The 111716-nt window shown below is 63.7% G+C and carries 105 protein-coding genes, 1 tRNA gene and 1 riboswitch (1 of these 107 only partly in view); of the genes, 56 read left to right on the forward strand and 50 right to left on the reverse strand.

Going from position 1 to position 111716, the window contains the following annotated elements:
* Window positions 1-17: 17 nt before the first annotated feature.
* Window positions 18-1133, reverse strand: a complete 1116-nt coding sequence (locus tag ACYVHT_RS00975; protein ID WP_460547016.1) for an endonuclease/exonuclease/phosphatase family protein — start codon at window positions 1131-1133, stop codon at window positions 18-20.
* 163 nt (window positions 1134-1296) lie between these two features.
* Here ACYVHT_RS00975 and ACYVHT_RS00980 point away from each other — a divergent pair, with 163 nt between their 5' ends.
* From ACYVHT_RS00980 to ACYVHT_RS00995, 4 genes are all read left to right on the forward strand, one after another.
* Complete coding sequence (locus tag ACYVHT_RS00980; protein ID WP_460547018.1) at window positions 1297-1917, forward strand: MarC family protein; 621 nt, start codon at window positions 1297-1299, stop codon at window positions 1915-1917.
* A gap of 131 nt (window positions 1918-2048) precedes the next feature.
* A complete protein-coding gene (gene hemE, locus ACYVHT_RS00985) occupies window positions 2049-3074 on the forward strand; it encodes a uroporphyrinogen decarboxylase (RefSeq protein ID WP_460547020.1) in 1026 nt (341 codons plus the stop codon).
* 136 nt (window positions 3075-3210) lie between these two features.
* On the forward strand, window positions 3211-3408 hold the full coding sequence (locus ACYVHT_RS00990; protein WP_460547022.1) for a hypothetical protein: 198 nt from the start codon (window positions 3211-3213) through the stop codon (window positions 3406-3408).
* Between the two features lie 16 nt (window positions 3409-3424).
* Window positions 3425-3634 carry an alkylphosphonate utilization protein gene (locus tag ACYVHT_RS00995; protein ID WP_460547024.1) on the forward strand — a complete coding sequence of 70 codons (210 nt, stop codon included), beginning with the start codon at window positions 3425-3427 and terminating at the stop codon, window positions 3632-3634.
* Window positions 3635-3725: 91 nt separating this feature from the next.
* Here the strand turns inward: ACYVHT_RS00995 and ACYVHT_RS01000 are convergent, their stop codons facing one another.
* The 7 genes from ACYVHT_RS01000 to ACYVHT_RS01030 form a co-directional block, all read right to left on the reverse strand.
* On the reverse strand, window positions 3726-4721 hold the full coding sequence (locus tag ACYVHT_RS01000; protein WP_460547026.1) for a bifunctional heptose 7-phosphate kinase/heptose 1-phosphate adenyltransferase: 996 nt from the start codon (window positions 4719-4721) through the stop codon (window positions 3726-3728).
* A gap of 126 nt (window positions 4722-4847) precedes the next feature.
* Window positions 4848-6068, reverse strand: coding sequence for a pyridoxal phosphate-dependent aminotransferase (locus tag ACYVHT_RS01005; protein WP_460547028.1), 1221 nt, complete (start codon window positions 6066-6068; stop codon window positions 4848-4850).
* A gap of 164 nt (window positions 6069-6232) precedes the next feature.
* On the reverse strand, window positions 6233-8251 hold the full coding sequence (locus ACYVHT_RS01010) for a glycosyltransferase (protein WP_460547030.1): 2019 nt from the start codon (window positions 8249-8251) through the stop codon (window positions 6233-6235).
* A gap of 380 nt (window positions 8252-8631) precedes the next feature.
* The gene (locus ACYVHT_RS01015; RefSeq protein WP_460547032.1) at window positions 8632-9384 is read right to left on the reverse strand and encodes an SDR family NAD(P)-dependent oxidoreductase; all 753 of its coding nucleotides are present in this window, start codon (window positions 9382-9384) and stop codon (window positions 8632-8634) included.
* A gap of 93 nt (window positions 9385-9477) precedes the next feature.
* Window positions 9478-10422 carry a helix-turn-helix domain-containing protein gene (locus ACYVHT_RS01020; protein WP_460547034.1) on the reverse strand — a complete coding sequence of 315 codons (945 nt, stop codon included), beginning with the start codon at window positions 10420-10422 and terminating at the stop codon, window positions 9478-9480.
* Between the two features lie 142 nt (window positions 10423-10564).
* Complete coding sequence (recR, locus tag ACYVHT_RS01025; RefSeq protein WP_460547036.1) at window positions 10565-11179, reverse strand: recombination mediator RecR; 615 nt, start codon at window positions 11177-11179, stop codon at window positions 10565-10567.
* A 95-nt stretch (window positions 11180-11274) separates the two neighbouring features.
* Window positions 11275-11556, reverse strand: a complete 282-nt coding sequence (locus ACYVHT_RS01030) for an ATP-dependent Clp protease adaptor ClpS (RefSeq protein ID WP_460547037.1) — start codon at window positions 11554-11556, stop codon at window positions 11275-11277.
* Between the two features lie 120 nt (window positions 11557-11676).
* Between ACYVHT_RS01030 and ACYVHT_RS01035 the strand changes: the two genes are divergently transcribed.
* On the forward strand, window positions 11677-12234 hold the full coding sequence (locus tag ACYVHT_RS01035; protein WP_460547039.1) for a hypothetical protein: 558 nt from the start codon (window positions 11677-11679) through the stop codon (window positions 12232-12234).
* A gap of 74 nt (window positions 12235-12308) precedes the next feature.
* Here ACYVHT_RS01035 and ACYVHT_RS01040 read toward each other — a convergent pair whose 3' ends face one another.
* Together ACYVHT_RS01040 and ACYVHT_RS01045 are read right to left on the reverse strand one after the other, a co-directional pair.
* Complete coding sequence (locus ACYVHT_RS01040; protein WP_460547041.1) at window positions 12309-12953, reverse strand: YceI family protein; 645 nt, start codon at window positions 12951-12953, stop codon at window positions 12309-12311.
* Window positions 12954-13055: 102 nt separating this feature from the next.
* Entirely contained in the window at window positions 13056-13511 is a 456-nt protein-coding gene (locus tag ACYVHT_RS01045; RefSeq protein WP_460547043.1) for a MarR family winged helix-turn-helix transcriptional regulator, read from the reverse strand.
* Between the two features lie 167 nt (window positions 13512-13678).
* Between ACYVHT_RS01045 and ACYVHT_RS01050 the strand changes: the two genes are divergently transcribed.
* Window positions 13679-14239, forward strand: a complete 561-nt coding sequence (locus ACYVHT_RS01050; RefSeq protein ID WP_460547045.1) for a DUF6799 domain-containing protein — start codon at window positions 13679-13681, stop codon at window positions 14237-14239.
* 77 nt (window positions 14240-14316) lie between these two features.
* On the opposite strand, the gene ACYVHT_RS01055 is transcribed toward ACYVHT_RS01050, so the two are convergent.
* Window positions 14317-15324: an enolase-like domain-containing protein gene (locus ACYVHT_RS01055; protein WP_460547047.1), complete on the reverse strand. Its 1008-nt coding sequence runs from the start codon at window positions 15322-15324 to the stop codon at window positions 14317-14319.
* 226 nt (window positions 15325-15550) lie between these two features.
* Between ACYVHT_RS01055 and ACYVHT_RS01060 the strand changes: the two genes are divergently transcribed.
* The 5 genes from ACYVHT_RS01060 (at window position 15551) to ACYVHT_RS01080 (ending at window position 22324) form a co-directional block, all read left to right on the forward strand.
* Window positions 15551-16789 carry a DUF6799 domain-containing protein gene (locus ACYVHT_RS01060; RefSeq protein WP_460547049.1) on the forward strand — a complete coding sequence of 413 codons (1239 nt, stop codon included), beginning with the start codon at window positions 15551-15553 and terminating at the stop codon, window positions 16787-16789.
* A gap of 157 nt (window positions 16790-16946) precedes the next feature.
* Complete coding sequence (locus ACYVHT_RS01065; protein WP_460547051.1) at window positions 16947-18344, forward strand: dicarboxylate/amino acid:cation symporter; 1398 nt, start codon at window positions 16947-16949, stop codon at window positions 18342-18344.
* A 219-nt stretch (window positions 18345-18563) separates the two neighbouring features.
* Window positions 18564-19223, forward strand: coding sequence for a hypothetical protein (locus ACYVHT_RS01070; RefSeq protein WP_460547053.1), 660 nt, complete (start codon window positions 18564-18566; stop codon window positions 19221-19223).
* Between the two features lie 121 nt (window positions 19224-19344).
* Entirely contained in the window at window positions 19345-19887 is a 543-nt protein-coding gene (locus ACYVHT_RS01075; RefSeq protein WP_460547055.1) for a hypothetical protein, read from the forward strand.
* Between the two features lie 73 nt (window positions 19888-19960).
* Window positions 19961-22324 (forward strand): GAF domain-containing protein, encoded by a 2364-nt coding sequence (locus ACYVHT_RS01080; RefSeq protein ID WP_460547057.1) that lies wholly within the window; start codon window positions 19961-19963, stop codon window positions 22322-22324.
* 6 nt (window positions 22325-22330) lie between these two features.
* Here ACYVHT_RS01080 and ACYVHT_RS01085 read toward each other — a convergent pair whose 3' ends face one another.
* Together ACYVHT_RS01085 and ACYVHT_RS01090 are read right to left on the reverse strand one after the other, a co-directional pair.
* Window positions 22331-23026, reverse strand: a complete 696-nt coding sequence (locus ACYVHT_RS01085) for a phosphatase PAP2 family protein (RefSeq protein ID WP_460547059.1) — start codon at window positions 23024-23026, stop codon at window positions 22331-22333.
* A 96-nt stretch (window positions 23027-23122) separates the two neighbouring features.
* Window positions 23123-23204: transfer RNA gene (locus tag ACYVHT_RS01090), tRNA-Leu, on the reverse strand.
* A gap of 229 nt (window positions 23205-23433) precedes the next feature.
* Here ACYVHT_RS01090 and ACYVHT_RS01095 point away from each other — a divergent pair.
* The 11 genes from ACYVHT_RS01095 to ACYVHT_RS01145 all read left to right on the forward strand — a co-directional run bounded on the left by ACYVHT_RS01095 (window position 23434) and on the right by ACYVHT_RS01145 (window position 36526).
* Window positions 23434-24084, forward strand: a complete 651-nt coding sequence (locus ACYVHT_RS01095; protein ID WP_460547061.1) for a class I SAM-dependent methyltransferase — start codon at window positions 23434-23436, stop codon at window positions 24082-24084.
* 176 nt (window positions 24085-24260) lie between these two features.
* Entirely contained in the window at window positions 24261-26393 is a 2133-nt protein-coding gene (locus tag ACYVHT_RS01100) for a M61 family metallopeptidase (protein WP_460547063.1), read from the forward strand.
* Between the two features lie 269 nt (window positions 26394-26662).
* Window positions 26663-27349: a hypothetical protein gene (locus ACYVHT_RS01105; protein ID WP_460547065.1), complete on the forward strand. Its 687-nt coding sequence runs from the start codon at window positions 26663-26665 to the stop codon at window positions 27347-27349.
* A 26-nt stretch (window positions 27350-27375) separates the two neighbouring features.
* Window positions 27376-28371 (forward strand): hypothetical protein, encoded by a 996-nt coding sequence (locus ACYVHT_RS01110; protein ID WP_460547067.1) that lies wholly within the window; start codon window positions 27376-27378, stop codon window positions 28369-28371.
* Between the two features lie 45 nt (window positions 28372-28416).
* Entirely contained in the window at window positions 28417-29424 is a 1008-nt protein-coding gene (locus ACYVHT_RS01115; RefSeq protein WP_460547069.1) for a hypothetical protein, read from the forward strand.
* Window positions 29425-29628: 204 nt separating this feature from the next.
* Window positions 29629-30642, forward strand: coding sequence for an MBL fold metallo-hydrolase (locus tag ACYVHT_RS01120; RefSeq protein WP_460547071.1), 1014 nt, complete (start codon window positions 29629-29631; stop codon window positions 30640-30642).
* A gap of 135 nt (window positions 30643-30777) precedes the next feature.
* A complete protein-coding gene (locus tag ACYVHT_RS01125; protein WP_460547073.1) occupies window positions 30778-32283 on the forward strand; it encodes a sodium:solute symporter in 1506 nt (501 codons plus the stop codon).
* A gap of 6 nt (window positions 32284-32289) precedes the next feature.
* Entirely contained in the window at window positions 32290-32763 is a 474-nt protein-coding gene (locus tag ACYVHT_RS01130; protein ID WP_460547075.1) for an energy transducer TonB, read from the forward strand.
* Between the two features lie 195 nt (window positions 32764-32958).
* Window positions 32959-34809 carry an ABC transporter ATP-binding protein gene (locus ACYVHT_RS01135; protein WP_460547077.1) on the forward strand — a complete coding sequence of 617 codons (1851 nt, stop codon included), beginning with the start codon at window positions 32959-32961 and terminating at the stop codon, window positions 34807-34809.
* Between the two features lie 77 nt (window positions 34810-34886).
* Window positions 34887-35522 carry a hypothetical protein gene (locus ACYVHT_RS01140; protein ID WP_460547079.1) on the forward strand — a complete coding sequence of 212 codons (636 nt, stop codon included), beginning with the start codon at window positions 34887-34889 and terminating at the stop codon, window positions 35520-35522.
* A 110-nt stretch (window positions 35523-35632) separates the two neighbouring features.
* Window positions 35633-36526 carry a DUF2911 domain-containing protein gene (locus tag ACYVHT_RS01145; protein WP_460547080.1) on the forward strand — a complete coding sequence of 298 codons (894 nt, stop codon included), beginning with the start codon at window positions 35633-35635 and terminating at the stop codon, window positions 36524-36526.
* A gap of 179 nt (window positions 36527-36705) precedes the next feature.
* Here the strand turns inward: ACYVHT_RS01145 and ACYVHT_RS01150 are convergent, their stop codons facing one another.
* From ACYVHT_RS01150 to ACYVHT_RS01175, 6 genes are all read right to left on the reverse strand, one after another.
* Entirely contained in the window at window positions 36706-38661 is a 1956-nt protein-coding gene (locus ACYVHT_RS01150) for a CocE/NonD family hydrolase (RefSeq protein ID WP_460547082.1), read from the reverse strand.
* Between the two features lie 35 nt (window positions 38662-38696).
* Window positions 38697-39587, reverse strand: coding sequence for a glycerophosphodiester phosphodiesterase (locus ACYVHT_RS01155; RefSeq protein WP_460547084.1), 891 nt, complete (start codon window positions 39585-39587; stop codon window positions 38697-38699).
* 117 nt (window positions 39588-39704) lie between these two features.
* Complete coding sequence (locus ACYVHT_RS01160) at window positions 39705-40358, reverse strand: phosphatase PAP2 family protein (protein WP_460547086.1); 654 nt, start codon at window positions 40356-40358, stop codon at window positions 39705-39707.
* A 100-nt stretch (window positions 40359-40458) separates the two neighbouring features.
* Entirely contained in the window at window positions 40459-41835 is a 1377-nt protein-coding gene (locus ACYVHT_RS01165; protein ID WP_460547089.1) for an aspartate kinase, read from the reverse strand.
* A gap of 240 nt (window positions 41836-42075) precedes the next feature.
* Complete coding sequence (locus tag ACYVHT_RS01170) at window positions 42076-44718, reverse strand: PIG-L family deacetylase (protein ID WP_460547091.1); 2643 nt, start codon at window positions 44716-44718, stop codon at window positions 42076-42078.
* Between the two features lie 187 nt (window positions 44719-44905).
* Window positions 44906-45175 carry a hypothetical protein gene (locus ACYVHT_RS01175; protein WP_460547093.1) on the reverse strand — a complete coding sequence of 90 codons (270 nt, stop codon included), beginning with the start codon at window positions 45173-45175 and terminating at the stop codon, window positions 44906-44908.
* Window positions 45176-45371: 196 nt separating this feature from the next.
* On the opposite strand from ACYVHT_RS01175, the gene ACYVHT_RS01180 reads away from it, so the two are divergent.
* Window positions 45372-46820 carry a diadenylate cyclase gene (locus tag ACYVHT_RS01180; RefSeq protein ID WP_460547095.1) on the forward strand — a complete coding sequence of 483 codons (1449 nt, stop codon included), beginning with the start codon at window positions 45372-45374 and terminating at the stop codon, window positions 46818-46820.
* An 87-nt stretch (window positions 46821-46907) separates the two neighbouring features.
* On the opposite strand, the gene ACYVHT_RS01185 is transcribed toward ACYVHT_RS01180, so the two are convergent.
* Entirely contained in the window at window positions 46908-47897 is a 990-nt protein-coding gene (locus ACYVHT_RS01185; protein ID WP_460547097.1) for an aldo/keto reductase, read from the reverse strand.
* A 226-nt stretch (window positions 47898-48123) separates the two neighbouring features.
* On the opposite strand from ACYVHT_RS01185, the gene ACYVHT_RS01190 reads away from it, so the two are divergent.
* The 9 genes from ACYVHT_RS01190 to ACYVHT_RS01230 all read left to right on the forward strand — a co-directional run bounded on the left by ACYVHT_RS01190 (window position 48124) and on the right by ACYVHT_RS01230 (window position 57399).
* Complete coding sequence (locus ACYVHT_RS01190) at window positions 48124-48573, forward strand: hypothetical protein (protein WP_460547099.1); 450 nt, start codon at window positions 48124-48126, stop codon at window positions 48571-48573.
* A gap of 7 nt (window positions 48574-48580) precedes the next feature.
* Window positions 48581-49258 (forward strand): SCO family protein, encoded by a 678-nt coding sequence (locus ACYVHT_RS01195; protein WP_460547101.1) that lies wholly within the window; start codon window positions 48581-48583, stop codon window positions 49256-49258.
* A gap of 83 nt (window positions 49259-49341) precedes the next feature.
* Complete coding sequence (locus ACYVHT_RS01200; protein WP_460547103.1) at window positions 49342-49740, forward strand: c-type cytochrome; 399 nt, start codon at window positions 49342-49344, stop codon at window positions 49738-49740.
* Between the two features lie 241 nt (window positions 49741-49981).
* A complete protein-coding gene (locus ACYVHT_RS01205) occupies window positions 49982-50923 on the forward strand; it encodes an enhanced serine sensitivity protein SseB C-terminal domain-containing protein (RefSeq protein ID WP_460547105.1) in 942 nt (313 codons plus the stop codon).
* A 200-nt stretch (window positions 50924-51123) separates the two neighbouring features.
* The gene (locus ACYVHT_RS01210) at window positions 51124-52479 is read left to right on the forward strand and encodes a zinc-binding metallopeptidase family protein (RefSeq protein WP_460547107.1); all 1356 of its coding nucleotides are present in this window, start codon (window positions 51124-51126) and stop codon (window positions 52477-52479) included.
* Window positions 52480-52509: 30 nt separating this feature from the next.
* Complete coding sequence (locus tag ACYVHT_RS01215; protein ID WP_460547109.1) at window positions 52510-52980, forward strand: hypothetical protein; 471 nt, start codon at window positions 52510-52512, stop codon at window positions 52978-52980.
* A 105-nt stretch (window positions 52981-53085) separates the two neighbouring features.
* Window positions 53086-53859 carry a slipin family protein gene (locus ACYVHT_RS01220; RefSeq protein WP_460547111.1) on the forward strand — a complete coding sequence of 258 codons (774 nt, stop codon included), beginning with the start codon at window positions 53086-53088 and terminating at the stop codon, window positions 53857-53859.
* A gap of 179 nt (window positions 53860-54038) precedes the next feature.
* A complete protein-coding gene (locus ACYVHT_RS01225; RefSeq protein WP_460547113.1) occupies window positions 54039-55760 on the forward strand; it encodes a T9SS type A sorting domain-containing protein in 1722 nt (573 codons plus the stop codon).
* A 175-nt stretch (window positions 55761-55935) separates the two neighbouring features.
* Window positions 55936-57399: an SDR family oxidoreductase gene (locus tag ACYVHT_RS01230; protein WP_460547115.1), complete on the forward strand. Its 1464-nt coding sequence runs from the start codon at window positions 55936-55938 to the stop codon at window positions 57397-57399.
* Between the two features lie 9 nt (window positions 57400-57408).
* Here the strand turns inward: ACYVHT_RS01230 and ACYVHT_RS01235 are convergent, their stop codons facing one another.
* The 6 genes from ACYVHT_RS01235 to ACYVHT_RS01260 all read right to left on the reverse strand — a co-directional run bounded on the left by ACYVHT_RS01235 (window position 57409) and on the right by ACYVHT_RS01260 (window position 64079).
* Complete coding sequence (locus tag ACYVHT_RS01235) at window positions 57409-58335, reverse strand: adenylate/guanylate cyclase domain-containing protein (RefSeq protein WP_460547117.1); 927 nt, start codon at window positions 58333-58335, stop codon at window positions 57409-57411.
* Between the two features lie 121 nt (window positions 58336-58456).
* A complete protein-coding gene (locus ACYVHT_RS01240) occupies window positions 58457-61024 on the reverse strand; it encodes a type IA DNA topoisomerase (RefSeq protein ID WP_460547119.1) in 2568 nt (855 codons plus the stop codon).
* A gap of 116 nt (window positions 61025-61140) precedes the next feature.
* Window positions 61141-61296 carry a hypothetical protein gene (locus ACYVHT_RS01245; RefSeq protein WP_460547121.1) on the reverse strand — a complete coding sequence of 52 codons (156 nt, stop codon included), beginning with the start codon at window positions 61294-61296 and terminating at the stop codon, window positions 61141-61143.
* Window positions 61297-61437: 141 nt separating this feature from the next.
* The gene (locus tag ACYVHT_RS01250) at window positions 61438-62082 is read right to left on the reverse strand and encodes an HD domain-containing protein (RefSeq protein WP_460547123.1); all 645 of its coding nucleotides are present in this window, start codon (window positions 62080-62082) and stop codon (window positions 61438-61440) included.
* Between the two features lie 9 nt (window positions 62083-62091).
* The gene (locus ACYVHT_RS01255) at window positions 62092-63102 is read right to left on the reverse strand and encodes a formylglycine-generating enzyme family protein (RefSeq protein WP_460547125.1); all 1011 of its coding nucleotides are present in this window, start codon (window positions 63100-63102) and stop codon (window positions 62092-62094) included.
* Window positions 63103-63371: 269 nt separating this feature from the next.
* The gene (locus tag ACYVHT_RS01260) at window positions 63372-64079 is read right to left on the reverse strand and encodes a hypothetical protein (protein ID WP_460547127.1); all 708 of its coding nucleotides are present in this window, start codon (window positions 64077-64079) and stop codon (window positions 63372-63374) included.
* A gap of 155 nt (window positions 64080-64234) precedes the next feature.
* Between ACYVHT_RS01260 and ACYVHT_RS01265 the strand changes: the two genes are divergently transcribed.
* Complete coding sequence (locus ACYVHT_RS01265) at window positions 64235-64702, forward strand: hypothetical protein (protein WP_460547129.1); 468 nt, start codon at window positions 64235-64237, stop codon at window positions 64700-64702.
* A 156-nt stretch (window positions 64703-64858) separates the two neighbouring features.
* On the opposite strand, the gene ACYVHT_RS01270 is transcribed toward ACYVHT_RS01265, so the two are convergent.
* Window positions 64859-66328, reverse strand: a complete 1470-nt coding sequence (locus tag ACYVHT_RS01270) for an amino acid permease (protein ID WP_460547131.1) — start codon at window positions 66326-66328, stop codon at window positions 64859-64861.
* 232 nt (window positions 66329-66560) lie between these two features.
* Window positions 66561-66653: riboswitch (SAM riboswitch) on the reverse strand.
* A 239-nt stretch (window positions 66654-66892) separates the two neighbouring features.
* Window positions 66893-68872 (reverse strand): TonB-dependent receptor plug domain-containing protein, encoded by a 1980-nt coding sequence (locus ACYVHT_RS01275; RefSeq protein WP_460547133.1) that lies wholly within the window; start codon window positions 68870-68872, stop codon window positions 66893-66895.
* Between the two features lie 192 nt (window positions 68873-69064).
* Here ACYVHT_RS01275 and ACYVHT_RS01280 point away from each other — a divergent pair, with 192 nt between their 5' ends.
* Window positions 69065-71554 (forward strand): M1 family metallopeptidase, encoded by a 2490-nt coding sequence (locus tag ACYVHT_RS01280; RefSeq protein ID WP_460547135.1) that lies wholly within the window; start codon window positions 69065-69067, stop codon window positions 71552-71554.
* Window positions 71555-71644: 90 nt separating this feature from the next.
* Here ACYVHT_RS01280 and ACYVHT_RS01285 read toward each other — a convergent pair whose 3' ends face one another.
* The 5 genes from ACYVHT_RS01285 to ACYVHT_RS01305 form a co-directional block, all read right to left on the reverse strand.
* A complete protein-coding gene (locus ACYVHT_RS01285) occupies window positions 71645-72373 on the reverse strand; it encodes a carbonic anhydrase (protein ID WP_460547137.1) in 729 nt (242 codons plus the stop codon).
* A gap of 158 nt (window positions 72374-72531) precedes the next feature.
* Entirely contained in the window at window positions 72532-74175 is a 1644-nt protein-coding gene (locus ACYVHT_RS01290) for a SulP family inorganic anion transporter (protein ID WP_460547139.1), read from the reverse strand.
* Between the two features lie 143 nt (window positions 74176-74318).
* Entirely contained in the window at window positions 74319-75710 is a 1392-nt protein-coding gene (locus tag ACYVHT_RS01295; protein ID WP_460547141.1) for a sensor histidine kinase, read from the reverse strand.
* Window positions 75711-75874: 164 nt separating this feature from the next.
* On the reverse strand, window positions 75875-76555 hold the full coding sequence (locus tag ACYVHT_RS01300; protein WP_460547143.1) for a response regulator transcription factor: 681 nt from the start codon (window positions 76553-76555) through the stop codon (window positions 75875-75877).
* Between the two features lie 101 nt (window positions 76556-76656).
* On the reverse strand, window positions 76657-76845 hold the full coding sequence (locus ACYVHT_RS01305; RefSeq protein ID WP_460547145.1) for a hypothetical protein: 189 nt from the start codon (window positions 76843-76845) through the stop codon (window positions 76657-76659).
* On the opposite strand from ACYVHT_RS01305, the gene ACYVHT_RS01310 reads away from it, so the two are divergent.
* The 4 genes from ACYVHT_RS01310 (at window position 76828) to ACYVHT_RS01325 (ending at window position 81348) form a co-directional block, all read left to right on the forward strand.
* The gene (locus ACYVHT_RS01310; protein ID WP_460547147.1) at window positions 76828-77157 is read left to right on the forward strand and encodes a hypothetical protein; all 330 of its coding nucleotides are present in this window, start codon (window positions 76828-76830) and stop codon (window positions 77155-77157) included. The two genes, ACYVHT_RS01305 and ACYVHT_RS01310, sit on opposite strands and share 18 nt — an antisense overlap.
* A 135-nt stretch (window positions 77158-77292) precedes the next feature.
* Window positions 77293-77889 (forward strand): (2Fe-2S)-binding protein, encoded by a 597-nt coding sequence (locus ACYVHT_RS01315; RefSeq protein ID WP_460547148.1) that lies wholly within the window; start codon window positions 77293-77295, stop codon window positions 77887-77889.
* Between the two features lie 38 nt (window positions 77890-77927).
* Window positions 77928-78953, forward strand: coding sequence for an FAD binding domain-containing protein (locus tag ACYVHT_RS01320; RefSeq protein ID WP_460547150.1), 1026 nt, complete (start codon window positions 77928-77930; stop codon window positions 78951-78953).
* A 154-nt stretch (window positions 78954-79107) separates the two neighbouring features.
* Entirely contained in the window at window positions 79108-81348 is a 2241-nt protein-coding gene (locus ACYVHT_RS01325) for a xanthine dehydrogenase family protein molybdopterin-binding subunit (protein WP_460547152.1), read from the forward strand.
* Window positions 81349-81450: 102 nt separating this feature from the next.
* Here the strand turns inward: ACYVHT_RS01325 and ACYVHT_RS01330 are convergent, their stop codons facing one another.
* Genes ACYVHT_RS01330 through ACYVHT_RS01355 form a run of 6 tightly spaced genes read right to left on the reverse strand, consistent with a single transcriptional unit; the run spans window position 81451 to window position 84033 of the window.
* Window positions 81451-81765, reverse strand: coding sequence for a hypothetical protein (locus ACYVHT_RS01330; protein WP_460547154.1), 315 nt, complete (start codon window positions 81763-81765; stop codon window positions 81451-81453).
* 2 nt (window positions 81766-81767) lie between these two features.
* Entirely contained in the window at window positions 81768-81905 is a 138-nt protein-coding gene (locus ACYVHT_RS01335) for a hypothetical protein (RefSeq protein WP_460547156.1), read from the reverse strand.
* A gap of 2 nt (window positions 81906-81907) precedes the next feature.
* The gene (locus ACYVHT_RS01340; protein ID WP_460547157.1) at window positions 81908-82204 is read right to left on the reverse strand and encodes a hypothetical protein; all 297 of its coding nucleotides are present in this window, start codon (window positions 82202-82204) and stop codon (window positions 81908-81910) included.
* Window positions 82198-82575, reverse strand: coding sequence for a hypothetical protein (locus tag ACYVHT_RS01345; RefSeq protein WP_460547158.1), 378 nt, complete (start codon window positions 82573-82575; stop codon window positions 82198-82200). The genes ACYVHT_RS01340 and ACYVHT_RS01345 overlap by 7 nt, the downstream gene beginning before the upstream one ends.
* Window positions 82576-82615: 40 nt before the next feature.
* Window positions 82616-83053, reverse strand: a complete 438-nt coding sequence (gene arr / locus ACYVHT_RS01350) for an NAD(+)--rifampin ADP-ribosyltransferase (protein ID WP_460547160.1) — start codon at window positions 83051-83053, stop codon at window positions 82616-82618.
* 53 nt (window positions 83054-83106) lie between these two features.
* Window positions 83107-84033, reverse strand: coding sequence for a hydrogen peroxide-inducible genes activator (locus ACYVHT_RS01355; protein WP_460547162.1), 927 nt, complete (start codon window positions 84031-84033; stop codon window positions 83107-83109).
* A gap of 210 nt (window positions 84034-84243) precedes the next feature.
* Here ACYVHT_RS01355 and katG point away from each other — a divergent pair, with 210 nt between their 5' ends.
* The gene (gene katG, locus ACYVHT_RS01360; protein WP_460547164.1) at window positions 84244-86502 is read left to right on the forward strand and encodes a catalase/peroxidase; all 2259 of its coding nucleotides are present in this window, start codon (window positions 84244-84246) and stop codon (window positions 86500-86502) included.
* Between the two features lie 164 nt (window positions 86503-86666).
* Here katG and ACYVHT_RS01365 read toward each other — a convergent pair whose 3' ends face one another.
* From ACYVHT_RS01365 to ACYVHT_RS01385, 5 genes are all read right to left on the reverse strand, one after another.
* Window positions 86667-87299 carry a hypothetical protein gene (locus ACYVHT_RS01365; protein ID WP_460547167.1) on the reverse strand — a complete coding sequence of 211 codons (633 nt, stop codon included), beginning with the start codon at window positions 87297-87299 and terminating at the stop codon, window positions 86667-86669.
* Window positions 87300-87334: 35 nt separating this feature from the next.
* Window positions 87335-87469, reverse strand: a complete 135-nt coding sequence (locus ACYVHT_RS01370) for a helix-turn-helix domain-containing protein (RefSeq protein WP_460548053.1) — start codon at window positions 87467-87469, stop codon at window positions 87335-87337.
* A 35-nt stretch (window positions 87470-87504) separates the two neighbouring features.
* Complete coding sequence (locus tag ACYVHT_RS01375; RefSeq protein ID WP_460547169.1) at window positions 87505-87732, reverse strand: UPF0175 family protein; 228 nt, start codon at window positions 87730-87732, stop codon at window positions 87505-87507.
* Window positions 87733-87869: 137 nt separating this feature from the next.
* Complete coding sequence (locus ACYVHT_RS01380; protein ID WP_460547171.1) at window positions 87870-88748, reverse strand: Rossmann-fold NAD(P)-binding domain-containing protein; 879 nt, start codon at window positions 88746-88748, stop codon at window positions 87870-87872.
* A 103-nt stretch (window positions 88749-88851) separates the two neighbouring features.
* Window positions 88852-89721: an AraC family transcriptional regulator gene (locus ACYVHT_RS01385; RefSeq protein ID WP_460547173.1), complete on the reverse strand. Its 870-nt coding sequence runs from the start codon at window positions 89719-89721 to the stop codon at window positions 88852-88854.
* Window positions 89722-89850: 129 nt separating this feature from the next.
* Here ACYVHT_RS01385 and ACYVHT_RS01390 point away from each other — a divergent pair, with 129 nt between their 5' ends.
* Entirely contained in the window at window positions 89851-90996 is a 1146-nt protein-coding gene (locus tag ACYVHT_RS01390; RefSeq protein WP_460547175.1) for an XdhC family protein, read from the forward strand.
* Between the two features lie 66 nt (window positions 90997-91062).
* On the opposite strand, the gene ACYVHT_RS01395 is transcribed toward ACYVHT_RS01390, so the two are convergent.
* Complete coding sequence (locus tag ACYVHT_RS01395; protein WP_460547178.1) at window positions 91063-91332, reverse strand: hypothetical protein; 270 nt, start codon at window positions 91330-91332, stop codon at window positions 91063-91065.
* Window positions 91333-91843: 511 nt separating this feature from the next.
* On the opposite strand from ACYVHT_RS01395, the gene ACYVHT_RS01400 reads away from it, so the two are divergent.
* Window positions 91844-93454: a sensor histidine kinase gene (locus ACYVHT_RS01400; RefSeq protein ID WP_460547180.1), complete on the forward strand. Its 1611-nt coding sequence runs from the start codon at window positions 91844-91846 to the stop codon at window positions 93452-93454.
* On the forward strand, window positions 93432-94487 hold the full coding sequence (locus ACYVHT_RS01405) for a response regulator (RefSeq protein WP_460547182.1): 1056 nt from the start codon (window positions 93432-93434) through the stop codon (window positions 94485-94487). The genes ACYVHT_RS01400 and ACYVHT_RS01405 overlap by 23 nt, the downstream gene beginning before the upstream one ends.
* 201 nt (window positions 94488-94688) lie before the next feature.
* Here the strand turns inward: ACYVHT_RS01405 and ACYVHT_RS01410 are convergent, their stop codons facing one another.
* On the reverse strand, window positions 94689-95084 hold the full coding sequence (locus ACYVHT_RS01410; RefSeq protein WP_460547184.1) for a group III truncated hemoglobin: 396 nt from the start codon (window positions 95082-95084) through the stop codon (window positions 94689-94691).
* Window positions 95085-95271: 187 nt separating this feature from the next.
* On the opposite strand from ACYVHT_RS01410, the gene ACYVHT_RS01415 reads away from it, so the two are divergent.
* Window positions 95272-97701 (forward strand): heavy metal translocating P-type ATPase, encoded by a 2430-nt coding sequence (locus tag ACYVHT_RS01415; RefSeq protein ID WP_460547186.1) that lies wholly within the window; start codon window positions 95272-95274, stop codon window positions 97699-97701.
* A gap of 12 nt (window positions 97702-97713) precedes the next feature.
* Entirely contained in the window at window positions 97714-97926 is a 213-nt protein-coding gene (ccoS, locus tag ACYVHT_RS01420; protein ID WP_460547189.1) for a cbb3-type cytochrome oxidase assembly protein, read from the forward strand.
* Window positions 97927-97974: 48 nt separating this feature from the next.
* Here the strand turns inward: ccoS and ACYVHT_RS01425 are convergent, their stop codons facing one another.
* Window positions 97975-98568: a transposase gene (locus tag ACYVHT_RS01425; protein WP_460547192.1), complete on the reverse strand. Its 594-nt coding sequence runs from the start codon at window positions 98566-98568 to the stop codon at window positions 97975-97977.
* A gap of 243 nt (window positions 98569-98811) precedes the next feature.
* On the opposite strand from ACYVHT_RS01425, the gene ccoN reads away from it, so the two are divergent.
* From ccoN to ACYVHT_RS01480, 11 genes are all read left to right on the forward strand, one after another.
* Entirely contained in the window at window positions 98812-100998 is a 2187-nt protein-coding gene (ccoN, locus tag ACYVHT_RS01430; protein ID WP_460547194.1) for a bifunctional cbb3-type cytochrome c oxidase subunit I/II, read from the forward strand.
* 72 nt (window positions 100999-101070) lie between these two features.
* Window positions 101071-101274, forward strand: coding sequence for a hypothetical protein (locus ACYVHT_RS01435; protein WP_460547196.1), 204 nt, complete (start codon window positions 101071-101073; stop codon window positions 101272-101274).
* Window positions 101268-101582: a hypothetical protein gene (locus tag ACYVHT_RS01440; protein WP_460547198.1), complete on the forward strand. Its 315-nt coding sequence runs from the start codon at window positions 101268-101270 to the stop codon at window positions 101580-101582. The genes ACYVHT_RS01435 and ACYVHT_RS01440 overlap by 7 nt, the downstream gene beginning before the upstream one ends.
* Window positions 101579-102451, forward strand: a complete 873-nt coding sequence (locus tag ACYVHT_RS01445) for a cbb3-type cytochrome c oxidase N-terminal domain-containing protein (RefSeq protein WP_460547200.1) — start codon at window positions 101579-101581, stop codon at window positions 102449-102451. The genes ACYVHT_RS01440 and ACYVHT_RS01445 overlap by 4 nt, the downstream gene beginning before the upstream one ends.
* A 157-nt stretch (window positions 102452-102608) precedes the next feature.
* The gene (gene ccoG / locus ACYVHT_RS01450; protein ID WP_460547202.1) at window positions 102609-104018 is read left to right on the forward strand and encodes a CcoG/RdxA/FixG family protein; all 1410 of its coding nucleotides are present in this window, start codon (window positions 102609-102611) and stop codon (window positions 104016-104018) included.
* Window positions 104019-104186: 168 nt separating this feature from the next.
* Window positions 104187-104651: a FixH family protein gene (locus ACYVHT_RS01455; protein WP_460547204.1), complete on the forward strand. Its 465-nt coding sequence runs from the start codon at window positions 104187-104189 to the stop codon at window positions 104649-104651.
* 3 nt (window positions 104652-104654) lie between these two features.
* On the forward strand, window positions 104655-105353 hold the full coding sequence (locus tag ACYVHT_RS01460; protein WP_460547206.1) for a sulfite exporter TauE/SafE family protein: 699 nt from the start codon (window positions 104655-104657) through the stop codon (window positions 105351-105353).
* Between the two features lie 255 nt (window positions 105354-105608).
* The gene (locus ACYVHT_RS01465; RefSeq protein WP_460547208.1) at window positions 105609-106526 is read left to right on the forward strand and encodes a universal stress protein; all 918 of its coding nucleotides are present in this window, start codon (window positions 105609-105611) and stop codon (window positions 106524-106526) included.
* A 48-nt stretch (window positions 106527-106574) separates the two neighbouring features.
* Window positions 106575-107519 carry an oxygen-dependent coproporphyrinogen-III oxidase gene (hemF, locus tag ACYVHT_RS01470; protein WP_460547210.1) on the forward strand — a complete coding sequence of 315 codons (945 nt, stop codon included), beginning with the start codon at window positions 106575-106577 and terminating at the stop codon, window positions 107517-107519.
* A gap of 144 nt (window positions 107520-107663) precedes the next feature.
* The gene (gene adhP / locus ACYVHT_RS01475; protein ID WP_460547212.1) at window positions 107664-108764 is read left to right on the forward strand and encodes a zinc-dependent alcohol dehydrogenase; all 1101 of its coding nucleotides are present in this window, start codon (window positions 107664-107666) and stop codon (window positions 108762-108764) included.
* Window positions 108765-108782: 18 nt separating this feature from the next.
* A complete protein-coding gene (locus ACYVHT_RS01480; protein ID WP_460547214.1) occupies window positions 108783-109652 on the forward strand; it encodes a universal stress protein in 870 nt (289 codons plus the stop codon).
* Between the two features lie 181 nt (window positions 109653-109833).
* On the opposite strand, the gene ACYVHT_RS01485 is transcribed toward ACYVHT_RS01480, so the two are convergent.
* The gene (locus tag ACYVHT_RS01485) at window positions 109834-110235 is read right to left on the reverse strand and encodes a hypothetical protein (RefSeq protein WP_460547216.1); all 402 of its coding nucleotides are present in this window, start codon (window positions 110233-110235) and stop codon (window positions 109834-109836) included.
* Window positions 110236-110447: 212 nt separating this feature from the next.
* On the opposite strand from ACYVHT_RS01485, the gene ACYVHT_RS01490 reads away from it, so the two are divergent.
* Window positions 110448-111071 (forward strand): T9SS type A sorting domain-containing protein, encoded by a 624-nt coding sequence (locus ACYVHT_RS01490; RefSeq protein WP_460547218.1) that lies wholly within the window; start codon window positions 110448-110450, stop codon window positions 111069-111071.
* A 65-nt stretch (window positions 111072-111136) separates the two neighbouring features.
* On the opposite strand, the gene ACYVHT_RS01495 is transcribed toward ACYVHT_RS01490, so the two are convergent.
* Both ACYVHT_RS01495 and ACYVHT_RS01500 read right to left on the reverse strand, forming a co-directional pair.
* Window positions 111137-111646: a PAS domain-containing protein gene (locus ACYVHT_RS01495; RefSeq protein WP_460547220.1), complete on the reverse strand. Its 510-nt coding sequence runs from the start codon at window positions 111644-111646 to the stop codon at window positions 111137-111139.
* A gap of 10 nt (window positions 111647-111656) precedes the next feature.
* On the reverse strand, window positions 111657-111716 hold the end of the coding sequence (locus ACYVHT_RS01500; RefSeq protein ID WP_460547223.1) for a hypothetical protein. Its footprint extends 300 nt past the window's final position; 60 of the gene's 360 nt are visible here — the last part of the coding sequence; the start codon falls outside the window, past its right edge — the gene reads right to left on this strand; its stop codon occupies window positions 111657-111659.

The raw sequence follows: 111716 nt of genomic DNA on the forward strand, positions 1-111716 counted from the left end.
GCGGGCTTTTTAGTGCCTCACTCGCCCAGCGCCACGTCCTCCACGCCTTCCTCAATTTTTTCCTCGGCCTCTTCGTAGTCATCGGCATCGGCGTTTTCCAGCTCGAAATCCTGGGCGTGCCAGCCCTCGGGCTCGTAGCTGAGGCGAATGTAGATGGGGTAATGGTCGGAGCCGATGTGGGTGAGGCGGTGCAGGTCCTGCAGGCGGAAATGGGCCGAGTGAAAAACGTGGTCGAGGGGCCAGCGCAGCAGCTTGTAGTCGGCGTGGAAAGTGGGCAGAAACCCCCGCCCGATGCGCGGGTCGAGCAGGCGCGACAGCCGGCGGAACAGCTCCGAGGTGTGCGACCAGGCCACGTCGTTGAGGTCGCCGGCCACCACGGTGGGGCCGTCGTGCTCCTGAATAAACTTGCCCACTATCAGCAATTCCGCGTCGCGGCGGGCGCTGTTTTTGGCTTCCTTGGGAGCCGGCGGCTTGGGGTGCAGGAAATGCAGCTTCACGGGCACGCCACCCGGCAGCACTACCCGGCCGTGGAAAGACGGAATGTCGGGGTCGAGGAGGTAGCGGATTTCGGGCTCGCGCAGCGGCAGGCGCGAAAACACCAGCATGCCGTAGGTGTTGGGCAGCGGGGCGTGGCAGGTATAGGGGTAGTCGGCTTCGAGGCGCTGAAGCTGGCTCAGCCACCAGTCGTCGGTTTCGACGGCCAGCACGATATCGGGCCGCAGGTTGCGGATATGGCCCAGGCAGCGCGAGGCGTCGCGGTTGTACATCAGCACGTTGGCCACCATCAGGCTGAGGTGGAAGTCGTCGTCATCAGCCGGGCGGGCGGCATCGCGCACCTGCTTGCGGTGCAGCGGCGTGTAGGGCCAGATGCGGCTGAGTTGGTACACCACGGCCACGGCCAGGCTCACCCAAAAAAAGCTGTGTCCGAAGCTGCGCGGCGCAGGCAGGGCCAGCTCCCCTGCCAGGCTCAGCACCAGGCCGGCCACGATTTGCAGGCGCGGAAAGTCGCAAATCCGAATCCACCACGCGGTTTGGCGGAGAATGGGCAGCACCGTCACCAGCAGCCCCAGGCCACCCAGCATCCAGGTAGCCCAGTGGCCCGCCGTTAGCAGCCCCGAAAGAAGCATGGACATGAAAAAAAGAAAACCATAGTAGGACAGGGCACTGGATAACGGGGGCAAAAGAACACCCTCCGCGTGGTGCGCGGCAGGGTGCCGCTTCAAATAAGCGCGGCATTGCTTCGGCAAAATAGGGCTTTTCTGGCCGGCTCATCCCTTTTCCTACCTTTGTGGCCCTATGGAAATCCTGCTCGCCACCTTTACCACCCTTTTCTCCATCGTCAATCCGTTTGGAGCAATGCCGGTTTTCCTCACCCTCACGGCCGATGACCGCGCCTCGGAGCGGGCCCGCACGGCCCTGCGCGCCTGCATCTACATGGTGGCCATCCTGAGCGTGGCTTTTTTTGGCGGGCAGTACATTCTCAATTTCTTTGGCATCAACATTCAGCATTTGCGCATTGCGGGCGGCATCCTGCTCATGCGCTCGGCCTTCGAGCTGCTCACGCCCGGCGGCAACCGCGACCGGGTGGGCCCCGATGCCCTCGAAGAAAGCAAGCAGAAGGACGACATCAGCTTCACGCCGCTGGCCATGCCCATGCTCTCGGGCCCGGGCTCGATGGCCATCTGCATCGGCCTCATCCGGCCCACATACTACGACAAAGCGATGACCATTGCGGGCTTTGCGCTGGTGGCGCTGGCGGCGTTTATCATCCTCATCTTCTCGCTGCGCCTCACCCGGGTGCTCGGCAAGCCGGGCATGGCGGCCATGTCGCGCATCATGGGCTTCATCACGCTGGCCATCGGGGTCAATTTCCTGGCCTCGGCCATCGGGACGCTGTTCCCGGGCCTGACGCGGTAAGCCTGGCTGACGACGGCGCAGTAGCGCCAGCTTTTAGCTCGCGCCTGCGTGCCGCCCGGTCATTCGGGCGCGCGAGCTAAAAGCTGGCGCTACTGCGCACCGGCCCGCCGGGCGTACCTTTGGGCTTCCTTATGCTGAAAAACGACCTTTTCCTGCGTGCCGCCCGGGGCGAAGCTACCGAGCGCACCCCCGTCTGGCTCATGCGCCAGGCCGGCCGCATCCTGCCCGAATACCGCGCCCTCCGCGCCCGCCTCTCCGGCTTCAAAGAGCTGGTCGAAACCCCCGAGCTGGCCGCCGAAGTCACCATCCAGCCCGTGGATGCGCTCGACGTGGACGCCGCCATCATCTTCTCCGACATCCTAGTGGTGCCCGATGCCATGGGCCTGCCCTACGAGATGGTGGAGTCGCGCGGGCCGCTGTTTCCCGAAGTCATCAAGTCGGCTGCCGACGTGGACAAGCTCCGCATTCCCGAGCCCGAAGAAGGCCTGGGCTACGTGCTGGAGGCCATTCGCATCACCAAAACCGCCCTCAACGGCCGGGTGCCGCTCATCGGCTTTGCCGGCGCGCCGTTCACCATTCTGGCCTACATGGTGGAGGGCCACGGCTCCAAAACCTTCAGCAAAGCGCGGGGCATGCTCTACCGCGAGCCCGCGCTGGCGCACCGCCTGCTGGCGAAAATCACCGCCACCACCATTGCCTATCTGAAAGCCCAGGTGGCGGCCGGGGCGCAAGTGGTGCAGGTGTTCGACTCGTGGGCCGGCATCCTGCCGCCCGCGCACTACACCGAGTTTTCGGCCCGCTACATTGCTGAAATCTGCGAGGCGCTGGCCCCGCTGGTGCCCGTCACGGTGTTTGCCAAGGGCGCGTGGTGGGCCGTGCCGGAGTTTGCCGCCATGCCCTGCCGCACCATCGGGCTCGACTGGAACCAGACGCCCGCCCACGTTCGCGCCGAAGCCGGCGACAAAACCCTGCAAGGCAACCTCGACCCCTGCGCCCTCTACGGCACCCCCGCCCAGGTAAAAGCCGCTACCGAAGCCATGATGCGCCAGTTCGCCGGCGGCCCCCACATCGCCAACCTCGGCCACGGCGTGTACCCGGACACGAATCCGGACAATGTGCGCGTGTTCGTGGAAACGGTGAAGGCGTGGCGGGGGTAGGTTGACGGAGTTTTACCCAACGAGTAGGGTGCGGGGCTGGTCCCCGCCCGTCGTTGAACTACCCGCCCTTGCATCGTTCAACGACGGGCGGGGACCAGCCCCGCACCCTACTGTTTTCTCCCCTATTCCCCACCTTATGTTCGGACCCGTCTTTTACCTCACCCTAGCGCTGCTGCTGGTGCTGCTGGCCTTCATGTGGCGCTGGTTTCTGCGGCGGCCGGAGCGCTCCACGGGCGAAACCATTCTGGTGGTGCTGGCCACGCTGGGCAGCCTCTCGCCGCTGGCGTTTTTGCTATACCTCTATTTTTCCGGTGCCGCTACGGGCTTGAAATAACCATTCCTCCCACTTCATGGACGTCAAAGACAGCAACGGCACCCTGCTCGCCGAAGGCGACTCGGTTACCCTCATCAAAGACCTGAAAGTGAAGGGCTCCTCGCTCACACTCAAACGTGGCACGCTGGTCAAAAACATCCGCCTCACCAACAGCCCCGCCGAGATTGAAGGGCGCGCCGGCGGCAGCACCATGGTGCTCAAAACCGAGTTTCTGAAGAAGGCTTAACGAGGTAGCGCGGACTGTTAATCCGCGTTCCGTGCCGTTTGCCTGTCGTTGAACCGGGGCGGGGGCGCGGACTGAAAGTCCGCGCTACTACCTACAGCCCGGCTTCCTGCGCTTCTTCCAGCAGCCGCTGCTTCTCCACGGGCACCACGCCCACCTGCTCGCACACCAGCCCGCCGCCTAGGTTGGCCAGCGCCGCCGTAAAGGCCGCCGGCTGCCCCAGCGCCACGCACAGCGCGGCAATGCTGATAACGGTATCGCCCGCGCCCGACACGTCGGAAATGGTGCGCAGGTGGGCCGGCAGGTAGGTTTTCTCGCTGCCCTGCTGGGCAAATACGCCGTACTCGGAAAGCGTCACCAGCACGATTTCGGGCGTCAGCTCCGCCCGCAGCCGGGCCACGGCGGCCTCGAAGCCGGGCCGGTCGGCGTTGGGCTCGCCGAATTCCAGCTTCAGGCCTTCGCGCAGCTCCTTCAGGTTGGGTTTGAACAGCGTGCAGTGGCGGTAGGCCAGGAAATTCTTCTTCTTGGGGTCCACCACCGTGGGAATGTTGCGCTGCCGGGCCCGCGCAATGCACTCCGTAATAATGGCCTCCCTGAGCACGCCCTTGTCGTAGTCCTCGAAGATGACCACGTCGGCCCGGGCCAGCAGGTCGTCGTAGGCGGCCAGCAGCTGGGCGGCTTCTTCCGTGTTCAGGTCGGTTTCAATCTCCGAATCGATGCGCAGCAGCTGCTGGCCCTGGGCCAGGATGCGCTGCTTCACGGTGGTGGGCCGGGCGGCGCTGCGGATGAGGCCATCGGCCGGCAGGTCGTGGGCGTGCAGGAGTTGCAGGAGCTGGTCGCCGCCCGCATCGGTGCCAATCACGGCGCAGAGCAGCGGCGTGGCCCCGAGGGCCTGCACGTTCAGGGCCACGTTGGCGGCCCCGCCGAGGCGGTTTTCGGTGCGGGCCACGTGCACCACGGGCACCGGCGCTTCGGGCGAGAGGCGCGTGGCGCGGCCCCACACGTAGGCGTCCACCATCACGTCGCCGATGATGAGGACGCGGAGGTTATTGAAGTTTTGAAAGAGGGTTGTGAGGGAATCAACAGGCATTCTGCAAAAGTAGGAACGCGCCACGGCGCGTTCGGTCGTTGAACGGCAATTATGCGTCTTGAGGCGGGCGCTGGCATCGAACGCGCCGTGGCGCGTTCCTGGCATCGAACGCGCCGTGGCGCGTTCCTACAACTTCGCCAGGCTGGCCTTGATGCGGCGAAACGCCTCTACCAGCTTGTCATCGGCGGCGGCGGTGCTGAAGCGAATGCACCCGGGAGCCCCAAACGCATCGCCCGACACGGCCGAAACGTGGGCATCGTTCAGCATGAACAGCGCCAGGTCCAGCGCGTTGTGGATGACGCTGCCGTCGGGCGCGGTGCGGCCAAAATAGGCCGAGACTTCGGGGAAGATGTAGAAAGCGCCGCTGGGTGTGGGCGTGTTGAAGCCGGGAATGTCCTTCACGATGTCCAGCACCAAATCGCGGCGGCGGCGGTAGGCGGCCACCATCTCATCGGCCGAGGCGCGGCCGCCGCGCAGGGCCGCCAGCCCCGCCCGCTGGCTGATGGAGCAAGTGCCGGAGGTAATCTGGCTCTGCATCTTCTCGCAGGCGGCGGCAATGTCCGGCCGGGCGGCGAGGTAGCCCAGGCGCCAGCCCGTCATGGCGTAGCCTTTCGAGAAGCCGTTCACGGTGATAACCCGGTCCTTGACCTCCGCAAAGTGGGCCAGGCTGGCGTGCTCGCCCACGAAGTTGATGTACTCGTAAATCTCGTCGGCCAGGGCGTACACCTGCGGGTGGCGGGCCAGCACATCGGCGATGCCGGCCAGTTCGTCGCGGCTGAACACCGCCCCGGTGGGGTTGCAGGGCGAGGAGTACATGATGAGCTTGGTGCGGGGCGTGATGGCGGCCTCCAGCTGGGCGGCGGTCACTTTGTACTCGTTTTCGAGGGTGCCGCGCAGCTCCACCGTCACGCCCTCGGCCAGCTTCACCATCTCCTCGTAGCTCACCCAGTAGGGCGAAAACACGATGACTTCGTCGCCGGGGTTCACCAGGCTGAGCACGGCGTTGGCCAGGGCCTGCTTGGCCCCGGTGCTCACCACAATCTGGTTGGGCAGGAAATCGAGCTGGTTGTCGCGCTTGAACTTGTCGCAGATGGCCTGCCGCAGCTCCGGAATGCCGGGCACCGGCGTGTAGAAGGTGTAGCCGTCGTCCAGGGCCTGCTTGGCGGCATCCTTGATGTACTGCGGGGTCTGGAAATCGGGCTCGCCGAAGCTGAGGTTGATGACGTCCACGCCGGTGGCCATCAGCTCGCGGGCCTTCTTGACCATGGCAATGGTGGCCGGCTCGGTCATGGCCAGCAGGCGGGCGGAGAGCGGGGAAGTCGGGGCGAGGGTGGCGGTATCGGGCATGTCGGGCAGCGGTAAATGGGACGGTAAAGGTAAGGCGGTGCGGAACGTCTGTCCTCCTGAGCGGAGCGAAGGCCCTTATCACGGCAGGGCAATGCGCAGCAATCCAGTGGCGCAGGCCTGGCCAGGTCCTTCGCTCCGCTCAGGAGGACCGATGGGCGTGAGTGCTACTGCCCCAGCCGGCGCCAGCAGCGCCAGATGATGCGCAGGTCGGTGCCGGGCTCGTAGTCTTTGGCGTAGAGCAGCTCCAGCCGCCGCAGGGTCACCTCATTGAGCGGGGCAAGGGCATTAGCCGCGTCGGCGGGCGAGAGCACGGCGGGCACGGCGCGGGCCGGGCCATCGAGGTAGCGCAGGCCCACCCAGGTGCGGCTGCCGAGCAATACCGCTGCGCAGTTGCGCAGGAACCCCGCTTTTTGTGATTGAAACCACACCAGCAAGGGCGCCAGCAGCAGCAGCCCGGCGCTGGTCAGCACGTCGAGCAGGCGCTTGGCGCGGGCCTGCTGGGGCTGGTAGAGGTTGAGGGCAATGTCGAGGGTGTAGTAGTCGCCGGGCGAGTCTTTGCTGCTGCTGCCGATGATGTACTGGCTGTCTTCGGGCAGGATTTTGTAGGCCACCGGCGGGTCGGCGGGCAGGCTCAGCATGAGGGTGATAATCTGGCTGGCAGGCAGGTCCTTACCGCAGAAAATCAGCTCGTTCAGGTCGTAGAGGCGAATGATGTCGGCCAGCTGGCGCAGCTCGCCCAGGGCTTCGCCAATGGGCGCATGGGTGAATGGGTGAATGGGTGAATGGTCGTCGGGTTCTTCTACATCTGAGGCGGCTTTTTCCTGGCCCACGCTCACGTAGCCAATCACGCGGGCCGACACCTGGGCCTGCTCCAGCAGGGCGCGCACGCGGCGGCTTTCGGGCCCCGAGCCCACGATGGCGATGTTTTTCTGGCGGCGCTCGCTCAGGTGCAGGTTGCGGTACTTGATGAAGTGGGCGAGCAGCTGCCGGCCCACCAGCGCCGCCACGGCCCAGGCCCCGCCCAGAATAATCAGGGCTTTGGAAAAGCGCCAGGCGTCGAGAAAATTCGAGGCGGCCGAAATAATCAGCGTGCCCACAAACACGCCCCGCACCACCCGCGAAGTGCGCACGGGCGGGTCGTAGCCGCCGCTGAGGAACACCGACAACAGCCAGACCACGATGTAGGCCGGCACGGCCACTTCCATGTATTCGGGCGGGTAGTTGCCGGGCACAAACTTGTGGTTGCGCTCCCAGTAGCCTTTCAGAAAGTACATGCCGCCCCAAATCAGGCCGGCGTCGAGCAGCAGCGGGGCCGCGCGCACCACCAGGCGCTCGGCCACGGCCGCGCCGGCCCGCAGCCAGATGGCGGCATTTATCAGCAGCGAAAACAGGCCCGCCCGGCCCGGCGCAAAGTGCTTCTGGGCAAAAATCACCATGGCCCGGTAAAACACGAACACGTAGTTCACGCTGGTGCGCTTGGTGCTCTCGCCCTTGTAGTGAATGATGCGCGTGCCGGGGAAATAATAGTTTTTCCAGCCGCCCTGCGTGAGGCGGTACGAGAGGTCGATGTCCTCGCCGTACATAAAATAGTCTTCGTCGAGCAGGCCCACTTGGTCGAGCGCGGCCTTGCGCAGCAGCATAAACGCCCCGCTCAGCACCTCAATCTCGTGCGTCTGGTCCTTATCGAGGAAGCCCAGGTGGTAGCGCCCGAAGGTGCGCGACTTCGGAAACACGCTAGCCAGCCCAAACATCTTATAGAACGCCACGGCCGGCGTGGGCAGGGCGCGCTTACTTTCGGGCAGGAATTTGCCCTGGCCGTCGAGCATTTTCACGCCCAGGCCGCCACAGTCGGGGTGCGCGTCCATGAAGGCGCAGCAGGCCCGGAAGGTGTCCTCCTCCACCACGGTGTCGGGGTTGAGCAGCAGCTGGTACTGGCCGGTGGCGCGGCGCAGGGCCTGGTTGTTGGCCTTCGAGAAGCCGGGGTTGTCGCGGTTGGCCATGAGCACCACCTCCGGAAACCGGGCCCGCACCATGGCCACCGAGCCGTCGGCCGAGTTGTTATCGACCACGAACACCTCCACCGGGTGGCCCAGCTTCTCCACGGCCCGCCGCACCGAGAGCAGCGCCTGCTCCAGAAAATAGCAGACGTTGTAGTTGACAATGACGACGGAGAGCTTGACCACGGAGGGCGAAATTAAGCCACGCCGCCCGCCTGGCGGCTACGGGAGCTCCTTTTAGCGGCCCGGCCCCGGCCAGATGGCTTGCGGGAGCTCCTTTTAGCGGTCTGGCCGAGGCCGGAGTGCTAAAAGGAGCTCCCGCAAGGGGGCCGGCCCCGGCCAGCGTGCTTAAGGGAACTCCTTTAAGGGGTCCGGCCTCGACCTGACAGGAGGAATATTGTTAAGATGCGCGCGTGCAATTTCGGCCGCAAAAAGCCCCGGAACCAAGTGGAACCGGGGCTGGTCGTTTCAGCAAGGGCCTGGCAGTTACAGGCCGGACTATCTAGGCAGCCCTTCGATTTCTTCGGCGCTGCTTCGCAATGACCGGTCCGGCCCATGCAGCCGGCTTACAGCATCATGCCGCCCGTGGCCTCAATGCGCTGGCCGTTGAGCCACCGCGCCGCGTCGGTGCAGAGGAAGGCCACGAGGCCGCCAATGTCGTCGGGCTCGGCCACGCGGCCCAGGGCCGTAATCTGGGTCACGTAGGCGCGGATTTCGGGCGTGTCCGTCATGGCTCCGCCGCCAAATACCGCGCCGGGAGCCACCACGTTGGCTGCAATGCCCCGCGGGCCCAGCTCCAGGGCGAGGACGCGCGTAAATACTTCTACCGCGCCTTTCATGCTGGCATAGGCCGCGCTGCCGGCGAAAGCAACCCGCGTAGTGCCGGAGGAAATGTTGATAATCCGGCCGCCATCGCGCAGCAGCGGCAGCGCCCGCTGCGTGAGGAAGTACACGCCCTTGAAATGAATGTTGAGCATCTCCTCGAACTGTGCCTCCGTGGTTTCGGCAATGGGCGCGCTCAGGCTGGTGCCGGCGTTGTTGATGAGAAAGTCGAACCGGTCGGTGCCGAAAGCATCGGCCAGGGCAGTGGTGACCTGCGCGAAAAAGGCCTCGAACGTGCTGATGTCGGCCGCGTTCAGGGGCAGCGCCACGGCGCGGCGGCCCAGGGCTTCAATCTCGGCCACCACGGCGGCGGCTTCGGCCTGCTGGGTGTGGTAGGTCAGGATAACGTCGATGCCCTGTTGGGCCAGTTTCAGGGCCATGTCTTTGCCCAGGCCCCGGCTGCCGCCGGTGAGCAGGGCTATTTTGGAGGTACTCATAGGGAGTGTGGTTGAGGGGTTAATTGAACACGACAAAGGTCCCCTGCCCTCCCGGCCGCCGCGTTGTACCCGCCAATCAGCTTCTTGTAGAAATCAAACCGCCACGGCATCCAGCGCCCGAAAAGCCCCGGGGCTCACGGTAGCGTAGCGGCGAAAAAAGTGCGAGAAGTGGGCCACATCCACGAAGCCCAGGCTGTCGGCAATTTCCCAGAGCGTCCACTCCGACTCCCGCAGCAGCACCTTGGCCTCCTGCGCCAGCCGCCCGCCAATGAGGTCGGTGGTGGTGCGGCCGGTGCTGTCCCTGAGCACCTTGTTGAGGTGGTTGACGTGCACGGCCAGGTGGTCGGCAAAGGCCTTCGCGGTGCGCAGCGGCACCCGCTGCTGGGGCGTGGTGAGCGGAAACTGCCGCTCCAGCAGCTCCGCAAAGCGCGAGGTGAGCCGGGCCGCCGCCGAGTGCGCGGGGTGCAGCGTGGCGGCGGGCTGCCGCTTCTGGCCCAGGTGCAGCAACTCCAGCACGTAGGCCCGCAGCAGGTCGTACTTGTGAGCATAGTCGGATGCCAGCTCCTCGTGCATTCGGATAAAAATGGCCGTTGCCCGCGCCATTTCGGCCGGTGTCAGCTGAAACACGAGGTAGCCGTCGGCCCGGAACAGCGGCAGCTCATCGGGGGTGAGCCCGCCCAGCACCGGCAGCAGAAACTCCGCCGTGTAGAGGCAAAGATGCCCCAGCTGCGCCTCGGCCGGCCACCACTGAAACGACACCTTCGGCGTCGAAAACACCAGGGCATCGGGGGCAATGGCAATGGTCTGGTCGGCGTATTCGGCACGGCTGTGGCTGTGCAGCAAGCTGATTTTGTAGAAGGACCGGCACGGATACGACGTGTTGGGCCGCAGCTGGCTCGATTCCCAGAAGTCGGCCAAATCGAACACGTTGAAGTGGCCCACCTCGCGCTGAATGCCCCCCGGCAGCAGCGTGGTCAGGTCGGCACCCATGCAGGGGGCCAGCTCCTGGTACAGGGCATTGAGCGCGGAAGTCGTCATCGGCAGGAGCTTGTAAGATTCAAAGCCCAGCAACCCGCGAACCGCCGGAAGGTTTGCCCCGGCCCGCGGCAGCTTCGCCCAAGCAAAAGCCCCGGCGCTTATGCAGCGCCGGGGCCTGAAACCGCGAAAAAAGCCGGCGGGACTACCGCGCCTGCCGCTGCCGGTCCACAATGCTGCGGCCGAGGGTGATTTCGTCGGCGTATTCCAGCTCGCCGCCCATCGGAATGCCCCGCGCAATGGTGCTGAGGTGCACGTTGGGCAGGTCGCGCAGGCGGCGCGAAAGGTAGAAGGCCGTGGTGTCGCCCTCCATGGTGGGCGAGATGGCCAGGATGACCTCGCGCACCTCCGTGTCTTCGGCCGCCGCCCGCTCCACCAGCGAGTCGATGTGCAAATCGGCCGGGCCGATGCCCTCGATGGGCGAAATCACGCCGCCCAATACGTGGTACACACCCTTGTACTGGCCGGTATTCTCGATGGCAATGACGTCGCGCACATCCGACACCACGCACACCAGGCTGTGGTCGCGCAGCTTATTGGCGCAGATGCCGCACTCCTCGGCATCGGAAATGCTGTGGCAGGTTTTGCAATAGGTGATTTCGAAACGCATCTTGGCCAGGGCCTCGGCCAGCGAGGCGGTGGTGTCCATCTCCGCTTTCAGCAGGTGCAGGGCCAGGCGCAGGGCCGTTTTCTTGCCAATGCCGGGCAGGCGCGAGAGTTCGCCCACGGCGTTTTCAATCAGCTTGGAGGGAAATTCCATTCAAAAAATGTAAGAATGTGCCAATGTGGAAATGTGCGAAATGAATATGGCCGGCTGATATTCAGCACATTTACCACATCCTACACCTTTTCACATCAAATAACGTCGGCCGAGATGCCGCGGTCGTGGATGGCGCTGCACATGGGTTCCAGTTCTTCGTAGGTGCCCATTTTCACGGCGCACTTGCCCTTGTAGTGGATGAGCAGGGTGCATTGCTCGGCCTGCTCGGGCTGGTGGCCGCACACGTCCATCAGGGTTTTGATGACGTGGTCGAAAGTGTTGATGTCGTCGTTGTACACGACGAGGTTGCGCAGCTCGGCTTCGTCTTCGAGCAGCAGGACCTCTTCATCGTAATCAATTTGCGGACGCGTGTTCATAAGGCAAATTTACGCAGGAAAAGCCCGCGTGGGGCAGCCGTTCATAACCCCGAATCGGGGGAATTCGTTTCGCAGAATCAGGCCGAATTATTTTGGCAGCCCCACCGTGCCCCGCGCCCCATGCCCGTTCCCTCCCCCGATTTCAAGAAAGCCCTCAAGCGCCTCTCCGAGCCCGAAAAGGAAGCCCTGCTCCTGCGCGCCGTGCGCCGCGATGCCGAGCTCTACGAAACCATCCGCTTCGAGCTGCTGGCCGACGTGACCCTGGGCCAGGTGCAGGAAGAAACCGCCGACCGCATCCACGAGCTGTTCAACGTGGCCGTTTCGGGCCGCCTGCTCAACCGCAGCCTGGTGAAAGCCGTGCGGGCCAGCGTGCAGGAAGCCGCCCGCGCCCGCCGCATCACCAAAAGCAAGCAGCTCGAAATCGACCTGCTGGTGTACATCCTGCGCCAGTGCATCGACAACTATTCCGGGCAGTTCGACAGCGTCTGGGATGGTTTCTACAACGCCACGGCCCGGCTGGCGGCCCGCGTGCCGGCGCTGGTTCTCAAGAGCCTGCACGAAGACCTGTGGGTGGAATACAAGGCCGAGCTGGACGCTGTTCTGAGCGAGCTGCACCGCCGCAAAAAAAGCCATAACCTGAAATTCGAGCTGCCCCGCAGCTTCGAAATCCCCGAATAAAAAAAGCCCGCCAAGGCTGGCGGGCTTTTTTTATTATCGACGGCTTTAACTCAAAAAAAGCTAATAGCTCGCGCTTAGGATTTCTTGGCAATCACGTTGAAGGTCAGGTCGAACGTGTCGTAGATGGCTTTGTCGCCGATGCTTTCGAAGAACGACTTCGAGCCGTATTTCAGGCCGAACTTGGTGCGGTCGATGGTCACTTTGCCGGTGGCCGAGGCGATGCCGTCCTTCACGCCGGCTTTGGCGGGGAAGCTGATGCGCTGCGTCACGCCCTTGATGGTCATGTCGCCGGCGATGGTCACGTTGTCGGCATCTTTAGCGGCGCCTTTGATGGGCGTTACGCTCACGATTTTGAAGGTCGAAGTGGGGTAGGTAGCCACGCCGAAGAAGTCGTCGCTGCTCATGTGGCCCACAAATTTGCCCTGGCTTTCGGCATCCTTGATGTCGGTGGCTTTCATGGACTTCATGTCCACGGTCACGGTGCCGCCCACGATGGAGTTGCCCTTCACAATCAGGTCGCCGCCCGTGAAGTTCATGGTGCCGTTGTGGCCGTGGGTCACGGCTTTGCCTTCCCAGCCCAGGGTGCTCAGCTGCGGCTGCAGCTTGTAGGCGGGGTCGGCGGCAGCGGCTTTGGCGGGAGCCACTTTGGCAGCCGAGGCAGCGGGAGCTGCTCCGAGTACGGCTACGGCAAACAGGGCGGGCAAGAGGAATTTTTTCATGACAAAAAGAAAATTGAAAAAAGGTAAGAAGTGTTGGTTGAGGCAAAAGCCACGGCCGGGCGGCCGTAGCGAAAAAGCGTGCCAGACGGCACCGTAAATAAGTTATTCGACGTCGCGCATCCTGTCGAGCAGGGCGTTGAGCTGGCGCAGCTCGTCTTCGCTGAGCGGGGCTTTGCACGGCGAGTTCAGCACGCCGGCGGCCTCAATGGCGTCGAGCAGGTCGAGGCCGGCTTTGGTAATTCGGATGTCGACGGCCCGGCGGTTGGCTGGGCACACGGTGCGGGTCACGAGTTTTTTTTCTTCGAGCCGGTCCACAATGCGGGAGGCGTTGCTGGTTTTGTCCAGCATCCGGTCGATGAGCAGGGCCACGGTGGCCGGCAGCGGGTGCTGCCCACGCAAAATGCGCAGGATGTTGAACTGGGGCGAGGTGAGGCCGAACGGCTTGAAGGCCGCCGCCTGCCGCAGCTCGAGCCAGCCGGCCGTGTATATCAGGTTGATATAGGCCTTCTGGTATTCGTCGCGGAAAATAGGCTGCTTGATTTCGTCTTCGATGCGCATGGGAGGCAGTGGAATCGGATGCAAATTTATGTACATACATTTAATGTCGCAACACCGTTCCAATATTTCTATAAAAATTCTGGCACCGCGCCCTCCCGCTTCACCCAAATGCTTCCCCCGAACGTACTCCCGCAAACTATCCCGTTTTTCACCGCACTTCCTTTGCCATGAAACGCTTCGCTTTTCTCCTGCTCACGGCCGCCGGTCTGGCCACCGCCCCCCGCCTTGCCGCAGCCCAGGACGGGGGCTTTCCCGTCCAAACCACTCCGCGCACCCAGTTTGTGATGCAAAACGGTGAGGTGGTGCGCCGCGACGGCAGCCAAATCACCGCCCTCACCCAGAATGTGAAGCTGGCCAGCGGGGTCAAAATCAACTATAAGAACGGCATCATCGAAATGCCCGCCGACAAGGTGAATGCCCAGGGCAAAAAAATTACCCTGCGCGAGGGCGACTACGTGAAGGCCGACGGCGGCATCGTGTTTGCCACGCCCGCCAGCGCCGCCGCTGCCCGGGGCGAAACCGCGCCCGCCGGCGCCAGATACGACACCTACGTGCAGCGCGGCCCCGGCTACTCCGACCCTGCCATGCAGGTATCGCTCCTCAACAAAAAGGTGGAGCTTCTGACGCGCAAAGTGGCCCTGCTGAGCCAAAGCCAGCCCGCCACCCCCGAAACCAAAGCCATCGACGACGAGTTGGCCAAGCTCGACACGCAGCTGGGCGGCAAGTAAGCCGGGCCGCGCACCATAGCCCCGGTGGGGCGGGCGCGGGCCCGCCCGCCCAGCACCCGACCGCGCGACAAGGGGCGTTATAGGCGCAATGCCAGCTGCCCTTCGGCCTCCGTCACCAGCCCGAAGGGTTCGTCCTGCACAATCAGAAAGCCGTCGAGGTCGAGCACATCGGCCAGGGCGCTTATTTCCAACGCCCCGGCAATGCCCACGGTGGTTTCCACCATGCAGCCCAGCATGGGCAGCAGGCGGTGGGCGCGGGTGCGGCGCAGCAGTTCGATGCCGCGCCGGAAGCCGCCGGCTTTCATCAGCTTCACATTTACGCCGTGGAACTGCCGGGCGATTTCGGCAAAATCGGCCGAGTCGGTCACCGATTCATCGGCCACGAGGGGCACGGCGCTGCGTGGGCACAGGTAGCGGTAGTCATCGGCCAGGGCGGCGGGCATGGGCTGCTCCAGCAGGCGCAGGTGCAGGCCCGGCAGCGCGGCGGCCTGCGCCAGAAAGCGCAGCACGCTGTCGGCATCGGGCCAGGTTTCGTTGCCGTCCACCAGCAGCGCGTGGCCGGGCAGGGCGCGGGCCACTTCGCGCAGCAGGTCGAGTCCTTCGGCCTGATTTACTTTAATTTTCAGCAGTTCGAAGCGGGCCGCGTTCTGCTCGCGCAGAAACCCAGCCACTGCGCCCGGCTCCATAATGGGCAGGGAGAAAGCGGTGGGCACGCGGACCGCCGGGGCCGGCACGCCCAGCCATTGCCAGGCCGGCTGCCCGGCCGTGGCCGCCAGCCATTGCACCAGCGCCGCTTCGAGCCCAAAGCTCAGGGCGTGCGAAACCGGATGAACTGCCAGCAGGGCATCCAGTTCGTCCAGCGTGGCCACCGTCGCTAAACCATTGGTCATCAGGCCAGCAAATTGTTCCTGCAGCAGCTCTGGGGTTTCGCCGTAGCGCACGTTGGGCGCGGCCTCGCCCAGGCCGGTGTGGCCGTGGGCGCTGACGCGCAGCAGCAGATTGGTCTTGGTGGTGGAGGCGTTGCGGGAGATTTTCCACACATAGCGCAGCGGCAGCACGAGCGGAGTGAGGGACCAGACAGGCATGGGTGGGAATTAAAAGAAAGCCGTAGCACAGCCGCGACGGACGGGGATTTGCCCTTTACGCAGCCACCGGGTAAAAGCAGCGGTTCGACTGGAATTTCTGCTAATCAACCTAATTTTCTTTAAAACGCCTCCACCGCATGGTGGCTGGGCTGCCCGGTTCATTAGCTTTGCTGAGTAATAGCAATTCTTGACTATTATATACAACTTCTTTTCCTTCACCTCTTTTATGCAAAAACTTTTCCTCATCATCCTTTCGCTGGCTGGTATGTGGCTGGGAGTGGCTTTGTCGGCCCGGGCCCAGACCTCCGCGCCGACGGCGCACAGCGTCATACCGTGGTTCACGGTGTATAATAAGGCGCTGGTGGTTCAGACCGGCAGCCAGACCAAGCCCCTGACCAAAGACGTGACCCTGCCCAACGGCGTGCGCGTGGAATACCGCACCCAATCGGTGCTGCTGACGAACGGCACCCGCGTGCAAATGCAGGAAGGCGATTTGCTGAGCCTGAACGGTGAGTTCATTCGCAAAAATCCCGCGCCCGAACCAGCGGCCAGGGCCGTAGCCCCGGCACCGGCACCAGTGGCGGCCGCTCCGGCGCCGGAACCGGCCCCCGTGGCCGCACCGGCGCCAGCACCGGCACCAGCTGCCGCGCCGGCGCCGGCCGCTTTCACGTTTCGGCCCACGGCCCCGGTCGGCGGCAGGCTCAAGGGCGTGGTGGAGCTGGGGGCCAGCGGCTTCAATATGTTCATCGTTCGCATCGACGACCAGCACAACTGGCAGCTCGAAAAGTCGGAATTCGGCAACAGCCTGGTGATGGAAAACATGGCCACCGCCGCCGACGTGCGCAACGGCCTGAAAGCCTACATTGGCAAGATGCTGGATTTTGGCGTGAGCGGGCGCGACATTCATTTCGTGGTGAGCTCCGGGGCCGCTACGGCCGATGTGACGCGCCGCATTGTGCAGGAGCTGGAGGCCCTGAAATACAAGGTGAACACCGTGACGCCCGAGCGCGAAGGCACCCTGGGCCTGCGCGCCGCCCTGCCCGATGCCTACGCCAACAAAGCCTTCGTGCTGGACATGGGCTCGGCCAACAGCAAGATTTCGTGGCTGGAGCGCGGCCAGCCAAAATCGCTGGACACCCACGGCTCCAAGTATTATGAGAAGGGCCTCAACGATGCCATTGTGGCCAGCGAGGTGAAGGCCAAAGCCGGTCAGGTGCCGGCCCGGCTGCGCGGCACCTGCTTCATCATCGGCGGGGCCCCCTACGAAATGGCCAAGGCCGTGCGCCAGGGCCAGGAGCCTTTCACGGTGCTACACGCACCCGATGGCTACCCGCAGCTGTCGGGGGCCAAGGCGAAAGCCGGCCTGAATATCTACCAGGCCGTGGCCGAGGCCACCGGCTGCAAGCAGTTTGTGTTCGGCTACGACGCCAACTTCACCATTGGCTACCTGCTGTCGCTGCCGTAGCATTGCCGGCGCGCACCTGGCAAAAGGCTCTGCACCTCGCTGGTGCAGAGCCTTTTCTGTATTTGCCGCGCGGCATCATTTGTGGGCGGGCAAAGCTGCTGGCGCGAGAATGCCGTTCTTTGAGCTTGGTTCCGTCATTACTGCCCTTTTCAACTGCATGGCAAAATCCCGTTTACTCCTTGTTGCAATCGTGCTGGCCGTGCTGGCCGGCATTCTCACCCTGCTGGTAGCCAATAATTTAGTTGCCGCTCCGCCGGCCGTGCCCGTGGCTGCGCGCTGGCTGGCGCTGCTGGCCATCGGGGCGGCCGTGGCCCCCCGCCGCTCCCTCACCCTCTGGATTGTGGTGAGCATGCTGGTGGGCATTGAGCTGGGCCACGACGCGCCGGGCGTGGCCATGAGCCTGAAAGTATTGAGCGATGCCTTCCTGCGCCTGGTGAAAACCATCATTGCGCCACTGGTTTTTGCCACCCTGGTGGTGGGCATTGCCGGCCACGCCGACCTCAAGCAGGTGGGGCGCATGGGCGTGAAAGCACTGGTTTATTTTGAAGTCGTGACCACGTTTGCGCTGTTTATCGGCCTGGCGGCCATCAACCTGACCAAAGCGGGCGTGGGCATCAGCAAGGCCGGCGTGAAGGAAGAAGCCCTCACTGCCGCCGCCCCCCAAACGGCGGCCGACATCATCCTGCACATCTTCCCCGAAAACATTGCCAAATCGGTGGCCGAAGGACAGGTCCTGCAAGTGGTAATTTTTGCCATCATCTTCGCCATCGGCCTGGCCCTCACGCCCGAACGCCCTCGCCGCGTGATGCTGGAATTCTGCGAGAGCCTGTCGGAGGTCATGTTCAAGTTCACCAATGTGGTGATGTACTTCGCGCCCCTGGGCGTGGGCGGGGCCCTGGCCTACACGGTGGGCAAAATGGGCTTTGCGCCGCTGCTCAATGCCTTTCAGCTGCTGCTCACGCTCTATGGCGCGCTGGCCGCGTTTGTGCTGCTTGTGCTGCTGCCCGTGGCTTTCCTGGCCCGCCTGCCCCTCAAGCGCTTCATTGCGGCGGTGGCCGAGCCGGTGAGCATTGCCTTCGCCACTACTTCCTCCGAAGCCGCCCTGCCCCGGGCCATGGAAGCCATGGAAAGCATTGGGGTGCCGCGCCGCATCGTGGCCTTCGTGATGCCGACGGGCTATTCCTTCAACCTCGACGGCACGACGCTTTACCTCTCACTGGCAGCGGTGTTTGTGGCCCAGGCGGCGGGGGTACCGCTCAGCTTCGGCGACCAACTCCTCATGGTGTTCACGCTCATGCTCACCAGCAAGGGCGTGGCGGGCGTGCCGCGGGCTTCGCTGGTCATTCTCCTGGCTACGGTTTCCTCGTTCAGCCTTCCGGCCTGGCCGGTATTTATCATCCTCGGCATCGATGCGCTGATGGACATGGCCCGCACGGCCGTGAACGTGCTGGGCAACTGTCTGGCCTCGGCTGTCGTAGCCCGTTGGGAGGGAGAGTTCGTGGACGACTACCGCGGACCCGACCCGACAGCCGAGGCCGCCGTACTGGCCCAATAGAACTATCTTTAGATACACTGAACGAAAAATATTAACCGCCGGTTATTTTTCTGCCATTCGAACTAAATTTTTGACCTTTTAGCGAGAAAAGGCTATAATGCCGATATAAATCATCTAATTTTACATCATCCGCTAAGAGCCGCTTTCACTAAGTGCCAGCAAGTGTTTTAAACTTAATATTTTAATTTCACGATATTACTTCTACCTAACCTTACCCCTATGAAACGTATCCGTCCTTTTGCGCTGCTGGCCTTCGCTCCGGCCTTGTTGCTGGCCCCGGCCTGCGTATCGGTAAAAAACCAGATGCGCAGCACGCCCACGGCTTCTATCTCCAAGCGCCTGCCCGCGCTGGAGGTGCTGGCCGACCAGGGCCCCCTGGCCATGAACGATGGCGCGCTGCCCGAAGACCCGCTGAAGCTGTTCCAGCAGGAGTGCCGCATCAACCTGACCGAGCCCACCGATACGGCCACTTATGGCTACGCCAAGCTGGTGGTGAAAAAGGTAAAAACCCTGCGCACCGGCCGCGCCGTGCAAGGCCTGCAGGTGCTTACGTTTATGATTCCGGCCGTGCTGGGCATTCCGCTGGAGTGGTACAAGACCACGCTGCAGGCCGAGGTGCAGGTGAGCGATGCCGCCGGCAACCTGCTGGGCTCCTACCCCGGCACCGGCACTTCCGAAGTGAAGGTGGCCATGTACCACGGCTACTCGCAAACCGCCGCCCCACGCCTGGCCGACATCATTGCCCTGCGCGGGGCCATGGCCCAGATTCGCCCGCAGCTCGACACCGCCACGGCCCGCCTGCGCCCCCTGCTGCTGGCCGGCGGCACCGTGGAGAACCCCACACTGCCGGCTTCATCGTCGGTGACGGAAAACCGCTAGGCTACTCTTACTTTTTAGTTGAGGCATATTTTTAGCTGAGATATCTACGTTGAGCAAGGCCCGTAGCGCCTCGCTGCCCAGGCCGGGCGGTGGGTGCTACGGGCCTTATCTTTGGCACTACATGACTGCGACTCCTTTTCTTCGGCTTACTGCGCTATTCATCGGGCTGCTGCTGAGTGGCTGCTGCGCCAACAACGTGTGCAACTGCAACGATGCGCAGGAGGACATCATCAAGCTGGTATTTTCGAGTCGGTTCACCACCGCCGAGCTCGATACGCTGGTACTGGTGCGCTACCCGCTGCTGTACGACTCGCTGACCACCAAGCCGGAAACCGTGACGCTGATTCGGCTCGGGGCCCAGCCCAATGACACTATCTTCCTGAACAACAGCACGCCCTTCGCGCAGATTGGCACGGCTCGCCTCAACCAGTACCGCTACCAGATTCGCTACCGCAGGGCGCCGCGCCCAGCCAAGCTGGCCACCGCGCTGCTTATCGACCAGGTAACGCTCAAAGGCAGCTTTGAGGGCGACGGCTGCTGCACCTGCTACACCAATTATGACAAGCGCATTGCGGCCCGGCAGGATTCTTCCCGAAACGTGCGCGTTGACACGGTTTACAACCTGAGGCCCCGGCCTGTTTTCACCATTTACAAAAAACCTTAACCGGGCCGGCAGCGCGGGCCGCGCAGTCGGCACCGCGCTGCAACGATTGGCCGGGCCCCTGCGTTTTCGTCTTATGCCCGTTTCCACTCCCCTGCCTCTGGTGCCGGTGGCCCCCGCCGCCGCCAAAGCCGCCGTTCCGGCTTCGGCTTTTCCCTTTCGCTCCACGCTCAGCCTGGAGCCGCTCATTGCCTACTGGCACGCGCGCGAAACGGCCAGCAACGCCGGGGTAGCCCTGCTGGCGCGCACCATTGGCGAGCAGGTGGCGGCGGCCCCCTGGTGCCGGGGCCCCATCACCGACTATTCGGTGCTGGAATGCAACTGCGACCTGGTAGAAACCCTGATGCTGGCCGTATTTCCGCCGGCCTCGTTCGCCACCGACATCAGCGGTGTCATTGGCCCGTTTCAGCGGCGCAGCTTCTACTCGACGCAGCATTTCGAGGAGGTGATGCTGAACAAGGACCGCATCATCAAGCAGCCGCTGAACGTGGACCTGGCGGCCATGGAGCGGCGGCTGAGCCTGATGGCGTACCAGCTGGTGCTGCTTCGCGTGTACAACACCGAGCTGCCGTCGCTGGGCACCATTGTGTTCACGGTGCCCGACTATAAAATCGGCCTCTACCGACACTACGGGCTCGATTTCAATACTGATTTTGTGACGGTGAAAGTAGTGGGCGAGCCGCCCGTGCTGAACGCAGAGCAGCTGGACCTGCTGCTGCACAACCGCCACCGGCTGGAAGTGTGGCAGGCCCTGCTGCCGGCCGAGCACTTCGAGCTGGAAGGCTTTAACGTGCTGCAGCTGGTGGACGTGACCGACCAGGAAATACTGTCGGAGCTGAAATACGACCTGCTGGAGCGCGACGTGCTGCAAACCCCGGCCCGCTTCGAGCAGATTCAGGAGAAGCTGCGGGTGCTGTTTGCGCAGCCGTCCTTGCAGCTCGGCATCGCGGCGTATGACGAGAAAAAGCGCGCTTTTGTGGATTTTGGCCGCAAAATCAACCACAGCTTCATCACCAAGCAGGTGCAGCACCAGTCGGCCGACAGCAGCTTCCGGCTGATATACGACCGGCTGCTCCGCGAGCGGGAGCCGCTGGTGCTGAAGGACGTGGCCACGGCCGACATTCCGGAGGACCTGCGCCAGCAGATTCTGAGCCTGGGCATTCACTCGGCCATTCTGGCCCTGCTGCCCTACGGCAACGACACGGTGGGCCTGCTGGAGTTGGGCTGCCCCACCGTGAACGGGCTCGATGAGTTTGACATGGCCAAGGTGGCGCAGTTTGTGCCGCTGTTTGCCGTGGCCGTGAAGCGCAATGCCGAAGACCTGCAAACGCGGGTGCAAGCCATTATCCAGCAGAAGTTTACGGCCATTCATCCCACCATGGAGTGGCGCTTTGCCGATGCGGCCCGCAACCTGCTCACCAAGCTGGACGAGGGCAACCGCACCGCCGAGATGGAGCCCATCGTGTTTGAAGACGTGTACCCGCTGCACGGTTCCTGCGACATCCGGGGCAGCAGCACGGTGCGCAACGAGGCCATTCAGGGCGACCTGATTGAGCACCTCACGCTGGCCAATAAGGTGCTGAAAAAAGCGTCGGAATACCAGCAGCTGCCCATTCTGGACGAGCTGAAATTCTACGTCACCAAGCACCTGAAACGCCTGCGCGACGGCCTGCTCTCCGGCGACGAGGCCAATATCTACGACTCGCTGAAGCGCGAGGTGGAGCCGCTGTTCGAGTACCTGGCCACGCACACGCCCGACCTGCGCCCGGTCATCACCAATTACTGGAACAACATCGACCCGCGGCTGGGCATCCTCTACAAGCGCCGCCAGGACTTCGAAACCAGCGTAACCACCCTGAACGATGCCGTGAGCGACTACCTCGACGAGGAGGAAGAAAAGGCCCAGCAGATGTTCCCGCATTACTTCCAGCGCTACAAAACCGATGGCGTGGAGTTCAACATCTACGTGGGCAGCACGCTGGTGGAGGACAAACCGTTTGACCTGGTGTTCCTGAAAAACCTGCGCCTGTGGCAGCTGCTGACGATGGTGGAAATCACGCGCCGCACCGCCGCCCTCAAAGCCACGCTGCCCGTGCCGCTCGATACCACCCAGCTCATCCTCATCCACGGCCAGCCGCTGAGCATCCGCTTCCGGCAGGACGAGCGGCAGTTCGACGTGGACGGGGCCTACAACATTCGCTACGAAATCATCAAGAAGCGCATCGACAAAGCCACCGTGCTGGGCACCGGCGAGCGCCTGACCCAGCCCGGCACCATTGCGCTGGTGTATGCCCAGAGCCGCGAGGCCGTGGAGTATTACGAGTACATCGACTACCTCCAGGACCGGGGCCTGCTTATGCCCGGCGTGGAGGAGTTGGAGCTGGAGGAGCTGCAGGGCGTGAAAGGGCTGCTGGCGCTGCGCGTGCGGGTGCAGCTGTAGCCTTTTTTAGTCCGGCAGCCCGGCGGCTTCGTGCAGCGCTGCTTTTTCCTCCTTCCAGAACAAGTGGAGGCCGGCCCGCATGGCCACCAGCCACGCGGCGCCGCCGGCAAAGCCGGCCACCACGTCGGTGGCGTAGTGCGCGTGCAGGTAGATGCGCGTGAGGCCGATGAGCCCCGACCACACCAGCAACGGCAGCACCCAGCCCGGCCGCCCAAAATGCCGCGCCAGCAGCCAGGCCAGGCAGCCGTAAAACGTGAGCCCCAGCATGGCATGGCCGCTCGGGAAGCTCAGCCCCCAGGTATGCAGCAGCTTGTTGGCAGGCCGGGGACGGTTGAAATACAGCTTCAGCAACTGGTTCAGCAGCACACTGCCCAACATAGTGAACACAAACTCCAGGGCTTCGCGCCGGTGCCCGGCGTGGCGCAGCCACAGGGGCGCAACAATGCTGGCAGGCAGCAAAAAGAAGAGCGAACCGAAAAACGTGATGAAATCGGCCGGCCAGTCGAGCCACGGCTGGGCCTGCTGCCATCCGTTCACCACGTTCGTGGCCCAGCTGTCCAGCGCCATCGAATGGTGCACAAACACCACCCGCGCCATGTAGAAAAACACGGCAAACGCCGCCACGAACAGTGCCACGCCCAGGGTAATTTCGGCGGTGAGCAAGCCAGCCAGCGCCAGCAAACGGGAAGTAAGGCGATTCATAGGCACACCACGGCCACCGGGCCGCTTCAGTGAAAGTTACCTCAACTACGCAAAACGAAAAAAGCCAGTCCGGTTTGGACTGGCTTTTTCTTTACGTGCGCTCGGAGAGACTCGAACTCTCACACCTTGCGGAACTGCCGCCTGAAGACAGCGCGTCTACCAATTTCGCCACAAGCGCAGGCTGGGCTAAAAAACCGCTCATTCGGGAGGAGGAGCGGCCTTTTGATGCTGCAAAGATACAGCTTCGAATTGTAGCGGCGCAACTTTGCATCCCAAATTTTTCTGCCGGATTCGTGGCTAAAAGCTACCGGCAATTGTTTTTCAGCCACTTGTAGCGTCATTTTTTTTTGTTTTTCGCCGCTTTTTGAATGCCAACGACTCAAAACGACTCCTTTTTTGCCGGAAAAGTGCCTGAACCGCTCGTCGGCTACGACCGGGTGGCGTGGTGCTACGACCTGCTGGCGGGCCTTGTCTTCGGGTCGGCGCTGCGCAATACCCAACGGGCGGCGCTGGACGGCCTGCCCACCGGAGCCCCGCAGGTGCTCATTCTGGGCGGCGGCACGGGCTGGGTGCTCACGGAAGTGCTGCGCCGCCGGCCGGCTGCCACGGTGCTCTACCTCGAGGCCTCGCCCCGGATGCTGGCCCGCAGCCGCGCCCGACTGGCCCGCGAATGCCCGGCCGCCACGGCACAAGTCGATTTCCGCCACGGCACGCAAGAGGCGCTGAGGGCCGGCGAAAGCTTTGATGCCATCATCACCTTTTTCGTGCTCGACTGCATTCCTCTGCCGGAAATTGCCGGTGCCCTGGCGCGGCTGCGCGCGGCCCTGCGGCCGGGTGCGCCCTGGCTGCTGGCCGATTTCCGGCCCGCCCGCCGGGGCTGGCGGCGCTGGCTGCTGGCGGCCATGTACTTCTTTTTCCGCCTCACCACCGGCCTGCGGGCACGGGAGCTGCCCCGGCTGCGCCCGGCCCTGGCCCGGCTGGGGATGCGCCCGGCCCGGCGCCGGCTTTTTTTCGGCGGCGCGGTGGAAGGGGCTGTTTTTCATGAATATGCCCGTTGAGTGGTTCCCTTGATATTTAACAACACCACCGTACGTAGTTAAAACATAATTTTATCATTATCAAGAGCCATTAAGAGTAGATTGTAGCTTATTCTATTGTAAATTTTCCGCAACTTTGCACTCGGTATCTACTCGACATCGTTGCCGCATTCCTTGTTTTCCTATTATTTCTGTCCATGAAGCACGTTACTACTATTTTATTTGCCCTGAGCCTGGGCGCTTTGGAGGCCGCTGCCCAAACGGCCCCGCCGGCCCCCGCCAAAGCCAAGGCCCCCGTTAAAGCAAAACCCGTGGGGAAGGCCCCGGTACCGGTTAAGCCGGTTCTCAAACCCGCTCCCCTCAAGCCAGTACCCGGCAAACCGGCCCCGGCCAAAGCCGTGGTGCCGGCCCGGCCGGCGGCCCCGGTAGGCAAGGCTCCGGCGCCCGTGCCTGCGCCACCCGCCGCCCCAGCCGGGACACCGGCCCCGGCCCCGGAAATGGCAGCCCCGGCGGCCAAAGCACCGGCCCCGCCCAAGCCCGACACGGGCCCGGCCGTGCGCTACACCTTTGCCTTTCCCAACGCCGTGCACCACGAGGCCAAGGTGACGGCCACCTTCGCGGGGCTGCCGCCTGGGCCACTGCACGTGCGCATGGCGCGCAGCTCGCCGGGGCGCTACTCGCTGCACGACTTCTCTAAGAACGTGTACTACGTGGTGGCCACCGATGGCGCCAACCACCCGCTGCCGCTGAACCGCCCCGACCCGTATGGCTGGGACGTGACGCCTGCCGCCGACGGCACCGTGATTTTCAGCTACACGCTTTACGGCGACCAGACCGACGGCACGTATGTAGGCATCGACCAGCAGCACGCCCACCTCAACGGGCCGGCCGCGCTGTGCTACGCCACCGGCCTGGAGGGGCGCGCCGCCGAAATCAAATACGACCTGCCGGCCACCTGGAAAGTGGCCACGCAGCTGCGCCAGGGAGCTGATAAGAACATTTTCACGGCCCCCAACCTGCAGTACCTCATGGACAGCCCGGTTTCGCTGGGGGCGCAGCAGGTGCGCAGCTGGCAGGAAGGCGACCAGACCATTGAGCTGGCAGCGCTGTACCTGGGCTCGAACGCGGAGCTGGACAACTACGCCAAGAAAATCCAGAAGGTGGTGAAGGAGGAAAAGGCGGTATTCGGCGAGATGCCGGTGTTCGATTTCGCCCGCTACACCTTCATTGCCGACTACCTGAGCCAGGCCACCGGCGACGGCATGGAGCACCGCAACTCCACGTCGCTCACCAGCCCGCGCCCGCTCAAGGACGAGGACGAAATCCGTAACCTGGGCACCGTGGCCCACGAGTTTTTCCATGCCTGGAACGTGGAGCGCCTGCGTCCGAAAGACCTGGAGCCCTTCGACTTCCAGCGCGTGAACATGAGCGACAACCTCTGGTTTGCCGAGGGTTTCACGCAGTACTACGGCCGCCTGGCTTTGCGCCGCGCCAAGCTGATTGAGGACGAAGAATTCTTCGACGACATCAGCCGCTGGGTGAACCTGCGCCAGAACAGCCCCGGTGCCCGCTACGCGTCGGCCATCGACATGAGCCGGCAGGCCGCCTTCACCGACCGCTCGGGCAGCAGCGCGCCGATGAACCTGGTGAACACCAACTTGTCGTACTACGACCAGGGCGCGGGCATTGCCCTGGTGCTCGACCTGCAGCTGCGCCAGCACCACCGCTCCTCGCTCGATAAGTTCATGCAGGCCATGTGGCTGCAGTATGGCAAGAAGCAGAGCGGCTACGCGCCTACTGCGCCCTACACCACCCGCGACCTGCAGCGCGTGCTGGGCGAGGTGAGCAAGGACACCGTGTTTGCCAGCCGCTTTTTCCGGCAGTACATCTACGGCCGTGAGCAGCCGCGCTTCAGCGAAAACCTGCTGGTGGCCGGCCTGGCCGTGATTCCGACGCGGGCGCTCGGCGCGGCGCTGTCGAACCAGGTGGAGTTTGACGAAGAAGGCCGCTGCCTGGTGGCAAACAATACGCAGATTGGCTCGGGCCTGTACAAGGCCGGCATTGACCGGGGCGACCAGCTGGTGGTGCTCGACGGGCAGGAATTGAAAAGCCCCGGCGACCTCGACGGCGTGCTGCACAAGCACTCGCCCAGCGACGTGGTGTTTGTGAAGGTGAAAACCCGGGGCGGCGTGGAGCGCACCACCCAGCTCATTCTGGCCGAAGACCCCAACGTGGGCGTGAAGCCCGTGGAAGCGGTGGAGAAGATGACGCTGTCGCCGGCCCAGAAAGCGCTGCGCGAAGCCTGGCTGGCCAGCCAGGCCTCCAACTAGGCGCGTTCGGTCTGATTTCGGAGGGCCCCGCCGGGCCGGTACCGCAGCTTGCGGCCGGCCTGGCGGGGCTTTTTCGGGTCTGGGCACGCGCAAAGCAGCCGATGCCGGGCGAGCCGCTATAGTTGAATTCTTAAAAAGCGTCATCTTTACCGGCGAAACAGCTGCCCGTAATGAAAAGGGGCCCGGTGCGATAAAGACTGTCGCAAGCCCGGGCCACCCTTTTTTTGGATTCCCGAACCGCTTCATCGTTTCCCACACTCCTTCTTCCCATGGAAATTTTCGATAAGCTCACCAACGCCGCCAAGGATTTTTTCATCGAGCCGGAAGACAAGCCGGCGGCACCGGCCACGCCGCCTACGGCCCAGTTTGGCGCTACCGCTCCGGCGGCCCCGGGCGCCGCGCCGGCTCAGCCCACCGGCGCGGCCGTGAACCAGCCGGAACAGCGCCACCTCGACCACATTGCGGGCCTGCTGGCCGGCGATGGCAAGGACTTTGGCGCCTACATGAAGATGGTGAAGAGCATGGCCGCTGCCGGCATGAGCGGCCCCCTGCTCTACCAAACGGCCTTCAATGCCTTCTCGGCGGTGAACGGCGGCACGGTGCCGGCGCTGCTGAATTCGGCCACGCAGTTTGAGCAAACCCTGCTGGCGGACCGCGAAAAAGTGCTGGCCCGCCACCGCGAAAAAATGGGCGAAGCCAGCCTGCCCGGGGCCGCGCCCAGCGCCGTGGTGCAGCTGGCAGCGCAGGAAAAAAAGCTGTCCGACGAGCTGGCTGAGCTCACCAAACAGCTCCAGGCCAAGCAGCAGCAGCTGCAGCAAACGCAGCAGCAGCTGGCCGAAGAGCGCCAGAAAACGCAGTCGGCCCTGACGAGCTACGAGCTGGCCAACGCCGCCGCCATGGCCGACCTGCGCGCCCATCACAAAGCTGCCGAAACCTTTCTGACGGCCACCAAATAACGTTTCCTTTCCCCTTTTTCTGCACCATGAATACTCCCTTATTAGGGCCGCCGTCGCCGGCCGATGGCCTGCCCTCCTGGCAAAAACCCGAGAAAGTAGCGGGCTGGGTTTTCGTGGCCGCGCTGGTGGGCGCGGGCGTGTACTACTGGGGCCAGATTCTGCCCTATCTGATTGACATCATTTTCGATACCGTGAAGCTGGGCATTGGCCTGGGGGTGCTGTTCGTGCTGTTTCTGCTGGCCACCAACAAGCGGATTCAGGCGGGCCTGTGGTACCTGGGGCAGCGCATTTTCCGCACGGCGGCCAGCATTTTTGTGAATACCGACCCCATCGGCATCATGGAGGACTACATCTCGAACACCGAGAAGGAGGCCCGCAAGATGGACGCCGAGGTGACCAACATCGAAGGCGCGCACGAGCTGGTGAAGCGCAAGCTGGCCGCCAACGAGGCGCAGATGAAGGAATACCTGGCCCTGGCGTCCGCGGCCACCCGCCAGGGCGAGAAGGACAGTGCCGAGAGCTACGCCATGCGCGCCGCCCAGCTCGAAGACTACAACCGCCGCCTGCAGCCCATGGCCACCACCACGGCCAACGTGAGCCTGGTGATGCGCCAGATTCTGAAAGCGGCCCTGCGGCAGATTGACAACAGCAAGTTCAAGGTCAACCTGCTGAAGGACGAGTACGCGCTGGTGAAACGCACCAGCTCGGGCATGCGCGCGGCCATGAACATCCTGCGCGGCGACCCCGACAAGAAGTATTTCTTCGACCTGGCCACCGACCGCGTGGCCGAGGACATGGCCCAGCAGCTGGGCCAGATTAAGCAGGCCATGCGCTACTCGCAGGAGTTCGTGAAGGAGATGGACATCCAGAACGGCGTGATGAGCGAGAAGGGCCAGCGCCTGCTCGACAAATACCAGAAGGGCGAGTTCAACGCCATTATGGACAATGAGCCGCCGGTACGCATGAACGTGGCCGCCACCCGGCAGGCTACCGATGACGCGTATGGCAAGCTGCTGGACTAACCCCTGACCCTAAGTCTTTTCCTACTTCACCTTACCCCTTTTTTCATGCGCCTCACCTTTGCGAGCAAGGCCATCATCGCGGCCATCATTCTCATTGGCCTGTATTTCGGCATCCGCCGCTTCACGGCCAGCAACCCCGAGCTGGCCCAGACGGCCCAGTCGTCCCGCTCGGCCATCGACCCGGTGGCGGATACCACCAGCAGCTCAACCGCTTCGACTCAAAGCCCGGCGGCGGCGGGTGCCAAGCCGGCCTTTACCTACACCGCGCCCGAGCCGGTGAACGGCAAGCTGAAGGGCGTGGTGGAGCTGGGGGCCAGCGGCTTCAACTCGTTCATCGTCCGCATCGACCCGCAACGCACCTGGAAGCTGGAAAAAGCCGATTTCGGCAACAGCCTGGTGATGGAAAACATGGCCTCGGACGACGACATCCGCAAGGGCCTGAAGGCCTACATCGGCCAGATGCTGGATTTTGGCGTGGGCGGGCGCGACATTCATTTCGTGGTGAGCTCCGGCGCGCTGAAGGCCGAAGGCACGGCCAAAATCATCAAGGTGCTGAAGGGCCTGGGCTACGTGGTGAACACCGTGACGCCCGAGAAGGAAGGCATCCTGGGCCTGCGCTCGGTGCTGCCGGCCTCGTTTGCCGACCGCGCTTTCGTGGCCGACATTGGCTCGGGCAACACCAAAATTTCGTGGCTCGATGGCAATACGCCGAAGTCGGTGGAGACCTTCGGCGCTAAATACTTCGAGAAGGGCACCTCCGATGACGTGGTGGCCGCCGAGGTGAAAGAGAAAGCCAACCAGGTGCCGGCCGACCTGCGCGGCACCTGCTTCATCATCGGCGGGGTGCCGTTTGAGATGGCCAAGAAGGTGCGCAACGGCAAGGAGCGTTTCACGGTGCTCGACGCGCCCGGCGCCTACCAGCTCGACAACGCCAAGTCGAAGGCCGGCCTCAACATCTACAAAGCCATTGCCCAGGCCACCGGCTGCAAGCAGTTCGTGTTTGACTGGGACGCCAACTTCACCATCGGCTACCTGCTCACGCTGCCCAATTAGCCGCTTATTTCCAGCGAATGAAAACGCCCCGCCGAAAATCGGCGGGGCGTTTTTGTAGGGTGCGGGGCTTGCCCCCGCCCGCCGTTGAACAACTGATGCGTAATTCGTGCAACGACGGACGGGGGCAAGCCCCGCACCCTACTCAAAACACTTGCCCGGCCAGCCCGTTTCTTTGGCTCCCCAAGCTCCTCAGATTTTCGCCCGATGGCCCAACGCATTTCCTACCTCCGCAACGAAGCGCTGCCCACCGTGAAGCCCGGCTACCCCGGCAACAAGCTTTTCGGCCAGGAATTCGCCAACGGCGAAGACTTATTCGAACCCAGCTTTGCCAACGTGCTGAAGTGGCAGCTCTCGACCAATCCGCAGAAGGAAGAGAAAAAGCGCGACACCTGGGCCCCGGAAGTGGTGGACTGCACGGCCGCGTTTTCGGCCACCGAGGACATGCTGGTGTGGCTGGGCCACTCCTGCTTTCTGCTGCGGGCGGCGGGCGTGTCGCTGCTGTTTGACCCGGTGCTGTTCAGCTCCATCGGCCTGCGTCACCGCCACGCCCTCCCCTGCCCGCCCGAGGCCATTCGCAGCCTCGACTACCTGCTGCTCTCGCACGGCCACCGCGACCACCTGGACGAGAAATCCATCAAGCTCCTAGCCGCGCAAAACCCGCAGATGCAGGTGCTCTCGTCGCTGCGCATGGCGCCGCTGCTGCGCGGCATGGCCCCCGGCCTGCAGGTGCAGGAAGCCGGCTGGTGGCAGCAATACGACCTCGGGCCCGGTTCGCCGCTCGACATCACCTACCTGCCCGCCGCCCACTGGCACCGCCGCGGCCTCACCGACCTGAACCGCGTGCTCTGGGGCAGCTTCATGCTTCGGGTCAATGACAAGCTCATCTACTTCGCCGGCGATACCGCCTACGCCGACCACTTCGAGCAGATTGAAGCCCGCTTCGGCCCCGTCGATATTGCCCTGATGCCCATCGGGGCCTACAAGCCGGCCTACATGATGGCCCAGAGCCACGTCAACCCCCACGAAGCGGCCAAGGCCGTGAACGTGCTGCGGGCCGGCCACGTGGTGCCCATGCACCACGGCACCTTCGCCCTGGCCGACGAGCCCGCCTCCGAGCCCCTGCGCCAGCTAACGGAAGTGGCGGCCGGCGGCATGCTGCGCGGCAAGCTGCACGCGCCCGCCGTGGGCGAAATCATGCGCTGGCAGGACTGGGAGTAGGGAGGTTTTGGGTTTTGAATGTTGAGGGTTGAATGAGGAATGCCTCGTTAGAGGGTAGCTTTGACCCTGATTTCGGATTGAGAGGAACTCAGTAAGCTCAATCAACCCTCAACCTTCAACACTCAACCCTTCCGAATGTCGCCAACGCTAGTTCTGAGCCTCGTTGCGGGCTACTTTGTCGTCCTCATCATCATTGCCCTGCTCACGTCGCGGGGCGCCACGAGTGAGAGTTTTTTCGTGGCCAACCGCAATGCGCCGTGGTATATGGTGGCGTTTGCCATGATTGGCACCTCGCTGTCGGGCGTCACCTTCATCTCGGTGCCGGGCAACGTGTACGGCAAAAGCTGGAGCTACCTGGCCGTGGCCCTGGGCTTTGTGGCGGGGTATTTCGTGATTGGCACCGTGCTGCTGCCGCTGTATTACCGGCTGCGGCTGGTGAGCATCTATTCCTACCTGGAGCAGCGCTTTGGCTACTGGAGCTACAAGACCGGAGCGCTTTATTTCCTGATTTCGCGCTCCCTGGGCTCGGCCCTGCGGCTGTACCTGGTGGCGGGCGTGCTGCAGCTGGCCGTGTTCGATAAGATGGGCGTACCGTTTGCCGTGACGGTGATGGTGAGCATCTTCTTCATCTACCTCTACACCTTCAAGGGCGGGCTCAAAACCATTCTCTGGACCGATACTTTCCAAACGCTGGCCATGCTGAGCTGCGTGGCCCTGAGCATCTACTTCATGTCGGATGCGCTGAATTATTCCTTCGGCAAGCTGGTGAGCTCGGTGCGCGAAAGCCACATGTCGCAGGTCTATTTCTCGGATTTTCGGGACGATAAATTCTTCTGGAAGCAGTTCGCCTCCGGCATGTTCATCACCATCGTGATGACCGGGCTCGACCAGGATTTGATGCAGAAAAACCTGAGCTGCCGCAGCCTCGGCGAGGCGCAGAAGAACCTGTTCTGGTTCACGCCGGTCATCGTGTGCGTCAACATTCTGTTTCTCACGCTGGGCGTGCTCATGTACCAGTACGCCGCCGCCCGGGGCCTGCACCTGGAGCAGCTGACCTCGCTCCAGAAGCTCAACGGCACCTTGGATACCGACAAGGTTTTCCCCTTCCTGGCCACCACGCAGTTCTCGCTGGCGGCGGGCATCATCTTCATCCTGGGCATCATCGCCGTCACCTACGCCTCGGCCGACTCGGCCCTGACCTCGCTCACCACCTCGTTCTGCATCGATTTTCTGAACATCAAACAATACCCCGAGGCCCAGCAGGCCCGCGTGCGCCAGCTCACGCACCTGGGCTGGTCGGTGGTGCTCATCGTCATCATCCTCATCTTCCGCGCCCTCAACGAGCAGAGCCTGATTGATGCCGTGTACAAAGCCGCCGGCTTCACCTACGGGCCGCTGCTGGGCCTGTTCGCCTTCGGTATTTTCACCCAGCGCCAGCTGCGCGACCGGCTGGTGCTGCCCACCTGCACGGCTGCCGTGCTGCTCACGCTGCTCATCGTGTCGCACTCCGTGGAGTGGCTGAACGGCTACAAGTTCGGCTTCGAAATCCTGCTGCTCAATGGCTTGCTGGTGTATCTGGGCCTGCTGGCCATTTCGCGCCCCGGCCCGGCCGTGAACCTGACCGCCGAACCTACGGTTTAACTTTCTATGACCAAGCCTTTCTTCTCGCTCCTGCTGCTGGCGGCTGCTCCGGCGGCGTTTGCCCAGCAGCCCGGCACGCCCGCTACGGCCCCGGCCAAAGCCCCCATCGTGCTGAAATCCGGCCACATGCAGGTGCAGGCCCACGGCGCCGCCAACCGGCCCGACAAAGCCCCCTCCTTCCCCGGCGGGGCGCCCGCGCTGGGTGTGTTTTTTCAGCAGCACGTAAAATATCCGGAGGCCGCGCGCGTCAAAAAGATTACCGGCAACGTGCTGCTGACGGCCACCGTGGGCGTCGATGGCACCCTGAGCGACTTCAAAGTAGCCCAATCGCTCTCGCCGGAGTGCGATGCGGAAGCCCTTCGCGCCGCCGCGCAGCTGCCGGCCTGGCAGCCCGCCACCCGCAAGGGCGTGCCCGTGCCGGTGATGATTCAGCTGCCCGTGCCGTTTGCAAACGGGGAGGTGTTGAAAGTTGAGAAGTAAAAATCGTTTGTCATCCTGAGCGGAGCGAAGGACCTTATCACGTTTGCATCGGTTGATTTACTGCAAACTGTTCACCAGTGATAAGGTCCTTCGCTGCGCTCAGGATGACACAAGCCACTCACCCAGCCTTCATCTGCTCCTCACCCCTACCGGGCGTATTTGCCCCGTTATTATTAGCCGAATTATCCCCGCCCGATGGCAAGAAGTGGACTAAATACCAGCGGCAGCGACGCCACCGCCGACCTGCCCAAACCGAAAGTAAGCAAAGAGTCGCTCCAGCGCGGCCTGCGGATATTCCGCTACGTGCTGCCCTATCGCGCCAAATTCATCGTGGGCATGGTGCTGCTGGTGCTCAGCAGCCTCAGCACCATGTCGTTTCCGTGGATATCGGGCAAGCTGGTGAACGTGGCCACCGGCGAGCCGCTGGTGCTGCCCGGTGGTATCTCGCTTGATATCAACCGCGTGGCCTTGGGCCTGTTTCTCGTAACGGTGATGCAGGGGCTGTTTTCGTTTGGGCGCATCTGGTTTTTCACGCAGGTGAGCGAGTTCACAGTGCGCGATATCCGACAGGCGCTCTACGCCAAATTCGTGCAGTTGCCCATTCCATTTTATGAGAAAAACCGCGTGGGGGCCATCACCTCGCGCATTACGTCCGACGTTGGCCAGATTCAGGACTCGTTTTCGCTGACGCTGGCCGAGCTGTTCCGGCAGGTGTTTACGCTGGTGGGCGGCATCGCCTTCATCATGGTGGTGTCGTGGAAACTGTCGCTGTTTATGCTGCTGACATTCCCGCCCATTGTGCTGGCGGCGGGGCTGTTTGGGCGCAAAATCCGGACGCTCTCCAAGACCGTGCAGCAGGAGCTGGCCCACACCAACACCATTGTGGAAGAAACGCTGCAGGCCATCAATTCGGTGAAGGCCTACACCAATGAAAAGTTTGAAACCGGCCGCTACAATACCTCGCTGAGCAAGGTGGTGCGGGCGGCGCTGCAAAGCAATTTGTACCGCGGCGCCTTCGTGTCGTTTGTGATTATTGGCCTGTTCGGCGGCATCATTCTGGTGCTGTGGCGCGGGGCCACGCTGGTGCACACCCCCGTGACAGACCCCAACCACCTCAAAATCGGCGACCTTACGGCCTTCATCATCTACACGGCTTTCATCGGGGCCTCGGTGGCGGGGCTGGGCGAAATTTACGGCAAGGTGCAGAGCACGCTGGGGGCCTCCGAGCGCATTCTCGAAATTCTGGACGAAGCGCCCGAGCCCACGCACATTGAGCCCGCCGTGGGGCTGGCCCCGGCTCGTATTCACGGCGACATCCGCTACGAGCACGTGGCCTTCCGCTACCCCACCCGGCCCGACGTGCCGGTGCTGTCGGACATTGATTTCCACATCGCGGCGGGCGAGAAAATTGCCCTCGTGGGCCCCAGCGGCGCGGGCAAAAGCACCATTGCCGGCCTGCTGATGCAGTTTTATCCGCTCAGCGGTGGCCGCATCATTGTGGATGGGCACGACGTGCAGGACTACGACCTCACGGCCCTGCGCCGCCACATCGGCATCGTGCCGCAGGAAACACTGCTCTTCGGCGGCACCATCCGCGAGAACATTGCCTACGGCAAGTCCGACGCCTCCGACGCCGAAATCATCGAAGCCGCCCAGCGGGCTAACGCCTGGCAGTTCATCCAGGCCTTCCCCGAAGCGCTGGACACGGTGGTGGGCGACCGGGGCATCAAGCTCTCGGGCGGGCAGCGCCAGCGCGTGGCCATTGCCCGCGCCATCCTGAAAAACCCCGCCATCCTGATTCTCGACGAAGCCACGTCCTCGCTCGACAGCGAAAGCGAAAAGCTGGTGCAGGGCGCCCTCGATGAGCTGATGCAGCACCGCACCAGCCTCATCATCGCCCACCGCCTTTCGACAATTCGGAAGGTTGATAAAATCCTGGTCATCGACGGCGGCCGCATCGTGGAAGCCGGCTCGCACGAGGAGCTGAGCGAGCGCGAAGGCGGGCTGTACGCGAATCTGCTGCGACTGCAGTTTGAGTTGACGTAAGACTCGATTTAGCATACACGATTACGGCCCTTGCTTCGTTAGCCTTAGCGAAGCAAGGGCCGTCATTATTTGCAGCTATGAACTCTACGCAAGCAAAACATGCCTTAGGCAAAAGTCGCAGGAGTGAGATTTCCCTGCCGATTATGCCTGCATATGCGGGATGTCTGCTGATATTGGTTCTGTTCTTTTTGTTCCGCTATGGCACTCAAATGACTGAGATGGGCCTTGTTCCCAACAGCCATTTGCCAATTACACAAACTATTCAGTGTGGGCCAGAACCTATTTACGCGGTGATTAGCATAGACCGAAACAACAATCTTTCTTTTGAATTGCCAAGCAATGAGATACAAACTGCGGCTATCCAAAACGTGGTAGCAAAGCATGGCATTGCTTTCCGTACTTCAGAATCAACTGAATTAAAGTCTCTTCCATTTCTGGCTGTAGCGGTTGAACAACTACCTCAGCTTTTGTCACTGCCCTACAACCGCCGCAATCAACTAGCTGAGCTAGCTAAATTTAAGCCTCTTTGTGACTCACAGCTAATAGAATGTATTCTGGCAGCCCGAGACTACGCACAATGCGCTTATCAGCGGTCAATCGTTATTTCCTTCAGATGTGACACTGAAATGAAAACTGGCAGAATGATGCACTTGGTAGACGCCCTTCAAGCGAATGGATTTAGTCGTTTTGAATATCAGAATCAGATTTGGTAAGGCTCGATTCCAACTGACTCACAAATTGTAAATCCTCAAAACCCGCGCCCCAAGTGCGGGTTTCGTATTTTTAACCCGACAACAACACTCCCTCACCCTTTCTCTTACTGATGAGCAAGCACTTCCTGAGTTTCTCCGCCGCTGTTGTGACGGCCGCTACCTTCCTGGCCGCCCCGGCCGCCCACGCCCAAATCAAGACGCCCGCCGCCAGCCCGCAGAGCACCATCACGCAGCGCGTGGGCCTGACGGATGTGACCATTATGTACTCGCGCCCCAGCGCCAAGGGCCGCAGCATCTTCGGCAGCGACAACTCGCTGGTACCGAATGGCAAGCGCTGGCGCACCGGCGCCAATGCCACCACCAGCATCAAGTTTTCCGACGATGTGACCATTGAGGGCAAGAAGGTGCCGGCCGGCGAGTACGGCATCTACACCATTCCGCGGCCCGGCGAGTGGACCGTGGTGCTGAACAAAAGCCTCAAGCAAGGCGCTGACGTAGAAGGCTTCAAGGAAGACCAGGACGTGGCCCGCTTCACCATCAAGCCCTACAAGCTGCCCGCCAAGGTCGAAACCTTCACCATCGCCTTCACCGACCTGACGCCCGCCACCGCCAACGTGGACATGGCCTGGGAAAACACCGGCGCCAAGTTTAAAATCACGGCCGATGTGGAGAGCAAGGTGATGGCCCAGATTGACGAGAAAGTCATCAAAGCCGCCGCGCCTGCGCCCGGCGACCTGGCCGCCGCGGCCGTGTATTACTACGACAGCAACAAGGACCTGAAGCAGGCCCTAACCTGGATGGAAAAGGCCAACGCCGCCGAGCCCACCAAGTACTGGAACCTGAACACCGAAGCCAAAATCCGCCTGAAAATGAAGGATTACAAAGGCGCCATGACAGCCGCCGAGGCGTCGAAGAAAGCGGCCCTAGCCGCCACGCCGCCCAACGGCGACTACGTGAAGATGGACGAGGAGCTGATTGCCGAAGCGAAGAAGATGGGCAAATAAGTCCTGACGCTGGTACCTCACCCCCGGCCCCTCTCCCGCGGAGAGGGGAGCCTGACGAGTTTAAAAGCAAAGCCCCGATTCCTGACGGAATCGGGGCTTTTTGTTTGCAGTTAATTCTGTTTCCGCGCCGCCGTGGCTCCCCTCTCCGCGGGAGAGGGGCCGGGGGTGAGGTGACGCAGTTAGGGCAGCACTTTTAGCACCAGCTGCGAGGCCTTTTCCGGCGTGTGGTAGAGGCGATGTGTGGCGGGCTGGAAGTCGCTTTCGTTGGCCTCAAAGATGTTGTCGACGTATTTCTGCGGGTTCCGGTCCACGAGCGGAAACCAGGTGCTTTGCACCTGCACCATGAGGCGGTGGCCGGGCCGGAAGGTGTGCATGAGGTCCTGCACGGTGAAGGGCACGGCGGTAATCTGGCCGGGCGTGAAGGGCTCGGGCTTGCTGAAACTGTTGCGGAAGCGGCCGCGCATCACCTCGGACCGCACCAGCTGCTGGTAGCCGCCCAGGTGGGCGCCGGGCGCGTTGCGCGGGTTGTCGCGGGCGCTGTCGGGGTACACGTCGATGATTTTCACGACCCAGTCGGCATCCGAGCCGGTGGTGGCCACTTGCAGCATCACCTCGATGGGGCCGGCCAGGGTGAGCGGGGCGGTGAGGACGTCGGTTTGGTAGGTGAGCACGTCGGGACGGCGGCTGGCGAAGCGCTGGTCGTCGGTCATGTACTCACGGGTCATGGCCGGGGCGGTGGCTTCGGTGTAGGGCACGGGATGGGCCGGGTCGCTCAGAAACTGGTCGAACTCGAAGTTGACTTCGGGGCGGCGGCGCTCATTGGTGCCCTCGGTAGGCGGGCTGAAGCTGAGGCCGCCGGCCTGGCGGAAGTAGAGCGTTCTGGCCTGGGCCTGCCTGGGTGGCCAGGCGTCGAACTGGCGCCACTGGTTGGTGCCGCTTTCGAAGACGGTGGCTTCGGGCAGCTTCGCGACGGCCGTGGGCTTGTCGTCTTTCAGGTAGGATTTGAAGAACGGGGCTTCCACGTTTTCCTGATACCACATGGACGTGGCCGCGCCGTAGCCCACGTTGCCCACCTGCTCGCCGGTGGTGTTGGCCCAGCCGCCGTGCACCCAGGGCCCCATCACGAGGCGGTTGGAGAGGCCGGGGTTTTGCTGCTCCAGCGCCTGGTAGGTGTGCAGAGCGCCGAACAGGTCCTCGGCATCGTTGAAGCCGCCCACGGTGAGCACGGCGGTTTTGATATTGCGCAGGTGCGGGCGGGGGTTGCGGGCCTGCCAGAAAGCGTCGTAGTTGGGATGCGCCACGAGGTCGTTCCAGTGCTTCACCTGGCCGTGAAAGAGCTGGGCATTCACGTTTTTGAGCGGGCCGAGGCGGTAGTAATAGTCGTAGCCGTCGGGGGTGCCCAGCTGCAACTCCTTGGGGTACGCGGCGGTGGGCTGCGGCCGGGGCTGGCCAAAACCGGCCCAGAAGCTCACGCCCGTGAGGAAAAATGCGCCGTTGTGGTGGTCATCGTCCCAGAACCAGTCCGTAACGGGTGCCTGCGGGCTGGCCGCTTTCAGGGCCGGGTGGCGGCTGAGCAGGCCCATGGTGGTGTAGAAGCCGGGGTAGGAAATGCCCCACTGGCCTACGCGGCCGTTGTTTTTCGGGCCGTGCCTGAGCAGAAATTCGATGGTATCGAAGGTGTCGGTGCCTTCGTCGATGTCTTTTTTGGTGGCGTGCTTTTCCAGGGCCGGGCGCACGTCCTCAAACGTGCCTTCCGACATGAATTTGCCCCGCACGTCCTGAAACGCGAAGATGTAGCCCTCGTGCAGCATGGCGCTGCTGGGGCTGATGCGCAGCAGGTACTTGCCCGGCCCGTACGGCCCGATGGAATACGGCGTGCGCTTCAGCATGATGGGGTAGCGCACCTTGTCGGCATCCTTCGGCGCGTACACGATGGTGTAGAGCTTCACGCCATCGCGCATCGGAATCTGATATTCCGTCTTCGTGAAATGCTGCCTGATGTAGGATGTATCGGCCAGAATGGTGGCCAGCATCTGCTTTTCGGCCGCTGAGGGCAGCGGGTAGGCAGTCTGAGCACGGGCTGGGGCAGCGGCCCAGGCAAGCACCGCTGCAGTGAGAAGGACGGTTGGTTTCATTGGGACTAAATGTAGCGCGAACTTGGTAGTTCGCGCTACTTGCGGCCCTGCAGAATCAGCAGGCGCTTCACGTTATCGACCTCAATCTCATCGGGCTGGGTGGCCAGCACGCGCTTGATGTCCTTGCCCGAGCGGCCGCCGAACACCACCACTTTCAGGCCGGCGGCGTGGGCCTGGGCGGCCTGCTCGGGCGTCACGCGGTCGGCATCGAGCACCACGGTGTGCACCTTCTCGGTGCGGGCCACCTTCAGGCCGAAGGCGAACTCATCGGAGGCGATTTCGAGGCCGATGCGCACGCCGGCCGGCAGCAGCTGGCGGGCCAGCCGCACGGTGGGGCCTTCCTGCGTAATGAGCAGCACCTGCGCGGGCGGCACATGGTAGCGGCGCAGGCTGCGGCCAATCTGGCGAATGAGCAGCGGGGTGCGGTCGTGCTGGTGGCCGGCAGGGCGGCAGGGGTCGTCCTCGTGCAGGTCGAGGTGAATAAAGGGGAACGTGGGGCGGCGGCCGAAGCGGGCCAGCACCGTATCGAACGTCACGGGCCGCTCCTTCTGAAACAAATCGTAGGGAAAGCCGCCGTGGTAGCGCAGCTGCGTGAGCTCGGCGGCCGGGTGCTGGCTCACGCAGCCGTGGCCGGTGCTGCTATTTTCGAGCTGGGGGTCGTGGTAGAGCATCACCACGCTATCCTGGCTGAGCTGCAGGTCCATTTCCACGCCATCGGCCCCGATGCGCAGGGCATGCCGGATGCCGCGCCAGCTGCTCGGCGGCCGGAAATTGAACGGACTGATGGGCGTGAAGAAACCGGAGCCGGCGTGGCCCAGCACCACCAGCCTGGAGCTGGCAGCGGGCTTGGTGGCCGAGCAGGCCGCCAGCTGAATGAAGGTAAACAGCACCAGAACGGCGCGGATGGGTAACGCGGATTTTATCATGCAAAGGGAAAGCTGGCACAGGCCGAAAGAAGCCTGAACGGCGAAAATCCGGCAGAGTTGGAATGTAGGGGCGGGGCCTGCCCCCGCCCGTCGTTGAACGACTCCCGGTTGAATCGTTCAACGACGGGCGGGGGCAGGCCCCGCCCCTACCGGCCGGTCCAGCAGGCCGAACAGGAACGTGAGGGCCACCACCAGCCACAGCGAAAACCATACGTCGCTCAGGTAGTGCATGCCCAGCACCAGCCGGCCCAGGCCAATGAGGCCCGGCAGCACCAGCAGCGGCACCCGATACCTGGGAAACGCCACCGCCAGCGGCAGAAACAGGCTGAAATAAACGGCCGTGTGGTAGGATGGAAACGAGTCATTATGTGCCCCCGTGGCCCACAGGCCGGTGCCGGCATATCCCACTTTGAACTGCACTTCGGGCCGGAAGCGGTGCACGGCGCCTTTCATCACCTTGGCCAGCACCATGCTGAACTCGTGGGTGAGCAGCAGGATGAGGAAGATGGTGGCACCGCGCTTTTTGAGGCCGTAGCGGCCGATGGCGAAGGCCAGCCCCAGCGCCAGGAAGATGATGGGCAGGCCAGCAATGTGCTGCATCAGGAACTCATGCGCGGCATCGGCCCCGGCAGTGAGGCTGGCGAAAAATGGGGCCGCCCAGGTGAAATGTGCGTGGATGAACTGGGCCAGCGGCTGGTCGAAAAATAAAATCAGCAGGGCGCAGGCCGGTAGCGTCAGGGCCGTGAAGACAAGGAACTGGCGGAGCGTCATGGGCAGTAGCGCGGACTTTTAGTCCGCGAATCCAAACGAAGGCGGCGCAAACAAGTTCTGGCAACCTTGGCGTCGCGGACTAAAAGTCCGCGCTACTGTGCTACCCCAGCGCCTGGTTCAGGGCGATGATGGCCGTGCGGTAATCCTCCCGGCCCACGATGAACTGGATGTTCACCTTACGCAGCGCAAAGCCGGCGCTGCGGATGTTGATGCCCGAGTCGGCCAGGGCTTTGGCGGCGCGGGCCAGCAGGCCGGGCTCGTCGATGTTGGAACCGATGAGGCAGACCAGGGCGGCGGTTTGCACGGTCACGTTCTCGTACTTGGCTTCGAGGGCAGCCACGAGCTGCGGCTTGAGGTCTTTTTCCCAGATGAGCAGCGAGATGCTGTTGGCGCTGGTGGCTTTGAAAATGTAGCTCACCCCGAGGTCGTAGAACACCTGCATCAGGTGCAGGTCGAAGCCGGCCGCGCCCACCATCAGCGGGTCGTGAATGTCGATGATGACGACTTTTTCGGTGCCCGTGATGACTTCGATGTGCTTGGTTTTGGCCACGTAGTCGCGGGTGATGAGCGTGCCGGGGTGGTCGGGCTCGAAGGTGTTTTTGATGCGCAGGTCGATGGCGTTTATCTCCAGCGGCTTCGAGGCTTTGGGGTGAATGGCCTCCATGCCCACGTCGGCGAGCTGGTCGGCCACGTCGTAGTTGGTGAAGCCGATGGGGTGGCACTGGTCCACGCCCACCAGGTTGGGGTCGGCCGAGCTGAGGTGGTATTCCTTGTGAATAATGGCCTCCTGCGGCCGCACGGCCACGGCAATCTTGCTGAAGGTGACTTCAGAATACCCCCTATCAAACTCCCGCATGATGCCCTCGGTGCCCTTGGTGTAGCCGGTGGCGATGCAGATGGTGCGCCGGAAATCCACGTCGGCGAAGGCGTTGGCAATGCGCTCATCAATGGTGAGGGCCTGCGCGTCGTCGAAGCCGCTGAGGTCGATGAGGGTGGCGTGGGTGCCCCGGTTTTTGAGGATGTTGACGGAGTTGAAGGCCGAGTGCGCCTCCCCTATCGAGGCCAGAATCTCGCGGGCGGCCTGCAGAATGTTCACGCTGTTCACGTAGCCCGAGGCCAGTACGTTCACCAGGCTTTCGAGGTACACCTGGGCCTGGTCGATGCGCTGCTGAATGAAGGCATCGGCCGCGGCCAAATCCAGGCCCAGCGACTCGTAGTTCTTGTTTAGCTCCTTCAGCTTGGCGGCCACGTCCTGCAGCGAAACCTGGAAATCCTGGCCCTGCGTGATGTGGTGGTACACGCCGGGCGCGCCGGTTTTCTTATTCTCCAGCAGCCAGTTGGTGACGTTGGCGTAGGCCGACACCACGAAAATGCGGTTGTACAGGGCCGCGCCTTCGCGGCCGTGGAAGATGATGTTGTCGAGGACGTCGGCGAAGGCGGTCATGGAGGTGCCGCCGATTTTTTCTACTGTGAGCATGTGAAGACGTTCGCCTCACCCCCCGGCCCCCTCTCCGGTGGAGAGGGGGAGCTACGGTGGCGCGGAACAAGAGGGTTAATTCAAAACGAAACAGGTCGCCTGCACCGTGAGCGCAAACGACCTGCAAGGTAAAATCGGAATCAGCGAAAGCGGCTTTCCGGAAAGCAAATAAGCGGCTGCCGTGGCTCCCCTCTCCCCATGGAGAGGGGTCGGGGGTGAGGTTTCAGCGTGAGGCAGACGTTATTGCGCCGGCTCCTTCCCGTAGGAAATCATGTTCGTGATAATCCGATACGCGCCCGGCACACCGGCCGGCAGTTCCCGGAAGAGCGACAAGCCGGTGTAGATGTAGTGGCCCTTGCCGTAGTCCGTCACCAGAATGGCGCTTTCCTTCGCCGACTCGCCCGGGTCGCTGCTGGAAATGACGGTCTGGTATTTCGGGTCCCATTTCGAAGGGTAGTAGAGACCCTGCTCCTGCACCCAGCCTTTGAAATCTTCCGCCGTAATCTTGTTCGGCGCAGCCAGCAGCTGATGTTTCGTCAGCGTGACGGGGGCATCTTCCACGGTCACGCGGTCGGCGGACATGGTCATCGGGTAGGGGCCGATTTCGGGCATCACGGTGCCGCGGTTCACCACGTATTGCACCACTACGTTGCCGCCCTGTTCGATGTATTTGAGGATTTCGGGCTGCTTGGTTTTAAGGGCGTCGACCGTGTTGTAGGCGCGGATGCCCACGACTAGCGCGTCGAATTCCTTGAGGCGGGCGGTGGTGATTTCCTCGGGCTTGAGCAGGGTCACGTTGTAGCCGATTTGGCGCAGGGCGTCGGGCACTTCGTCGCCGGCACCCATCAGGTAGGCCACGTGCTGGCCGCGCCGCTTCAGGTCGAGCTTCACCAGCGGGGCCACGGCTTCGGGGAAGAGGAACTGCGTGGGGATGTGCGGGTACTCAATCTGCTGGATGCCGCGGGCGTAGGCCTGGCCGGCCACGGTGGCGGTGGCGCGCAGTTCGGTGCGGCCGGGCGCGGCGCCGGCCAGGGGCTGCACCTGGAAGTTGACGGTCAGCTCCTCGTCTTTGGCGGCGAGGACGAAGTCGGCGGTGGCGGGCGCGCACTGCCAGCCGGCGGGCAGGGCCAGGGCCAGGCGGCCGCTCACCCCGGCGCGCCCGGCCCGCAGCGTGACGGGCACCGTCTTGGGCTGGGCATCGGCGAAGACGTAGGAACGGGCGGGCGGCAGGTTCACCAGCACGGGCGGCACCACGGCCAGCGGCTGGTATAATTCGCCCAGCACGGGGTCGGTGTGCTTGTATTGGACGGGGACTTCATAATCAATTGTCCCTTGCATTTCCTTCTCACGTTTCTTGGCATCGGACACAGTGTACCGATACTTGAAAGTGTAATGAGCAGTTAGCGCAGATTCATTTTCTGGTTTTCCTCGCAACAGTTGTTCATCAACCCGGTACATACCCACTGTCTGTTTCTCACGCAACCAATATGGTGCACTAGAAGCTAGAGTAGCTGGAGCAGTGAAATTGAGCTTGCTTCGTCCTGAACCAGTGTATTGGCTTCCTTTCAATAGAGGAGGATAGTTGACTGTATCGCCACTGCTAGGAGTTAGATAAACTCGCTGTGGAAAGACATTCGATGAAGGCAGTTGAAAGGCTTCGGTCGAAATCTCAACTTTCTCTCCCGGCGCAACAGAAACTAAAGAAGTCGTGGCTTCCAAGTGCATTCCTAAACATGCCTTAAGTAATTCATCAACCTGACCAACCTTGTTCTGTACCCAAAACTGGGCTTTCCTTATTTCACCTACGGCTTGGTCACGAATTGCTTCATTAGGCATCTCCTTGCTCGTATATGATTCACCTAGCTTCTGATAAGAAGCGTACATCTGCTCCCGCACCTTCAGCAGCCCCGCCACGCTGGCGCTGGGGTTGCTCGGGTCGTACTTGCGAATCACCTCCTCGATGAGCTTGCCCACGGCCGCGCCGCCGGGCACCCGGCTCCAGGTCTGGTCCACGCCTTCGAACAGGTCTTTGGTGGCTGTGGAGCCTTTCACGGGCTGGAAATACTCCAGCGCCTCGCCCCGCTGGGCGGCCGAGCCGAAGCCCTGGCTGCGGTGGTTGCTGCGGCTGCGGGCCGCGATTTCGCCGTAGCTCTGGCCCAGCAGGGGGTTGTAGCCGCCGGCGTCGAGCTTGAGGTAGCCGTCCATGTTTTCGCCGGGCTTCACGAAGAAGCTGCCGGTGTTCCAGAGTAGGCGCTTGGGCTGCCAGGCTTGCACGTATTGCAGCTGTTCGGGGAAGCGCTTGGGGTCGCCGGCGGCGTCGAAGGCTTCGGCGGCGAGGATGGCGCTGGCCTGGTGGTGGCCGTGGCCGGCGCGGGCATCGGGCGGGAAGCGGGTGATGAGCACGTCGGGCCGGCGCTGGCGGATGACCCACACCATGTCGGCGAGCACCTGCTCCTTGTCCCAGATGCGAAAGGTTTCGTCGGAGGTTTTGGAGAAGCCGAAGTCGTTGGCGCGGGTGAAGAACTGCCGGCCGCCGTCGAGGCGCCGGGCCGCGAGCAGTTCCTGCGTGCGAATCACGCCGAGGCCTTCGCGCAGCTCGGGGCCGATGAGGTTCTGGCCGCCGTCGCCGCGGGTGCAGCTCAGGTAGCTGGTTTCGAGCAGGCGCTCGTTGGCCATGTAGGCGATGAGGCGGGTGTTTTCGTCGTCGGGGTGGGCGGCGAGGTACATCACCGAGCCGAGGACGTTGAGCTTCTTGAGGCCTAGCAGGATTTCGGAGGAAGTGTACGACTTCGGCGTCTGCGCCTTCGTCGTTTCAATGAGGAATGAGGAATGAAGAAGGAAGAATGCCGTGAGGGCGGCGACGGGGCGGAGAAAGCGAATCATGCGCAGGAAACCAAGATTGGGCCGTGAAGTTACCGCAGACGGGTTCACCTCACCCCCCGGCCCCCTCTCCTGCGGAGAGGGGGAGCCTGACGATTTTCGAACGATTTCCTTTGGGTGGGGCATTTCCGGTGCCCCGCTCCGCGGGAGAGGGGGGCCGGGGGGGGTGAGGCTTCCCGGCCGCACAATGCTACCCCCGGCTTTTCGACGATTCTGCCTTGGCTTTTTCCTCGGCTTCGCGCAGAATCTGGCGGGCTTCGGCCAGCAGGCGGCGGCTGGGGTTCAGCTCGTCGCGGGCGATGAGGGCGAAGAGCAGGAAGAACGAGGCCAGCGGCAGCAGCCAGCCCAGCGCAAACCACAGCCAGAACGAGCGGCCGCGCGTCTGGGCGCAGTAGCCGGTCAGAATCGGAATAAAGGAGATGGACACCGCCACCATAAAAAGCATGTCGAGGAAGAACATAGGCTTGCGCGGGTTGGTGGGGTGAAGGAGAGGCTGCTAAGGCCGGCGGTGGCCGTCCGAAGATACGGCTTTGGTAGAAATGCTGGAAGCGGCGGCGAAGGAAATTTGTTTTGCTATACCACTATCCGGCCGTTTTTTGCGTAGTTCGGCCTGAAGTCGGGCCCGCAGCGGGGTCCGGCCGTTCCGAATTTTGCCCATGTGGGAGCACCAAAGCCTGTTTCGCGTATCTGCCCAGCTCTTTGCCGAGGGCGTTTTTAACCTGCTCGACCGCAGCCTGCGGCCCGAAGTCTTTCTGCTGGGCCTGGCGTCGGCCAAAGAAACCGACGAGCCCGACGCCGTGGTGCTGGAGCCCGCCATGCTGCGCTACTCCCCCGCCGATTTTCGAAACATCAAGGCCCACGCCGCTATTCTGGAGCAGGACAAGGGCCCCCAGGATTCGGTGTACCACCTGCACCCCAACGACCACGACCGGTTCGAGAAGCAGCACTGGTACGAGCTGGTGTGCCAGGCCACCGAAACCACGCTCAACACCCTCACCACCAGCCGCCACGAAAACCGGCGCTCGTTCTGCTCCACGCCCGTGAGCCTGCAGGGCTACCTCGTGACGGTGGTGCTGCAGCTGGCTTCCGACTGCTACGACAACTACTACGCCCTGCCCAAGCCTGGCAGCGGCCGGCCCGCCAACCTGCCCCACGCGGCGGTGCTGGAGTTTCTGCACGACTGCACCCGCGCCCTGCGCGAAGCCGACACCGCCGACAACGACCAGCCCGTGCTCGACCGCGACTACAACGAGCTGCTGCGCTCGGCCGGCCGCCGCCTCATGCTGCGCGTGGCTCCGGCCGGCACCCACGGCCTCTACGATGCCTGCAACGGCGTGGCCGCCCTGCGCCACGAGGGCGACGAAGGCATTGGCACCATGCTGGTGTGCCGCCGCCAGCACCCCGCCGTGGTGCCCGTGCTCACCCTCGAAACGCCGGTGCCCATGCGCGACCACCGCTCCATTCGCAAGCTGCTGGAGCTGAGCGAGGGCCACACCGCCCTGATTTCGGATGCCTCCCACGTCTTCGGCTTGGGCCAGCTCGTGCCCGAAAACGACGCGCAGTATGAGCCGCTCGTGACGGTGCACTTCACCAACCACTACAGCTGGGAGATGAGCCACGCCGGCAACGTGCTGATGCGCGTGGTGAGCAACACCCCGCGCCTGCCCCAGGGCCGCGTGGCCGCCGACAACTTTGCCCGCATCCTGCGCATCGTCTTCCCCGCCCTCGACCACGACAGCATCGACTACCTCTGGGACCTGGCCCAGCAGGCCACCCGCCAGCCCAACGGCACCATTCTGGTCATCACCACCGGCGCGGCCCAGGAAGCCAAGCGCCTCACCCGCCAGAGCTTCCGGGTGGTGCCGCGCATCATGACGCCCTCGGTGCTGCGCCTCGTCACCAACATCGACGGGGCCGTGCTCATCGAGCCCAACGCCATGTGCCACGCCATCGGCGTCATCCTCGACGGGCTGGCCACTGAAAAAGGCGATTCTTCGCGCGGCTCGCGCTACAACGGGGCCCTGCGCTACGTGCACAGCAGCAAATACCCCGTGCTGGCCGTGGTGGTGAGCGAAGACGGCTGGATTGATTTGCTGCCGAGCTAACGCGCTGCTTAATGAGGAATGAGGAATGTCGGCCCTGATTGCTAATTCTTCATTCCTCATTCTTAATTCTTCATTAAGCGAAGCGTATCACCCGTTCACGCTCCCCATCATCGCCGCTGGGTAGCGCGAGCCGGCCGTCGCGCCCTTCGGCGCAATCTCATCCAGCTGGGCCAGCTCATCCCTGGTCAACTCGACTTCCAAAGCGCCCAAATTCTCCTCCAAATATGAAACCCGCTTGGTGCCGGGAATGGGTACCACGTCGTTGCCCTGAGCCAGCACCCAGGCCAGGGCCAGCTGGCCGGCGGTGCATTCTTTCTGCTGCGCCAGGTCGTTGATGCGGGCCACCAAATCGAGGTTTTTCTGGAAGTTTTCGCCCTGGAAGCGGGGCGTGTGGCGGCGGTAGTCGTCCTCAGCTAAATCTTCGAATTTCTTGATTTGGCCCGTCAAAAATCCCCGGCCCAGCGGCGAGTACGGCACGAAGCCCACGCCCAGTTCCCGGATGGTGGGCAGAATCTCGTCTTCGGGCTCGCGGCTCCAGAGCGAGTATTCGGTTTGGAGGGCGGCAATGGGGTGGATGGCCACGGCCCGGCGCACGGTGGCCGGCGCGGCTTCGCTCAGGCCCAGGAAGCGCACTTTGCCTTCTTCCACCAGGCGGCTCATGGCGCCCACGGTTTCCTCGATGGGCGTGTTGGGGTCGACGCGGTGCTGGTAGTAGAGGTCGATGTGGTCGGTGCCGAGGCGCCTGAGGCTGGCTTCGCAGGCGGCCTTCACGTATTCGGGGCGGCCGTTGATGCCGCGCCGGCTGGGGTCGTTGGGGTCGCGCTCGATGCCGAACTTGGTGGCCAGCACCACGCCGGCGCGCTTGTCTTTGAAGGCGCGGCCCAGCAGCTCTTCGTTTTTAAAAGGGCCGTACATGTCGGCCGTGTCGAAGAAGGTGACGCCCAGGTCGAGGGCGCGGTGCAGGGTGCGGGTGCTTTCGGCATCGTCCTGCCGGCCGTAGAAGTCGGACATGCCCATGCAGCCCAGGCCCAGGGCCGATACGGTGAGGCCGGAGCGGCCCAGTTGGCGGGTTTTCATCAGGTGGTGGGGTGGTGAATTGGTGGGTGAGCGGATTGGTGAAGGAACGGAGGAGTCATCCGGCGCGCCGCGCAGCCCCTTTTTGCGGTCGGGCGACTCGTGGCAAGGTGAGAAGGCTCTTCGCGGCGCTCCGGATGACAAACCGGTTGGCGCGGGCTTTTGATTTCAATCCTTCAGCGAATCCTGCCTCCACCTCCCAAACCCGTACCCGCCGTACCTTTGCCCCGTGAAAATGCTCCTCAAAAACGCCCTGTTGGCCGCCCTGGCCGCCGCCGCCGTGGCGGCCTGCTCCTCGCCCAACAAGCCCATCAGCGAAAACGGCGCGCCGTCCCCCACTACGGCTGCTCAAATGGCCCTGATGGCCACCCATGACTCGCTCATGCTGCAGACCGACAAGCTGATGGCGCTCAAAACCAAGCTCTCGGGCTACCACACCGAGGCCGCCGCGCCCTACATCCACGGCCTGCTGGCCGCCGATGCCGCCATGATGGCTTGGATGCACCAGTACAAAGCCCCCGACACCACGGCCGCGCCCGCCACCCGCCTTGCCTATTTCCGGCAGCAGCAGCAGGTGCTCGATGCCGTGGGCAGGCAGTATAACTCGGCCCTCGACTCGGCCACGAAATTTCACACCGAGCACCCCGCCGCCGGCGAAGTGCAGCCCGCCACCAAATAGCCACCGCATGTTCAAACGCCTGTTTTTGCTGCCGGTGCTGGCAGCCACCCTCTTCACCACGGCCTGCACCGAACCGCCCAAAACCGCCGCCACACTGCCCATTCTGGGCGAGCGCGACGTGCGCCCCCGCGCCGACGGCGGCCCCGCCGACACCGTGTACCAGACCGTGCCCGCCTACCAGCTGGTGGACCAGGCCGGCCAGGCCGTCACCAACCAGACCTTTGCGGGCCGCGCCTACGTCACCGATTTCTTCTTTGCCACCTGCCCCGGCATCTGCCCCAAATTGCAGAGCGCCCTGCTATCGGTGTACAGGAAATTCCCGACCGACCCGCGCATCAGCTTCCTGTCCATCACCATCGACCCGCAGCACGACAGCACCGCCGTGCTGAAGGACTACGCCGAGCGCCTGGGCATCAGCGATGCCGCGCGCTGGCACTTCGCCAGCCTCGGCGACCGCGCCAAATCGTTTGAGCTGGCCAACCACCTGCTCACCGGCGTGGTGCCCGACAGCCTGGCCCCCGGCGGCCTCGCCCACAACGGCGTGCTGGCCCTGGTTGATGACCAGGGCCACATTCGCGGCGCCTACGATGGCCTCAATGCCGAGCAGGTGGCCGCCTTGCAGCGCGACATCCCCATTCTGCTGGCCGAGATTGACGGGCGGAAGAAGGGCGTGGCGCAGCAGTAAGGAATTTTGCCTGCACCGTTTGCTATCCTGAGCGCAGCGCAGGATAACAGTTGACGAGTGTTGAACCTCTCCCAACCCCCAAAATGCCTTTCCGCCACGCCCTCCCCTTCCTATTCCTGACGCTGCTCGCCCTCCCCGGCTGCTTCAGCAACAACCGCCACCAGGGCGAGCGGCTCTACGTGCAGCACTGCGCCAGCTGCCACGGCGACCAGGGCCAGGGCCTGGAGCGCCTCATTCCGCCGCTGGCCGGCTCCGACTACCTCACCGACCACCGCCGCGAGCTGGCCTGCCTGCTCCGCAACGGCCAGAACGCCGTCATCGTGGTGAACGGCATCGGCTACCACAACGTGATGCCCAGCAACAAAGGCCTCAGCCCCGCCCAGCTCACCAACCTGCTCAACTACATTGAGAGCCACTGGGGCAACGAGGCCGCGCCCCGCACCATTCACGACGTAGAAAAGGAGCTGGAGGCTTGTCGGTAAGTATTTTGCTGGGATATGCGTTGCCTGCGCCTGTCATCCTGAGCGCAGCGAAGGACCTTCTCGCCGATGAACAGTGCGCAGTAACGCAACCGTGAAAAGGTCCTTCGCCGCACTCAACATAACAGGGCGCCAGGATGCTAATTCCTCATTCTTCATTCCTAATTCTTCATTACTCTCCCCTTCTCCAACCCATTTTTCGCCGTAGATTGCGCCCCAATCCACTCAGCATTCTGAATTCATCATGGGCCTGTTAGACTTCCTGAAAAATAAACCCGCCGACCCCAAGCCGGCGACTCCCGCCGCCCCCGGCGCCCCCGCTTCCGCCGCCGACAAACCCGCCGCCGGCCCCCGCTACCAGGGCTCCAAATACACCGCGCCGGCCGAGCCCGCTGCGCCGGCCATGCCCACCTTCCAGCTGCCCGAGCCGGAAGCGCCCATGCCCCTGCCCTTCGAGCCCGAGAACGTGCTGGAGCAGCTCCTGCTGCTGGCCGCCACCGACGAAAATGCCCGCCCCGCCTTCTACCAGGCCCTGCTGCAGGAAGAAATTCTGATGATTCTGGCCCCGATGGAAGGCATCGAGCCCGGCGAAGTTAAGCTGGCCGAAGGCCAGGAAATCCAGCTGCAGGTGCTCAACGATGGTAAGCTGCCTATTTTCTCCTCGCCCCCGCGCCTGAGCGATGGCGGCGTCGACAACGGCCCGGTGAGCTACGTGCGCATTCCCGGCCACGCCTTTTTCCAGATGATTCAGGGCCAGGACTGCGTGCTGAACCCCTTCTCGCCCGCCGGCAAGCTCCTGCCCAAGGAGGAGCTGGCGGCTCTGCTCAACGGCCAGCTCACCGGCCCGCTCTCGCCCGCCGGCGGCGATGCCCAGGTGCTGCTCAGCCAGCCCGCCGAATTTCCCCAGGCCGTGGCCGATGCCATTGCCGCCTGGGCCGCCACCCAGCCCCACATCGACGCCGCCTACTTGGCCCAGATGCAGCTGGCCAACAACCCCGACGTGCCCCGCCTGCTCATGGCCTTCATCAGCCAGAACCCCGACCCCAGCTTCATGCAGGAGCTCGGCCCCGTGCTCGAAGGCAAAACCAACGCCTTCCAGTTCGTGGACCTGATGCTGCTGGATTTGGACTCGGAAGAAGGCGTGAACCCGTATTTCAAGCAGGTCGAGCCGTTTTATCAGAAATAAGCAGCATATCAGACTCCCTTTCTTACCAGGGAGGGGATGTTTTCGCGCTAGCGAAAACGGGGGTGATTGTGGCGTGTGCGCCGGCTGGAATGTATTCCGCCAAAACGTGCAGACGCCCACAACCACCCCCGTTTGGCTTTCAGCCAAACATCCCCTCCTTGGTAAGGAGGGGAGTCCCGTTCACGCCCTACCTTCCCGCCATGAAATTCGCCACTTTCCTCCTCCTTGCGCCCTTCGCCGCCTTTGCCCAGAAGCCGGCCTCCCTCCTGCCGCCGGCCGACCCCGCCATTCAAAAGCTGGTGGATGAAATCTCGGCCAAAAACCTCGAAGCCGACGTGCGCCGGCTGGTTTCCTTCGGCACGCGGCACACGCTGAGCGACACGCAAAGCCCCACGCGCGGCATCGGCGCGGCCCGCAGCTGGGTGCGCGACGAGTTTCTGAAGTACAGCAAATCGGGCGGCGGGCGCCTGACCGTGGAGCTGGACACCTTCACCGTGAGGCCCGACGGCCGCCGCATCAACAAGCCGGTGCTCATGGCCAACGTGCTGGCCACCCTGCCCGGCACCGACCCCACCGATACCCGCGTCATTCTCGTGAGCGGCCACCTCGACTCGCGGGTGAGCGACGTGATGAACGCCACCGCCGACGCGCCCGGCGCCAACGACGACGGCTCGGGCACCGTGCTGGTGCTGGAGCTGGCCCGCGTGCTGGCCGTGCAGCGCTTCCCCTGCACCCTCAAATTTGTGGCCGTGCAGGGCGAAGAGCAGGGCCTCTACGGCTCGGGCCACTTGGCCGAGCGGGCCAAAAAGGAAGGCTGGAACCTGATTGCGATGCTCAACAACGACATCGTGGGCAACTCCCACGGCTTCGACCCCGAAATCAGCGACGGCCAGCACCTGCGCGTGTTCAGCGAAGGCGTGCCGGCCACCGAAACGCCCGAGCAGGCCAAAGTCCGCCGCCAGCTCAGCGCCGAGAACGACGCGCCCAGCCGCCAGCTGGCCCGCTTCATTGCCCGGACGGCCCAGCTCTACGGCCGGGGCCACCAGGCCGTGCTGGAGTACCGCCCCGACCGCTTCCTGCGCGGCGGCGACCACACCCCGTTCAACCAGCAGGGCTTCGCGGCCGTCCGCTTCACCGAGATGAACGAGGATTTCACCCACCAGCACCAGGACCTGCGCACCGAAAAAGGCCGCGCCTACGGCGACGTCGTCGAAGGGATGGACTTCAACTACCTGCGCCGCAACGCCGGCATCAACCTGGCCACCATGGTTGGCCTGGCCCTGGCCCCCGCCGCCCCGGCCAAGGTCGAAGTCCTCACCGCCAACCTCACCAACCGCACCGAGCTGCGCTGGCAGGCTCCGGCGGCTGGCCCCAAGCCCAGCGGCTACGTGGTGCTGGTGCGCGAAACCAGCGCCCCGCAGTGGCAGCAGCGCTTCCCGGTTTCAGGGCTCACGGCTGATTTGCCGATTAGCAAGGACAATTTCATTTTCGGCGTGGCTTCTATTGATGCCGCCGGGCACGAGAGCGTGGCGGTGCTGCCGGTGGTGGGGCGGTAATTGTCAATAACTATCTAAAATGAAACCTTAATGGCAGAGAGGAAAAAGTACGAGACAGAAGCTTTAAGGCTTGCAAGAGCAATTGACCTAGCAATTGATTCTTTCAAAACTCACGTACCGATAGACTTTGACAAGGCTGGAATTGACCATATTATTAAAGTGTATTCGGAATGGAAAACAGCTATTTTAAATCCGCTACCTCAATACAGAAAACTTGCCTCTTTGAAATATAAAGTCGCAGATGTCTTTACTTTTTTTCAAGAGTCAAGTGGCGAAACCGTTGATTATTTCTGGAAGCAGATTGATAAAGAAGGCTTGGGTTATTTGCGGGAAGACAAGTTGCGCAGGATTCTGGACCGAGGAAAAATAAAGGGACGAATTGAATACGAATTAGCAATTGACCTAATTGCTGTTGCCGAGCAGGAAGGTCGTTTTACCGAAGAAGAATCAGGGAGATTGAGCACTATGATTAGGGAGTTCGAAAATCGAAAAAAGCGGTAATTCTTTTAGTTTATTGACCGCACCTATTTTACAAAGGCCCGGGGTGTAATGCCCGCAGATACTCAGCGATGTATTCCCCGAAAACCTCACCAACCCATTTCGGTCATGTCGCTGCCCATCATTCTTCTCATCGTTGTTCTCATCCTGCTCTCCGGCCTGCGCGTGGCGCAGGAATACGAGCGGGCCCTTGTGTTTCGGCTGGGCCGGTTTGTGGGCGGGCGCGGGCCGGGGCTGTACTGGATAATTCCCTTCATCGAGCGCCAGCAGACCATTGACATCCGCACCAAAACCGTGGATTTGGAGCAGCAGGAAACCATCACCAAGGACAGCGTGACCATCAAGGTGAACGCCGTGCTCTGGTTTCGGGTGGTGAACCCGGCCGATGCCATCATCAAGGTGGCCAACTTCAACCAGGCGGTGTACCAGCTCTCCGTGACGGCGCTGCGCAACATCATCGGCCAGCACCAGCTCGATGAGGTGCTGCGCGAGCGCGCCGCCATCAACACCTCGCTGATGCAGATTGTGGACGCGGCCACCGAAAGCTGGGGCGTGAAGATTGAGCTGGTCGAAATCAAGGACGTGGAAATTCCGGAATCCATGCAGCGGGCCATGGCGCGCGAGGCGGAGGCCATCCGCGAGAAGCGCGCCCGCATCATCAAGGCCGAAGCCGAACTGGAGGCGAGCATCAAGCTGACGCAGGGCGCCAAGCAGATGGAGGAAAGCCCCATTGCCCTGGAGCTGCGCCGCATGCAGATGCTCTCGGAAATCGGCATCGACAACAACACGACGACGGTGGTGCTCATTCCGTCGGAGTTTACCAACGCGGCCAAGAGCTTCACCCAAATGGTGAACCAATCGCCGGCTACGCCGCAGGGGTAGGCGCGCTCTTCCGCTTCGCTCTTTGCAACAACAGCCGCTTTGCGCTTTGCCGCAGGGCGGCTGTTTGGGTAGAAGCGCCTGATTGTTAACCGGGAGAGGTGCATTAGACATGCCATTATTTTCAGCGACATTCACGCTTTGGCAACTTTTTATCTGCGTTCCATCCAACCTCCTTCCCTATGAAAAGAACCTTACTCCTGCTCGTGGCGGCAGCCCTGACCTCGGCTTCGGCCCGGGCCCAATGGAGCGCCAATTCCTCCCAAAACCTGGCCATTCGCGACGTGGCGGGCACCAGCGAAGTCACGCCCCGCATTTCGCCGGCCCCCAATGGCGGCACTTGGGTGGCCTGGTTCGAAACCGTGGCCACCATCAACTACCAGATGCGGCTGCAGCTGCTCGACGTGAATGGCCGGCCGCAGCTGAGCGCGGCCGGCCTGCTGGTGAGCAACCAGCCCCAGGGCACCGCCCTCTACCGCTACGACCTCAAAACCGACAACCTGGGCAACGCCATTCTGGCGTTTCAGGACACCCGCACGGGCACCAACCAGTGCGTGGCCTACAAGATTTCGCCCACCGGCCAGCAGCTGTGGGGCGCCACCGGCATTGCGCTGCTCGACGCCGCCGCCAGCTCGGGGCTGTCGCCCACCATCGGCATCACCACCGGCAACAACGTGGTGATAGGCTGGAATGCCAGCGGCACGGCCAGCGCCACGCGCGGCACCAAGGCCGTGCCGCTGGTGAAGCTCTCGGCCGCCGGGGCATCTATGTGGACCACGCCTGTGGCCATCGAAGCGCCGGCCCGGCGCTTCAGCCGGCCCGCCTTCGTGGCCGTGCCGGGCTCCGAGGATGTGGTGGTGGAATACGTGGAGGAAACCGGCTCCGGCCTCGGTGTATCGACGGTGTATGCGCAGCGCTACAACGCCAGTGGGGCACCCGTGTGGGCCGCCCCGGTGCGGGTGAGCGACAAAACCATCGGCTTCGCGGCCTTCCCCGAGCCGGTGGCCGACGGCAGCGGCGGCTTCTACGTGCTGCTGGGCTCCGGCAACCCGGCCAACGCCAACCTGGGCGACATGTATGCCCAGCGCGTGCTGGCCGACGGCAGCCTGCCCTGGGGCGCAACGGGCACCGAAGTGCTGACCGGCACGGCCACCGCCCGCATCGGCGGGGCCCTGCAATACGTGGCGGCCCGCAACGAAGTGTGGGTGGTGGTGAACGAGCTGACCACGAACCAGAGCAACTCCGGCTTCACCGTGCAGCGGCTGGCGCCGGCCACCGGCGCGGTGCAGCTGACGACCAGCGGCGCGCCCGTGCAGGCTTTGGGCACCAGCTACTACTCGGCCCAGAGCCTGCGCGATACCGGCACCGGCCTCGTCATCATCTACACCGAAAACACCAACGTCAGCGGCACCAACCAGGCCCTGTGGGCCACCAAGGTGAACTACCAGGCGCAGTCGTCCTTCCCCACGGGCAGCGGCTACATCATGCTCAGCAGCGTGGCGAGCGGCAAGCAGAACTACGCCACCCTGCCCTACGCCAGCGGCCAGCTGGTGACCGTGTGGGCCGACCAGCGCGTGGACAGCGGTATCTACGCCCAGACCATTGGCGACAACGGGGCGCTGGGCACGCTGCTGGCCAGCCGTAGCGCCGGGGCCGCGCAGCCGCTGGCCCTCAGCCCCAACCCCGGCGCGGCACCGGCCCTGCGGCTAACGCTGCCCCGCCCGCAGCCGCTGACCGTGCAGGTGCGCGACCTGGCCGGCCGGCTCGTTTACCAGGCCGAAACCAGTGCCCCGGCCGGCACAAGTGCCGTGGCGCTGGAGGCCCCCGGGCTGGCGGCGGGCGTGTATGTAGTGGAAACCACCGTGGCCGGCCAGCCCTGGCGCGGGCGCTGGGTGAAGCCCTGACCCTGCGCAGCGGCCCGGCAAGCAAAAAAAGCCCCGCCATTGCCCTGGCGGGGCTTTTTCGTGGCGGCTGTTCGAGGTTTGGCAGGCGGCGGGCGAACAACTGCGCCGGCCGGCCGTTCAGCTACGATACCTGGGCCTGAAGCCGGGCGCGAGGCGCTACCTTATTTCCTGCCGCATGAAAATCCTTCTCACCGGCGCCACCGGCTACATCGGGCAGCGCCTGCTGCCGCTGCTGGCCGAAGCCGGCCACGACATTGTGTGCCTGGTGCGCGACCCGCGCCGCTTTTCCCTGCCCGACACGCTGCCCGAGGCCCTGGCCGCCCGCGTGAGCACCGCGCAGGGCGACCTGCTGCAGCCCGAGTCGCTGGCCGGAATCCCGACCGATATCGACGCGGCGTACTACCTGGTGCACTCCATGAGCGGGGGCGACGCAGACTTTTTTCAGCAGGAGCAGCAGTCGGCCCACCACTTCACGCAGTACCTGAACACGACTGCGGCGCGGCAGGTCATCTACCTCTCCGGCATTGCCAACGACCACGACCTGAGCAAGCACCTGCGCTCGCGCCGCGCCGTGGAAAACGTGCTGGGCGAGGCCACTAAGGCGAAGCTGACGGTGCTGCGCGCCAGCATTATCATCGGCTCGGGCTCGGCGTCGTTTGAGATTATTCGGGATTTGGTGGAAAAGCTGCCCGTGATGGTGACGCCGCGCTGGCTGAACTCGCGCTGCCAGCCCATTGGCATTCGCGACATCATGTTTTACCTCACGGCGGTGCTCGCCAACGAAGCCTGCTTCGGCCGGGCCTTCGACGTGGGCGGGCCCGACGTGCTGACCTACCGCCAGATGCTGCTGGGCCTGGCCGCCGAGCGCGGCTACCGGCGCTGGATTGTGACGGTGCCCGTGCTCACTCCCCGACTCTCGTCGTGGTGGCTGTATCTGGTCACGAGCACCACGTTTTCGCTGGCCCAAAGCCTGGTCGAGAGCCTGAAAAACGACACCGTGTGCGACCCGGCCCGCAGCATCGGCCAAGTGGTTCCGCACCAGCCCATGAGCTACCGCGCCGCGCTGGCCCTGGCCTTCCAGCGCATCGAGCAAAACGAGGTGGTGAGCAGCTGGAGCGACGCCCTGAGCAGCGGCACCCTGCGCCAGGACTACATGGATGCCATTCAGATTCCGAAAAACGGCATGTTTTTCGACCGGCAGTGCGTGCCCTTTACCCGGCCGGCGGCGGAGGTGCTGGACAACATCTGGCGCATCGGCGGCGACCGGGGCTGGTACAAAACCGACTGGCTCTGGCAGCTTCGCGGCCTGATGGACAAGGCCGTGGGCGGGCCGGGCCTACGCCGGGGCCGCCGCTCGCCCTCGCGCCTGCGCGCCGGCGACCCGCTCGATTTCTGGCGCGTGCTGGTGGCCGACCGCGCCGGCATGCGCCTGCTGCTGTACGCCGAAATGAAACTACCCGGCGAGGCCTGGCTGCAGTTCCGCATCGTAGACCAGAAAGACGGCACCTATGCACTGGAGCAACTGGCCGCCTACCGCCCGCGCGGGCTGGCCGGGCGGCTGTACTGGTACTCGGTGCTGCCCTTCCACGGCATCATTTTCAAAGGCATGGCCCGGAATATTGTGGCGTTCCGGGCCTAGCCCGCCGGCTTAGGGCGCTGCCGGCCGCAGGGCTTCGGGCAGCACTTCGTAGAGCTGATACCGGCCGGTTTTGCCCTTGAGGCTGCGCTGGCAGTTGCGGTGCGTGAGCAGGCCCGGGCCGGCGGCCTGCACCACGGCTTCGGACACCAGAAACTGGGTTCCCAGCTCCTTGTTGGCGCTTTCGATGCGGCTGGCCAGGTTCACGTTGTCGCCGATGGCGGCCAGCTTGCGCGACGCGCCCTGCCCAATGTGGCCCACCACCACCGGCCCGTAGTGCAGCCCGGCCCGCACCCGAAAGCCCCGGCCGTACATCTGCTCCAGGTAGGGATTGAGCCGGCCCACGGCCTGAAACATGGCCTGCACGGCGGCCAGCGCATCGGGCACGGCCCGGGCGGGCTGCTCCAGGCCGAAGAGCACCAGCAGCCCATCGCCCACATAGTCAACAATGTAGCCGTGGTGCTGGCTGATAACGTCGCTCATGAGCCGGAAGTAGCGGTTCAGCACATGAATGATGTCGTAGGGCGGCAGGGCCTCGGCAAAGGGCGTGTAGTTCTCGATGTCGGTGAAGAGAATGGCCAGTTCCTTTTCCTCGCCCAGGCGCTGGCCGGGGGCCTCTATGGCCTGGCGCGTCAGCTCCAGGTCGAGGGCATCGACCACGGGGCGGCGCAGCGACACGTCGCCGCAAACGGTGGTCTGGCAGGCCAGCCGGATGTTGTCGGACAAGCTCAGCTTATGGGCCAGGGCCTGCTCGGCGGCGTTGCGCGGGTTGCAGTGCGCGAGGCCGTCGGTCACCACCACGCGGCAGGTCGAGCATTTGGCCTGGCCACCACAGGCGTGCACGTGCGGAATGCCGTGCGCCAGCGTGGCCTGCAGCATGGTTTGCCCGTCGGCAATCGGTACGGTTTGGTGGTCGGGCAATACGTGGAGGACGGGCATAAGCGTGGCAGGCCAGATGAAAGCAACGAAGCCAATAACCGGGCAGCAAGCTACCCGGTTATTGGCTTCGTTGCTGGCAGGCGTGCGCGGCTTTTTCAGCTGCAGCCTTTGCCTCCGGATTTTACCCGAATACCGGCACCACGCGTCCGTCTTCCACCTTCAGCGCGGCGTCGTATTTCTTGCCGGTTTTGGCCGACAGAAAGCCTTTGATAACGCTGGTTTCGCCCTTGCGCAGCAGTTGCTTGAGCTGGGTTTCGGTAAGGGTTTTGCCGCCCCACTCGAAGGCCACCCGGAACTGGCAGTCTTCGCGGAAGCGCGAGCAGCCGTAGGCCGCCTTGCCCTTGAGCATGGTGCCGAGCTTGCACACCGGGCACGGAATCAGGCCCGAGTCGGGCGCGGCGCCGGGCTTGCTTTCGGCCACCTGCAGCAGCGTGGGCTGAAAAGCGGTATCGAGGCCGATGGCGGCGTCGAACTTCTGCCCATCGGCCCCCATAAAGCCCTTCATCACCGGCGTGCGGCCCTTGGCCAGCAGGGCCTTCACCTGCGGGTCGCTCAGCTTTTTGCCGTGCACTTCGGCCGGCAGCCGGAACGTGCAGCCCTCGCGGAAGCGCACGCAGCCGAACGCCGTTTTGCCGCGCACCACGTGGCCGGTTTTGCAGGCCGGGCAGTAGCCCAGGCCGTTGGCCCCGGGCAGCGGGGCCGAGCCGGTGGCCTTGCCGCCCGTCATGCCGGCGGGCACTTTGCCCGCGCCGGCCTGCGCCTGCTGCACGGCCAGCTCGGCGCTGCCGGAGGTCACCATCCGGCCGCGGCCGTCGTTCTTCACTTCGGCCACCATTTCCTGCACCAGGCCCGACAGCTCGCCCAGAAAGCCCTCCGACGACAGTTCGCCGCGCTCAATCTGGCGCAGCTTGTGCTCCCACTGCCCGGTGAGCTCCGCCGATTTCAGGGTTGGGTTGCGGATGAGGCCAATTAGCTCCACGCCCGTGGGCGTGGGCACGATGCGCTTCTTCTCGCGCCGGATGTAGTTGCGCTTGAACAGCGTTTCGATGATGGCGGCGCGGGTGCTGGGCCGGCCGATGCCGTTTTCCTTCATGGCCTGGCGCAGCTCCTCGTCGTCGATGTTGCGGCCGGCCGTTTCCATGCCGCGCAGCAGCGTGGCCTCGGTGTAGTCTTTGGGCGGCTGGGTCATCTTGCTTTCCAGGCGCGGGTCGTGGGGGCCGCTTTCGCCCTTCACAAAGTTGGGCAGCACCGTGCTCACGGCGTCGTCGTCGGCATCGGCGGCGGCGCCGGCGGCCCCCGGGGCGGGCGCGGGCTTGGGTGCCGCCTGCTGGGTGGGGTCGCCGTACACCACGCGCCAGCCGGGGTTCAGAATCTGGCGGCCGCGTACGCGGAAGGGCCGCTCGGCGGCTTCGGCCAGCACGGTGGTGTTGCTCACCTCGCAGTCGGGGTAGAAGGCGGCGATGAAGCGGCGCGTGATGATGTCGTACACGCTGGTTTCCATGCCGCCGCCGGGGCCGGCCGCGCCGGTCGGGATGATGGCGTGGTGGTCGGTGACTTTGTTGTTGTTGAAGACCTTGGGCGTCTTCGGAATCTTGGCAGCTAGCAGCGGCGCGGTCAGCGCATCGTAGCCCGAAATGCCGCGCAGGATGCCCGGAATTTTGGCGTACTGGTCGTCGGGCAGGAAGGTGGTATCGACGCGCGGGTAGCTTACGGCCTTCTTCTCGTAGAGGGCCTGCACGATTTTCAGCGTGTCTTCAGCCGACAACCCCAGCTGGTTGTTGCACTGCACCTGCAGCGAGGTGAGGTCGAAGAGGCGCGGCGGGGATTCGCGGCCTTTCTTGATTTCCACATCCGTGACGCGCAGCGGGGCGGGGCGCACGGCTTCGAGGGCTTCGCGGGCTTCTTCCTCGGTCACGAAGTAGCCCAGGGCGCGCAGGCGCGACTTCGTGTCGGGCGCGGCGTCGGCGTCTTTGGCCTTGTCGGGGGCGGCCATGTGGCTGAAGAGGGTGCCCCGGTATTCGGTTTTCAGCACCCAGTAGGGCTCGGGGCGGAAGTTCTGGATTTCGTGCCAGCGCTCTACCAGCAGAGCCAGGGTGGGCGTTTGCACCCGTCCGATGCTCAGCAGCTGCTTGTCCTGAAAAGTGGTGTACTTGAGGGTGAACAGGCGCGTGGCGTTCAGGCCCAGCAGCCAGTCGCCCACGGCGCGGCTCTTGCCGGCCTGGTACAGGCTGTCGAACTCTTTGGCCTCGCGCAGGTTGGCGAAGCCCTGGCGGATGGCCTCCTCCGTGAGCGACGAAATCCAGAGGCGCTTCACGGGCTTGCGGCACTTGGCCTCCTGCAGCACCCAGCGCTGAATCACCTCCCCTTCCTGGCCGGCGTCGCCGCAGTTTATCACCTCGGTGGCCTCGTCCACCAGCTTTTTGATGGTGTGAAACTGCTTCACCACGCCCTCGTCGCGGCGCATGAGCTTGATGCCGAACTTCTCCGGAATCATGGGCAGGCTGTGCAGGCTCCAGCGCTTCCACTCGGGCTGGTAGTCGTCGGGCTCCTTGAGCTGGCAGAAGTGGCCGAAGGTCCAGGTCACCTGGTAGCCGTTGCCCTCCAGGTAGCCGTCCATGCGGCGGGTGGCCCCCAGCACGTTGGCAATCTCACGGGCGACGCTGGGCTTTTCGGCAATGCAAACTATCACGGATTTCGGGTTGATTTGAGGGCCGTCGCCGAAGGCTGGCGGCGCGTGGAATCAACAAAAATACGCGGCAAAAAGGTCGTTTGCGCGGTTCGTTTGCCGCACCGGCCGGGCGGGCGCTATTTCGGCACGGCTTGCAGCTCGCGGTGCAGGGCCTGGGCCAGGTAGCTGGCCTCGTCGAGGCGGGCGGCGGTGTACCGGTCGTGGGTGGTGGGGTCGGTGCCGGTGTCCCACTGCATCCGCTCGGCCAGGGTGTGGAGGCGGGTGAGGCTCATGCAGGAAATATGGTCCGACAAACCAACGCAGATTAAGCCCTCAAAAGCTTAACCAGTGTTTTTTGGAGGCAACCCGTGCCTGGTGAGCGGCGGGAAAATCGCGGGCCAATCAATCGAAAAGCTGGCTCGGTGAAAAGCCGGCTACAGCCCGCCCCGCTCCCAGGCGGCCAGCTCGGCGGCCAGGTTGCGGCGGGCGGCGGCATCGAGCTCGGCGTGCAGGGCGGGGGTGCGGAATAGCACCGGCGCGTCCAGCATCCGGGCCAGCACCTTGCGGCGGCCGGGGCGGTAGAGCAGGTCGGGCACGCGGCGGTATTCCTGCCGGACGTGGCGGGCATAGGCCCAATACTCGGCCTCCGGCGCGCCGAGGATGCTCAGGTCGGCATCGAGGAAGGTGAGCAGGTCGGCATCGTCGGGGGGCTGGGGCTGGGTGTGGTCGGCGGTGCGCTCGATGAGGAAGGCCACGCGCTGCTGCCGGGCCGGCGCCAGCGCCGAATCCTGGAGAAACGCGAGGGCCTCGGCGGCGCTGCGGGCCTCGTTGTCGGACTTGAGGGCGTTGTACACGGCATCGTGAAACCAGACGGCCAGCTGCACCACCACGGCATCTTGCAGAGCGGCGGCTTCTACCCGGTTCAGCAGGTTTTCGATGTGCTGGAGGGTGTGGTAGTGCCGCGTGGGGGCCTGGTAGGCGGCGGCGAGGCGCTGAAATTCGGCCTCGCGCCGGGCGGCATCGGGCACGAGGGGGGCGGTGAGGCGGTGCCAGCGGGCGTGGAGGGAATCGGAATGCATGGGCGCAGCTTAGTTAGCAGTCGGTTTTCGCACCAGCCTTATATCGCAGGCGCACCGGAAACCCAGCCACTCCCGGGGGCCGTCGTAGGGGAAGTTGGATTTCAGGGTAAAGTCCAGCAGCGAGTGGCCGAACGAGCCGCCTTTGGCCACGCCCGGCGTGGCGGTGAGCTCGGCCACGTTGCCAATCATGTCGTAGAGGCCGTAGCCGTTGGGCGGATGATTGTAGCAGGCGTGTGGAAACACCCCCGTTGGGATAAAGCTGTAAGTGGTGGGCCGTGTGCTGCAGCGAAACGGCGCCAGGGTGCTTCCCACATACCCTTTTTCGAGTATGTTGAACTCCATTTCAAAGATGGCGGCCTCGGCCGGCTGTGCGCCTGCAATGGCGGCCAGGCAGTGGTTGAGGTCGTTGTACTTGCGCTCGCGCAGCAGCCCGCGCCTGTACTGGCGCGTGCCTGGCGCGGGGGGGCGCACCAGGCCATAAGGGGCTTTCACCGGGTCGAGCCCACCGGCGGCGGCGGTTTCCCACTCGGCCACGGTGGGCAGCCGGTAGGTAACCACCACGTCGTACTGCTGCAGCAGCTTCCGGTGCTTCTTCCTGAAATCGGCGGACTGCAGATAGCCTTCCCGCACCTTGGCGGTGCGCCAGGCACAGTAGCTAACCGCCTGGTCATACGTCACCCCCAGCACCGGGAAGTGAATAAAATCGGTGTATCCGTAGTAGTAAAACCGGCTTTTATTGATGGTGTCGTGCCGGGCAAACAGCCAGCGGCGCAGGCGCAGCGTGTCGGGCAGCTGCGACTGGTACACCGCCGCGGCGGAGTCCTTGCGCAGAAAATGCAGGTACTCCATCCAATGCAGGTTGGTTACCTCTGCCTCGTCCATAAACAGGCTATCGCCGACGGGCACCACGCCGGGCGCATTTACCGAGCGCAGCAGCTCCTGCCGGGTTTGGGCCGCGCAGGGTGCCGGCCCGCCCCAGAGCACGGCCCAGCTCAACAGCAAAAAGACAAACCCTTTCATTGCGCAAAGAAACCATCATGGCAACCGGTTGCAATGCCCTTCGCCGGACGGAAAAGCCCGCTGCAACCGGTTGCAAGAACCATTTTCATACGTAACAGCCCCTTGCAACCGGTTGCAATGCCCATCTCCGCAGGGAAAAGCCTCTTGCAACCGGTTGCAAGGGCCAATTCCGTTTGGCGCAGCCTTTTGCAACCGGTTGCAAGGGCCATCTCCGTACGAGAAAGCCCCTTGCAACCGGTTGCAAGGGGCTTTTCGGGTTTCTGAGGCAGTTACTGCTTCAAAGGCTTCGGCACTTTGGGGCCACCCGTTTTCGGGCCGCCCTGCCGGCCGGCCTTGCTCAAATCGAAGAACGGGGCCACTTTCCCTGGCTTGTCGGCAAACTCCACCAGCAGGGTGGCGTAGGCGCGGAACAGGGCCAGGCAGGTGGCCTCGCGGCCGTCGTGCAGGTCGATGCGCTGGGTGCCGGCGGTTTTGGCCAGGCCATCGGCGCGGCGCAGGGCGGCGCTGAGGGCGGCCAGCACGGCGCGGCCTTCGGTGCGAATGGGCGAAGTGAAGTCCGTGGGCCGGGCATCGAGGGCGTCGAGGAAGGCCGTGAAGGCGTCTTCTACCTCGGCCTGGGTGCTTTTGGTGAGGCCGCTGCGGCCCTTGGGGAAGATGGCCTTCAGGTCGGGGCTGCCCGCGTCGTAGGTCGGGATGATGACCTTGCGCTCCACGCGCTTCACGTAGGCTTTGAAATCGGTGAGGGCCTGGGCCAGGGTGATGGTGGCGCTCTGGCCCTCGCCCGAGAGCTGGCCGGCGTGGGTGGTGCGGTAGTCGGTGAGGGCCACGTCGAGGGCCCCGGCCACGGCCTCGTACTTTTTGCCTTCGGCCCGCAGGGCCTGCAGGGTGAAGGCGGCCATGTCGGCAAACTGGTCGCGGTTGAGGCGCAGGTTGGCGAAGAAATTCTCGAACCGGGCGGCGTATTTGGGCTGGGCCATGCGGTAGATGGGGGGGGGTTGGTGAATGGATGGGCAAAAGGTAGGCAGGATTCGGGAAACCGGCCGCCGCCCCCCGCAACCCGCCCCCGCCGGCCCCGTACCCCTGGGCAGGCCCCGCGCGCGGGGCCGGTTTCACCTTAGCCCCCCTCCCCGCCATGGCCCGCACCGTCGTCGGTTTATTCAACAGCACTTCCGAAGCCCAGCTGGCCATCGAGCAGCTGCTGCACACCGGTTTCCAGCGCACCAACCTGCACCTGGCCACCCCCGAAACGCTCCGCGCCGAGCACCTGCCCGCCACCGAAGCCGAGCCGCCCACCGAGCCGCTGGGCACGGGCTTCATCCGCTTCTTCACCGACTTGTTTGCCGGCAACGAAAACGCCGATGCTCAAGCCTACGTCAGCGCCACCCACGCCGGTAGCGCCGTCATCACCGTGAACGCCGCCAACGAGGACGAGGCCAACCGCGCCCGCCAAACCCTCGACCTCAACGGCGCGGTGGACGTGTACAAGCAGCCCCTCCCCGCCCCCGCCACCCCCGCCGACGACATCGTGGACCTGGAAGGCAGCCTGCGCCACGTGCGCGACGACGACGAGCTCGACGCCAACGGCCTGACCACGCACTGAGCGGGGCTTCGGTGCGAGTTAAGGGCTTCGGTGGGAGTTAAGGGTGAGGAGCTGAGGGCGCGTTTGTCATCCTGAGCGCAGCGAAGGACCTTATCACGCAAGAACAGCTTGCCGTGATTTCAAAAGCCTACAACCTGATAAGGTCCTTCGCTGCGCTCAGGATGACAGGGGCCGCCTTTCGGCCGCCTCCCGCGCCAGCCGCAGCTTGCTGTGCCGGCGGCCGTAGCCGAAGTAGATGGCCATGCCCAGCGCCAGCCACACCACCAGCCGCAGCCACGTTTCCCAGGGCAGCGAGGCCATCATCACGAGGCAGACCACGATGCCCAGGATGGGCACCACCGGCACCCACGGCGTGCGGAACGAGCGCGGGGCGTCGGGGTTGGTCCGGCGCATAATCATCACCCCGAGGCACACCATCACGAAGGCCAGCAGCGTGCCGATGCTCGTCATCTCGCCCACCACCGAGATGGGCACGAAGCCCGCAAACAGCGCAATGAAGCTGCCCAGCAGCAGGCTCGACTGCGCCGGCGTGTTGAACGTGGGGTGCAGCCGCGAGAACACCGGCGGCAGCAGCCCGTCCTTCGACATCGAGAAAAACACCCGCGACTGCCCCAGTAAATCGACCAATATCACCGACGTGTAGCCCACCAGAATGGCCAGAATCACGGCCGACGACAGCCAGGCGTAGGGCGTTTTCTCGATGGCAATGGCCACCGGCGCGGCGCTGTTTTTGAACTCCGTGTAGTTGGCCAGCCCGGTCAGGACGTGCCCGAACAGCACAAACAGCACCGTGCACACCGCCAGCGAGCCGAGGATGCCAATGGGCATGTTGCGCTGCGGATTCTTGGTTTCCTGGGCCATGGTGGCCACGATGTCGAAGCCGATGAAGACAAAGAAAATGACGCCCGCCCCGCGCAGAATGCCGCTCAGGCCGAACTCGCCGAAGGTGCCGGTATTGGCCGGGATGTAGGGCTGGTAATTGGCGGGGTCGATGTAGCGCCAGCCCAGCGCGATGAACACCAGCACCACCGCCACCTTCAGGGCCACCACCAGCGCATTGAACCACGCCGAGCCCTTGGTACCGCGCGTGACAATGGCCGTAATGGCCAGCACGATGAGCATGGCCGGCAAATTGACGATGCCCGACAACACCTCTCCGTCTTGCAAAGTCACTTTCTCAAATGGCGACATCACCAGTTGCGCCGGGATGTGCAGGCCATATTTCCCCAGGAATTTGATGAGGTACTGCGACCAGCTGATGGCCACCGTGGCCGCGCCCACCGAGTATTCGAGCACCAAATCCCAGCCGATAATCCAGGCAAACAGCTCGCCCATGGTGGCATACGAATAGGTATAAGCCGACCCCGACACGGGCACCAGCGCCGCAAACTCGGCATAGCACAGCGCCGAGAAGGCGCACCCCACCGCCGCCACCACGAAGGAGAGCGTCACGGCCGGCCCCGCATTGTTGGCCGCCGCAATGCCCGTGAGCGAAAACAGCCCCGCCCCGATAATAACCCCGATGCCAATGGCAATCAGGCTCACGCCATTCAGGCTGCGCTTGAGGGTGTGCGCCCCCGTTTCGGCGGCTTCGGCCCGAAGCAGCTCCAATGATTTTTTCAACATAAACAACGAAAAACGCGCCACGCCGCCGCCCCACCCGGGGCGGCCGTGCCGCAACCAAAAAACCCGTGAAATGGAAATGAAACGCGCCGGCCGCAGCCGTAGCTACGCGGCGCTAATGCCCGCTAGCAACAGCAACAACAGCCCGCCCCCAGCCGGCCCACTGCCAGCGCAGGGGCACGAAACACATCGGAAAAAGCAAACGGGGCAGCAGGAACAGCGGGCACGGCAGTTGTTTTTATATGGTCAGGAGTTGGCACCTTGCCCGTCGTGGCGGATGGTTGCCGGCGCGTCGCAGAGCCTGTCTCTCAGCGCCTCTTTATAAAAACAATCCTTCCGGGAGAAAGAATTGATGCGGTAAAGGTACGGCCGGGGGCGCGAACCGAGGCGTAAAACCTCACCCCCGCCCCCTCTCCCTGGGGAAAGGGGAGCCGCGGCGGCGCGGGAAAGCCGGCCCCGTAAAGCAAAAAGCCCTGACTCGCATGAGTCAGGGCGCTCTTGAACATTGTCGTCCGGCTCCCCTCTCCACGGGAGAGGGGCCGGGGGTGAGGTTTTGCCTTGGGCAGGCTACCGCCGCAGCGCCACGCGCACGCCCGCCATCAGCCAGCGGCCGGGCATCTGGGCGCCCAGCAGGTCGGAGTATTTCGCGTCGAACAGGTTCTGGGCCTGGCCCACCACCCACAGGCGCTCGGGCAGCAGGGCCACGTCGAGGCGGCCGTTGATGACCACGTAGCTGGGCGTCAGCTCCGCGTCGTTGACGGTGGCGCTGGGGGTGGTGCGCTGCCCGGCGCGCTGCTTGAACACGCCGCCCACGCCCAGCGTGAAGCGCCGGTGCGTGAGGCTCACGTTGCCGGTCACCAGCTGCCGGGCCACGTTGCTCAGGTACTGCGACACCACGTCGCCGGCCACGTCGAGGTGGGTGTAGGTGTAGCCCACGCTGCCGTCGAGGCGCAGGTGGGGCGCCAGCTGGGCGCGGGTGGTGGCTTCGAACTCCAGCCCCTGAGTGGTGACGGCGAACAGGTTTTGGGCCAGGCGGTAGGTGGCGGCGGGGTTCAGGTTGCCAAGGCCGGTGGCTTCGATAACCGCCGTGCCGGGCAGGCCCACGTAGTCAATCAGGTTGCGGCCGTAGCGGTTGAAGTAAGTAGCGCGCAGCGTGAGGGCCGGCAGGGGCTGGAAGTCGAGGCCGCCCTCGTAGCTCCAGGTGCGCTCGGCGCTCAGGCTGGGGTTGCCCACGTTGAAGCCGCTGGGCACCGTGCCCGGCCGGATGGACGAATAATACTGCTCCGTAAAGTTGGCCGCCCGAATGGCCCGGCCCACCGCCCCGCGCACCGTCAGCTTGTCGCCCACCTGCTGGCTGGCCGTGAGCTGGGGCACGACCTCAGTGCCATAAGCCTGGTCGTGGTCGAGGCGCAGGGCCGCCGTGACGCTCAGGCCGCTGGTGGGCGTGAGGCCGGCCACGGCAAAGGCGCCCTGGTGCCACACGGCGTGCACGCCCTGGTCGTTGCTGCGCACGGCGCGGCGGTCGGCCTGCCCGCCCAGCGTCAGGCGCACCTTGTCGGAGAGCGTGAGCTGGTGCTGGGCCTGCACGTTGAGGTAGTGCATGAGGTGGCTGCTGGCCACCGAGGCAGGCGTGTAGAGGTAGTAGTCGGTGCTGGCGCTGCTGGCCAGCTGGATTTCGGTGCGGGCGCGGGCGTTCCAGTCGTAGCGCAGCTGGCCCTGGTACCAGTCGCGCGAGGTGGTTTCGCGGGCGCGGTCGCCGGCAGCGGTGGTGTAGAAATTCTGGGCGTTGTAGTCGCGCCGGTCAAAGCTGGCCCGGGCGGCGGCGCTGAGCCTGCTGCTGAGCTGATAAGCGCCGGAGAGCGAGTAGGTATTCAGCCTGAAGTCGTTGCGCCCGCCGCCGGGCAGGTTCAGCTGCTGGCCGCTGGCGGTATTATTGAGGATGCCGCCGGCCAACCGCCAGCCCTTGTCCTGGCCGTAGAAGCCGGCGTTGGTGCTTTTCAAATCGTACTCGCCGGCCAGGAAGGTGCCGGTTGCTTCCAGGCCATCGGGCCGGTGGGTGGCGGCGAAGGTCTTGGTCACGATGTTCACGAAGCCGCCCACGGCATCGGGGCCGTAAAGGGCCGCGCCGGGGCCGCGCACCACCTCAATCTGCTCAATCTCGGCCGGCGAAATGGGGAAATAGCCCGCGAAGTGGCCCGTCAGCGGGTCGTTCAGCCGCATGCCGTCCAGCAAAATCAGCACCTGGTTGAAGGTGGAGCCGCGCAGGGTAATGTCGGCCTGCGTGCCAAAATTGCCCCGGCTCTGCACTTCCAGCGCCGGCAGCAGGCGCAGCAGGTCGTCGAGCGAGGCAACAGGGTACTGGCTGAGGCTGCGGCCGGGAATGACCGATACATAGCGGCCCGTCTGGCCCGCTACCTGGTTCAGGCGCGAGCCGTACACGGTGACTTCGCGCAGGCTGCGGGCGCTGTCGGCTGGCGTGGTCTGGGCGAGGGCGTTAAGGGTGAAAAAGGAGCAGAAAAGCGGTGCAGCGTAGCGCGTGAGTCGCATTTAGCGGGGAGTTGATGAGGGTACAAACTTACCGTAGCGCGGACTTTGTAGTCCGCGCCCTCACGCCGTTCGAGTTTCGTTCCGGGTCGCGGACTACAGCGTCCGCGCTACTTTCGTGCGGCCGGCCGCAACGTCGGCGGCACCTTTGCGTCCTTCGCGCCAACTCCCAAATTTTCACTCACCCCGTTTTTGATGAAGCATTTGTTTGCAATGGGCCTCCTGAGTCTGGTGGCCGCCACGCCGGCTTTCGCCCAGGCGCCCACCCCGCCGCCGGCCAAGCCGGAATCGCCCTACCGCGCCTCCGCCACCAAGATTAACGACCTGGTGCACACCAAGCTCGACGTGCGCTTCGACTACGCCAAGCGCTACCTCTACGGCAAGGAATGGGTCACGCTCAAGCCCCACGCCTACCCCACCGACTCGCTGCGCCTCGACGCCAAGGGCATGGACATCAAAGCCGTGGCCCTGGTGAACGGCAGCCAGCAAACCCCGCTGAAGTACGACTACGCCGACGGCATGAACCTGCACATCAACCTGGGCCGCACCTTCAAGCCCGGCGAGGAGTACACCATCTACATCGACTACGTATCGAAGCCCGACGAGCTGAAAGTGCAGGGCTCGGCGGCCATCACCGACGCCAAAGGGCTGTATTTCATCAATCCGGACTCGGCCGTGGCCGGCAAGCCGGTGCAAATCTGGACGCAGGGCGAGACGGAAGGCTCGTCGGCCTGGTTCCCCACCATCGACCGGCCCAACCAGAAAACCACCGAGGAAATCAGCATGACCGTGCCTGCCAAGTACGTGACGCTCAGCAACGGGCGCCTGGTGAGCAGCACGCCCGCCGGCCCCGGCCTGCGCACCGACGTGTGGAAAATGGAGCTACCCCACGCCCCCTACCTGTTCATGATGGCCGTGGGCGACTTCAAAATCACGAAGGATACCTGGCGCGGCAAGGAGGTCAACTACTACCTCGAACCCAAGTACGCGCCCTTTGCCAAGCAGATTTTCGGCAACACGCCCGACATGCTGGAGTTCTACTCCAACCGCCTCGGCGTGGAATATCCGTGGAATAAATACGCCCAGATTGTGGCCCGCGACTACGTGAGCGGCGCCATGGAAAACACCACCGCCACCCTGCACGGCGAGCAGGTGCAAATGACCGACCGCGAGCTGCTGGACCGCCAGTACAGCAGCGAATCGGTGATTGCGCACGAGCTGTTTCACCAGTGGTTCGGCGACTACGTGACGGCCGAAAGCTGGTCCAACATCACCGTGAACGAGACGATGGCCGACTTCTCGGAAGGCCTCTACGCCGAGTATAAGTACGGCCGCGATGCCGCCGACGCCCACTACTACACCTACCTGCGCCGCTACCTGAGCTCGCCGCGCGATGCCACCAAAAACCTGGTGCGCTTCCACTACGACCAGCAGGAAGAGGTATTCGACCTGGTGAGCTACCAGAAAGGCGGCGCCATCATGGACATGCTGCGGACTTATCTGGGCGATGACGTATTCTTCGCCGGCCTGCAGAAATATCTCAAGGATAACGCCTTCAGCAACGGCGAGGCCCACCAGATGCGGCTGGCATTCGAAGCCGTATCGGGCCAGGACCTGAACTGGTTCTGGAACCAGTGGTATTTCGCGCCCGGCCACCCCGTGGTGAGCATCGACTACGCCTGGGACGCCGCCAAAAAAGTGCAGTCCGTGACCGTGAAGCAGACCCAGCCGGGCCAGACCTTCCAGTTGCCCTTCACCATCGACTACTACGTGGGCGGCAAGGTGCAGCACCAGCGCGTGACCATGACCGAGGCCACCCAGACCTTCACCATGCCCCTTTCGGCCAAGCCCGAGCTGGTGAACGTGGACGCCAACAAGAAAACGCTCTGGCTGAAAACCGATAACAAGCCGGTGAGCGAGTTCGTGTACCAGTACAGCCACGCGCCGCTGTTTGTGGACCGCCTGGAGGCCATCGTGGCCGCGTCGAAGGAGCAAACCACCAACGCCGCCGCCCGCGGCGTGCTGCTGGCCGCCCTCAACGACAAGTTCTACATGGTGCGCCAGGGGGCCATCGAAGCCCTGAACCTGGAAGACAAAACGGTAGCCAAAGCGGCCGCGCCCGCCCTGCGCAAGCTGGCGGCCAGCGAGAAAAACACCATCGTAATGGCCCAGCTGCTGCGGGCCATGGGCAAGCTGAAGGATAAGAAAGACGAGAAGCTGTTCAGCCAGAACCTTACCAGCCAGTCGTATGGCGTGCAGGGCGCAGCCCTCGGTGCGCTGGCGGCCGTGCAGCCCGCCCAGGCCCTGGCCAAGGCCAAAGCCCTGGAAAGCGACAGCCACGCCGCCCTCACCCAAGCCGTGGTTTCGACCTACGCCCAGGCCGGCGGCGCAGCCGAGTGGCCTTTCGTGCGCGATAAATTCGACGCCGCCCGCGTGCAGGGCAAGTTCAACCTGGCCAAGCCCATGGCCGACATGATGGGCCGCCTCGACGACCCGGCCGCCTTCGCCGAAGGCGTGACCCGCCTGCGCGACCTCGGCGTGAAATACAAAGCCTACGGGGCCGACAAGCTGGCCATGAGCCTGCTGCAAGGTGCGGCCAAAGCCCAGGCCGGCCGCGCCCACGCCGCCGAAGACCAGGCCGCCGTGGACAAAGCCGCGCAGGAGCTGGCTGCGACCGGCAAGTAACACCCGGGCACTCCAACCACGAAAAAGGCCTGTCGCGCATTGCGACAGGCCTTTTTCGTAGGTGGTAGTCCGGCAGAAGGAGAGAGAAAATTACTTGCTCACTACTTTTTCTTTGGCCGGGTTGTGCTTCGGGCCTTCGTAGGAGTTGGCATCTTTTTCCTGCACCTGGGGAGCTTCGGCCACAATGGCTTCGGTGGCGTAAATGTGCTCCATGTCAATCATCACGTCGTCGCCGTCCACGTTCAGGTCCTTGAGCACGCCGTCGGCAATGTCGTACACGAGGCCGTGCAGGCGGGGCGGGTTGGCGGTGCGCATGGCGTTCTGGATGATGTTGGTTTTGGCTAGGTTGCGCACCTGCTCAATCACGTTCAGCTCCACCAGGCGGCGGGCCCGCTGGTTATCGTCCCTGATGCGCAGGTACTCGGCTTCGTGCAGCCGGATTACGTCGCGAATGTTCACCAGCCAGTTGTCAATCAGGCCATACTGCTTGTTGGCCGCTGCGGCCGCCACGCCGCCGCAGCCGTAGTGGCCCACCACCAGGATGTCCTGCACGCCCAGCACTTCCACGGCGTATTGCAGCACGCTCAGCATGTTCATGTCGGCCGGCACCACCAGGTTGGCAATGTTGCGGTGCACGAACATCTCGCCCGGGCCCGTGCCCGTGATGCCCGAAGCTGGCACCCGCGAGTCGGAGCAGCCAATGAACAGGTACTTCGGCTTCTGGCCATCGGCCAGGGTTTTGAAGAAATTGGGGTCGGCCGCGTTGCGGTCCGACACCCATTTTTTATTGTTTTCGAGAATTTTGCTGATGCCAGCCATAACGTGAAAAGGTAAGTTGGTGGCCTTTCCCGCTGTTCGAAACAGCCGGAGAGGCAATGTACGCCATAGGCAAACTTGGCTGTCGGCCACGGTCTGAGGACGGCTAAGGTAGCGCCTGGCCGACGGACGCCCCCATTGCGGCGCCGGGGGCGGCGCGCTTAATGGGCCCCGACTTCGACCCGCCGGATGCCCCGCAGCTCCAGGTCGATGCCCCGCGCCGGGGCCGCCTGCCGGAAGGCCTCAATGGCTTCGAGCACGTCGTGGTCGATGACATCGGAGCGGGTGCCGTCGAGGATGACGCGGCTGCCGGTGGGCAGCTGTTCCAGCGTGGTCACGATGCTGGCTTTGTTGAGAAAGGAAACGTGCTCGGGCAGGCGCAGGTGCTGCCGCACGTCGTTGCTTTCGGCCTGGTCTTCGGAGTCGTCGCGGCGCAGGTAGGAACCGGCCTTGGCATTGTCCCGCAGAATAAAGAAAAAGCCCAGCACCAGCCCGATGCTCACGCCCTTCAGCAAATCGGTGAAGAGCACGGCCACGATGGTGATGATGAAGGGCACAAACTGCTCGCGCCCCAGCCGCCACTGCTTGCGGTAGAGGGCGGGCGTGGTGAGCTTGTACCCCACCAGCAGCAGCACCGACGCCAGCGCCGACAGCGGAATCAGGTTCAGCACCGCGCCCAGAAACAGCAGGCTCGTGAGCAGCAGCAGGCCGTGGATGAAGGCCGAAAGCTTGCTCTGCGCGCCCGCTGCGATGTTGGCCGAGGAACGCACGATAACCGCCGTGAGCGGCAGGCCGCCCAGCAGGCCGCTCACCAGGTTGCCGGCGCCCTGGGCCAGCAGCTCGCGGTTGGTGGGCGTGTGGCGCTTTTGTGGGTCGAGGTTATCCACGGCCTCCACGCTGAGCAGCGTTTCGAGCGAGGCCACGATGGCAATGGTGAAAGCCACGCCGTAAGTAGCCGGGCGGCTCAGGGCGCTAAAATCGGGAAACGTCATTTCGCTGGCCAGCTGGCCGAGCGAGCTCAGCACCGGCAGCTTCACCAGGTGCTCGGGACGCACCTGCAGGTCGGGGGCGACGGTTTTCAGCAGCTGATTGATGGCCACCGAAGCCAGCACGGCAATCAGCGCGCCCGGCACCAGCCGCGACCACGGCTGCCGCCGCACCGGGGCCGTGTTCCACAGCAACAGAATAACCAGCGACACCACGCCCACCAGCACCGAGCCGGGGCTCAGCCCCTTCATGGCCGCGCCAATGGCCGAAAACGTGTTCAGGCCGTTGAACTGCAGAAAGTTCATGTCCTCAAAATAGTCGGCATCGGCCCCGAAGAAGTGCGGCAGCTGCTTCAGAATGAGGATGATGCCAATAGCCGCCAGCATGCCGCGAATAACCGCCGCCGGAAAATACAGCGCGATGATGCCGGCCCGCGCCAGCCCCAGACCAATCTGGATAACGCCGGCCACGGCCGTAGCCGCCAGCACGGCCGGCCACGACCCCAATGTCGAAATAGCCGACAGCACCACCACCGTAAGCCCCGCCGCCGGCCCGCTCACGCTCACCGCCGAGCCGCTGAGCAAGCTCACCAGCACCCCGCCCACGATGCCCGCAATCACGCCCGCCAGCAGCGGCGCGCCCGAGGCCAGCGAAATGCCCAAGCACAGCGGCAGCGCCACCAGAAACACCACCAGCCCCGCCGGCGCATCCTGCCCGATGGTGCTGAACAGCGAGGCGCGGGGCCGGGGCTCAGAAGACGGCGCAGGGGCCACAATGGGCGCACCCGTGCGGGCCGGAGTGGAGATAACCTGCGTCATAAGACTTGTATCGGAAGGGTCCGCCGGAGTTGGGAGGGAATTCGGAATACAAGGGTACAACGGGGTTATTAACGTCGAATTAAAGGCGAATTAAAACCGAATTAAAAGGGCGGGCCTGCTTTTAATCCGCGCAGCGGCGCAGCTTAGCCCGCCGGCCATTCCAGCCACACCTGGGTGCCGTGGCCGGGCTCGCTCTCCACGCGCACGGTGCCGCCGTGCAGCGCCATGATGCGCGCCGTCAGCGGCAGCCCGATGCCGTGCCCCGGCACGGCCCGCGCCGAAGCCGCCCGGAAAAACGGCACGAACACCTGCTGCAAATCAGCTTCCGTGAGGCCGGGGCCCTCATCAGCCACCAGCAGCGACAGCTGCTGGCGGCTGCGCGCCAGCGTGGCCGTGACGGTGCCGCCGCTATCCTTCGAAAACTTGCAGGCATTGTCCAGCACGTTGAGCACGGCCGAGAGCAGCAGCGCCTCGTTGCCGCGCACGGTGAAGGATTCCGCGTCGCCAAAATCCAAATCGACGCGGCAGGTGGGGTGACGGTGCAGCAGCAGCTCGTGGGCCTGCAGCAGCAGCTCGTCGAGGCGCACCGTCGTCATGGGCACCTGCGAGGGGTCGTCGGAAGCGCGGGCAATCTGCAGCAGGCCGTTGGTGAGGCTGGTCAGCTGCCGGGCCGAATCGAGGGTGCGCTGCAGCACGCGGCGGTACTCGGCGGTGGGTCGCTCGGCTTGCAGCAGCGCCACTTCCAGCTCGCCGATGAGGGCCGTGAGCGGCGTGCGCAGCTCGTGCGAAGCATCGCGCACAAACGTGCGCTGGCCCACGAAAGCCGCCTCCAAGCGGTCAAGCAGGCGGTTGAAGCGCTGCGTGAGCAGGCCGATTTCGTCGGTGGTTTCGCCGCTGCGGGTCAGGCGCTGGCTCAGGTCGGTGGCCGTGATGCCGTCCACCTCGCGCACCATGCGGCGCAGCGGGCGCAGGGCCTGCCCGGCAAAAAACCAGCTGCCCGCGCCCGCCGCCACCACCGCCACCAGCAGCCCCAGCGCCAGCAACTGCCGAAGCCCGCGCAGCTGCTGGCGGCTGTCCTCGTCAATGGAAGAAGCCACCACCACCAGCGGCCCCAGCAGGGCATCGTGATAGAGCAGGCCCACGGTTTCGTGGTAGTTGGTTTCGGGCTCCAGCACGGCGCGGCCGGCGCGGCGCACCTCGGCCAGCCAGGCCGGTGGCGCGGGCTTGGCCGCCCCCTGCCCTTCCCGAAACACCAGCCGGTTCTGGGCATCATACACCCGCCCCTGCTCGGCGGGCAGCGTGCGGTAGAGCTGGCGCAGGTACTGGCGGTAGGAAGCTTCTTCGCCGGCATTCTCCCGCTCGTTCTGGCCCGCCACGTAGGCGTGCCCCACCACCAGCGTGCGCTTAAACAGGCTCTGGGTGAACAGCTCGCGCCGCGACTGCTGCGTGGCGAAGTAGATAACCAGCGCAAACAGCAGCAGCGTCACGGCCAGGATAGACCCGAACTGCAGCGCCAGGCGAAGACGGATGGACAAGTGCTTGATGTGGAAATGTGAGAATTAAAGAAGGTGCAGGATGTAGAAATGAGAGATAATTAGGACGGATTTCAAAAATGCATTTAATGCGGTAATTCATGCCAACCCTTGCTATAAGGCTAATTTTCACCTTTCCCACATCACAGCACTTTCTGCCCATTCAATCACCCCTCATTCTTCATCACATAGCCCATGCCCACCAGCGTGTGTATCAGCTTGGGCTCAAATCCCTTATCCACCTTTTTCCGCAGAAAGTTGATGTACACGTCAATCACATTCGAGCCGGTATCGAAGCTCATGTCCCAGACGTGCTCCAGCAAATCGGCCCGCGACACCACGCGGCCCTGGTTGCGCAGCAGGTACTCCAGCAGCGCAAACTCGCGGGCGGTGAGCTGAATGACCTGGCCGGCCCGCTCCACGCGCTTGGCCGAAGGGTCGAGGGTGAGGTCGGCGAGGCGCAGGGGGGCTTTGGGGGCGGGCGCTTCGGTGCGGCGGCGAACGAGGGCGCGCAGGCGGGCCAGCAGCTCATCGAAGGCGAAGGGCTTGACGAGGTAGTCGTCGGCCCCGGCGTCGAGGCCCCGGATTTTGTCGTCGGTTTCGCCCAGCGCCGTGAGCATGAGGATGGGCACGCCGGGGTCGTGGGCGCGCACCTGCCGGCACACGTCCAGGCCGCTGAGGCCGGGCAGCATCTGGTCCAGAATCAGGCAGTCGTAGTGCGTGGATTGGGCGTGGCGCAGGCCCAGCAGGCCATCGGCCGCCAGGTCCACGGCGTAGCCCTGCTCGGTGAGGCCCTGGTGCAAAAACGCCGCTACCGAGGGCTCGTCTTCAACTAAAAGGATTTTCATGGGGCCGGAAGGTAGTACCGCCGGCCCGAAAATGCCATCGCCCTTTCGTCCGACGGGCTTGTCAGGCAAGAAAGCGGCAGGCATTCACCCGCGCAAAAAGCCTAGCGGATGGCCACGCTGCCCGCCGCTGCATGCACGGGCCGGCCAGCCGGCACGCTGGTTTCGGCGGGCTCTTTTTCCAGCTCGTTTGCCCCCAGCGGGGCCGCCTGCCAGCGGATGCCCACCAGCAGCATGCCGAACAGCAAGGAAGCCAGGTAAAAACGGAAATAGCGTTGAAAATTCTTAAGCATGACGTATCGGGGGCAACCAGCGGCGAGCAGCTGGTGGCGCTGGCCTTTTTTCACTACAAAATTACCTTTTGCCAAGACCAGCACCGCACAATCTGGCTTAATCCAAGGCTGCACAGGACGAATCCGGCTATTTTCTCGCCGGACGAAGCTGGTATTGCCCAGTTGCTCATCCCGTTGGCTGGCAGTGCCTACCCGCAGGCAAAGCGCCTGAAGCACCAGCGTTGTATTTCTAAGAATACAACCATTGATTGCCGGCTTTTTCTGCTTGCCCGAAAATTGTCGCGCAGCTGTCGCCTCTGGTGTTCAAGCTGATAAACAAGGAGTAAAACCGAATAGGTTGTGCTTACCCAATTGGGGGGCTGTTCTAAATTATGTCCTACCCATAACGCGCGGCAAAATCTACCCGTACCCCTGGAACACGTTATTCTCACCTCAGCCTACTTCCTCATGAGCCAACGATTTATTCAGGAGCCGCTGGGCGCGCCCGTGGCCACGCTGGCCCCCACGCAGCCCGTCACGCTCCACATCAACGGCCAGGCCCACACCCTCCGGATTGCGCCCTGGACCACCCTGCTCGACGCCCTGCGGGAGTACCTCGACCTGACCGGCACCAAGAAAGGCTGCGACCACGGCCAGTGCGGGGCCTGCACCGTCCTCGTCGATGGCAAGCGCATCAACTCCTGCCTTTCGCTGGCCGTGATGCACGAAGACTCGCACATCCAGACCATCGAAGGCCTCGGCACCGAAGACCAGCTCAGCCCGCTGCAGCAGGCGTTTATCGACCACGACGCCTTTCAGTGCGGCTACTGCACGCCGGGCCAGATTTGCTCGGCTCAGGGCCTCATCAACGAAGGCAAGGCCAAAACCGAAGCCGAAGTGCGCGAGCTGATGAGCGGCAACCTCTGCCGCTGCGGCGCCTACAGCAACATCCTGAGCGCCGTGATGGAAGTTATTAATAATGAAGAATTAGGAATGAAGAATGAGGAATGGGCGGCAGGAGCCACCAAACCTGATTTGGCACCGGTTGAACCGCCGAAGAAATAATTCTTCATTCTTCATTCCTCATTCTTCATTCAATTAAGATGAACAGTTTCACTTTCACACAAGCCACCGCCGTGGCGGGCGCCGTGCAGGACAAAGCCGCGCACCCGCACGCGGCCTACATCGGCGGCGGCACCAACCTGATTGACCTGATGAAGGAAAACGTGGCCCGCCCCACGCACCTCATCGGCCTCAAAAAGCTGGGCCTCGACACCATCGAAGCCACGCCCGATGGCGGCCTGCGCCTCGGTGCCCTCGCCACCAACGCCGACACTGCCTGGCACCCCGAGGTAGAAAAGCGCTACCCGCTGCTGAACCAGGCCATTCTGGCCGGGGCCAGCCCGCAGCTGCGCAACATGGCCACCGACGGCGGTAACCTGATGCAGCGCACCCGCTGCTACTATTTCTACGACCTCGCCACGCCCTGCAACAAGCGCGAGCCCGGCTCCGGCTGCTCGGCCATCGGCGGCTACAACCGCGTGTGCGGCATCCTGGGAACCAGCGACCAATGCATCGCCACCCACCCCTCCGATATGTGCGTGGCCCTGGCCGCCCTCGACACCACCGTGCGCGTGAGCGGCCCCAACGGCGAGCGCACCATCAAGTTTGAGGACTTCCACCGCCTGCCCGGCGACCATCCAGAGCGCGACAACACCCTGGAACCCGGCGAACTAATCACCGGCCTCGACCTGCCCGCTAAGGGCTTCGAGAAAAACTTCAGCTACCTGAAGCTGCGTGACCGCACCAGCTACGCCTTCGCGCTGGTGAGCGTGGCGGCGGCGCTGGAGCTCGAAGGCACCCTCATCAAGGATGCCCGCCTGGCGCTGGGTGGCGTGGCCCACAAGCCCTGGCGCGACAAAGAGGCCGAGGCCATGCTCGTCGGCCAGCGCGCCACGGCCGACACCTTCCGCCGCGTGGCGGCCAAGGTGCTCGAAAACGCCAAAGGCTACGGCGCCAACACGTTTAAGATTGAGCTGGCCAAGCGCGCCATTGTGCGCGCCCTCAAACAAGCTACCGAAATGAATCAGGTGCTGGACACCAACGCCTTTCAGAACTCAAATCCGTGAGTTGGGCTAAGGCGAACGAGATAGAGACGCGACACCTCGCGTCTCTTCATTGAACGACCTGCCTAAAATGAAATGCATTTCAGATGGCCCGGACGCCGAGACGCTAAGTGTCGCGTCTCTACCTCGTTCGCCAATCCCAAATCCGCCTAATATTATGACGCATCAAACCGACTACATCGGCAAACCCACCAACCGCGTCGATGGCCCGGCCAAGGTGGCCGGCACGGCCAAGTACGCTGCCGAATTCAGCGTGCCCAACCTGCTCTACGGCTACGTGGTGAGCAGCCCGATTGCCAAGGGCAAAATCACGAAAATCGATAGCGCCCCGGTGCTGGCTTTGCCCGGCGTACAGCAGATTTTCACCCACGAAAACGTGCCCTCGCTGGCCTTTCTCGACCGTAGCTACAAGGACGACGTGGCCCCCGGCGGCTCGCCGTTCCGCCCGCTGCACGACGCCGAAATCAAGTACAGCCTGCAGCCCGTGGCGCTGGTGGTGGCCGATTCCTTTGAGCTGGCGCGCTACGCCGCGTCCATCCTGCATATTGAGTATGAGGAGGAGGCCCACGAAACCGAGCTGGCCAAGCACATCGACGACGCCTACGAGCCTGGCCGGGGCAAAACCGGCTACAAGCCGCCGAAGTCGCGTGGCAACTTTGGCAAGGGCTGGAAGCAGGGTGTGGCCCACATGGAAGCCAATTATTCGCACCACGCCCAGCACCACAACCCCATGGAGATGTTCGCCACCACGGTGGAATGGCTCGGGGATAAGAAGCTGAATGTGTACGACAAAACGCAGGGCGTTTTCAACAGCCAGCAGTACATCAGCAAGATTTTCGGGCTGAGCAAGGACGAGGCCCGGGTGATTTCGAAGTATACCGGCGGCGGCTTCGGCTCCGGCCTGCGGCCCCAGTACCAGCTGTTTCTGGCCGTCATGGCCTCGCTGCAGTTGGAGCGCTCGGTGCGCGTGTCGCTCACCCGCGAGCAGATGTTCAGCTTCGGCCACCGGCCCGAAACCCTGCAGCACGTAGCCCTGGCTACGGCCGAGGACGGCTCGCTCACCGGCATCAACCACTTTGCCGTGGCCGAAACCTCGCAGTTCGAGGATTTCACCGAAAACGTGGTGGGCTGGAGCGGCACGCTCTACGACTGCAAAAACGTGGAATTGGGCTACCGCCTCAGCAAGCTCGACGTGTTTTCGCCGCTCGATATGCGGGCGCCCGGCGCGGCTTCGGGCTCCATCGCGCTGGAAATTGCAATGGATGAAATGGCCTACGCCGCCGGCCTCGACCCGCTCGAATTCCGCATCCGCAATTACTCCGATTTCGACCAGGCCCAGAACCTCCCCTACTCCAGCAAGGCCCTGCGCAAGTGCTACGCCGAGGGCGCGGCCAAATTTGGTTGGGAAAAGCGCACCGCCAAACCCGGCTCGATGCGCGATGGCAAGATGCTGGTCGGCTGGGGCATGGGCGGCGGCATTTGGGACGCTTCCAAAATGCCCGCCGTAGTAAAAGCCAGCCTCGACGCCGACGGCCACCTAACCGTGAGCAGCGGCACCAACGAAATTGGCACCGGTACCTACACCATCATGACGCAGATTGCGGCCGAAAGCATGGGCCTGCCCATCGAAGCCGTCACCTTCGTGCTGGGCGATACCACGCTGCCCGAGTCGCCCCTGCAAGGCGGCTCCTGGACGGCCGCCTCGGTCGGCAACTCAGTAGTAGAAGCTTGCACCAAGCTCCGCGAAGCCCTGCTGAAACAGGCCCAGAAAATGGACCACCCGGCCTTCAAGGACGCCAAAATCGACGACGTGCAGTTTGCCAACGGCCAGCTGCGCCTGCGCTCCGACGAAACCAAGGCCGTGGTACTGCGCGACCTTGTGCAAGCCAGCGGCGAGCCCAAAATCGAAGCCGAGAACTCCACGGTGCTGGCCAAGCTGGAAATGCTGAAGCCGCCGAAATACTCCATGCACGCCCACAACGCCGTGTTTGTGGAAGTGAAAGTGGACCCCGACCTGATGACCGTGCACGTCACCCGCGTGGTGAATGCCGTGGCCGCCGGCCGCATCATCAACCCCAAAACGGCTCGCAGCCAGGTCCTTGGCTCGGTCGTCTGGGGCATCAGCTCGGCGCTGATGGAGGAATCGGTGATGGACCACCGCTTTGGCCGCTACATGAACCACAACTACGCCGAATACCACGTCCCCGTGAACGCCGACATCCACGACATCGACGTGATTTTCGTGAGCGAGGAAGACGACAAAGTCAACCCCCTCGGCATCAAAGGCTTGGGCGAAGTGGGCCTGCTGGGCGTAGCCGCCGCCGTGACCAACGCCATCTACCACGCTACCGGCAAGCGCGTCCGCGACCTGCCCGTGACGATTGACAAGCTGCTGTAGAAACTCCGGCGGTTGGTGCCGCTGAAGTGACAAGGAAACGCCCCGCAACTGGTTGGTTGCGGGGCGTTTTTGCGTCTAAAACAACCTGACTAAAGCTTGCTTTTATCGTTTCAGAATAGCAGGATTGTCTCTTACAAAATCTATGTATTTCGATTGCCATTCCTCAATCGAAATAACAGTTTCTTCATTCAAATCATCAAAGAAAATCCAGCGTTGGCACTTCCTTTTAAGAATCTCAAGTGCAGTGATATCTTCAGAAGTAATTTCATCATTCCCATATCGCCGTGGGCCATTCTCTAACGCATCCCACAAAACATATTCTAGCCCATCTAGCCACATAGCTCTCCAACAACGCTCTGATATACAGCTCATCGTGTAGGCGAGCAACCACTCGTCTTCTGGCGTTTCCGGTAGCATTGTTAGGCTTTCACTTTTACTACTTTGCCCTTTTCAGACACTACCACATAAGAATTGGCTTGGCGCTTTTTGACCAGCAGCCGCTCAATGGCCAGTTTGCCGCCTTGCAGCACCTTTTCCTTAATTTCGGTCTGTGTCATTACTATCCGTTTTTTCTTATAGCTCTTGCAAAGTCAAACCCTTCCAAATAAGCAATTTTCCATTTGCCGCTTTCCTTAACCGCCCTGAATCTGTAAGCAAAGTTTTTCCAACTTGGGTCTGTATTCAATTCAAGCTTTCCCCACTTCCAATCCGCTTCTGCTTTGCTGTTATTCAAGCTGACAATATCAACTCTTATGAACTCCCAAGGGTTTGGTTTGTCGAATGGAACGTCTTGGCACTCACACCAAGGGTTGGTATTGGTTGCGAAACCAAATGCCGGCAAGTCGCCAACTAACAATTTTCCGTACCTACAGCCTTAATTCCTTTATCAAGAGTTAAAACAATCTTATTGTAATTATCAATAAACTCTGTCGAGAAAAAACCAGTCGCTTTTATCTTGTCAATGTTTTTCTTGTGCTGGTTAGCATCAAGCCCGACAATGACCTTGTTTTTACGGTCAGTGATGACAGGAAACAAATTAATTTGGGCTGACTCTGCCCACACAAGAGATTGCCTGACAATATTTTTAATTCTCTCTTTATCAGATGGATATCTGACGATTTTACTAGTCGAGTATTGTATTCCTAATGCTCTAGGCTGCGCACTAACTTTGCTACAACCGAAAATCAAAAGCACAGATAGTACAGCTGTCAATTTCATGTCTTTCATTGGATGGTGGATGTTGGCAAAAATATAGATAGATAGACAATTAATTAATAATTTCTGCGTTTGAATCCGTTCTAAGCTTCTCCAGCTTCTCGCGCCACACTTGAAGTTCTTCTGGTGTTATTCTCACCCAATCCGTCACTTCGCCAACAATTTTCAAGGGTGCCTGACTACGATACGAGCGGGTTGGGTTGCCAGGAAATTTCTTATCCGTAACGTTAGGGTCATTTTCAAAGCTTCCCGTCGGCTCAACAATGTAAACCCGTTCGTGACCGTCGCCTTTGGCCAAGGCCGCTGCAAGCCCCGCCCCATTCGCCAATGCGGTGAAGTAGATATGATTCATAATGACTTCAGGGTGGTAATTCGAGTTAAACCCCGCTGTCAGCAATTCGCCAATCTGCAAGTCCACTCTCGTCCCGTGGTAAAAAGGGCCGTTATCCAGAACGTCAGGCACATTAGATTCGATGGTTTCGTTTTTCATGTGATGCTGTGTTTTGAGAGTTTGTCACTGAATAATTTTCCTGCTTCAACCCCTTAACGCCACCGAATTTTCTCCCCCGCCTTCCCCGCGCGCAACCGGGCGGGCACGCTGGCCAGAATCAACTCCCGCAAAGCGGTGAGCAACGTCGTTCGCACGAAGCCGTGATGCACCACCAGGCTCACCTCGCGCACCGGGGTTGGGGCCACGAAGCGCTTGAGGAGCGGGTTGGTATCGACTTCGTCCAGCACGGCCAGCTCGGGCACCAACGTGTAGCCGTGGTGGTGGCGCACCAGCTCTTTCAAAGTTTCGATGGAGCCGCTTTCGTAGGCCACCGCGCCGGTGGAAGCGGTTCGACCGCACAGGTTCAGGACCTGGTTGCGGAAGCAGTGGCCCTCCTGCATCAGCCACAGGCCGGGCCTGGCCAGGTCGGCCGGGGTCACGGTGTTGCGGGCAGCCAGCGGGTGGTCTTCGGAGGCGAGTAGTAGGAAAGGCTCGTCCAGCAGGGGCAACTCGTGCAGCAGCCGGTCGTCGAGCGGCGTGACCAGCAGCCCCACATCCAGCCGGTAGTCCTTGAGCCGCAGCATGATTTCTTCCGAGCGCAGTTCCTCGATGTGGACGCGCAAATTAGGGTAGGCCGTGCTGAGGCCCACCAGGAAGCGCGGCACTAGGTACGGGGCCAGCGTGGAGATGACGCCCAGGCGCAGCTCGCCCACCACTTCGCCTTTGGCCACCTGCACCAGCTCGCGCAGCTGCTGGGCTTCGTGCAGCACGCGCCGGGCCTGGGCAATGACCTGGGCCCCGACGGCCGTGGGCTCGGCCCCGCGCTGGGTGCGGTCGAACAGCAGCACGCCCAGCTCCTCTTCCAGCTTCTGCACCTGCACGCTCAGCGCGGGCTGGCTCACGAAGCTTTTTTCGGCGGCCAAGCCGAATTGGCGGTGCGTATCCAGGGCCACGAGGTAGCCGAGTTGTTGAAGATTCATGGCGGATGAGCAGCGCGCTACGCATAGGTTTTGGTTATAAAGTTATAAACAAAATCGATTTTGATTATGCAATTACACCAAGTAGCTTTGTGCAAAGCTGCTACCCACTGTCCTGCTTTAGCCGCTCAAAACGGCTTCCTAGGCAAGTCCGCAACCTTTTTTAATTCATCCGGCCACTTATACGGCCGACCACCAAAACCACTTTCAACGATGAGCGCCAACCTGCACGACCTCCCCGCAGACAACTCCATCCTCCACGACCTGAACGCGGACGCCGCCCAGTGCCCCTTCCTCAACGGCGCGGTGAAGCAGACGGCCGGTGGCGGCCGCACCAACCGCGAGTGGTGGCCCAACATGCTGAAGCTGAGCATCCTGCGCCAACACTCGCCCTTGACCGACCCGATGGACAAGGATTTCAACTACGCCGAGGAATTCAAGAAGCTGGACCTGAATGCCGTGAAGCGGGACCTGTTCGAGCTGATGACCAACTCGCAAGACTGGTGGCCAGCCGACTACGGCCACTACGGCCCCTTCTTCATCCGGATGGCCTGGCACAGCGCCGGCACCTACCGCATTGCCGACGGCCGCGGCGGCGCGGGCGCAGGCATGCAGCGCTTCGCCCCCCTCAACAGCTGGCCCGACAACGCCAACCTCGACAAAGCCCGCCTGCTGCTGTGGCCCATCAAGCAGAAATACGGCAAGCAGATTTCCTGGGCCGACCTCATGATTCTGACCGGCAATTGCGCCCTAGAGTCGATGGGCCTGAAGCCCTTCGGCTTCGCCGGCGGCCGCGCCGACGTGTGGGAGCCGCAGGAAGACGTGTACTGGGGCCCCGAAACCGAGTGGCTCGGCGACAAGCGCTACGTGGACGACCGGCAGTTGGAAAACCCGCTGGCCGCCGTGCAAATGGGCCTCATCTACGTGAACCCCGAAGGCCCGGACGGTGAGCCCATCCCCGAGCGCTCGGCCCGCGACATCCGCGAAACCTTCGGCCGCATGGCCATGAACGACGAAGAAACCGTGGCCCTGATTGCCGGCGGCCACACCTTCGGCAAAACCCACGGCGCGGCCGACCCCGCCAAATTCGTGGCCCGCGAGCCCGCCGGCGCGCCTCTCGAAGAGCTGGGCCAGGGCTGGCGCAACAGCTTCGGCAAAGGCCACTCCGAGCACACCATCACCAGCGGCCTCGAAGGCGCCTGGACCCGGACACCCGCCAAGTGGAGCAACGACTACTTCGACAACCTGTTCGGTTTCGAGTGGGAACTGACCAAGAGCCCCGCCGGCGCGCACCAGTGGCGCCCCGTGAACGGCGGCGGTGCCGGCACCATCCCCGATGCCCACGACCCGGCCGTGAAGCACGCCCCCTTCATGCTGACCTCGGACATCGCCCTGCGCGCCGACCCGGCGTATGAGGCCATTTCGCGCCGCTTCCACGAAAACCCCGACCAGTTTGCCGACGCCTTCGCCCGCGCCTGGTTCAAGCTGACGCACCGCGACATGGGCCCCAAGGAGCGCTACCTCGGCCCCGAAGTGCCCACCGAAGAGCTGCTCTGGCAAGACCCCATCCCGGCCGTTACCTACCAAGTGATTGACGACCAGGACGTAGCCGCGCTGAAAGGCAAAATTGCCGCCGCCGGCCTCACGGTGCCGCAGTTGGTGTCTACCGCCTGGGCTTCGGCCTCTACTTACCGCGGCTCCGACAAGCGCGGCGGCACCAACGGCGGCCGCCTCCGCCTGGCCCCGCAGCGCTACTGGGAAGTGAACAATCCCGCCCAGCTCTCCACCATCCTGAACAAGCTCGGTGGCATTCAGCAGGAGTTCAATGCGGCCCAGACCGGCGGCAAGCAGGTTTCGATGGCCGACCTCATCGTGCTGGCCGGCGTGGTCGGTATCGAGCAGGCCGCCAAAAATGCCGGCCACGACGTGACGGTGCCCTTCACCCCCGGCCGCGCCGATGCCTCGCAGGAGCAAACCGACGTGGTATCGTTCCAGGCCCTGGAGCCGGCCGCCGATGGCTTCCGCAACTACCTCAAAACGCATCACCGCGCCGCCGCCGAGGAGCTGCTGATTGACAAAGCCCAGCTCCTGACCCTGACCGCTCCGGAGATGACCGTGCTGTTCGGTGGCCTGCGCGCCATCAACATCAACTTCGACAGTTCGAACAACGGCGTGTTCACCACCCAGGCCGGCGCGCTCACCAACGACTACTTCCTGAACCTGCTCGACCTGAACACCACTTGGGCCAGCACCTCGGACGCCCAAAACCTCTTCAACGGCCGCGACCGCAAAACCGGCCAGACGAAGTGGACCGGCACCCGCGTCGACCTGATTTTCGGCTCGAACTCCGAGCTGCGCGCCCTGGCCGAAGTGTACGCCTTCGGCGACTCGCAGGAGAAGTTCGTGAAGGACTTCGTGGCCGTGTGGGCCAAGGTGATGAACCTCGGCCGCTTCGACCTGGCCAAGTCGTAATGCCACCCGCCAGCGCTTCCACTCCGTAAGGTGCGGCAGTAGCTGAAGCCTCAAAAGAAACGCCCCGTAACGAATTCGTTGCGGGGCGTTTCTTTTTGTATCACAATGAGAAACTCACGACACTAACTAATTATAAGTGAGCCATTCCAAGCGCGATTAATGAATCAATCGTAAGTGTCATCATCAGTTACCGGGGAAATTTCCCAATCCCAATGTTGCAATATCTTCTCCTCAAACTTGTCATTTTTTTCATTGTACCGATGAGCATGTGGCACAGGGAAAGAGAATGTTTTTTCTTGAAAACCGTGTTTTTGCAAAAGGGCGGTTTGTCGCTCTAAATCCCCATAGCAGAAAATAACATTATGCTGGTCATAAATTATTAGTCCGGAATTATCAGCAGCCCCAATCCAAATATGATGCCTTCCATCAGTCTCAAAGAATTCTTTGTATTCATTCAGAAAAATCCTTACACCAGATATGCTTTCAATCAGATTTGACTGATACCTTCCCTGTTCGTGCCCTTGTCGTGGAACTACCAACACATAAAGAATATAATATGGTGGATTCAAATTTTCACAAAGGCTCAACATAAGGTCGATTTGATTTGAATCTGCCCCAATTTTCAGCCTGCTATATCTAGGATAAATTTCGATTTCATAGATTTTACCATATTCGTTATCAACGAAAGTATTATCATCTAGCATTTTGGTGAATTTGTGCCCACTCTCCCAGTTGTTAGCTTGTGAGGCAAAATTTCTCCCAATCTCTTGAGCTTTTGGCAAATCGAATTCTTCCATGCTATTCTTTATTAACTAATTTTTTAGAATTATTATTAAACCACCGTCAATTTCAAACGCTTGCCAAATCCCTCCCACACAGTCCGCATGAGCGTGGAGAGGCGAATGTCGCTGGCGTTGTTTTCGATGCGGGAGATGTAGGTTTTTGTCGTGCCGCATTTGGCGGCCAGTTATGATGAAGCAACTGGTATCCGAAATAATGGTTCTAGGCATTCGCTACATCACTAGCTAAATCAGATGTCGGTGAATTGAATAGGGATACGCCATAACTGCCCAGCAATTCGGCAAAAGCTCGCTTCGTCAAACCCGCTACTTCTGCCGCTTGACCCAGAGAAAGCTTGCCTTGCTCATAAAGTCGGGTTGAGACAATCATGGCGATGTCTCGATTATCCAAATCAAGCGCATCTGGTATGCTAAGGGTGAGTGTTTTCATGATTCATAGGTAAAAAAGCAACTCAAGTTGCGGAGCACTGTGAGAGCCAAGTCGATAATTGCCTGCTTACTTATCGTCATGGCTATGCGGGCTGGATGAATTAAAGGTAACAGGAAAGGCTTCGTTTTCTTCACCAGCTAAAAAGCCGCGGCAAACTCCTTCGCGAAATCCTCCAGCTTCATCCGGCCCAGGTGGGGCCGGTGCTGCGCATAGTCTTCGCCCAGGGTGCCGTTGCCAATGCTGGCGTAGATGTCCACAATTTCGGCGGCCCGGTTGGCTGGCACACCGGCCCGCACCAGGTTTTCCTGCATTTGCTCGTTGGTGAGGGCCACCCATTGCAAATCGGGCCGGCCGATGGCAGCGCCGAGGACGTGCGCTACTTCATCGGCGGTGCGTTCGTCGCTGGCCACGTAGCGAACGTGCCGGCCCAGCGCGACGGGCGTGGTCAGCTCATGGGCGGCGGCGCGGGCAATATCCAGCGCGTGCACGAAGGCCACCCGGGTGTGGCCGGCGTAGTTGACGCCGATAATGCCGGCCGCTTTTATCATGCCGGCAAAGCTGAACATGTTGGAGTAGAATGACGTGGGCCGCAGATGCGTCAGGGCAACGCCGGGCACCTGGGCCAGAATTTCCTCCACGTCGTGCGTGCCGAGAATACCGCCGGTGCCCTCCAAGCGGTGCGCGCCCCAGCTGCTGAGCTGCACCACCCGCCGCACGCCCGACTCGCCGACGGCCCGGGCGTAGCTGCGGCCGATTTGCTGGTGGTAGGCCCGCGAATCGGACGCGCCGAAGCTGGGCGGCACCATCAGGTACACGGCATCGGCGCCGGTGAAAGCGGTGGCCAGAAAAGCCGCGTCATCCACGGAGCCGATGGCGGCGGTGGCGCCCAGCGCTTCTATTGCGGCCCGTTTGTCCGGGTGGCGGCTGATGACGGTTACGGCGTGGCCGTTCTGCACCAGCTCGGTGGCCAGTGGCTTGCTGATGTTCCCGAGGGAACCGGTGAGGATGATTTTCATGCCACAAAGCTCCGGCCGGGCAGTTGGCAGCAGAAGGGCGAAAGGGCGGAAAAACTGGGCCGAAGTGCGGGAAGCGCACAACCGTCAATTACCGCCCGAGAACTTACAGCCGCTGCCGGTAAGCCGCTGGCGAAACGCCCGTGTTGTTCCTGAAAAACCGGCCAAAGGTGGACTGGTCGGCGAAATGGAGCGTGTCGGCTACCTGGGCCACGGTCAGGGCGGGGTTTTGCAGCAGCACCTGCGCTTCGAGCAGTACGGCTTCGGCCAGCCACTCCACGGCGCGCTTGCCGGTGGCTTCCTTCACGGTTTCGGCGAGGTGCTTGGGGGTAATGCACAGCTTATCGGCGTAAAAAGCCAGGCTGCGCTCGGTGGCGTAGTGGCTGTTGACCAGCTTCTTAAACCCGGCCGCAATGAGCTGGCCGCGCGTTTGCGCTGCATTCGCAGAAACGTACTGCTCACTGTAAATGGGCGCGGTTTCGTGGAGCAGAACCTGGATGAGGCTGCGCAGAATCTCCTCGCGGTAGGCATGGGGGGCGGCGTATCGCTGCCCGATGCTGCGCAGCAAGTCCTCCAGGCCATCGGCCTGGGCGGGCGTGAGCGGGAAAACGTGCCGGGCGTCGCGGTCGAAAAAAGCAAAGGAATCCAGGTGCAGGCTGCTGCCGGCGGCCATAAACTCCGGGGTAAAAAAGATGCTCAGCGAATCGAAGCCGGGCTCCATTGCCGGCCACTGCTTCACGACGTAGGGCGACAAAACCATGAGCGAGCGAGGGCCGATGTCGTAGGTTTCCAGGTTGACTTTCAGGGTGGCGTGGCCGCGCAGGCCGAGGCCGATTTTGTAGTAGTTGCTCCGGTACGGCAGGCTGATGGGCAGCCGGGACGGCGCCGAATGAGGCCCCAGGAAAAACACCGCCGCCGGTTGCTCGGCAGCGTCGGTGAGGGCGTTTAGCTGATACACGGGAATGGCGGCGCTCATAGCCGGCAATATTACAAGCCGCTGGCCAACGGCTGGCTCCCGGCCAAAACCGCTTTCGCCAGTGCGCGGTTCTGCTACAACCCCGCCTCGCCGCCGGGCGTATTGCCTACACCAGCCCGACCCCGCCTTATGACTGAACTCCAACGCCTCCTCCTCGCCTACGACCAGCACCGCGCCGCCCGGCGCCCCTGCGCCCTGGCCACGGTGGTCGAGGTCATCGGCTCGGCCTACCGCCGCCCCGGGGCCCGCATGCTCGTCACCGAAGACGGCGAGCTGACCGGGGCCATCAGCGGGGGCTGCCTGGAGGGCGATGCCCGCCAGCGGGCCCGGCGGGCCATTTTCCGGGGCGAGCCGGCGCTGGTGACGTACGACACCCGCGACGAAGACGACCCCCGCCACGGCCTCGGGCCCGGCTGCCAGGGCGTGGTCCGCATCCTGCTGGAGCCGCTGGATTTCGCCGCCCCCGACAACCCCATGGAGCTGCTGCGCGACTTTGCCCGGCACCCCGAGCCGGCCGTGCTGGCCACCGTTTTCGCCACCGATGCGCGCGGAATGAAGGCGGTTGTGGGCCAGCGCCTGCTGCTCTCGGCTGCCGGCACGCTGCGGGGCACGCCCCTGCTGGCCGCGCCGCTGGCCGAGGCCGCCCGCGCCACGCTGGCCCAGGGCCTTTCGCAGATACTGGACATTGAAACCGATGCCGGCCCGGTGCGGGCGCTGCTCGAAGTGCTGCTGCCGCCCCTGCGGCTGGTGGTGTACGGCGCCGGCAACGACGCCCAGCCGCTGGTGCGCCTGGCGGCTTCGCTCGGCTGGCACATTGCGGTGGTGGACGGGCGGCCCAACCTGGCCACGGCGGCCCGCTTTCCGGAGGCGGCCGAAGTACGGATTGTGCCCGTGCGCGAGCTGGCCGCGCAGGTGCCCGATGCGGGCGCGTACCACGTGCTGCTCAGCCACAACTATGCCTACGATTTGGCCGCCCTGCAAGCGCTGCTGCCCACCGATGCGCCCTACATTGGCCTGCTGGGGCCGGGCAACAAGGCCCGCCGGCTGCTGGCCGAGCCGGAGCTGCGCTTATCGGCGGCCGAGGCCGCGGCTGTGCTGCAAAGCCGGCTGAGCAGCCCCATCGGGCTGGATTTGGGCAGCGAAACCCCGGAAGAAATTGCGCTGGCCATCGTGGCCGAGGTTCAGGCCCGGCGCCACCGGCGCAACGGCCGGCCCCTGCGCGAACGCGCCGGGGCAGTGCACGCTGCCCTGGCGGCGGTTTCGGTGGTAGCCTAGCGGGCAGCCGATGCTGGTTTTACCGCATGAAAAAGGCCTCCTTTTGCAAGGAGGCCTTTTTGGAGCTTAAGCCTGCGTCTTTTTGGGACGGCCGGGCTTTTTGGCCGGAGCGCCATCGGCGGTGGCCTGGGCAGCGCGGGGCTGGCGGGGCTTGCGGGTGCGCGGGGCGGCCACGTATTCGTCGGCCAGCACGGCCTCTACCTCGCCCAGGGCGGCTTGCAGGGCCGTCAGCGTGGTGGTCACCTTTTTCAGGGCGCGTTTCAGGTCGGCTTTTACCGCGTCGGCTTGCTGCGCCGTTTCCACGACCTTCTGGAATTCATCAAAGTTCAGGGCCATAAAGCAAAATGGAGGTTAATATGGCCAAATATAGCGTATAGCGCTAGTATTAAGCTTTGATTAGGAATATTTCGGGTACGCTGGGCCGGGCAATGCCCGGGCTGCCCGGGCCGCAAACGGCGGGGGCAGCCGGTGGGCTGCGGCCAATGTCAGGTAATCGTAAATTAATGTCGGAGCGGCTTGGAATTATGGCCGGCGTGTTGCTTTTTTAGGCCGTGGACACCAGCTGCTGGCTAAGCTGAGAAAACACCAGAGCCATCAAAAGAAGCCCCGGCCGCCCTGGTCGGGGCTTTTTCATGGCTGGCCGGGTGGGGTGGGGCACGCGGCCCCGGCCCGGTTTGGGGGCGGGTGGCGAAGAGCCCCGGCTGGCGGAGGGGCGGCGCGGTGGTGCTGGGTGCGGTGCGGAGGCGCACAGGAGGCCGGCCGTGGCCTGGCGGCCGAAAAAAGCCACGGCCGCGCAATTTCAAAACCGCGTTATTTGCTGCACCGTTGCCCTTTGGCACCACAGCCCATGCCCACCAACGCCTACCGCAACCCCCTCACCGAAATCCTGTTTGAGCAGGCCCCGGGCTTTGTGGGCCTCTACGACCTGGCGGTGGGCTGGTTCACGCACGTCAACCCGGCGGGCTACCGGCTGCTGGGCTACCCCTCGGCGCAGGCCCTCTACGACGACCCCGCCCGCACCCTGCGTGCCCGGCAGCTGCCGCCCGGCGCGTGGGCCCGGCTGCGCGAGCAGGTGCAGCGCGACGGCCGGCAGGAGTTGGAGGTGGAAATGCAGCGGCAGTCGGGCGAAGCGTTCTGGGCCCAGCTGGAGCTCACCAGCCTGGAGCTGGACGGCCGCGCCTACCTGCTGGTGCGCCTCACCGACACCGAGCGCCTGCGCGCTGCCGAGCGCCGCCTGGCCCAGAGCGTGGGCCGCTTCGAGGCCGTGTTTGCCCACGCCACCATCGGCATCATCGTGTGCAACCGGCGGGGCGAGATTGTGCTGGCCAACGAGCAGGCCCACCACCAGTTTGGCTACCCGGCCGAGGCGCTGCTGCACCAGGGCATTGAGGCGCTGGTGCCGGCGGCCGTGAGCGGCCACCACGAGCGCCTGCGGGAGTCCTTCAACGCCCATCCGCAGGTGCGAAGCATGGGCCGCAACCGCGACCTGCTGGCCCGGCGGCAGGACGGCTCCGAGTTTCCGGTGGAGGTCAGCCTCAGCCACTTCAACCTTGACGATGAGCTGTTTGTGGTGGCGTACATCATCGACATCACCTTTAAGAAAAACGCCGAGCGCGAGCTGCGCACCCAGAACCAGCGCGTGGAAAGCCTCAACGCCGAGCTGGAGCAGAAGGTGGCCGACCGCACCCACGCCCTGGAAGCCACCCTGGCCCAGCTGGAGCTGCGCACCCGCGAGCTGACCCAGGCCCTGGCCGCCGAGCAGGAGCTGGGCGAGCTGAAATCGCGCTTCGTGAGCATGGCCTCGCACGAGTTTCGGACGCCCCTGACGGCCGTGCTTACGTCGGCCACGCTTATTGAGAAATATGCTGCCGCCGAGCAGCAGGACAAGCGCCTGCGCCACCTGGAGCGCATCCGCACCTCGGTGAAGCACCTGACCGATATTCTGGAGGAGTTCCTGTCGGTGGGGCGCATTGAGGAAGGGCGGGTGCAGGCCCAGGCCAGCCGCGTGGAGCTGCCCGTGCTGCTGCGCGAAGCCACCACCGAAGTGCAGGGCCTGCGCAAGCCCGGCCAGCGCATCGAAACGCAGCTGGAAGTGGCCGGGCCGCTGTGGCTGGATGCCTCGCTGCTGCGCAAGGTACTGGTGAACCTGCTGAGCAACGCCCTGAAATACTCGGGTGAGAACAGCACCGTGACGGTGCGCGCCACGGCGGCCACCCGCCAGCTCACGCTCAGCGTGCAGGACCACGGCATCGGGATTTCGGCCGAAGACCAGGAGCACCTGTTCGAGCGGTTTTTCCGGGCCCGCAATGCCACCAACCTGCCCGGTACCGGCCTGGGGCTCTACATCATAGCCCGGTATCTGGACCTGCTGGGCGGCCGCATCAGCCTGCGCAGCGAGCTGAACGTGGGCACCACCGTCACCCTGACCATTCCCTATGAAAACCATCCTATTGATTGAAGACAGCGACATCATCCGCGAAAACACGGCCGAGATTCTGGAGCTGGCGGGCTACGCGGTGCTGACGGCCGAGAACGGGAAAACCGGGGTGGCCAAAGCCCTCGAAACCCGGCCCGATTTGGTGGTGTGCGACATCATGATGCCGGTGCTGGATGGCTACGGCGTGCTCCACATCTTCGGCCAGAACCCGCGCCTGGCCGGCGTGCCGTTCATCTTCCTCACCGCCAAAACCGAGCGCGCCGACCTGCGCCGGGGCATGGAGCTGGGCGCCGACGACTACATCACCAAGCCTTTTGAGGAAACCGAGCTGCTGAGCGCCATTGCCAGCCGCCTGGCCCGCGTGCGCCAGCTGCGCCCCGGCTATGACCTGCAACAGCCCGAAGCCCTGGGCGAATTTCTCAGCGATGCCCAGGCCGTGGCCCACCTCGAAGGCCTCACCGCCGACCGCCGGCCGCACCAGCTGCGCAAAAAGCAGGAGCTCTACGCCGAGGGCGACGAGCCCACGCGGCTGTACTTCGTGCAGGCCGGCCGGGTGAAAACCGTGCGCCGCAACCCCGGCGGCAAGGAGCTGATAACCGGCGTGTACGGCCCCGGCGAATTCCTGGGCTACCTGCCGCTGCTGGAGCAAAAGCCCCACGCCGACACCGCCGTGGTGGTGGACGAAGCCACGGTGCGATACATTCCGAAGGAGGATTTCACCCAGTTGCTGCACCGGCACCCGGCCGTGGGCCAGCAGTTTGTGCGCCTGCTGGCCGGCCGCGTGAATGAGCGGGAGCAGCAGCTGCTGGGCATGGCCTACGGCTCGCTGCGCCGCCGCGTGGCCGATACGCTGCTGCGCCTGCACGAGCAGGCCGGCGGCAGCCCCGAAGCCTTTATTCAGCTCTCGCGCGAGGATTTGGCGGCCATCATCGGCACCGCGCCGGAGTCGCTGATTCGGACGCTGACCGAGTTTCGGCAGGACGGGCTGATTGAGCAGACGGCGGCCGGCATCCAGCTTTTGCAACCCGAAAAGCTACGCCGGGCGCACTGGTAGCGCCGGGGCGGCCGGCCGCTCCGGTCCGCCGGCGCAGCCGGCCGACCGGTTGTCGTTGCTACATCGGGCTTGCTAAAGCGAGCAAGCCGGACGGCTGCGCCACCGAACCGGAACCGCACGCTTGCCGCGGATACGTTTTCCTGCTGACGGCAACCGGTAGGAACAGGAGCAGCGCCGGCGCGGCCGGCGCGGCTCCTGTTCCTACCGCGAAAAGCTCAGCAGCGTGCGCGGCTGGCGCTTGTATTCGAAGCGGTGGGCCACTTCCTGGGCCACGGCTTTGGCCAGCTCGGCAATCGGACCGGTGAAATTGGCCTCCACGGCAGCCAGAAACAGCTGCCGCCAGCGCTGCAGGTGCTCGCCGGTGGCGGGCAGCGCCACGCTGTTGGGCAGGGGCCAGCCGTCCTGGCCGCCGGTGTTGAGCAGTACGCGCTTCCAGAAGGCGCGCATCGTGACCAGCGGCTGGGGCCAGTGAATCTGCGCATCGGCTTTGAAGAGCGGGCCGAGCAGCTCGTCGAGGCCCACTTTCTCGTAAAAGGTGTTGATGAGGACCGTGATGTCGGCCTCGGTACGGATATCGGGTAGCGCGTTAGTGGTCATAGCGGGGAGGGTTTATCGTGGTTGGCAAACTACGTGAACCGGAGAATTTTGGTCGGGCAGCAGGACAAAAATCCGGCCGCCCCCCCGCGCCGCCCCCTGACCGAAATCAGCCATTTGCCTGACGTTCATCAGCCCACCGACAGCGGGCCGGCGGGAGCTTTGTGTTTCTCACCTGCTGCGCCCTGCCGTGCCCCTTGCTCCTGCCCCCGCCGAAACCCTCGCCCACGTCGCCTGCGCCCACTGCGGCGACGCCTGCCCCGCCGCCCCCCTGCACCTCGGTGCGCGGCCGGAGCTGAGCTTCTGCTGCGCGGGCTGCCGGGCCGTGTACGAGCTGCTGGATGCCAGCAACCTCTGCACCTACTACCGCCTCGACGCGCAGGCCGGCCAGAAAGTGCAGACCGTGGAGCTGCCCGGCCGCTTCGACTACCTCGACTCGGAAGCCGTGCAGGCCCAGCTGCTGGCCTTCCGCTCCCCCACCCTGGCGCGGCTCACGCTCCAGATTCCGCAGATGCACTGCGCCTCGTGCATCTGGCTGCTCGAAAACCTGTTCAAGCTGAATCCCGGCATCTCGGCGTCGCGGGTCAATTTTCTGCGCAAGGAGCTGACCGTAAGCTACCAGCCCGAAATCACCTCGCTGAAAGAAGTGGTGACGCTGCTGGCCGCCATCAACTACGAGCCGCAGATTACGCTGGCCGAGCTGGGCGCGCAGCCGCACCACGGCCAGCGCACGCTGTACTACCAGCTGGGCGTGGCCGCGTTTGCCTTCGGCAACGTGATGCTGCTGGCGCTGCCGGACTATTTTTCCTTTGCCCAGCAGCTGCAAAGCACGTTTGGGCGCTTTTTTGGCTGGCTGAGCCTGCTGCTGGCCGTGCCGGTGCTGCTGGTGAGCGCGTGCGACTTCTACCGCTCGGCCGGGCAGGGCCTGCGGCAGCGCTACATCAACCTCGATTTCCCCATCAGCCTGGGGCTCACGGCGCTGTTTGTGACCAGCGTTTTTGAAGTCGTGACCCAGCGCGGGCCGGGCTATTTCGACTCGTTCACGGGGCTGGTGTTCTTCATGCTCATCGGCAAGTGGGTGCAGCAGCGCAGCTACGACGCCCTGCGCTTCGACCGCGACTTCACCTCCTACTTCCCGGTGGCCGTGACGCTGCTCACCCGAACCGGCGAGCAAACGGTATCGGTGAAGGAGCTGCGGCCCGGCCAGCGCATTCGGGTACGGCACCAGGAAATCATCCCGGCCGATGCCATTCTGCTGCGCGGCGCGGGCCAGATTGACTACAGCTTCGTGTCGGGCGAGAGCGCGCCGGTGGCCAAAGCGGCCGGCGAAATCATCTACGCCGGCGGCCGGCAGGTGGGCGCGGCCGTGGAGCTGGAAGTGGTGCGCGACGTGTCGCAGGGCTACCTCACCCAGCTCTGGAACAACCCGGTTTTTCAGAAGGAAACCCGCCCCACGCTCGAAACCTACGCCAACCAGGTGGGCCGCTACTTCGTGGCCCTCACGCTGCTGCTGGCACTGGGCGCGGTGGCGTATTGGTACCCAAGGAACCCGCAAATGGCGCTGCGCGCCTTCACCTCGGTGCTGGTCATTGCCTGCCCGTGTGCGCTGTCGCTGGCCACGCCGTTTGCGCTGGGCGCGGCGCTGCGGGTGCTGGGCCGCTGGAAGTGCTACCTGAAAAACTCCGCCGTGGTCGAAACCCTGGGCCGCGCCGACACGCTCGTGTTCGACAAAACCGGCACCCTCACCGATGCCGGCCGGGCGGCGGTGCAGTACGTGGGCGCAGCGCTCAGCCCCGGCCGGCAGCAGGCGGTGGCAGCGGTGGTGCGCCATTCCACGCACCCGCTCAGCCAGCGCCTGGCGGCGGAGCTACCGGCCAGCCCGGCAACGGTAGCCGGCTTTGCCGAAACGCCCGGCCAGGGCATCAGCGGGGTGGTAAATGGAATACTGGTGCGCGTTGGGGCGGCGGCTTTCGCCGGCGCCGCGCCTGAAGCTTCGGCGGCTGCGGAAGCCGCGCAGTCCCGGGTTTACATCAGCTTCGATGAAATAGCTGCCGGTCATTTCGTTTTCCGAAATGCCTACCGCAGTGGCCTGCGGGAGGTGCTGGCCGCCCTAGGCCCGCGCTACCGGCTGGCCGTGCTCTCAGGCGACAATCCCGCCGAGGCCGGCCGCCTGCGCGCACTGTTTGGCCCCGAAGCCGAGCTGCATTTCCACCAGACGCCGCAGCAGAAGCTCGATTACGTGGCAGCCCTGCAGGCCCGGGGCCGCACCGTGGTGATGGTGGGCGATGGCCTGAACGACGCCGGCGCGCTGCAGCAAGCCGCCGCCGGCATTGCCCTCGCCGATGCGCTCACCAACTTCTCCCCGGCCTGCGACGCCATTCTGGAAGCCGGCAGCCTGCCGCAGCTGCCCCGTGTGCTGGGGTTTGCGCGCGACTGCCTGCGCATTGTGCTGGCCACGTTCGCGCTGTCGTTTTGCTACAACGGCATTGGCCTCACGCTGGCCGTGCAGGGCCGGTTCACGCCCATTGTGTCGGCCATTCTCATGCCCGTCAGCTCGCTGAGCGTGATGGTATTTGCCACGCTGCTGGTGCGGCTGGCCGCCTGGCGGCGCGGGCTGTAAAGCTGCTTTATCATGGCCATTATTTTCCTGCTCATCGGCATCAGCCTGGCGGTGGCACTCACATTTCTGGGGGCGTTTTTGTGGGCCGTGCGCTCGGGGCAATACGAGGACGATTACACGCCCTCGGTGCGGATGCTGTTTGAGGACGAAGTGACGGAGCACCCCGGTTCCGGTCCGACGGCTGCGCCGTCGGACCGGAACCGGGGTGCTCCGGCTGCACGGTAAGGGCACATTTGCGGAGGAATATCACTGGATAGCTGCTCCGGGCGGCCGCTACATCCAGCCGGCTACGAACTCGGCAGGAATCGCCAACTCCGCTTCCTGGCGAAAACCGGTGCACCCGGCGGGCAGGTCCAGCAGCACCAGGGCCACCGCCTGGTTGCACAAGGTGCCACTGCGAAAGCCTGCATAATCCCGGTAAGACGAGTACGGCCAGCCTTCCAGCAGGAGCGTGAGCTTTGCCCGCACCGGATTCTGGTGGATGTAATGAAAGCAGTTGCGGGCGTAGGCCCCGCGCGGGTCGGTGAGGGCCCGGGCTTTGGTTTTGGGCTGAAAAAGCGCGCCAGTACGTTCCAACTGCTTGTTGATGCCCTGCGTGTAGCTGCTCAACATTGAGGCAATGCCCTGGGTGAGCGGCTGCCTGGTGCTGCTGGTCGTATCCCTATCCTGGCAGCCCGCCGCCGTTGTATAGAGCAACAGATGAAAATGGCTCGGCATGAGGCAGTAAGCCAGCAGCTGGCCGTTTGGCTGGATGTGCTGACGCACTTTTCGCAGGAAAAACAAGTAGTGCTCCGGCGTGAAGAACACCTGCTGCTGGTTGTTGCCCCGGTTGTAGATGTGGTAGAGAGTTTCGGTTTCGAAGCGCATGTGGCCAAGCTACGTCAGAACGATGAAACGGCCTGGTCAGGTGCTGCGAGCGGCCACCTGGCTGAAGCACACGCCAGTAGGAACCCGACTCTGCTGCGTGCTGCGAAAATCGGTCAGACGGCTGCGCCGTCGGACCGGGGAGGCGTCGTCTGACGAAAATCAGCCACCCGCCTGATTTTCGTCAGACCCGTGAAAACGGCCCGCCAGGACCTTTGGGGAAGTAAATAACTCACTTCTCCGACGATGCAGGCCGAACCGTTAGCTCCCGCTGCCGCGCCCCGAACGCCCCTGATTCCCCCCGCGACTGAGCGGCGCGTGGAAACTTTTTACTACGACAACCAGATTGTCCGCGACTTTGGCATTGCCACCGTTATCTGGGGCATTATCGGGATGCTGGTGGGCGTGCTGGCGGCCTTTCAGCTGGCCCGGCCCGAGCTGAACATGGGCACGGCCTTCACCACCTTCGGCCGCATCCGCCCGCTGCACACCAATGCGGTGATTTTCGCTTTTGTGGGCAACGGCATTTTCACCGGCGTATACTACTCGCTGCAGCGCCTGTGCAAGACGCGGATGTACTCCGATTTGCTGGGCCGGCTGCACTTCTGGGGCTGGCAGCTGATTATCGTGTCGGCGGTGGCCACGCTGCCGTTTGGCTTCACGACTTCGAAAGAATACGCCGAGCTGGAATGGCCCATCGACATTGCCATCACGCTGGTGTGGGTGGTGTTTGGCTGGAACATGTTCGGCACCATTGCCCGGCGGCGCGAGCGGCACCTCTACGTGGGCATCTGGTTCTACATCGCCACGTTCCTGACGGTAGCGGTGCTGCACATCGTCAACTCGATGGAAATACCCGTGGGCTGGCTGAAAAGCTACTCGATGTACGCCGGCGTGCAGGACGCCCTGGTGCAGTGGTGGTACGGCCACAACGCGGTGGCTTTCTTCCTCACCACGCCCTACCTGGGGCTGATGTACTACTTCATGCCCAAGGCGGCGGAGCGGCCCATCTACTCCTACCGCCTGAGCATCATCCACTTCTGGTCGCTGATTTTCATTTACATCTGGGCCGGGCCGCACCACTTGCTCTACACCGCCCTGCCCGACTGGGCCCAGAGCCTGGGCGTGGCCTTCTCCGTAATGCTCATTGCGCCGAGCTGGGGCGGCATGATAAACGGCCTGCTCACCCTGCGCGGTGCCTGGGACAAAGTGCGCGAAGAGCCCGTGCTGAAGTTCTTCGTGGTGGCCATCACGGCCTACGGCATGGCCACCTTCGAAGGCCCCATGCTGAGTTTGAAGAACGTGAATGCCATTGCGCACTTCACCGACTGGATTGTGGCGCACGTGCACGTGGGGGCACTGGGCTGGAACGGCTTCCTGACGTTTGGGATGCTCTACTGGCTGTGGCCGCGCCTGTATAAAACCCCGCTGTATTCGAAGAAGCTGGCCACCACGCACTTCTGGCTGGGCACGCTGGGCATCCTGTTCTACGCCATCCCGATGTACTGGGCCGGCTTCACGCAGGGCCTGATGTGGAAGCAGTTCAACAACGAGGGCATGCTGCAATACCCCAACTTCCTCGAAACCGTGCTGCAGCTGGTGCCCATGTACTACCTGCGCGGCGTGGGCGGGCTACTCTACGTGAGCGGCGTGTTTCTGCTGATGTACAACCTCTACCAAACTGCCCAGGCCGGCTCGCTGCTGGTCAACGAGAAAGCCCAGGCCCCCGCGCTGCTGGCCGAGGCCCTCGACCCGCACTTGCAGGGCGGCCACTGGCACCGCTGGCTCGAACGCCGGCCCTTCCAACTGGCCGTGGGGGCCACGGTGGCCATCCTCATCGGCGGGGCGGTGGAGATGATTCCGACTTTTCTGGTGAAGTCGAACGTGCCCACCATCACCTCGGTGAAGCCCTACCGGCCGCTCGAGCTGCAGGGCCGCGACCTCTACATCCGCGAGGGCTGCTCGAACTGCCACACCCAGATGGTGCGCCCCTTCCGCTCCGAAACCGAGCGCTACGGCGAGTACTCCAAAGCCGGCGAGTACGTGTACGACCGGCCCTTTCTGTGGGGCAGCAAGCGCACCGGGCCCGATTTGCAGCGCGTGGGCCAGAAGTACCCCCACTCCTGGCACTACAACCACATGCTGGACCCCACCAGCATGTCGCCGGGCTCCATCATGCCGCCCTACCCGTGGCTGTTCGAGCAGAAAATCGACTATAGCCTGCTGCCTTCCAAGATTAAAGTGCTGCGCAACCTGGGCACGCCCTACCCCGCCGGTTTCGACCAGGTGGCCGTGGACGACGCCCGGCAGCAGGCCCAAGGCATTGTGGCCGAGCTGAAAAAGGAGGAAATCGAGGTGCTGCCCGACCAGGAAATCGTGGCCCTGATTGCCTATCTGCAGCGCCTGGGCACGGATATCAAAGTGAAACAGTAGCGCGGACTTTTAGTCCGCGACTCAACCTCCACCACTGCCAAGACGCGGACTAAAAGTCCGCGCTACGACACCATGGAAAAGAACGTCCTGCAATCCATCGACGGCGTGGCGATTTACCCCGTCATCTCCTTCACCATCTTCTTTCTCTTTTTTCTGGGGCTGGCCGGGTTCGTGCTGCTGGCCAGCCGCCACCACATCGACACCATGAGCCAGCTCCCGCTGCTCGACGACGAAGAAACCCTCCAAGCCAACCTCAACCACGACATTTTATGCTAACCCTCCGCTCCCTTTCGCTGACTTTCCTGGGCCTGCTCTCCGGCTTTGCCGCCGCCGCCCAATCCCCGGCCGCCACGGCCGGTCCCACGCCCACCACCGTGCTGAGCTGGGTGGTGTGGTGGGCCGCCGGCGTGGTGCTGCTCATGGCCATCATCACGGCCGGCTCGGTGACATCGGCAGCCCGACACCGGCTCGGGGCGCAGCCGGAACCGCAGGCCCCCGCCGCCGAGGCCGCCACGGCCAGCCCGGCCGTGGCCAGCCAGAAAGCCCCGGTGCAAACCGCTATTGAGGAGGAAGTGTACGCATGAGACGCCCCTGCCTAGCGCTATACGCAGTGGGCGCGGCACTGCTGGCTGCCCGTCCCGCCCTGGCCCAGGCGGCCGAAACCGCCGCCCCGCCCCCCGCGGGCCAGTCGCAAACGCTGCTCTGGTTTCTGGTGAGCACGCTGGTGCTAGTGATGCTGGTGTTCTGGCTGCTATTCATCGCCCTGCTGGCCTGGATGCGGCCCCAGCTCCGCCAGATTTACGCGCTGCCCACGGTGCACGCCACCTGGAGCGGCCGGGTGCTGGGCCTGCTGGTGGGCGATGCCCGCCTGGTGAAAGGCGAGGTGCGCGACGAGCTGCTGGACCACGACTACGACGGCATCCACGAGTTCGACAACGACCTGCCGCCGTGGTGGAAATACGGCTTTGCCTTCACCGCCATCTTCGCCGGGTGCTACCTCACCTACTACCACGTGCTGAAAACCGGCCCGCTGCAGGGCGCCGAATACGTGGCCGAAATGCGCCAGGCGGCCCTGCTGGTTTCCACCACTTCTGACGACCCCAACCAGCTCACCACCTACACGGCCCTCACCGCGCCGGCCGAGCTGAGCAGCGGCAAAACCCTCTTCGCCACCAACTGCGCGCCCTGCCACGGCGCCAATGCCGAGGGCAAAGTCGGCCCCAACCTCACCGACGAGTACTGGCTGCACGGCGGCGAGGTGAACCACCTCTACAAAACCATCAAGTTCGGCGTGAACGGCAAGGGCATGGTGGCCTGGAAAGGCAAGCTCTCGGGCAAGCAGATACTGCAGGTGGCCTCCTACATCCTGAGCCTGCAGGGCTCGAAACCGGCCAACGCCAAGCCGCCGCAGGGCGAGAAGGCAGCGCCAGCGAAGACGCTGGCGCGGCTGTAGAACGGCAGCCTGAAACCCCAAAAAGAACGGTCATGCTGAGCTTGTCGAAGCATCTCTACCGCGCAAGTAATCAATTCAACGAAGCGGTAGAGATGCTTCGACAAGCTCAGCATGACGTGCTGATTCCAGCATAACAAGTCGCAACCAATCCAACTCCATGCCCGCCACCCACTTCACCCCCAACGACTCCTACCGCGACGCCATCGCCACGATAGACGCGGCCGGGGCGCGGGTGTGGCTCTACCCCAGGCAGCCGGGCGGGCGGCTTTACCGCTACCGCAAGCTGCTCAGCTACGGGCTGCTGGCGCTGCTGTTTGCCGGGCCGTGGCTGCGCATTGGGGGGCTGCCGGTGCTGCTGCTCAACCTGCCGGCGCGGAAGTTTATCATCTTCGGCCAGATTTTCTGGCCCCAGGACTTCTTCATTCTGCTGCTGGCCATGCTCACCTTTCTGGTGTTCATCATTGTGTTCACGGTGGTGTATGGGCGGGTGTTCTGCGGCTGGGTGTGCCCCCAGACCATTTTCCTGGAGATGGTGTTCCGCCGCATTGAGTATTGGCTGGAAGGCGATGCGCCCCAGCAACGCGCCCTCGACCGCCGCGCCCTGAACTGGGACAAGCTCTGGCGCAAAGCCACCAAGCACGCGCTGTTTCTGCTGGTGTCGTTCGTCATCGCCAACACCTTCCTGGCCTATATCATCGGCTCCGAAGAACTGGTCAACATCATCACCGACGCGCCCACGGCCCATCTGGGCGGGCTGGCGGCCCTCGCGCTGTTCACGGGCGTGTTCTATGCCGTGTTTGCCCGGTTTCGGGAGCAGGTGTGCACCATTGTGTGCCCGTATGGCCGCCTGCAGGGCGTGCTGCTCGACAAAGACAGCCTGGTGGTGGCCTACGACTACCGGCGCGGCGAGCCCCGCGAGAAGTTGCGCAAAAACCAGGCGCGCACCGCCGGCGACTGCATCGACTGCCGCCAGTGCGTGCAGGTGTGCCCCACCGGCATCGACATCCGCAACGGCGCCACCCAGCTCGAATGCATCAACTGCACGGCCTGCATCGATGCCTGCAACAGCATCATGGCCCTCGTCAACAAGCCCGAAGGCCTGATTCGGGCCGCCTCCGTCAATGGCATTGCCACCGGCACCGGGTTCCGGCTCACGGGCCGGGTGAAGGCGCTGTCGGGGGTGCTGGCCGGGCTGCTGCTGGTGCTCACGGGCCTGCTCGTGTCGCGGGCCAACGTGGCGGCCACGGTGCTGCGCACGCCGGGCCAGCTCTTCCAGAAAACCGACCACGGCACCATCACCAACCTCTACAACATCTCCGTCATCAACAAAACCAACCGGCCCTACCCCATCACCCTGCGCGTGCTGGAGCCGGCGCAGGGCCGCATCTCGCTGGTGGGCAGCGCCGGTCTCACGCTGCCCGCCCAGGGCATTGCCGAGGGCGTGTTTTTCGCCGAGCTGCCCCGCCCGGCCCTGCACCACACCAACCAACAACTCCGCATCGGCCTGTTCAGCCACGGCCGGCTGGTGGCCGAGGCCAGCACCAAGTTTCTGGGCCCGGCGCAATGAGTGGCCGGTCCGAAGCCGAAGGCTTCCGACCGGTTGCCGTTCGCTGGCGTCCGCACCGCCGGGGTTGGCAGCAAAGCACGGATGCCCCTGATGATGCCCACTCGGCCGCCCTTCACGCCAACCGGTCCGACGCCTCCGGCGTCGGACCGGAGCATACTCCACTTCCCGATGTTGACTCCCACCACCACCACCTCCCGCACCCGCTGGCCCTACGCCATCATGGCCGTGTTCGTGCTCTTTGCCGGCTACATCGGCTTCATGGTGCAGCAGGCCCTGCGCACTACGGTCGACCTCGTCAGCCCCGACTACTACCAGCAGGAGCTGGCCTACCAGCAGCGCATGGAAACCGTGGCCCGCACCGCCGCCCTGCCCGCGCCCGTCGAGCTGACGTACGATGCGGCCGCCCGGCAGCTGCGGCTCCAGCTGCCGCCCGCGCTGGCCGGCCAGGCCGTGCAGGGGCAGCTCCACTTCTTCCGTCCCTCCAACCAAAAGCTCGATTTCAGCCTGCCGCTGCAAGCCGGCCGCCAGCAGTTCAGCACCGCCCGGATGCAGCCCGGCCACTGGCGGGCGCGGCTCGATTTCACGGCCGGGGGCCAGCCGTATTTCCTCGAAAAAGAACTCACCATCAGGTAACCCATGCGCTGGACCGGCTTTTTGTTTGGCTTGCTGGGCAGCTTCCACTGCGTGGGCATGTGCGGGGCGCTGGCCCTGGCGCTGCCGGGCCGGGCCAGCGGCCGCCTGCTCTACCACCTGGGCCGCGTGAGCACCTACGCCGCCCTGGGGGCGGGCGCGGGGCTGCTGGGCCAGGGCCTGCGGCTGGCGGGCGTGCAGCAAAGCCTGTCCATTGTGTCGGGCGTGCTGATTCTGCTGCTGGTGGCGGTGCCGGAGCCCTACACCGGCCGCCTGGCCGCCGCGCTGGGCCTGCGCCGGCCGCTGGGCTGGGTGAAAACCACCCTGGCCGGGCTGTTTCAGCGGCCCTCGGCGCGGGCGCTGTACGCCACCGGCCTGCTCAACGGCCTGCTGCCCTGCGGCCTGGTGTACCTGGCCCTGGCCGGGGCGCTGAGCGCGCCGGGCGTGGCGGGCGCGGCGGCCTACATGGCCAGCTTCGGCCTGGGCACCCTGCCGCTGATGCTGGGCCTGAGCCTGAGCGGGCGGCTGGTGCCGCTGGCCTGGCGCGCCCGCATGCGGCGGGCCGTGCCCTACACGGCGGCGCTGCTGGCCGGGCTGTTCATCGTGCGCGGGCTGGGGCTGGGCATTCCGTACCTGAGCCCGCGGCTGAGCGCGGCGGCGATGCCCGTCAGTCGGCCGCCGCTTACGGTGCACTGGTGCCATTGAGAGATTAAACAGTAGTCACCACTTCCTAAACACCCGCTCCCAAAGGCAAAACACCCTCGCCCCAAAGCAAAACACCCTCGCCCCAAAGCAAAACACCCTCGCCCCAAAGCAAAACACCCTCGCCCAACGGCAAAACACCTTCTCCCCAAAGCAAAACACCCGCTCCCGAAGGTAAAACAGCATCCTCTTCTGCCCAAACACGCTCCGCCCCTCACCAAACAGCTTCCTACTTCGCCCAAACACCTGCTCCACTTCATGAAAACCATCCTCGTTCCCCTCGACCACACCGCCGCCGCCGAAGCCACCCTGGCCTATGCCAACAAGCTGGCCGTGCGCTGGCCCGCCGAAGTGGTGGTGCTCTACTGCCACCCCGATGCCGAGGCCACCCCGGCCGCGCTGCTGGCCGAGGAGCAGCGCCTGCGCAGCCTGGTGGAGCGCCTGCGCTACCAGCAGCTCACCCGCCATGACGGCCGCCGCATTCAGTACCGCTACCGGGCGCTGGCCGGCTGCCTGCACGACCACGTGCAGACTGAAGCCCTTATGTGCGCCGCCGACCTGCTGGTGATGGGCCTCGAGCACATCGACTGCGGCCGGCAGCAGGCCCCCGGCAACCACGCCGCCGCCATCACCGCGCTGGTGAGCTGCCCCGTGCTGGTGGTGCCGCCCGGCCGCCGCAGCCTGCCCACGCGCCTGGCTTTTTGTGCCAGCTTCACCACCCTGGGCCTGAACATTCTGCCCCGCCTGGCCGCCCTGGAAAGCGCCTTCCCCGCCCCGCTCGACCTGGTGCAGTTCTACGCCCCCACCGACCGGCCCCGCCGCCGCCAGCTGCTGCAGGGCCTGCGCCGGGCCGCCGCTCACCTGGGCTGGCCCCAGACGATGTCGCACCTGCTCGAAGACGACGCCCCGCTCGAAGGCATCGGCGACTTCTGCGCCCGGGCCCAGGCCCAGCTGCTCGTCATCGCGCCCGGCAGCACTGCCGAGCTGCTCCACTACTTCGATGGCTGCTACCGCACCACCAGCGCCTACCACACCCGCATTCCGCTGCTGGTGCTGCGGCCGGCCGCGCCCGTGCCCACCACCGCCTGCTGCGAGCGCTGCGCCGAGCGCCTGGGCCGCGAAGCCCAGCCCGGAGCCAGCCTGCGCGCCGCCTACCAGGCCGCGCCGTGGGTGTAGGGCGGGCCGGTTTCTCATGCTTTTTTCCACCGCTTTTGCTTTCTTGCCATGACCACTTCCACCTTCTTGCCCATTGCCCCACCGCGCGCGGTGGTGGAGCACTGGATGCGCCAGTTTCAGGACTGGCTGTGCCACCGCCTCGAAACGGCCGACGGCAGCGGCCTGCGCTTTGGCCGCGACGACTGGGCCCACGCGGGCGGCGGGGGCGGCTGCACCCGCGTCATGCAGCACGGCGACGTGCTGGAAAAGGGCGGTGTGGCCTTCTCGGCCGTGTGTGGCGAGATGAGCGAGGCCGCCGCCCGCCAGCTGCTCATGCCCGACCGCCGCTACTTCGCCACCGGCGTGAGCGTGGTGCAGCACCCGCGCAGCCCCCGGGTGCCCATCTCGCACATGAACGTGCGCTACTTCGAGGCCGGCAACGGCGAAGCCTGGTTTGGCGGCGGGCTCGACCTCACGCCCATCTACGTGGACGTGGCCCAGGCCCGCCGCTTCCACGAGCAGCTGCACGAGGTGTGCGCCCGGCACGACGGCAGCTACTACCCGCGCTTCAAGCAGTGGGCCGATGAGTATTTCTACCTGCCCCATCGCCGCGAGACGCGGGGCGTGGGCGGCCTGTTTTTCGACCGCCTCACCGTGGGCAAGGACGGGCTGTTTGAGGAGCTGTTCGCCTTCGTGCAGGACGTGGGCGAGCTGTATGGCCGCACCTACAGCGCCCTCATGCGCCAGAACGCCGACCTGCCCTACACCGAGCGCGAAAAGCAGTGGCAGCTAGTGCGCCGGGGCCGCTACGCCGAGTTCAACCTGGCCCTGGACCGGGGCACCCGCTTCGGCCTCGAAACCGGCGGCCGCACCGAAAGCATCCTCATGAGCCTGCCGCCCCAGGCCGAGTGGCACTACAACCAGCAGCCCGCGCCGGGCTCGCCCGAAGCCGCCACCCAGCAATGGCTGCGCCAGGGCGTGAACTGGCTGGCCCTGGACCCGGTGCCGGCCTAGCCGCTCCGGCCCGCGCGCCACCTGACAAAAAGCACGCCGTGGCCTGATGCTCGTCAGTTTTTCGCCCGCCGGGGGCTGGTTATTTCGGGTCAGGGTCGCGCCGGTTGTGCCTGGCCTTTTTCTCCCATTTAAGCCCCATTTCCCATGCTGCCCACCACCATGAAAGCCGCCGTGGCCCGCGCCTACGGCCAGCCCCTTCAGCTTGAGCAAGTGCCGGTACCGGCCCTGATGCCCGGCCGCATCCTCGTGAAAGTAGCGGCCTGCGGCGTGTGCCACACCGACCTGCACGCCATCGACGGCGACTGGCCGGTGAAGGCCGGGCTGCCCCTCATTCCGGGCCACGAAGGCGTGGGCACGGTAGTGGCCGTGGGCGAAGGCGTAACCGCCGTGCCGGTGGGTGCCCGGGTGGGTGTGCCGTGGCTCTTCACCGCCTGCGGGCACTGCGAATACTGCCTCACGGGCTGGGAAACGCTTTGCGAGCGGCAGCAGAACACCGGCTACTCGGTGCCCGGCAGCTACGCCGAATACGTGCTGGCCGACCCCGACTACGTGGGCCTGCTCCCCGATAACCTCTCGTTTCAGGAGGCCGCGCCCATCCTCTGCGCCGGGGTCACGGTGTATAAGGGCCTGAAGGAAACCGAGGTGAAGCCCGGCCAGTGGGTCGTGGTGTCGGGCGTGGGCGGCCTGGGCCACCTGGCCGTGCAGTATGCCAAAGCCATGGGCATGCGCGTGGCCGCCGTGGATGTGCAGGCCGACAAGCTGGCCCTGGCCAAAGCCGTGGGGGCCGAGGTAGTGGTGAACGCCGCCGGGGAAGAGGCCGTGGCGGCTATTCAGCGGGCCACCGGCGGCGGGCACGGCGTGCTCATCACCGCGCCGTCGCAGCCGGCGTTTGCCCAGGGCGTGAGCATGCTGCGCCGCCACGGCACGCTGGCGCTGGTGGGCCTGCCGCCGGGCAGCTTCCCGCTCAACATCTTCGACGTGGTATTGGCCCGCAAAACCGTGCGCGGCTCCATTGTGGGCACTCGCCAGGACCTCACCGAAAGCCTCGCCTTGGCCGCCAGCGGCCAGGTGAAGGTGCACTTCCGCTGCGAGCCGCTCGAAAACATCAACCAGGTGCTGGCCGCCATGAAGGCCGGCACCATTGCGGGCCGCGTGGTGCTCGACATGAGCCTGCCCGCTCCGTCGGCCGCCGCCCCGGCCGTCGCCCGGCAAGGCGCCCCCGCCCCCATCGAATCCTACGTCTGACCTTTTTTCCGCTTTATCATGAAAAACATTCTGGTTCCCACCGATTTCTCGGCCGAAGCACATCATGCCTTTGAGGTGGCCGTGCGGCTGGCGGCGCGCACCGGCGGGTGCGTATGGCTGCTACATGCCATTGAGCTGCCCGAAACCGCTACGTTCAGCACCTACGGCGGGCCGGTGGGCGGCACCGAGCTGCCCAACAGCAGCACCAGCCTGGAAGATGTGTACGTGGTCAAGCTCCTGCAAGCCACCAGGGCCCGCCTGCACCGCCTCGTGGCCGAGGCGGCTGAAACGGCCCCTGGCGTGCCGGTGAAGGACATGGTGCAGGCCACCCGCCTGCCCGAAGCCATCGAAAGCGTCATCAGGCACCAGGGCATCGACCTGGTGGTGATTGGGGCGCAGGGCCATTCGGCCACCGAGCATTTCTTTTTCGGCTCCAACACCGAGCGGCTGGTACGCACCGCTCCCTGTCCGGTGCTGGCCGTGAAGCACCCGGCCGGCGCGTTCGAGGTGCGAACCCTGGTTTTCCCGTCCGACTTCTCGCCCGAGGCCGACCGGGCCGTGCCGGAGGTGCGTCGCCTCCAGGCCCTTTTCCCCGAAGCCACGCTGCACCTGCTCTGCGTGATAGCCCACGCCGACCGCGCCGAGGCCGCCCTGGATACCATAGCGGCCTTCGCCCACCGCCACCACCTGGGCCGCTACGAGCCCGCCGTGCTCACGGCCAGCAGCCCCAGCGCAGGCATTCCGCGCTATGCCCAGCAGGTGCAGGCCGACTTGGTGCTCCTTCCCACGCACGGCCGCACGGGCCTCAGCCGCTTTCTGCAGGCCAGCATTGCCGAGAACGTGGCCACGCACGCTTTCCCGCCGGTGCTCACCTTCCAGCTGGGCTAGGCGCAGCAGGTACTCAGGCGGCAAAAGCCCTGAAAACAGCTGTTTGCGGGGCTTTTGCCGCCTGAGCGGTGCATTGGTTTTCATCCTGGCCAGGATGAGCGCCACGAGCAGGAGGCCGGGCGTTGCCACCACGGCGCGGCCCGGGTGCCCGCGCCCACTTCCGTCGGGCTGCTGTTGGTGCTCAGCTCAGCCGCTTCACCAGCGGCAGGGCCAGGTCCAGAATGGCCCACCAGGCCGGGTCGGCCACAATGGCGGCATCCGTATCGGGCTCGTCGTAGGCGTTGAGCTGGTGCTGCAGGGCGAAGAGGGCCCGGCCGGTGGTTTCGTCGAGGCCGGCCTGCCGCCACGCCTCACAAGCCAGGAATTCCGTGAAATGGCTTTCCACGTACAGCTCCCGGATAGCGGCACGAAAGCCGGCATCGTTGGCTTCGGCCCCACAGGCCCCTCTGGGGAAGTCCAGCGCGCACAATTTGCCCAGGGCCAGACGCACCTGGTGTTTCCATAGCCTGAAGTCCCAGGTCATCTCCGGATTGGGGCGCGGGCCCGCATAGTGTAGCTGGGGAGAAAAATTCGAGAGCGTCACGATGGGCCAGGGAGGAATACTTTGATTAGCCAAAGCTAATTAAATAGTCGTTAAATCCCATAATTATTTCATTCAATCTTATTCAAGTCCCGCTCACGGCAGCCGTTGCCCCCGCTGCCAGCCACCACATCCCCGGCCCATGCCTGGTTATGCACTAATTTTCTTACCTTGGTTTTCAATCCCTTAGCCAGTCCGATTTTGAGGCAGTTCTCATGAAAACACATTTCTCCCTGTGCATCGTGCTGGTGCTGCTGGCCGCAGGCCGGGCCCGTGCGCAAAGCTGCGCGCCCGCCACGGCGCTGGTCGTTTCCAACGTCACTGCCAGCTCCGCCACGCTCACCTTTGCGCTCACACCGGCGGGCACCACCGACGCATCCTACGCCACCGTCAGCTACTCCTACGTGGGCGGGCCCCTCATCCTTACCAACTTTCGCTCGTCGCCGGTGCAGCTGGCCGGCCTGCCCCCGGCCACGCAGGTCACGGTGCAGGTTACCCGCCTGTGCATCAATGCGCTTGGCGCCGGGCCGGCCACTTACCCCGCTGTGCCCGTCACCCTCACCTTCACCACGGCCGGCCCGCTGGCCACCCGCGCCGAAGCCCCGGGCAGGACGCTGACCCTGGCCCCCAATCCGGCTCAGGCCGGCACCACCCTGGCCCTGGCGGTCCCGCTGGCCCGGCCGGCTCCCGTGCAGGTGCTCGATGCGCTGGGCCGCACGGTGCGGCAGCAGGTGCTGCCCGCCCAGGCCACCACGGCCGCGCTAAACGTGGCCGGCCTGCCCCCGGGGCTCTACCTGGTGCGCTGCGCCGATGCCAGTGCCCGCCTGGTGGTGGATTAATGCTCCTCGGCCGGGTTTTGCTCCTGCTGCCGGAGCGGCCGCATCAGGCGCGGCGCTGGCCTGGGCTAGTTGCCCTGGGCGGCTACCTGCGCCCGCAGTTGCCGCACTTCGCGCTCCAGCTCCAGGTTGCGGAACGTCACCTTCATCTCCAGCTCCTCATACGCCCGCGTGACGCGGTCGAGCAAGGCTTTGTAGTCGGTCACGTCGGTAATGGTTCCGATGAAGCGCTGGGCCTGGGTGCGCCCGGCATCGAAGAAAGCCCTGCCCGTGGCCCGGGCCCACTGGGGCGGGCCGTTTTCCTGCCAGCGGGTGCGGTATTCGATGTCGTAGATGCCCGGTCCGGCCGGGTCCAGGGCGTGCTGCACGGCGGCATCGGTCGCCGCGCGGTCATCGGGATGAATGCCGGCCAGAAAGTCCTCGTAGCTGACCTGCGCCGTTGCCGGGAAGCCGAATATTTCCTTGCAGCGTGCCGACCATACCAGCGCGCCCGTGATGGGGTTGAAGTCCCAGGTTCCTACACCTGCTGCATCTACGGCAGTTTGCAGGCGTTCAACATCCGATGTAGTGGTATGCATACCAACGAAGTTAGGGTTGTACTAGAAACAATTCCAGGCCCGACTGAAAATAGAGCACCAGCGCCTGGTA

The organism is Hymenobacter daeguensis (assembly GCF_054780555.1).

Bases quoted from the DNA above. Each gene is read 5' to 3' on its own strand.
- ACYVHT_RS00975 (WP_460547016.1), bottom strand. From the start codon at position 1,133: ATGTCCATGCTTCTTTCGGGGCTGCTAACGGCGGGCCACTGGGCTACC.
- ACYVHT_RS00980 (WP_460547018.1), top strand. From the start codon at position 1,297: ATGGAAATCCTGCTCGCCACCTTTACCACCCTTTTCTCCATCGTCAAT.
- hemE (WP_460547020.1), top strand. From the start codon at position 2,049: ATGCTGAAAAACGACCTTTTCCTGCGTGCCGCCCGGGGCGAAGCTACC.
- ACYVHT_RS00990 (WP_460547022.1), top strand. From the start codon at position 3,211: ATGTTCGGACCCGTCTTTTACCTCACCCTAGCGCTGCTGCTGGTGCTG.
- ACYVHT_RS00995 (WP_460547024.1), top strand. From the start codon at position 3,425: ATGGACGTCAAAGACAGCAACGGCACCCTGCTCGCCGAAGGCGACTCG.
- ACYVHT_RS01000 (WP_460547026.1), bottom strand. From the start codon at position 4,721: ATGCCTGTTGATTCCCTCACAACCCTCTTTCAAAACTTCAATAACCTC.
- ACYVHT_RS01005 (WP_460547028.1), bottom strand. From the start codon at position 6,068: ATGCCCGATACCGCCACCCTCGCCCCGACTTCCCCGCTCTCCGCCCGC.
- ACYVHT_RS01015 (WP_460547032.1), bottom strand. From the start codon at position 9,384: ATGAGTACCTCCAAAATAGCCCTGCTCACCGGCGGCAGCCGGGGCCTG.
- ACYVHT_RS01020 (WP_460547034.1), bottom strand. From the start codon at position 10,422: ATGACGACTTCCGCGCTCAATGCCCTGTACCAGGAGCTGGCCCCCTGC.
- recR (WP_460547036.1), bottom strand. From the start codon at position 11,179: ATGGAATTTCCCTCCAAGCTGATTGAAAACGCCGTGGGCGAACTCTCG.
- ACYVHT_RS01030 (WP_460547037.1), bottom strand. From the start codon at position 11,556: ATGAACACGCGTCCGCAAATTGATTACGATGAAGAGGTCCTGCTGCTC.
- ACYVHT_RS01035 (WP_460547039.1), top strand. From the start codon at position 11,677: ATGCCCGTTCCCTCCCCCGATTTCAAGAAAGCCCTCAAGCGCCTCTCC.
- ACYVHT_RS01040 (WP_460547041.1), bottom strand. From the start codon at position 12,953: ATGAAAAAATTCCTCTTGCCCGCCCTGTTTGCCGTAGCCGTACTCGGA.
- ACYVHT_RS01045 (WP_460547043.1), bottom strand. From the start codon at position 13,511: ATGCGCATCGAAGACGAAATCAAGCAGCCTATTTTCCGCGACGAATAC.
- ACYVHT_RS01050 (WP_460547045.1), top strand. From the start codon at position 13,679: ATGAAACGCTTCGCTTTTCTCCTGCTCACGGCCGCCGGTCTGGCCACC.
- ACYVHT_RS01055 (WP_460547047.1), bottom strand. From the start codon at position 15,324: ATGCCTGTCTGGTCCCTCACTCCGCTCGTGCTGCCGCTGCGCTATGTG.
- ACYVHT_RS01060 (WP_460547049.1), top strand. From the start codon at position 15,551: ATGCAAAAACTTTTCCTCATCATCCTTTCGCTGGCTGGTATGTGGCTG.
- ACYVHT_RS01065 (WP_460547051.1), top strand. From the start codon at position 16,947: ATGGCAAAATCCCGTTTACTCCTTGTTGCAATCGTGCTGGCCGTGCTG.
- ACYVHT_RS01070 (WP_460547053.1), top strand. From the start codon at position 18,564: ATGAAACGTATCCGTCCTTTTGCGCTGCTGGCCTTCGCTCCGGCCTTG.
- ACYVHT_RS01075 (WP_460547055.1), top strand. From the start codon at position 19,345: ATGACTGCGACTCCTTTTCTTCGGCTTACTGCGCTATTCATCGGGCTG.
- ACYVHT_RS01080 (WP_460547057.1), top strand. From the start codon at position 19,961: ATGCCCGTTTCCACTCCCCTGCCTCTGGTGCCGGTGGCCCCCGCCGCC.
- ACYVHT_RS01085 (WP_460547059.1), bottom strand. From the start codon at position 23,026: ATGAATCGCCTTACTTCCCGTTTGCTGGCGCTGGCTGGCTTGCTCACC.
- ACYVHT_RS01100 (WP_460547063.1), top strand. From the start codon at position 24,261: ATGAAGCACGTTACTACTATTTTATTTGCCCTGAGCCTGGGCGCTTTG.
- ACYVHT_RS01105 (WP_460547065.1), top strand. From the start codon at position 26,663: ATGGAAATTTTCGATAAGCTCACCAACGCCGCCAAGGATTTTTTCATC.
- ACYVHT_RS01110 (WP_460547067.1), top strand. From the start codon at position 27,376: ATGAATACTCCCTTATTAGGGCCGCCGTCGCCGGCCGATGGCCTGCCC.
- ACYVHT_RS01115 (WP_460547069.1), top strand. From the start codon at position 28,417: ATGCGCCTCACCTTTGCGAGCAAGGCCATCATCGCGGCCATCATTCTC.
- ACYVHT_RS01120 (WP_460547071.1), top strand. From the start codon at position 29,629: ATGGCCCAACGCATTTCCTACCTCCGCAACGAAGCGCTGCCCACCGTG.
- ACYVHT_RS01125 (WP_460547073.1), top strand. From the start codon at position 30,778: ATGTCGCCAACGCTAGTTCTGAGCCTCGTTGCGGGCTACTTTGTCGTC.
- ACYVHT_RS01130 (WP_460547075.1), top strand. From the start codon at position 32,290: ATGACCAAGCCTTTCTTCTCGCTCCTGCTGCTGGCGGCTGCTCCGGCG.
- ACYVHT_RS01135 (WP_460547077.1), top strand. From the start codon at position 32,959: ATGGCAAGAAGTGGACTAAATACCAGCGGCAGCGACGCCACCGCCGAC.
- ACYVHT_RS01140 (WP_460547079.1), top strand. From the start codon at position 34,887: ATGAACTCTACGCAAGCAAAACATGCCTTAGGCAAAAGTCGCAGGAGT.
- ACYVHT_RS01145 (WP_460547080.1), top strand. From the start codon at position 35,633: ATGAGCAAGCACTTCCTGAGTTTCTCCGCCGCTGTTGTGACGGCCGCT.
- ACYVHT_RS01150 (WP_460547082.1), bottom strand. From the start codon at position 38,661: ATGAAACCAACCGTCCTTCTCACTGCAGCGGTGCTTGCCTGGGCCGCT.
- ACYVHT_RS01155 (WP_460547084.1), bottom strand. From the start codon at position 39,587: ATGATAAAATCCGCGTTACCCATCCGCGCCGTTCTGGTGCTGTTTACC.
- ACYVHT_RS01160 (WP_460547086.1), bottom strand. From the start codon at position 40,358: ATGACGCTCCGCCAGTTCCTTGTCTTCACGGCCCTGACGCTACCGGCC.
- ACYVHT_RS01165 (WP_460547089.1), bottom strand. From the start codon at position 41,835: ATGCTCACAGTAGAAAAAATCGGCGGCACCTCCATGACCGCCTTCGCC.
- ACYVHT_RS01170 (WP_460547091.1), bottom strand. From the start codon at position 44,718: ATGATTCGCTTTCTCCGCCCCGTCGCCGCCCTCACGGCATTCTTCCTT.
- ACYVHT_RS01175 (WP_460547093.1), bottom strand. From the start codon at position 45,175: ATGTTCTTCCTCGACATGCTTTTTATGGTGGCGGTGTCCATCTCCTTT.
- ACYVHT_RS01180 (WP_460547095.1), top strand. From the start codon at position 45,372: ATGTGGGAGCACCAAAGCCTGTTTCGCGTATCTGCCCAGCTCTTTGCC.
- ACYVHT_RS01185 (WP_460547097.1), bottom strand. From the start codon at position 47,897: ATGAAAACCCGCCAACTGGGCCGCTCCGGCCTCACCGTATCGGCCCTG.
- ACYVHT_RS01195 (WP_460547101.1), top strand. From the start codon at position 48,581: ATGTTCAAACGCCTGTTTTTGCTGCCGGTGCTGGCAGCCACCCTCTTC.
- ACYVHT_RS01200 (WP_460547103.1), top strand. From the start codon at position 49,342: ATGCCTTTCCGCCACGCCCTCCCCTTCCTATTCCTGACGCTGCTCGCC.
- ACYVHT_RS01205 (WP_460547105.1), top strand. From the start codon at position 49,982: ATGGGCCTGTTAGACTTCCTGAAAAATAAACCCGCCGACCCCAAGCCG.
- ACYVHT_RS01210 (WP_460547107.1), top strand. From the start codon at position 51,124: ATGAAATTCGCCACTTTCCTCCTCCTTGCGCCCTTCGCCGCCTTTGCC.
- ACYVHT_RS01215 (WP_460547109.1), top strand. From the start codon at position 52,510: ATGGCAGAGAGGAAAAAGTACGAGACAGAAGCTTTAAGGCTTGCAAGA.
- ACYVHT_RS01220 (WP_460547111.1), top strand. From the start codon at position 53,086: ATGTCGCTGCCCATCATTCTTCTCATCGTTGTTCTCATCCTGCTCTCC.
- ACYVHT_RS01225 (WP_460547113.1), top strand. From the start codon at position 54,039: ATGAAAAGAACCTTACTCCTGCTCGTGGCGGCAGCCCTGACCTCGGCT.
- ACYVHT_RS01230 (WP_460547115.1), top strand. From the start codon at position 55,936: ATGAAAATCCTTCTCACCGGCGCCACCGGCTACATCGGGCAGCGCCTG.
- ACYVHT_RS01235 (WP_460547117.1), bottom strand. From the start codon at position 58,335: ATGCCCGTCCTCCACGTATTGCCCGACCACCAAACCGTACCGATTGCC.
- ACYVHT_RS01245 (WP_460547121.1), bottom strand. From the start codon at position 61,296: ATGAGCCTCACCCGCCTCCACACCCTGGCCGAGCGGATGCAGTGGGAC.
- ACYVHT_RS01250 (WP_460547123.1), bottom strand. From the start codon at position 62,082: ATGCATTCCGATTCCCTCCACGCCCGCTGGCACCGCCTCACCGCCCCC.
- ACYVHT_RS01255 (WP_460547125.1), bottom strand. From the start codon at position 63,102: ATGAAAGGGTTTGTCTTTTTGCTGTTGAGCTGGGCCGTGCTCTGGGGC.
- ACYVHT_RS01260 (WP_460547127.1), bottom strand. From the start codon at position 64,079: ATGGCCCAGCCCAAATACGCCGCCCGGTTCGAGAATTTCTTCGCCAAC.
- ACYVHT_RS01265 (WP_460547129.1), top strand. From the start codon at position 64,235: ATGGCCCGCACCGTCGTCGGTTTATTCAACAGCACTTCCGAAGCCCAG.
- ACYVHT_RS01270 (WP_460547131.1), bottom strand. From the start codon at position 66,328: ATGTTGAAAAAATCATTGGAGCTGCTTCGGGCCGAAGCCGCCGAAACG.
- ACYVHT_RS01275 (WP_460547133.1), bottom strand. From the start codon at position 68,872: ATGCGACTCACGCGCTACGCTGCACCGCTTTTCTGCTCCTTTTTCACC.
- ACYVHT_RS01280 (WP_460547135.1), top strand. From the start codon at position 69,065: ATGAAGCATTTGTTTGCAATGGGCCTCCTGAGTCTGGTGGCCGCCACG.
- ACYVHT_RS01285 (WP_460547137.1), bottom strand. From the start codon at position 72,373: ATGGCTGGCATCAGCAAAATTCTCGAAAACAATAAAAAATGGGTGTCG.
- ACYVHT_RS01290 (WP_460547139.1), bottom strand. From the start codon at position 74,175: ATGACGCAGGTTATCTCCACTCCGGCCCGCACGGGTGCGCCCATTGTG.
- ACYVHT_RS01300 (WP_460547143.1), bottom strand. From the start codon at position 76,555: ATGAAAATCCTTTTAGTTGAAGACGAGCCCTCGGTAGCGGCGTTTTTG.
- ACYVHT_RS01305 (WP_460547145.1), bottom strand. From the start codon at position 76,845: ATGCTTAAGAATTTTCAACGCTATTTCCGTTTTTACCTGGCTTCCTTG.
- ACYVHT_RS01315 (WP_460547148.1), top strand. From the start codon at position 77,293: ATGAGCCAACGATTTATTCAGGAGCCGCTGGGCGCGCCCGTGGCCACG.
- ACYVHT_RS01320 (WP_460547150.1), top strand. From the start codon at position 77,928: ATGAACAGTTTCACTTTCACACAAGCCACCGCCGTGGCGGGCGCCGTG.
- ACYVHT_RS01325 (WP_460547152.1), top strand. From the start codon at position 79,108: ATGACGCATCAAACCGACTACATCGGCAAACCCACCAACCGCGTCGAT.
- ACYVHT_RS01330 (WP_460547154.1), bottom strand. From the start codon at position 81,765: ATGCTACCGGAAACGCCAGAAGACGAGTGGTTGCTCGCCTACACGATG.
- ACYVHT_RS01335 (WP_460547156.1), bottom strand. From the start codon at position 81,905: ATGACACAGACCGAAATTAAGGAAAAGGTGCTGCAAGGCGGCAAACTG.
- ACYVHT_RS01345 (WP_460547158.1), bottom strand. From the start codon at position 82,575: ATGAAAGACATGAAATTGACAGCTGTACTATCTGTGCTTTTGATTTTC.
- arr (WP_460547160.1), bottom strand. From the start codon at position 83,053: ATGAAAAACGAAACCATCGAATCTAATGTGCCTGACGTTCTGGATAAC.
- ACYVHT_RS01355 (WP_460547162.1), bottom strand. From the start codon at position 84,033: ATGAATCTTCAACAACTCGGCTACCTCGTGGCCCTGGATACGCACCGC.
- katG (WP_460547164.1), top strand. From the start codon at position 84,244: ATGAGCGCCAACCTGCACGACCTCCCCGCAGACAACTCCATCCTCCAC.
- ACYVHT_RS01365 (WP_460547167.1), bottom strand. From the start codon at position 87,299: ATGGAAGAATTCGATTTGCCAAAAGCTCAAGAGATTGGGAGAAATTTT.
- ACYVHT_RS01375 (WP_460547169.1), bottom strand. From the start codon at position 87,732: ATGAAAACACTCACCCTTAGCATACCAGATGCGCTTGATTTGGATAAT.
- ACYVHT_RS01380 (WP_460547171.1), bottom strand. From the start codon at position 88,748: ATGAAAATCATCCTCACCGGTTCCCTCGGGAACATCAGCAAGCCACTG.
- ACYVHT_RS01385 (WP_460547173.1), bottom strand. From the start codon at position 89,721: ATGAGCGCCGCCATTCCCGTGTATCAGCTAAACGCCCTCACCGACGCT.
- ACYVHT_RS01390 (WP_460547175.1), top strand. From the start codon at position 89,851: ATGACTGAACTCCAACGCCTCCTCCTCGCCTACGACCAGCACCGCGCC.
- ACYVHT_RS01395 (WP_460547178.1), bottom strand. From the start codon at position 91,332: ATGGCCCTGAACTTTGATGAATTCCAGAAGGTCGTGGAAACGGCGCAG.
- ACYVHT_RS01400 (WP_460547180.1), top strand. From the start codon at position 91,844: ATGCCCACCAACGCCTACCGCAACCCCCTCACCGAAATCCTGTTTGAG.
- ACYVHT_RS01405 (WP_460547182.1), top strand. From the start codon at position 93,432: ATGAAAACCATCCTATTGATTGAAGACAGCGACATCATCCGCGAAAAC.
- ACYVHT_RS01410 (WP_460547184.1), bottom strand. From the start codon at position 95,084: ATGACCACTAACGCGCTACCCGATATCCGTACCGAGGCCGACATCACG.
- ccoS (WP_460547189.1), top strand. From the start codon at position 97,714: ATGGCCATTATTTTCCTGCTCATCGGCATCAGCCTGGCGGTGGCACTC.
- ACYVHT_RS01425 (WP_460547192.1), bottom strand. From the start codon at position 98,568: ATGCGCTTCGAAACCGAAACTCTCTACCACATCTACAACCGGGGCAAC.
- ccoN (WP_460547194.1), top strand. From the start codon at position 98,812: ATGCAGGCCGAACCGTTAGCTCCCGCTGCCGCGCCCCGAACGCCCCTG.
- ACYVHT_RS01435 (WP_460547196.1), top strand. From the start codon at position 101,071: ATGGAAAAGAACGTCCTGCAATCCATCGACGGCGTGGCGATTTACCCC.
- ACYVHT_RS01440 (WP_460547198.1), top strand. From the start codon at position 101,268: ATGCTAACCCTCCGCTCCCTTTCGCTGACTTTCCTGGGCCTGCTCTCC.
- ACYVHT_RS01445 (WP_460547200.1), top strand. From the start codon at position 101,579: ATGAGACGCCCCTGCCTAGCGCTATACGCAGTGGGCGCGGCACTGCTG.
- ccoG (WP_460547202.1), top strand. From the start codon at position 102,609: ATGCCCGCCACCCACTTCACCCCCAACGACTCCTACCGCGACGCCATC.
- ACYVHT_RS01455 (WP_460547204.1), top strand. From the start codon at position 104,187: ATGTTGACTCCCACCACCACCACCTCCCGCACCCGCTGGCCCTACGCC.
- ACYVHT_RS01460 (WP_460547206.1), top strand. From the start codon at position 104,655: ATGCGCTGGACCGGCTTTTTGTTTGGCTTGCTGGGCAGCTTCCACTGC.
- ACYVHT_RS01465 (WP_460547208.1), top strand. From the start codon at position 105,609: ATGAAAACCATCCTCGTTCCCCTCGACCACACCGCCGCCGCCGAAGCC.
- hemF (WP_460547210.1), top strand. From the start codon at position 106,575: ATGACCACTTCCACCTTCTTGCCCATTGCCCCACCGCGCGCGGTGGTG.
- adhP (WP_460547212.1), top strand. From the start codon at position 107,664: ATGCTGCCCACCACCATGAAAGCCGCCGTGGCCCGCGCCTACGGCCAG.
- ACYVHT_RS01480 (WP_460547214.1), top strand. From the start codon at position 108,783: ATGAAAAACATTCTGGTTCCCACCGATTTCTCGGCCGAAGCACATCAT.
- ACYVHT_RS01490 (WP_460547218.1), top strand. From the start codon at position 110,448: ATGAAAACACATTTCTCCCTGTGCATCGTGCTGGTGCTGCTGGCCGCA.
- ACYVHT_RS01495 (WP_460547220.1), bottom strand. From the start codon at position 111,646: ATGCATACCACTACATCGGATGTTGAACGCCTGCAAACTGCCGTAGAT.